Raw genomic sequence first — 115,343 nt, forward strand, 5'->3', positions numbered from 1 at the left:
TAGATTATAATCGCGTTGGGTACGCTTGTTTACCGTAATAATTGGATGTTTCATAAATAAGTCGATTTTGTGTCAACTTATTTCAGGACGGGACAATGGCATAAAAAAAGCCCCTTAAAAAGGCTTATATCAATAGAGATTATTTCTAATTATAGGCGTGTGCAACGGTTACCGGTGTTGGCATTAGTTTTTTGCAAATTCAATTAACTGTTTTAAATTTCCTTTATCAGCTTCTCTTAAAGCTGTTATATATTGATTTCTTGTTTCGTTAGCTTTAACCATATTTGATTGATGCCAAGAAAATATTTCATTTCCAAATATTGATTCCATAATTATATCAGCCATCATCCTTGAGTGTCTTCCATTTCCATTTGGAAAGCAATGAATGGATACTATGCGATGTTTAAATCTTATAGCTATTTCTTCAGGTGGAAAAGTGTTGTTATCTATCCAATATTTAGTATGGTCTAATAAATTTTTTAATTCAATTCTAATTTGTGTCCACGGAATTCCAATGTTCTTTTCAGTCTTTCTAAATTCTCCTGCCCATTTCCATACATCACCATACAGTTTTTTGTGTAAGTCTTTCACAAATTTTTCAGTTAAAATTTTTTCAAGTTTGAATTTTGAATGAATAGTCCATTCAACTGCTTTTTCAATGTTCAATTGCTCAAATTCATCTAGTTCTCCTTGAGTAGTGATAGACCTTATTTTAAGACCTTCCTTTTCTTCTTCGTCTAAAGGTGTTTGTCCATCTTTATAATCGAATTCTAATCCCATAATGATTTTTTCATCTCTCGTTTTATTTCGCTAGCAAGCTCTTTTATGGTTTTGGCTATTTTTTCATCTCCAATTCCTTGGTCCTCTAATTTCATATTTTGGTTAGTTCTTAAAACTATTTTCCGGGCTAGCTTTTCTGCTTTTATTTGAATTAAATCGTTTATTGTCCCATTTAGTGGGACCAGTGCATATACTAATTTCAAGTCAATTGCATTGGCTACATCTTTTAAAGAATTAAGCGTTATCGTACCATTAGCTTCACTGTTCTCTATTCTTTTTACTCCTTGTCTTGTAATATTTAATTTGGCACCAAGTTGTGCCATAGTCATATTAAGTGACGTCCGAATTGTATTTATCCATCCACGTTCTGGGACCAGGACCTTTCTAGTTTTAGAGAATGGTTGAAGTTTTTGGTCCAATTGCTCAATTAAAAGTTTTTGCTTATTTCTCATTTTTGTAACTCTTTAAGTTTACAAAATTATATAATTGTAAACATATGAATTTACAAATATATAAAAAAGTAACCTTATGGGTTTACAAGAAACAAAAAAAGTAAACATTTAAGTTTACTTTTAGTTATTCTGTTAAATTAATGCCAACGTCTCTGTATATGAAACGTAGCGTATAAAAAGACGCTATCATTTCGGATTATACATGAGCCGAATTTTTAAATTTTTCTTTTTATCTTAATTTTCTCAAAAAGCCAAATTTAAAAATTTGGCGGTCTTCGCAAATACACACAAACCTCTCGGAAAGCCTATAATAGCTATTTTTTATATACGGTGTGTGTGCCCAGTATGGGCATCTTTACCTTATAGCAATATAAGGATTTATCTAGAGGGTGTAAGTCCCTTATGCGCTAGGGTAACGTCTGGAAGCATTAGTAAGTCGCAAGGGTGGTAACCGCGAGGTTACATCTGAAGAAAGCGAGACTACAAAACTCGGTACCGACGAACAGGAACCGTATACTGGACTTACCATATTTAACTGGTCATAAAAGCCAAGAGTGTATACGTTATCAGTTGTAAAATGAACGATTGCTTACCTGATAAGCACTTTTATGGCGCACAGAAAATTTAGGTTCAGATTTTAACTTGGCATAATAATTTTAACTATTTCTTGCAACATCGTTTCGTTTATTTCGTTTATTTTCGTGTAAAACCTTAATAACTGAAATTGAAATGCAACAATATAAGAACATAAAAAGACCCTCAAAGGAAGAGCAACTTACAGCTATGGAATCTTATAATGCTCTAGCTGCTACTTTGGAAGAACTTACAAACAAAAATCCTGAAATTGAGATTGAGGAAACTTCAGAAAAGATAAAGATTCCATTAAAAGCACTAAAATTATTAGCTAAAATATTAAAAGCTACTAGTGAAGGAAAGCCTATTTCTCTCGTTCCAATGGCTACAGAAATGACCACACAATCAGCTGCTGAATTTTTAGGATGTTCAAGACCTCATCTTGTCAAATTGCTAGAGGATGGTAAAATTCCTTTTGTTAAGGTTGGAAAGCATAGAAGGGTTAAGTTTGAAGATGTAGTTAATTATAAGAATGAGATGAAAGCCCATCAAGAGAAGATTTTGATGGATATTATGAATTCGGATGAAGAACTAGGCTTGTATGATTCATAGTGTCCGATTTATAGCTATCCTAGACACAAACATTATTTATCCGATTGAAATTCGGGATGTGTTATTTTGGTTTGCACATTATGAATTGTTTACACCAAAATGGAGTAATCATATTTTTGATGAGTGGGAAAGTGTAATGAAGAGAAAAGGTGTTAGCGAAGAAATAGCAAAAAAGAGAGCTAATATGGCTAATTTAGCATTTCCTGATGCATTTGTTTCGAATTATGAACCACTAATTGAAACTTTAACTTTACCAGATTTAAAGGACAGGCATGTTATGGCTGCTGCTATAAAAACAAATGCTAATGTAATAGTAACCAATAATCTAAAAGATTTTCCCGAAAAGTATTTAGGAACTTTTGGTTTGTCCGTAAAATCAGCAGATGATTTTATTACCGATATAATCGATTTAAATCATGAGAAGGCTGTTGAGGCGTTCCGTAAATTAGTTTTGAATAGAAGAAATCCTGATTTGGATGAGTTCGAGGTCTTAGATATTTTAAGAAAAAATGGTCTTAAGGATTCCGCTGATTATTTACACTCTTTGATTTGAGAAATGTTCGTTAAGAGACATAGCTGTGAACAGTACGGGAGCAAACTACCATTTGCTTTCCGCCACGCACATAGCGAAATCTTTTTGTTTTGATTTATTTTTTCCTGTCCAGGGCATAATCCAAAAGATTTCGCGGACTTTATAAAAATACGCAAACCATTCGTTTATGCCTGAAGCCCGTATTGTTTATAGGTTTTGTTAGTAAATGTTTTTCCGCTACTCAATTGCATAAACTTCTAGAAACATATGATTTATTTCCATTCGAATTAATGTAATAACAGCCTCCTCTGGGTCCCCTGTAATAGCTTTTAGAACTTCTATACCTTTTTGTTTTATACTTGGTGCTACTGGATTTTGTACTCTTTAGAGAAGAACTGTAAGAGATAGATTTACTTTTGAGTCCGCTAGTAAGTTTTCTTTCCGTCTCTTTGGATTTGGTAAACTCTGAAGTTGTGCTACTTCTTTTAATCCAAATTTCACTCATATATCCGCAAAGTGAGCCTTGACAAACTTCAAAATAACCTTCTTTATAGTCTAGAATTATTACTTCTTTATCTTCTTTGAAAATTGTAATAATGTCGGCAAATACACTCGAATCCTTTTTTAATTTAGCTCCTTTCCTAGCGATTGCTGTAAGTGAAGAATCTTTTATTTTGTCCATAAATTTCTTAGACTTTAGCTGGGCTATTTTTAAGTCTATTCCATTTATAGAATCGGTCAATTTTTGAACTTCTAGCTCAAATTTCTTTTTTTGATTTTCTAACTCAACTATTTTCCCATCTGTTTGCGAATAACTACATAATGTAATTAGAAAAGTTAAATAGGTTAAGAAGTGTTTCATTTAAATATTTGCTAACGTTTTAGTATAAGAAACGTAGGGCAATAAATAAGCACTATCGTTTCGATTTATTACTTAGCTAAATATAAATATTTTGCTTTTATATTTTCTTCTATAAATGTCAAATTTTATATTTAGCGGACTTTATTATTATGCACAGAACTTTCGGTTTAGCACAAACGCCCTATGTTTTTTATACAGTGTTGTAGCCAGTTTTATTTTAAATATTCAAAAACATCTACCATGTTATATTTTGGACTTCTACGCATAAAGTCTCTAAAAAAAGCAATATGACTTGAACCCATAAGTATAAATACTCTATCATTTTGTGTTAATGAAATTTTATTTAAATTCGAATACATTCTAAGGTTTCTTTGATAATACTTTGCAGCGACGTCAGCACCTTCAAATTTGTTTTTAGTTGAGATATGAGTCATTATATCAGCGTTGTATGCTATTAAATAATCTAAATATTCAGGCTTATTTTCCATTTTCAACTTTTCCAGAGTATTTCCATTTTCATATTTAGTTTCTGAAATAGGTCCATAATAATCCATAAAATCTAAATAAATTTTTTCATTTTTGCTCTTAGCCAATGAATCAATTAAACGATAATTATACCCCATTTTATGGTCTATTCCATATATTCTATTAACATTACTAATTCGACCAAGTTCGTATCCAAGTAATTCACCTTCAGAGGGGTTTTTAAATTCCATTTTAGGATTATTTTTATACTCCTTGTATTCTTTTTGTAATTTTTCGTTATATTCAGGTGAACTCTCAAGTATTATTACTGTTGGTTTAAAAGCAGACAATAGTTTTGCTATAGAATGAATTTCCTTTTTGTTTTTTAAGTTTCTCTCATCGTATTCTACTGAATTGGCATCATTTGTAAATCCCATATGAAACGTCGCCATATTTAATACTTTAATCTTATTCTCGTCAATACTTTGTGTTTCAACTTGACCAATACCTTCTTTAATTTTTTCGTTGTTACTGCACGAGAATAAGATTGTTACAAGTAGAATAGTTAATACATTTTTCATTTATAGTAGAATTTTGTTGTTTAATTAAGACAATCTTATTTTGAAATTGTTACAGTTAGTTATTTTATTAATTGGACGAGAGGTTTGTCAAATTGGCTACAACAATTGTATATGTGCACCATTACACCTATTCCGAAATAATCAGAAATATGTGTAATGTTTTTTCCATGCACACTAATATACCATTAAAGAATAAACCTACCATTATTAGCTCATATTCCATTACGGGAAACCATAATCACAAAAAATGTTTTCGTCTAAGTAAGAAAGGACTAAAATTCACCGAACAACCAGTCTGTTTTTTACAGGTTAAATGTGCTATATATTCGTAAAAACATAGACAGTAATCGCAATCGCAATTGTATTGGAAAAATTAATTTTAAAAAGCGTAATGAATTATTTGGTAACGTAGACCCAGTTCATTGGACTGAGTAAGATACATACGATCGGACTCGCACAGGCGAACAAGGATATGCACCTGTCCGCGATCGCCTATAATCTCAAAAAGCCCCTTAAAGAGGCTTATATTAATAGTGATTATTTCTACATATAGGCTTGTACTACGGTTACCGGTGTTGGCAAAAGTTATTTTTTCAATTATATTTTTAATATCCGTTCTATGTATTTGGTATCTATATTGTTATTTGTTTTAGGTAAATGGTTAGGCTAATTAAATTATAAAACTTTAGAGTTCAACACTAATTTAACTCCCACAATTAACAATAATACTGCGAATGCTTTTTTCAATGTTATTGCAGGTAATTTATGAGCTATTTTAGCTCCAATACGTGCGGTGAAAAAGCTAGCTAAACTTACACAAATAAATGCATAAAGATGTACAAAGCCTAATACACCATTTGGTAATGTTTCTTTTATATTGGGATCAAGAAATTGTCCAAAGATTAGAAATCCTATAGCACCGGCACTAGCAATAGGTAAACCGCAGGCAGCTGATGTACCCACAGCATTCTGGATTTTTAAACCATAATTACTTAACAACGGAACGGTTAACGTACCTCCGCCAATACCAAAAATTGCAGAAATAATTCCTATAAAGCCACCTAAGATAGTTTGTCCTGTAGGTGGTGGTAGTTTGCTAAAATCGTTTTCTTCGAAAGATTGATTTTTCATAAATAACATTTTTAATCCTACTAAAAAGGCACCTACACCAATTATTGCCTGAAGAGAATTACCATGAATAAATGATGCTATACCTGCACCAATTAACGAACCAAGTACCAATCCTGGCGCCATACGTTTCCAAACACTCCAATTTACTGCACCACGACTATCGTGCGCTCTAAGTGAACTAATGGATGTAATAATAATAGTTGCTAAGGATGTACCAATTCCAATATGTGTAAGTGCCGCTTCAGGTATACCCTGTGCTTTAAAAATGTAAATTAATGCTGGTACAATTATCATACCTCCACCAATACCAAATAGACCTGCAAGTATGCCTGCAAAGGCACCGGCAATTAGGTAATAAAAAATAAATATGTCCACGTTTTTTGTTTATAGGTCTTTGTTTGACAGAACGAAAAGAGTAAACGAAGTATCAAAAAAGAGGGGGTTAATTAATATTTAACGGCAAGTTCTTTACGTATAATTTCTGCACCTGCGCTTAAAGCACTTAACTTATCTCTTGCTACATTTCTAGATAGCGGAGCCATACCACAGTTTGTGCTAGGATATAGGTTTTCAATAGCTACAAACTTAAGTGCTTTTTGTAAAGTAGCAGCTACTTCTTCAGGTGTTTCAATGGTATTTGTTGCCACATCAATGGCACCGACCATTACTTTTTTACCACGAATGAGTTCCATTAAATCAAATGGCACACGTGAATTATGACATTCTAATGATACAATATCAATATTGGATTTTTGAATTTTCGGAAAAATTTCTTCGTATTGACGCCATTCTGAACCCAATGTTTTTTTCCAATCATTATTAGCTTTTATTCCATAACCATAACAAATATGTATCGCAGTTTCGCAATTTAAACCTTCAATGGCTCTTTCCATTGTTGCCATGCCCCAATCGTTTACATCCTCAAAGAATACATTAAAGGCTGGTTCATCAAACTGAATAATATCTACTCCGGCATCTTGTAGTGCTCTAGCTTCTTCATTAAGTACTTTAGCAAATTCCCACGCCAATTTTTCTCGGCTTTTATAATGGTTGTCATATAAGGTATCTACCATAGTCATTGGTCCAGGTAAAGCCCATTTAATAGTTTTGTCAGTCTGTTTACGTAAAAATTTAGCATCATCAACAAATACTGATTTTTTACGCGTAATTTCATCAACCACAACAGGAACACTCGCATCATAACGGTCACGAATTTTTACCGTCTTACGATTTTTAAAATCCACACCACTTAAATGTTCTATAAAAGTGGTTACAAAATGCTGTCGTGTTTGCTCGCCATCACTAATGATATCAACCCCTGCTAATTGTTGTTCTTGTAAAGAAATAAGTAAAGCATCTTGTTTTCCTTCAAGCAACCGTTCTCCTTCTAATTTCCAAGGTGACCATAGTTTTTCGGGTGGGGCAAGCCAATCAGGTTTGGGTAAACTTCCAACAGTTGAAGTTGGTAATAAAGTTTTCATATTAAAATTTGTTGAATTAATTAAATTGAGAAATTAGCAGACCATTGTTGGAGGATGTTTTTGTAAGGTTTTATGAATTTTTCCTCAGCAAATTTACCTTGTTCAACTCCTAACTTAGTACGCTCTTCTCTGTCGTATATGATTTTTGTTAAAGAATGATCTTGATTTTTTAAACTAGCATTATAACACAATCCTGCAACAGAATTAGCATTGTAAATTTCAGGTCTATAAATTTTTTGAAACGTTTCCATGGTACTAATAGTACTAATTAATTCAAGGTTTGTGTAATCAGCTAGTAAATCACCTACAAAATAAAAAGCTAAAGGAGCAACGCTATTAGGTGGTATAAAATAACGAACCTTTAAACCCATTTTACCGAAGTAATCTTCCGTCAAAGAAGATTTGTTAGTGTGATATTCATAACCTAATATAGGGTGATGATTTTCTGAACGATGATATGTTTTATTGCTGGATACACTCAAACATATTACAGGTGGTTTAGCAAAGTTTTTTTTATAAGTTTCTGAATTCACAAAACACTTAAATATATTTCCGTGTAATTCACCAAAAGCATCAGGAATACTGTAATTGTCTCTATCTTTATTATGTTCTGAAAGTAAAACACTGAAATCATAATCGCGTATATAAGAAGAAAAGTTATTACCAGCAATACCTTCAATGCGTTTACTTGTATTATGATCAATAATATATGTTTTTAAAATTTCAATTGAAGGGAATGTTGTGCCACTGCCATCAATATCTATAGCAACAGAAACGATCTCTAGTTCAAGGGAATATCTGTTATTATTAGGATTATCCCATTTTGCCAAGCTATTAAAACGATTATTAATCATTTTAATAGTGTGCCGTAAGTTTTCTTGACGGTTTGTTCCCCTTGCTAAATTTGCAAAGTTGGTTGTTGTTCGTGAACTATTAGACGGGATATAATTTTCATTGAAAAGATTTAGCTTTAGTGTAAATGCAAAATTATTAATAATTGCATCCTGAGAGGTTTTACTATTTTTCTTCTCGTTTATTTCTGAGTCTTTTAATATTGTTGCTTTCATTTGAGGACCTTAATTGGTTGTTTTGTCTGTCAAAATTGGCAATAAAAGATGATATAATTATAGGAATCAATAAAGTAAGATAAAATATCTTAATTATGTATTTCATAAGATAAAATATCTTTTTTCTTGGTGATTTACTTCGCGAAAAGAAAATTTATCTATGCCTGATTTAGATGAAATTGATTTGAAGTTATTAAAGTTGCTTCAACAAAATGGGAAATTGACTACAAAAGAGACTGCAAAACAGGTCAATCTATCACCAACATTCCTTGGTCTTCTAATTTTATATTTTGGTTAGTTCTTAAAATTATTTTTCGTGTCAATTTTTCTGCTTTTATTTCAATTAAATCGTTTGTCGTCCCATTTAGTGGAGCCAGTGCATATACTAATTTTAAGTCAACTGCACTGGCTACATCTTTTTACTCCTTGTCTTGTTATATTTAATTTTGCACCAAGTTGTGCCAATGTCATACTTAGTGATGTAGGAATTGTATCCATCCACGCTCTGGGACCAAGATCTTTCGGATTTCAGAGAATGGTCGAAGTTTTTGGTCCAATTGCTCAATTAAAAGTTTTTGTTTATTTCTCATTTTTGTAAATCTTTGAGTTTACAAATATCCTGAAGAGTTTGAATAGAAATGTTTAATCAGAAAACAGCTTCATGATTCTTAACTAATTGTCCACTTTTTAGTGGTAAGTCTAGAAGTGGTTGGGAGGTCTGATAAGAAATTTTGTTCGGTAAAATGTAAATCGATCCATCAATATGAAAACATCTAAAAACAAGATTTTTTATCTAAGAGTAGGCAATCAATTGAAAAGAATAGAAGGCTTTTATAGCAGTTTAATACATCTGGTTTTACTATCATTAGAAGTACGGTTCTCTTGAACGACAGATTTAACCCTTAATATTTTACGGATTATAGGAAGACCAGGAAAGGAGCCCTTTATTTATTTTGTTATGATTTTGGGTTCTTGGCCATGTAGAGAAAAGTAGTGCAGAAATATTTAATTAAACAATGGCAAGATTATATGAACGACTAATAGATGGGATAATGATAATGTACAAAAAAAGGGATGACCGTTGGGTTATCCCTTTTCTAATATCTTATTTTAAGTGGTTTTAAGCTCTTGAGGTCAGTGATTTAAAAAATACAAACCCAAAGCCTAGGAACAACATGAAGTGAAACGGAAACAGTCCGAAATCATTTAGGGGTATTGCGCTGTACATACCAAACATGAAATAGAGCATAAGGGCAAATTCCAATATCATGTTAGGTGATAATTTTTTGGCCAGGTATTTATTACCTTTCCAGCTTTGCTTTATGGTGCTGATATTAAATTTAGGTGTACGCACAAACTCGCTTCGTTTGCCCATATGCCCTTCTAGTACAGCAATGGTATTATGTAACGAAAAGCCTAGTGCTACAGAGAAAAAGGTAAAAAATATGCGTATGTAATCTACAAAATTGTTAAAGCCGCTGCCTTGTATGCTCTTATAGGTAAACCAATAGCAAACGAATAGGATAATGGTACTAACGGTAAACAAGCTCAATAGCGAGAATACCCAGTCTAAATGAGCATACATGTTTTTAATATATAATGATGGTATGCTTAATAAGGCAACTAAGAATACACATAGAAACATAGAGCTGTTCAGTAAATGCATTACCCCATGGAACTTGGTTTTAAAAGGTATGTTCTTTGCGCTTATTACGCTCCAAACTGTTTTTCTAAAGTTTTCTGCGCCACCTTTGTTCCAACGAAATTGTTGTGATCGTGCGGCACTGATTACCACAGGTAGTTCAGCGGGCGTTTCTACATTCTCCAGGTATTTGAATTTCCAGTTTTTTAACTGTGCTCTGTAGCTAAGATCAAGGTCTTCTGTCAACGTATCGCCTTCCCAGTTACCGGCATCAATAATACATTCTTTACGCCAAATACCTGCGGTACCGTTAAAGTTAATAAAGTGCCCTTTGCTATTGCGTCCAACTTGCTCTAATGTAAAATGCGCATCAAGGGCAAAGGCCTGTATTTTCGTTAGGGTAGAATAGTCACGGTTCAAATGGCCCCAACGGGTTTGTACCACGCCTATTTCTGCATCTTTAAAGTAGATAACGGTTTTCTTCAACCAATCTGACGCCGGTAAAAAATCAGCATCGAAAATGGCTATGAATTCACCTTTAGCAATTTCAAGCCCTTCTTTTAAGGCACCGGCTTTAAAGCCAGAGCGATCTGTTCTTGTAATATGTTGTATGTCTAAACCGGTTTCCCTTAATTTTGCAACACTGGCAGCCGTAGAAATTACGGTATCATCTGTAGAGTCATCTAAAACCTGAATCTCCAATTTGCTTTTGGGGTATTCTATTTTTGCAATGTTCTCTAATAAGCGATCCATTACATATTCCTCGTTATATACAGGAAGTTGAATGGTCACGAACGGAATCTCCTTTGGGTCTAACAAGTTAAATTTTGGAGCTGTTTCGTTCTGTCTTTTTTGTGATAAGTAGTTGATCAACAGATTTAGCTGCGCCAAGCTATAAAAGAAAATCAATAGTAATGATATACTATAAATAATGATAATAAAATAAGCTAAAGCTAGTGCCATATTATTTAATACTGTATTTGAAGATCCACCCCAAAATTTTTATGCCTGCAAATATACTACCTTTTACGGTTCCTGATACTTTTGAGACACCAATTCTTCGTTTGTAACGCACTGGTACTTCGGTATATGTCATCTTTTTTTTAAGAATTTTTAATTGCATTTCAACCGTCCATCCATAAGTTTTATCTTCCATGTTCAATTCTTTGAGCTTTTCGTATTTAATTGCCCTAAAAGGACCTAAATCCGTAAATTTTGCGCCAAAAAACAATTGCATTAAAAAAGTCGCCAACCAGTTGCCAAAAACCTGTTGCGGGGTCATTGAACCCTCCTCTCGCAAGCCCTTTGTTCTGGCACCAACTACAAAATCAATGTTATCTTTTAAAATAGGGGCAACCACTTTGTCCAGTTCTTCTGGATAATCAGAATAGTCACCGTCAATAAATACGATAATGTTGGGTTGTTTCGCTGACAATGCTATATAATCTAACCCTTTAAGACAGGCATAGCCATATCCTTTCCTGGTCTCTGTAAGTACGGTTGCACCTGCGGCTTCGGCATTTTTTGCAGTATCATCTGTAGAATTGTTGTTTACAACAATTACCTCAGATATTGTCCTTGGTAGCCCTTTAATGACTAGGGCAATGGAATCTGCTTCGTTAAAAGCTGGTATTATTACTTTAATATCTGTCATTATTTTAAGTCTGATAAACTATTTTCATTGGTAAACGCTCTAAAAGATGTCCATTCTTTAATCTTTTCACCTCTGCTGTATTTCTCTGCAGCGATCAATTTAGTATCCTTGTATTTTAAACAATAACCATTTTTAATGCCCTTGTCTAATTGGCATTTATGGTTTACGCGTCCTTTTTTATCATAGAAGAGCCACCAACCAATTTCTTTATTGTCAACAAATTTTCCTTCTTTGATTCTAATACGATCTTCATTGAAAAAGAACCAATATTTCTCTTTTTTGCCATAGCTGTAAAAACCTTGTTCAGATTTGTGACCGTTTGGATGATAAAATGTCCAATAATCTGTTCTAGTGTTAAAGCGGATCCAGCCTTCACTTTCTAATGTGCCATCATCATAATAGGTGCGTTCGTACCGTCTATCTTCAGGATTTATAAAAGCCAATAATCCTAAACAAATAAGGAGGGAATAAAAGGGTTTTAAGAGCTTCATTTTAAGTGCTGTAGGGTTAACGTTTAGGTCATTTCTATATCAAGGACCACAGAATTGTTTAGTGTTTTTCCTTTTTTTTGTACTTTCCGGTTCTTTGCTAAATTAGGTTGCCTATCATTGTTATACGAATTTTTGTATCTACGGATTTTTTATTTTTTTTATCTTCTTCGATTCAAAACCATTTTTTATGTTAATGGGGAAACAAACCTAACAAGACCAATTGGCTTTCTGAATACCGTAGCAGCTTGCACTTATGTATCATTATTTTTTGCTGACCAGTGGGTAATTAGACTGCCCTAAAACGATGCCGATATGATTATTTATAATTTGCTTCCAAAAAAAATTAGATGCCATTGAATACATTTTAAGACGTCTTTTTTTATATGATCTTGGTCAGTAAGGTTATATGTTTCTTTATCCATAATATAGTTGTTCATATCAAGTATTTTCTGTTGCTTGAGTTTTTCAGGGTAGAGAAAGTGCCGAGCTGCTTTTGCTTTTGAAAATGTATTAATATTAAGTTTTTGTTTTTATAATGTTGAAGGCTGCTTAATTGGGGTGAGTTAGGGGAGAACAGACAGTTTTTGTATAGCGCAAAATATTTTTTTGTAGAAATATGGATGATAAAATCAGGAATATTAAAGCTTTTATGAAGTAAAACCTTGGTATCTTCATCATCTTTAGTGATAGCAAGATTTGCCCAACTAGCGTTTTCTTTTTCATAAGCAACGTCTACATGGCTAAGCACTGTTTGTATTAGAACTAAAAGAAATAGTAGATGAAATAAGAAAAGAAATCGGTTCATAATATAGCTATTACTGAAATTAGGGTAAAAAGTTCACGAAAGATTTTTGAAAACCGGTCTTTCATGAACTTTTCCTTTTATAAAATAGAAGTGAACAAAAGTAATACCGTCACGTTACTATAATACGTAGTGTTATTTTAGGACTAAGTTCTATTTATTATTCACTAGATCCATTAAATCAACATCGTTACCTAACAAAACATCTTTAGAGTTGATCCGTCCTTCTTCTGGTCCGTTTTCTAATTTTAACACTCCTCTTGGGCAAACCGCAGAACAAATACCACAACCTACACAACTAGAACGTACAATGTTTTCTCCTTTTTGAGCATATGCACGTACATCTATACCCATTTCACAGTAGGTAGAACAGTTACCACATGATATGCACTGACCACCGTTGGTAGTAATTCTAAATTTAGAGAACAAGCGTTGTTGAAAACCTAATACGGCTGCCATTGGGCACCCAAATCTACACCATACGCGGTTTCCAAATATAGGATAGAATCCTGTACCTATAACTCCAGAGAAAATACTACCTATTAAAAAACTGTAAGTAGTTCGTAGTGTTTCTGCTTTGAATATGAATATATTTCCAGAGCCACTGAAAAAGTGCATTCCTAATAATACGGCGATGATAGTAAAATACCCAATAGCACCATATTTAGCATCTTTTGCCAGTTCTTCTCTTTTATAGATCATAACCCAGGCAAATACCGCCGTTAAAATCACTGCTACTCCAGAAATGAACATTGTTTTTGTAAGCCAATATTTACTAGTATCATTACCTAGGTATGAATAAATAACGGCCGTTGTCATCAAGGTAACGAATACAACTACGCTATGTACCACCCAGCGTTCAACTTTCCATGCAAATTTAGATTTATCGCTCAGTTGGCGAAAAGAGTCACCTGCAGTTTCGGCCAGGCCACCACAACCACAAACCCAAGAGCAATACCAGCGTTTACCGTATTTGTACGTTAAAAACGGAGAGATGACAAAGATAGATATGATACCAAAAAATAACATGGTCATACCTACACTGCCAGAATCTATAAAGCCATTGATACGGTAGCGCTCAAAGTTATAATAGTTTAAAGGCCACATATTTTTAAGATCGTAATATGGTAAATCGCCATTTAATCTTGCCATAATTTCTGGTATGAAAAAAGCAAATGCAGTCTGAAAGAACATTACACTTACGGTTCTCAATTGTTCATATTTATTGTGGCGGTATTTCCAAATAAATTTTGCGCCAAAGGCCAAAATGGCAACAGTGTACAACGTACCATATACAAACCACTGGCTGGCAGGGTTGCCACTTAACCCTTTGCTCAACGGGTCAAATAAGGCGATCAAGCCTTTATTTTCGCCACCTTTTACCAAACCTAAGTACTCCGGATAAAAGTAGAGTACAATGTAAAAACCGGTTAAGGCAATACCTGATATCCAAGCAAGCACACCGCGACTAGAAATAGATTTAAACCAAACGCCGTCATTTTTTATACCTTTTTGTTTGTGTGCATATGCTGCTTGTGAAAACCAAATGATCCCCACAAAAATGGCAACAATAGATATTGTTAACCAAAGTGCGGTGTTACCAAGGTTTAAATTAAATAATTGTAAAATGAGAATGCCCAGACCGATCATTCCTGTTACTACCGCCAATTTTTGGCCTGTGTTCAATGCTTTAGGCGGCTCTCCCGCAAGTGACATACTTCTGTCAAAATTACCCATAGTAGGTGTTGTTTATATTGTTATATAGTTAGGCGATACTGAAAATACGTTTCCAGCTTTTTTTCTTCGGACTGATGTTCTTGTTGAAATCAGCATTGTATTTAGCTACAATTTCATCTTCATAGAGCTTGTAAAACTCTGGGTCGAAATTAGCATCTTTTAAATACGTCATTATATGATCAATATCTTTGTTCTCTGCTAGCCATTGGTCAAAAATCTCATGCCTCATACGAATACCAAAAGTATTTATTCCCAAAAATTGATGACTATCTTTGTTGAAAGCAACGGTTATACATATTTTTTCGGTGGCATGGCGCCAATGAAAATGGTGTTCATTATCTTTTTTGATTCGTTCGCTAAAAACCCATCCGTAGGTTTGGTATTCTATATCTAAAAACTTTGCAGAGTTGAACCAGTGCCCTGGGTTGTATTCTCTTGGTGTACCGCAAATTGTTTGGGCAAGAGTTTCGCCCATCATTCTACCCGTATACCAAACGGCCTCAATAGGTCTTCTACTACCAATTCCTGTATGTTGCTCTGCGCAGTCGCCAATAGCGAATATGTCTTTTATGTTGGTCTCTAAAAAACGATTGACCTTAACACCTCTGCCTAGTTCAATGCCGGCATCTTTAAGGAAATCTATATTTGGGGCAACCCCGGCAGTTAAGCCAACCACATTACATTCAATGGTTTCGCCTTTATCTGTAACTACCGCTTTTGCACGTCCATTTTCATCAGAAATTATTTTCTCTAGATTGGTGTCTAGTTGTAAATCAATATGATGCTCTTTAATATGCTCGTTGATCATGGCAGATTCCCCAGAGGGTAAGACGCCGTTCCAAAAACTCTTTTCACGGACTAAGAATGTAACGGGTATTTCGCGAGAGCGCAACATTTCTGCCATCTCAATACCAATGAGTCCGCCACCTACAATAACCGCACGGTTACATACCTTGTTATTAGGAGCGTTTTTCTCAAGCAGCTCAAGGTCTTGTTTTGAATATAAGCCTTGTACTCCTTTTAGATCTTGACCGGGCCAACCAAACTTATTGGGCTTAGAACCTGTTGCAATAACTAATTTATCATAAGAGATAGAAGAGCCATCTTTTAAGGATAGCTTTTTGATATCTGTTTCTACTTTTTCTACAAACCCGTTTACAAGTTCAATTCTGTTTTTCTTCCAGAACCAATTTTCGTAAGGTTGTGTGTGCTCAAATTTCATGTGGCCCATGTACACATACATTAATGCTGTACGGGAGAAGAAATAGTCACTTTCTGCAGAAATAATAGTGATTTTTTTGTCTGATAGCTTACGTATATGCCTAGCCAAAGTGACTCCTGAAATACCATTGCCAATTATTACAATTTGCTCCATAAAATGATTTTGTTGATGGTTGTGTCGGTATTAAAGGTAAGAACTTAACAGATTACTTTTTATTTAGAAAGATTATAAACTTGTTACAGCTCTGTGATACTTTTAAACTTAGTTTGCGTTTTAACTTGTTTCGAACAGATGTATAAGAGTCAGATTATCAATGAGTAATTGTGTTGTAAGTTTAAAAAAAGTAAAAGTTTTATTTTTTTAGTTTGTATGGTTTTGATAAAACGACCGACCTAAACAATCTAAAAAGCGACCTTAAATTAAAATGATCATGAAATATAAAATTATACAGACTTTGTTTTTAATACTGTTGGTTACCAACTTAACGGCCCAAGATGTGACTGCATTATTTAGTAAGAGCGATAGCTTTTTTAAGGAGAACGTGGTCAATGGTAAGGTAAAGTATGCGGCCATAAAAAGTAACCCCCAAGCATTGAGAGAAATATTGGCATCTGCAAAGGATATGTCAGTTTCTATATCTGATGCGGCTACCTATCAAGCGTTTTGGATCAATGCTTATAATCTTTTGGTAATAGATAATATTGTCAAGAACTATCCGCTGAAATCACCTTTAGATGTTGCTGGTTTTTTTGATAAAACAAAACATGAAATTGGCGGTAAGTCAATTACCTTAAACGGAATAGAGAATAATTTGTTAAGAGCGAAATTCCCTAAAGAGGCAAGGTTTCATTTTGTTTTGGTATGTGCAGGTTTAGGGTGTCCTCCTATAATAAACACTGCTTACAGCCCTAAAACATTAGAAAAACAGTTACAAGAACAGACCGTTTTGGCATTGAACAATCCTAATTTTATAAAAGTAAGTAAGAATAAAGTTCAGATTTCACAATTGTTTGAATGGTACAGAGGAGACTTTGAGCAAAAAGGAAATACGGTAGATTTTATCAATACCTATAGAAAAGAACAATTACCAGAAAAAGCAAAGGTTTCTTACTACCCTTATGACTGGTCCTTAAACGAAACTAAGTAATCAACTAAAAATTTTAAAAAACTAAAAATGAGTATTTTAACTAGAAATGTATTTCTTGCAGTAGTATTTTGTGCCTTTTTTAAAGGGTATAGCCAAGATAGTACGCAGCAGAAAAGTAATATACAACAGTACACACCGTCAAAATTGGTGGGTAAAGGGCAGTATGATGTAAAGTGGTTCAATAATTTATATACAGAAACCAAGAGTACCTTTGCATCGGGTAAGCAACCAAGACAAACATTTTTCACCTCTACATTAGAAGGCTATACCGGTGTAGGAACGAACAAAAGATGGAATGTAGGTGCTATTCTTGAGTTCAGGTCTAACGTAACCGGTGATAGAAGTGCCTTGGATGTGTTTAAGTTTGATGGGGAGAACAACACTGCCAGATCTGGACTCACATCAATTGCGCCATCGGTGAAGTTTGTACCTATAGCATCGGTTAGTAATTTTTCTATTCAAAGTTCATTCTTTATTCCACTAGTAGATAATGAAACGGAAAATGGAGTCTTTTTAGATCAGAAAGGATACATTTGGCAGAATAGATTTTTTTATGACTATACCTTTCCGGGAGATAAGTGGCAACTTTTTAGCGAAATAAACTCAGAGCTAAGTTTTGGGGATAAAGAAGATAGTTTTGCTAATAACAGTTTAAATCTGAGTCCGGGTTTATTTCTAAGCTATTTTCCATCTAGTAAATTTACCATATTGGCATTGGCACAACATTCTCAGCGTTTAGATTTGGGCAATGATTTTACACAAGATTTTACAGCTTTAGGTGGTGGGGCAAAATATCAACTAACAAGTGCTCTAAACTTAGAAATACTCTATACCAATTTTGTTCGTGGCAATAATACAGGGCTAGGACAAACTTTTAATTTAGGATTAAGGGGCATATTTTAAAAATAGTTTGAGTGTTCTTAAAAGAGCCTTTTGTTGTCAAAAACAAATAGGCTCTTTTTTTTACTTTATAGACATGCTTTTAAAGATAATTGATTACGCCTATTATTTGTTCTATATTGAAAATCTATAAATGGAATTGGTGTAAACCATGTGATGAATATTGGCAAGAAATGAAAATAAAAATACCTCTTTTTCTGTTCTTAATGTTTGTTGGCTCTTTCATGAGGGGGCAAGAGGCAACAGTGACAGAGTTACAGTTTTCAGGTACAAGGCGTATTAAAGAGTCGTTCCTTAGAAATCTGGTAGATATAGAAAAAGGGATGGTCATAGATTCTGTATTGATGAATAGAGACATGCTTCGTTTAAAGCGATTGCCTTCTATATCTCATGCTTACTATAAGGTTAATGTCTTGACAAATAAAACCTGTAAGGTTTACTATGTTATTGAAGAAAATTTTACCTTAATTCCGTTTGCAAATCTTTTTAGTTCCTCAAATGATGATTTTGCTTTTAGAGTGGGGTTGCAAGAGTTTAATTCTTTTGGTCGCAATATTACTTTAGGAGCCTTTTATCAATTTGATAATTATAGCTCGTTTGGGGTAAGTGTTAGGGCGCCGTATTTATTTTCCAATAAGCTGGGTCTTGCTATAAACTACAATGATTTTACCACATTGGAACCCGTTTTTTTTCAAGATGATACGGCAGATTATAAGTATAGCAACACCGGGTTTGAACTCTTAGGGTTGTATGAACTTAATTTTAAGAATAGAATAGAACTGGGTTTTAGTTTTTTTACGGAAGATTATGACTATGTTGAAGGCGCTACCAGCTCAGGTGTACCGTTAAATTTAAATGTAGATAAACATTTGTTCAAATTTATTTACGATTATAACGGTCTAGACTATTTCTATCATTATCTAGAGGGCTTTAGAAGTCAATTGAATTTGCAGTATGTAGGTAGTACCAATACTAATTTACCTGAGTTTTTAATTGGATTTAATGATTTTACCTATTATGAAAGAGTAGGAGATCGAGGTAATTGGGCAAATAGGTTGCGTATAGGTGTGGCAAGTAATGTTGATAGTCCGTTTGCACCTTTCACCGTAGATAATAACTTGAATATTAGGGGGGTTGGTAATACAATTGATAGAGGTACGGGTATGGTAGTCTTGAATACCGAATATAGGCAGACATTGATCGATAAGAACAAATTTGTGTTACAGGGAAATTTTTTTATTGATGGCGGTACATGGCGTAACCCCGCTGGCGGATTTGATGATTTGCTAAAGAGCGAGAACTTAAGAATTTATCCGGGTGTTGGACTTCGATTTATGCACAAGCGTATTTTTAATGCTATTTTTAGAATAGACTATGGCTACGGAATTACAAAAGATGGAGACAACGGAGTGGTCTTTGGTATTGGTCAATATTTTTAGCGACCTTTGTAGTTAAATAAGGGGGAGTGAGTGCATTATGGCATAGCCCTCTGTGTTTTATCATTATATGAAATACGACATTTTTACCATTGTATTTTTTTTGTTGTTGAGTGTTTTTGGTTTTTCCCAAGATTCGCTTAGGACGGTATTGGCAGAACCTGGAGACGGAATTTTATCGCTTTTACGAAAACAAGGTATAGACCCATACGAAGTGTTCGATGAGTTTGTTTCTTTAAATCATCATGATCTAAGAGATAGCGTTCATTTAATTGCAGGTAGAGCTTACGTAATGCCACATATGAAAGTAGATACCGTTGCAATAGTAGATTCTTTACAAATTCAAGCGAAAGAGGTAAAGGAAATAGAACGTGAATCTTATGCTATTTTCGGTGAAAAATATAAAACCGTTATTGCAAAAAGCGAACGTTTAAAAGGGACTGTTTATTACTTGGTTAGCGGTCATGGAGGTCCTGATCCAGGTGCTATGGGTATGTATGCAGGCAAGGCGATCGCAGAAGATGAATATGCATATGATATCACATTGCGCTTAGCTAAAGAATTAATGGCGCATGGAGCTAAAGTGTACATCATTATACAAGATGAAAATGACGGTATACGAGATGAGCGTGTTTTGGAAATTGATAGAGACGAAGTAGCCTACCCAGATAAGAAAATTCCTTTAAATCAGTTGGCCAGATTAAAACAACGTGTGGCAATTATAAATGACCTGTATAAAGACAATAAGGGCAAATACCAGCGGTTAATAGTAACACATGTAGACAGTAGAAGTGAAAATCAGAATATAGATGTTTTCTTTTACCACCATAAGCATAGTAAAAACGGGGAAAGATTAGCTGAAAGTATTCATAAAACCTTTGGTGCCAAATATAAAAAGTACCAGCCTAACAGAACGTATTCAGGAACCTTTGAAGATCGTACATCACTTTATTTGGTAAAGAAGACGCACCCTGCAATGGCCTATATTGAAATTGGGAATATTAGAAACAAAAAGGATCAGGTTAGAATTGTAGATCCGGATAATCGTCAGGCACTTGCCAAATGGATCAGTGAAGGCGTATTATTGGATTATGAAGAAGAATAGGGGTTATATAGCAATATATTTTAAATAGTATTGATGCAGGTCTCTTGGTTTTGCACCAAGGTAGTATTTTAAATGAATCATACCAAAATGATATTGTAATCTTACCGTACCTCGTTCTTCATAACGCCTAGCGGAAGTGGTAACCGCTGAAGAGATAATTTTAAAGGGTTTTTTCTTATACACTCGTTGAATAAATTCGTTGTCTTCATAAATAACATAGTTTTCATTGAAGCCATTGAGTTGTTGAAAGAAGGTGGGGGTAATAAATAACGACTGGTCTCCGCCACGACATACTTGATGGTTGATACGGGTACACCAAGAGAAAAATTTTAAGAAAGGACTTTTGCTGTTAAAACGCATTTGAAAACATCCTACCTCAAATCCTTTATGAATTTCATTTAAAATAGACCGGTCAAAGTTTTTTGGAGGTAAGGAGTCTACATGTAAAAAATAGAGAATATCACCGGTGGCTTTTGCTGCCCCAAGATTCATTTGTGTGGCGCGCCCCTTGTTACCATAAATTACTGTTGCCCCGTATTTTTGGGCATTGGTTATGGTAAGGTCGGTACTGCCACCATCAACCACAAGTATTTCCTTGATGTTTTTGCTGTCAGAATTGTTAGAAATAGTAGCAAGTATATTTTTAATATACTTTTCTTCATTCAATACGGGTATGATTATACTTATGGTTGACAGTTGAGTACTCATAAAACATTATTGGCGTTCTAATGGTAGCCAAATACTAGAAATCCTTACAATTGCTTGATCAATTCTTGAAATAGCTTTACCATTTTTGGTTCTGTTTTTTCGGCAATAGAAATAATTTCACTGATGTTTACAGGCTTTAAATTGTCTGGGTCGCATTCGTCTGTTAAAACGGATACCGCAACAATGGGTAGTGATAGATGATTGGCAACGATAACTTCGGGTACGGTACTCATGCCAACAGCATCGGCGCCTATTATTTTAATCATTCTGTATTCTGCCCTGGTTTCTAGTTGAGGACCTACAACAGAAGCATACACGCCGCTCTTTAATGATATATTAAGGTCTTTGGCGATGGTGGTTAGCTTGTTTCGCATATCTAAATCATAAGGTTCAGACATATCTGCAAACCGTTCTCCAAATTCGCTAACCCCTTTAAATGCCAGTGGGGAGCCACCTTGAAGGTTAATGTGATCCTCGATCAACATCATATCACCTTTTTTAAAGTCAAGGTTTACGGCGCCGGCTGCGTTAGATATGAAAAGTTTTGAAATACCCAACATGTGCATTACACGAATAGGGTAGGTAATATCTAAAAAGTCATAACCTTCATACAGGTGAAAACGACCTTGCATTACTACTACTTTTTTTCCAGAAATAGTTCCGTAAACCAATTTACCTGTATGGAATTCCACGGTAGCCAAAGGAAAAAAAGGAATGTGGTTGTAGTGTGCTTCAATTGGGTCTTCTACACTATCTACCAATTTTCCTAGTCCTGTTCCTAATACAATACCAATCTCTGGTTGGTCAAAACCTTTGTTTTTAAGGTATGCTACAGATTCTAAAAGTTCATCTTTCATCATAAGTTCATATGTTTTAAAAAAGGTTTAAAGGCGTTATTGTCCTTTATATCCTCGTAATAATCTATATCGTTTTTTGTTTCTAAAAGGGCGGTACTTTTATTTTTAAGGTCAGCTAAAGTGTCTTTTAGAACGGTTTCAGTACCCCAAGTTTTATTTTTAAACAGCGCTGGTGTAAATTTCTTCATGCCCAACAAATAATACCCGCCATCTTCAGCTGGCCCTACTACAAAATCGGTTTTTTCCAAAGCTTTAAAAGCATTTTCTAAATCTTCTTGAGATAGGTCTAGCATATCACTGCCAATTATAATAATTTTTTGGAAACCATTTTGAAAACCACCTTGAAAAGCATTTGCCATACGAATGCCTAAGTTGTCACCAATTTGAACTTTTTTATCAAATTTCTGATTGTCCCAAATATCGTTTTCCCAAATTTCTTCAGAATAATACACCTGTTTTTCTGCGTATAAGTTCTTGGTGATGGATACGGTGTGGTCTAATAAGAACTTATATATATTAAATGCCGCTTGATCGCCAACGGTTGCGGCCAAACGTCTTTTGCCTTTGCCCAATTCTGGGTTTCTAGTAAAAATAAGCAAAAGATTATTTGAGTTTGCGAGGGTGAAATCTATACTCTTTTCGTCTTTTTCGGTCTTATTGTTCTGTAATATTCCCAATGTATTTTTTTTAAATTTCCAAACTCCTTCTTAGTATACCTTAATTCCTTCATGTAAAAGTTTGCCCCAATGCTTGCTAAAGGCATGGACACTATCAGTGGCCATTTCTTTGTCGTTAAAAACGGTGCCTCCTTTATTTTTCCAGTCGAAAATACCCCCATATAAATTGAGAATAGAGGTATAACCTAATTCACTTAATTTCTCGCCTATATCTTCAGAGCGCACACCAATGGAGCAGTACACGATTATGGGTTGCGTTTTATCTGTAATAGTGTCAAGTACTAATTGTTTATCAAAATCTTTATAACCTACCCAAATGGCATTTTCTAAATGACTGACTTTAAATTCTTCTTTTTCCCTTGTATCCAAAAACGTAATAGAATCGGTTACTGGTATATTGTCAAAATACACATAAGGTATGGTTCCCTTGTTCCAAGATTTTAATGCCTTTGAAATTTTGTTTTGGCTTATGCTTTTTTGTGAAAAAGAAAGGAAGGTAAACGCACAGAGAAATAACTTATAATTTAGTATTTTCATTATAACAAAGGTACTATAAATACAATTTAGTAAGTGCCGGTATAAAAGTGAATTTATGGTTAAAACTTTGCAAAATAAAGGCTTAGGGGTATTTATTTTAATGTATGTTCTATTTAATTTTAGTTGTAAACAGGATGTTAAGCAAGAAGTTGTTAAGGAAAATGAGGAGCCTACAGGGTATTTTATAGAACCCTATAGGGCTCAGTATCATTTTTCTCCAGAGGAAAACTGGATGAACGATCCTAACGGATTAGTATACAAGGATAGTCTGTATCATTTGTTCTATCAATACTATCCAGATAGTACTGTTTGGGGACCTATGCATTGGGGTCATGCGGTAAGTGAAGATATGATGAAGTGGAAGCATAAACCAGTGGCACTTTCCCCTGATAAAAATGGATATGTATTCTCTGGTAGTGTGGTGGTAGATCATAAGAATACAGCAGGTTTTGGCACCACTGATAACCCTGCAATGGTGGCTGTATTTACCTATCATAACATGATAAGGGAAAACGCAGGTACCAATGATTATGAAACCCAAGGTATTGCCTATAGTCTGGATAATGGAGATAGCTGGACGAAGTATGAAGGAAATCCGGTTGTTAAAAACCCGGGAAGTAAAGATTTTAGAGACCCTAAAGTGTTTTGGAATAAAATAACTGAAAGCTGGACCATGTTATTGGTAGCAGGAGACCATGTGCAAATCTGGAATTCCCTTAATTTAAAAGAGTGGGAAAAGGGTAGTGAGTTTGGTAAAAATCAAGGAGCGCATGGCGGTATTTGGGAATGTCCAGATATGTTTCCTATGAAAATAGAGGGAACAGATGAGGTGAAATGGGTACTGCTGGTAAGTGTAAGCCCTGGCGCACCAAACGGTGGTAGCGGTACACAGTATTTTATAGGTGATTTTGACGGTATTACTTTTACAACTGATCAGGTAGAGCATAAATGGGTAGATTTAGGAAGAGATAATTATGCTGGTGTAACATATAATGATGCTCCAAATGATGAACGCGTATTTATGGGTTGGATGAGTAATTGGGAATATGCGCAAGATACCCCTACGGAAGCATGGCGTGGAACCATGACGGTGCCAAGAAAATTGACTTTGCGTAAAGTAGGTAATGAGGTGGCATTGTTCAATTACCCCATCAGGAATTTTGAAAAGCAGGTGGCCTTGGCGTACCCAGAAAGTATCATAGAGATTCTGCCCACACGTAAAAGAATTCTTCCGCTTAAATATGGAAACCAAAGTAAAATTCAATTTACATTATCTGTTCCAAATACTCAGATGTATTTTAGAAATAAGAACGGAGATAGTTTAAGTGTGGCTATTGAAAGGGATAAAAAACGGGTGATTTTTGATAGAAGAAAATCTGGTAAGGTAGATTTTAATGAAAATTTTTCGCCCGGTATTCAGCAAATGAAAATACCAAATATACCAGAAGGTCCAATAGAAGTAGTTATGTTGTTGGATCACTCATCTCTAGAGCTTTTTATAAATGGCGGTCAGTATGTAATGACGAACCAGATTTTTCCTAGTGAATTTTTCAGGGCTTTGACCATTGTAAACAATTCTAAAGAGAAATTGAAAATAGAAGATTTTACAGAGCATAAGGTAGAGCGTGTTTGGGACTAACTTTTTATGATAGTGGTTTCTTGGGTTAGGATTTTATATGTTTTACTTCTACTCATTATGGGCAATTTTTATGTGATAAGGCAATTATCGGTTGGTGTCTCTATGTTGTGATTGTGTTAATGAACTTTTTTGTAGATGTAAAGACGAAAAACATGTCTATTTTTTATAGGTTTTAAACTGGGTTGTATGTTTTTCGTACTTGGAAAGAAAGGTGTTAAAACAAAAAAATCCTTACGTTAAGTAAGGATTTATTGTGGTGCCTCCAGGAATCGAACCAGGGACACATGGATTTTCAGTCCATTGCTCTACCAACTGAGCTAAGGCACCATGCTTGCTGTAAGCGGGTGCAAATATAATTTCATTTTTGGGATTTACAAACTAAATCGTGAAAAAAGAAAAATGTTTTTTTAATTTTTAATCTTTGTAACATGAACTTAGTAATTGATGCAGGTAATACAAGCGTTAAGTTGGCAATCTTTAAAAAGACAGAAATAATTCATTTAGAGACTGTTGTTGTAGACTTATTCGTTGAGGGGGTGAAAAAAATATTCAAAGAATTTCCTAAAATAGAATTTTCAATTGTTTCTAGTGTTGGGTCACTTTCTAAAGAACAAATGAAGGTGGTGGCCGTTTTTTGTGATCTACATGAGCTTTCTAATAGGTCAAAAGTGCCATTTAAGAATTCATATGCCTCACCTCAAACCTTAGGTGTAGATCGTTTGGCATTGGCAACAGCGGCATATTATTTTAATCCGCATCATAATAATTTAGTGATAGACGCTGGTACATGTGTTACTTATGACATGCTAAATGATTTTGACGAGTATTTGGGTGGTGCTATTTCTCCAGGCATACAAATGCGTTATAATGCTTTGCATCATCAGACCGCTAACCTGCCTTTGCTCGATAAAAAAGAACTTTTAGACTACATAGGTAATACTACGGAAAATTGTATTCATAGTGGAGTAATTAACGGAATTGCCCTTGAAATAGACGGTGTGGTTGATCTTTATAAGGCAAGATTTAAAAATTTAACAGTTATTTTAACCGGTGGAGACACACTATTTTTGTCTAAACGATTAAAAAATACCATATTTGCGGATTCCAAATTTCTCCTGAAAGGGCTTAATTATTTGCTGGAATACAACAAGCACTAAATGATCAGAAAAATTGTAATTGCAATTGTATACATGACCACCGTGGGTATGTATGCACAAGATGGTACCGTTTCTCCCTATTCTTTCTTCGGAATTGGAGACTTAAAAAACGAAAGCACGGTAGAGAATCAGATGATGGGTGGTATTGGCGTCTATGCCGATAGTATTCATATCAACCTAAAAAACCCTGCTGCTTATGGTAAACTTGGTTTGGAAGTGATGGATAGGGAAGGTCTTGTGTCCTATACTGCCGGTGTTTCCAATAAACAGTTTACGCTTAAGAGTTTTACTGAAGAACAACAAAGTTCTGTTACCAGTTTAGATTATTTGGCGCTAGGTTTTAGTGTTGGTAAAGGATTAGGGATGGGATTTGGTATAAAGCCATATTCTTCGGTCGGTTATAATTTAGTTGAAAATAGAACAAATTCTAGTGGGGCAGATCTGATCAATGTGTATAATGGAGAAGGTGGCTTAACTCGTGTTTTTTATTCTATAGGATATGAGTTGGTAAAGGACTTAAGTGTTGGGGCTACCGTAAATTTCAATTTTGGTACTTTAGATAGTGAGCGATTGCAACAGGTAGAAAATATTCAATTCGGTACTTTTGATAGAAGAAGTTCAAGAATAAACGGATTTGATTTTAACTATGCCTTGAACTATACCCCAATTATTAAAGGTAGGCAACGATTGCATTCTTCTATAAGAGTAAATACTCAAGGTAACTTAGTTTCTAGGAACAATAGGCAAATAGGTTCTTTTTCTGTAGCTAATGGAGGTACAATTGAAGAGGTTGAAGTGGATTTGGCAGCTCGTAATTTAAGTAATACTGAATTAAAGATACCCACAACTACAACTTTAGGCTTGGGTTATGGGGAAGATTATAAATGGTTTGTAGGTGCTGAATATAGTTTTCAAAAAATGAGTTCGTTTGAAAATTCTTTTTTAGGAGCAGATAGTATAATGTACGAAGATGCAAGTTCAGTTGCTTTAGGGGCTTTTATTACACCTGATTATGATTCGTTTTCAAGTTATTTAAAGCGGGTTACATACCGCGCAGGTTTGCGTTTAGATAAAACCGGTATGTTGGTGAACGATGTTGATATAAATAACTTTGGCATAACTTTTGGGTTAGGCTTACCGCTGGGGCGAAGTTTCTCGAATCTTAACTTAGGTTTTGAATTTGGTAAAAGAGGAACTACCAGGGCTAATTTAATCGAAGAGAGCTATTTTAAATTTAATGTAGGTCTTTCGTTAAATGATCGCTGGTTCCAGAAAAGAAAGATCAATTAATAAAAATTTAGTACATTAACCATTTAAAAAAAAGAAAACATGAAATCGAAACTTTACTTCACGGCAATAATGTTCTTAGGAATGATATGGGTGAGCAATGCACAGGCACAGAATCCTGAATGTATGACAAACTTGTCGATATTTTCTGAGCATGCAAAAGTTAAAAATTATGATGCTGCTTATGAGCCATGGAAAATGGTCTATGAGGCTTGTCCTCAGTTAAATAATGCTATCTATGTATATGGTGAACGTATACTTAAAGATAAGATGAAAAAAGCTACAGGCGCCGACAAGGAAAAATTTGCTACTGATCTTATGGGGCTTTATGATAATAAGTTAAAGCATTTTGCATCTAAGACTAGTCAAGGTGAAACCGATGTTGACAAAGCTATGGTGATGTACGATAATAAAATGGCAGATGATGCTAAGATGTACGGTATGTTGAGTGAGGCTTTCATAAATGATCAGGAGAACTTTACTAACCCTAAAGCATTGTATATCTATTTCTCAAGTTTGGTTGATGAGCACAAAGCAGGTAGAAAAGATTTGCAAGAAGTTTTTAATGTGTACGATGCTGTTACGGAAAAGATAGAGTCTGAAAATGAAAAGCTTACAGGTAAAATTTCTAAATTATTACCTAAAGAAGAAGCCGGTACTTTAACCTCAAAGGAGAAGTCACGTTTAAGAGTATATAATTCTTATTCTGAAAATTACGGTAAAATTGCGGGTAGTATAGATTCTAAATTAGGTCCTTTGGCAGATTGTAGTAATCTTATCCCTTTATATGAAAAGAGTTTTGAAGAGAAAAAAGGTGATATTGTTTGGGTGAAAAGAGCGGTAGGTCTTATGTTCAACAAAGAATGTACAGATGATCCAATGTTCCAAAAATTATTTGAAGCGCAATTATCTCTTGATCCATCTGCAGATGCTTATGTATACGGTGGTACGTTGAAAATGAAGAATGGAGATACTAAAGGTGCTCTTGCAGATTTTGACAAAGCATTGTCTTTAGAGACCGATAATGATAAAAAATCTAAGATTGCCTATAAAGTTGCTGTAATTAATAAGAGAAAAGGTAGCAAGTCTACAGCTCGTAGCTATGCTCAGAAAGCAATTGATGCAAACCCATCTAACGGACGTGCATATTTATTGATCGCAAACTTATATGCTACAAGTGCAAATAGTTGTGGTACTTCTGCTTTTGAAAAAAGAGCCATCTATTGGAAAGCTGCGGATATGGCAAGGAAAGCTGGTAGAGTGGATCCGTCATTAGGTCGTTCTTCTAGTCAGGCTGCAAACAGTTATAGTGCAAAAGCACCTTCAAAAGAAATGATCTTTAGTTCAGGTATGGCCGGTAAGACCATTACGTTCAACTGTTGGGTTGGTGGTAGCGTGAAAGTACCTTCTTTATAGATAAAAATGAGACAGATTAAAAAACTTAAAGGCATTGCCGTGGTATGTACCATGGCAATGCTTTTTTTATCTTGTCTAGATGAATATAAGAGAGTTGGGGAAGAAGCTCCCATACAAGTTTACCCTAGAAGTGTAGCTGATAATTTTGTGGCTACTTACACGGAGTCTCCAGAAAAATTAGGGTCAGAAGATGAAGGTTCTTCAAAAGTGCTGGCAGTACTCTCTGGTCCTGTTAGAAATGATTTTGAGCAATTGTCCTTTCCGTACCAAACCTTCCCGGAAGGCCTGCTGGTAGAGATTTTTAATGAAAAAAATGAGAAAACAACTATAGAAGCAGACTACGGAGTGTTGTATTCTAAGACTTCTATTGTAGATTTACGTGGAAATGTACTTATAAAAAGTGATGATGGTAAGAAATTAGCAACGTCTCAATTGTATTATGATCGTGGTAACGAATGGGCATTTACACAGGAGAAATTCACATTTACCAATCCAGATGATGGTACGGTGATGGATGGTGAAGGAATGGATATTCAAAAAGACCTTAAGTTTTTAAATGCACATAAAACCTATGGTCTTATGTTGATAAAAGAAAATAAAGAACAAGAGAATGATTAATATTTTAAGATATACAGAATACCTATATATTATAGTGGCCGGATTTTCAATTTTCAGGATTTTTACGGATTGGAATACGGATAGAAGCATGGCTTATTTTTTCATTTTTTTTGCAATAGTTTCTATTGGGATGTTCTTGTTTAGAAGAAATTACAGGAAAAAATTTGAACAACGTAAACGGGAAAATCAAAACAAATAGTGGGTACGGCCGGTATTATCATTATACTTTCCTTGTTTTTTTCAGCATTTTTCTCAGGAATGGAAATTGCCTTTATTTCTGCGAATAAGATCCATATTGAAATAGAGAAAAAACAAGAAGGTTTTTTGGCTTCGATATTGACAAGGTTGACCAAAAAACCATCTAAGTTTATTGCAACCATGCTTATTGGTAACAATATAGCTCTAGTTATCTATGGTTTTTTTATGGGCGATGTGCTTATGAATTGGTTTGTAGGTGTAGTGCCCCAAAACGCCTTTTTGGCCTTATTTATTACAGATTTTAGTCTGTTGACGCAGACGTTGATTTCTACCTTTATTATTTTAATAACAGCGGAATTTTTACCGAAGGTGCTTTTTCAGATTTATGCGAATAACCTATTGAAGTTATTGGCTATTCCTGCATTGTTGTTTTACATTTTATTTTCATTGATATCAGACTTCATTATTTGGATTTCCGATTTTATCCTAAAACATGTATTTGCTACCTCTGGTGATGAAGTTCAACTGGCATTCAGTAAAATGGAATTGGGAGATTATATTACTGAGCAGATGGAAACTGTAATGGAAGAAGATGAGGTAGATGCCGAGATACAGATATTTCAGAACGCATTAGAATTCGCAGCTGTAAAAGCACGTGAGGTTATGGTTCCTAGAACTGAGATAGTTGCTGTAGAAATGCATGAGACGCCCAAGAATTTGGCAAAATTATTTACAGAAACCGGTTATTCCAAAATATTGATATTTAATGATACAGTAGATAATGTTATAGGTTACGTTCATTCTTATGAGCTTTTCAAAAAACCAAAAACAATAAAAAGTATTCTACTTCCTGTAGAGTTTGTGCCAGAGACAATGTTAATACAGGATATATTAAATGTTTTAATTAAAAAACGTAAGAGTATAGCTGTAGTGCTAGATGAATATGGCGGTACATCTGGTATTGTAACTGTTGAAGATATTGTAGAAGAGTTGTTCGGCGAGATAGAAGATGAGCATGATACAACAGACTTAAGGGAAGAAGTAGTGGACGAACGCAACTTTCTGTTCTCGGCAAGGCTAGAAGTTGATGGTATCAATGAAAACTATAAGTTAAATCTACCGGTATCAGATGAATATGAGACCTTAGGGGGGCTTCTGGTGCATACATTAGGAGAAATCCCTGAAAAGGAAGTAGAGCTCACCATAGCGTCTTATAGGTTTACCGTACTGGAAGTTTCCAATACCAAAATAGATTTGATTTCTATTGAAGTTTTGGAAGATGAATAACAGTGCATCAATCAATAAATTAGGAGTCTTTTTAGTTTTTATTATTTCAATTAAAAATGGTAGTTTTGCCTCCCAATAACCACAAACGATTATTTTAAACGTTAATAAGAATGGCAGTATTAGAAAATATTAGGAAACGTACAACAGTGTTGATCTTGATTATAGGTTTGGCACTTTTTGCATTTGTTATTTCTGGGGTTTTTACCAGTAGTAATTTTGGAGGAGAAAAAGTTGGCTCATCAGTAGCTGAGATTAATGGAGAAGATATTTCTATTGATGAATTCAGACAAGAAGTTGAAGTAGCTTCTAACAGAGTTGGTCCAACGGCATCTTCAATGCAAGTGGTAAACCAGGTTTGGGAGAACAAAGTAAGAAAGACCATCTTAGGGGAGCAGTTTGAAGATTTAGGTATTGGTATAGAGCAAGATCAGATTGTAGATTTTCTTAGGACTACCGGTTATGCACAGAATCCTCAGTTTCAAGATCAAAATGGTCAGTTTGATGCCAACATGTTTAAGCAAACAGTTGCAGATTGGAAAGTGAACAACCCTGCACAGTATGAAGCTTGGTTGCAAACAGAAGATGAAATCATTCAATTGGCAAAGGAGCAAACTTACTTCAATCTGGTAAGAGCTGGTGTTGGTGCTACCTTGAAAGAAGGTGAGCTAGATTATAAATTGGCTAACGAAAAAATGGATATTAAGTATGTAAGAGTACCTTACGCTGCTATTCCGGACAGTACTATTAATGTTACCAAAAGTGAGATTGCTGATTATGTTAGCAAGCACAAAGAGGAATACAAACAAGATCCTGCAAGAGATTTGCAGTATGTGTATTTTCAGGAGAAACCGTCTGATGCTGATCAAGCGGCCATTAAAGAAGAAATTACCAAGCTTTTAGATGATACTGTTGAGTACAATGCTCAAACAGATCGTAATGACACCATTAAAGGTTTTAGAAATACTACAGACGTTACCGCATTTTTAGATAGATATTCTGATACTAAATTCGATACCATTTACAAAGCGAAGAAAAATTTACCTTCTAGCGTTGCAGATACGTTAATGAATTTAAACGTTGGTCAAATCTACGGTCCTTACAAAGATGGGGATACATATAAGATTTCTAAAATGATTGCTAGAAAGCCAAATGGTTCTGTAAAAGCTAGTCATATTTTATTGGCTTACACAGGGGCAACTAGGGCTAATCCTGCAGTTACAAGAACAAAAGAGGAGGCAGAAACTAAGGCTAAAGAATTATTAAGAGAAGCTAAGAAGTCTGGAGTAGTATTTGCAGAATTGGCAAGAGATAACTCAGATGGTCCTTCTGCGCCTAATGGTGGAGATTTAGGGTATTTCCAAAGAGGGGTTATGGTACCTAAATTCAATGACTTTGCATTTAATAATAAAGAAGGGGCAATTGGCTTGGTAGAGACAGATTTCGGTTTTCACGTTATTAGAATTGATGATAAGGAAGATGTTGTTCAAGTAGCAACTGTGGTTAGAGAAATAGTGGCATCAGAAGAAACAATTAATACATTGTATACAAGTGCTACGAAATTTGAAATGGAAACTATAGACGATGAAAGTACATTTTCAACTTTGGCTAAGAAAGATGAATACGTAGTAAGACCTGTAAATAAAATTAAGGTTTTAGATGAAAACTTACCTGGTTTAAGCAATCAAAGAAATATCGTTCAGTGGGCGTTTAATGAAGACACTGAGGTTGGTGATGTAAAAAGGTTCAATATTAACAATGGTTATGCGGTTGTTCAATTGACCGGTAGTTATGCTGAAGGTGTAATGAGTGTTGAAGATGCTTCTGTACTTGTTTTACCTATTATTAGAAAAGAGCGTAAGGCAGCACAAATAATTGCAGCAAACCAGAATAAGGATATGGGTGCAATAGCAGCAGATAACGGTGTAAGCATTTCTAATGCTTCAGCACTAACCGTGAAATCTCCAACAATTCCTGGAGCAGGCAGTGAGCCTGTAGTAGTAGGTACTGCTTATGGCATGGCTACTGGAGCAACTTCAGGGTTAATTCAAGGAAACACTGGTGTTTTCAAAATAGAAATCATAAAGAAAACCGAAGCTCCTAAATTGGATAACTATAGTGTATATGCCAATGCTTTAAAAACAGGAGCAGCTAGTCGTGTAAACACTGCGGTATACAACGCGTTGAAAGAAGGTTCTGAAATTGAAGATAAAAGAGCTACATTTTACTAGTAGTAGCTTTAAAATCAATATAAAAAAAGAGCATCTATTTTGGATGCTCTTTTTTTATAAGATCATTTTTGAAAAGGGGAGTATGGTTTTGTAACCTTTATTCTTGAAGTATACTGTGTCTTCTTCTTTTCCTGTAGCAAGAACAAAGTCTCCGCCCCAAGCTCCTAAACTTTTAATAGTTCTTGGGTAGTCAGGGAATAGTGTTTTTTTAATGGTAGAAATTTGAAGTGTTTCTGATAAAATAGCCTCGTGTTCGTTCAATAAACCTTCAAACTCAGTTACGCCAATACACTTTTTAATATTTTCTGTTATTGCGTCAATCTTGGTTATAAGTGCTTTTTTATTGAAATCTAAACTTCTGTAGCTGTTAATGGCATCTCTGCTGTTCTTTTTCTGGTTTAGATAAACAAAGAATAATTCGTCTTTAAAAGACGGATTAAAATGAACTTCGTCAACTATAGGTTTAAAGTCATTTCTTTGATAGGTAATAGGAGTGTTGTGTGTAGCGCATGCAATATCATATCCGCTACCGCCAAAGGTAGTTTCTAATAATTGATACGGATTTACGCCTGCCCATATTGCTATATTGGCAATTAAGGTAGAAGAAGTGCCCAGTCCCCAATTCAAAGGGAAAGTAACTTTGGTCTCAATAATACTGTTTTCTATAATCTTGGTTAAGAATTCTGGGTTCAGCTTTTTAGCTTCGGTCAATATCTGCTTTAATCGATCAGAGGTAGCTTCGTCTGTGGTGGTAATGGTGTTAAAATCGACCTTAGAAAATTCGGCATAAAACCACGTATCGTCATTTTCGTCAACGCCAAACCAATGTATGGTCCCTGTGTTCTTATTTCTAAGTTTTAATGACTGTCCAAATTTTGTGGGTAAAGCTAATCCTTTTGCACCGTCAAGAATAGCATATTCCCCGGTGAGCAATAATTTTCCGTTACTATAAAATTCCTTGGTCATAATGTAAAACTTACTTTCTAATGCTACTTAATTGAATTTCTACACCGTGGTGGGTAACCGGGTTAGTTTTAAAATATTCTGTTAAAGTGGCTTTTTCATTTTCGTTGGCACCAAGTTGGTTTAAGATATTCAGAAGGTGCATTTTCATATGTCCTTTTTGAATTCCTGTAGTAACCAAAGAACTTACCGCGGCAAAATTTTGAGCAAGTCCGGCAACCGCAACTATTTGCATCAGTTCTTGTGCAGATGGTCGCTGTAGCATTTCTAAATTCAACTTCACAAGCGGGTGTAGGTTTGTGAGTCCGCCAACCGTACCTAGTGCCAATGGTAGCTCTATCCAGAATTTAAAAATTCCGTTTTCAATTTGGGCATGGGTAAGACTGCTATATCGTCCATTTCTACACGCATACGCATGTACACCAGCTTCTACCGCTCTAAAGTCGTTTCCCGTAGCCAATACTACCGCATCAATACCGTTCATGATTCCTTTGTTGTGGGTAACCGCACGGTAAGGCTCTATTTGGGCAATTTTAATTGCCTGGATTATCTTTTCAGCAGTTTGCTGCGGAGTTAATTCTGCTGAGAGCTTTAAATCTTCTACCGGGCAGCTAACTTCTGCACGAACAGTACAGTTGGGAACGTAATTAGAAAGTATGCTCATTACTATTTCTACATCTTTTTCTTGTCTAGAAAAAGCATCGTACCTGGTAGCCTCTTTTTTTAACGTTGTGGCAAATTGCTCCAAACAACTGTTAATGAAATTGGCGCCCATGGCATCTTTGGTTTCAAAAGTAGCGTGTAGTTGAAAATAATTGGCTAGTTCATCAGTTTTATTTTTTAAGACAATATCGGTGATACCGCCTCCTCTTTTTTCCATGCTTTTGGTTAAAGAAGCGCTTTCTGCTAGTAATACAGGTTTTAAGTACGTAAAAAAGGATTCTAGCTTTTTAGCATCTCCTTTAAAAATGAAATGTACCTGACCTACTTTTTCAGTACCTAGTATTTTAGCTTTGAATCCACCTCTTTTTAACCAGAATTTAGCGGCTTTGCTTGCTGCGGCAATTACGGAACTTTCTTCTATGGCCATAGGTATGGCGTATAGCGTTTCATTAATTAAAAAGTTAGGGGCAATGCCTTGGGGTACGTAAAGGTTGGTAATGGTATTCTCTATAAACTCATCATGCAATTGCTGAACACTGTCGTTTTGGTTCCAATACGTTTGCAGAATTTTCTTTGATTGCGCTGCGTTTTGCGTAAAATTTGCGGTAACCCAGTCTATTTTTTCTTCTTTCGTAAGCTTGGAAAAACCACTTATTGGTTTGGTCATTTAGGTATAACTTTCTACTAATATTCTATGTTTTGAACACGTGCAGGTCTTTAAATATACTGCACGTTGTTGCGGTAGTAAAGATACGCATATTGGCAAGATTCTTTTTTATAAGAACAAAGCGTTAAAACGCTTTCTTTTTTTACTGTAAAGCGTGTTTTTTTGAGTAAATAGTGGTAAACTTGAAAGATTTAACAAAATTCACTTATTTATGCGAAAAACACACTTGTTTACATTGATATTATTTTTGTTCAGTGTATTGACTTGGGCACAGGAAAAACAAATACAAGTTTCAGATATTTATCAAGGAACTTTTAGAACTGAAGGGATGGACGCCCTTAGGTCCCTGAAGAACGGTACCCAATATACAGTTCTTACTACTAATAGAGTTAGCCAAATTACCACGGTTGACACCTACGATTACAAAACATTAGAGAAAGTAGGTACTGTGGTTTCGTCTGCAGATTTAGCAGATATTTCCTCTTTCTCATCCTATGAATTTAGTTCAGATGAAAAAAAGATCTTACTTTCAACTGAAATCGAACCCATATTCAGACGCTCAAAACTAGGTATTTATTATGTGTACGATATAGCCTCTAAAAATGTGGTTCAAGTAAGTGCAGATAAAATTCAAGAACCGTTATTGTCGCCAGATGGGAGCAAAGTTGCTTATGTAAAAAACAACAATATTTATATTTTCAATAGTGTTTCCGGAGAAACCAAACAAGTTACTGAAGACGGCGTAAAGAATGCGATTATCAATGGGGTAACTGATTGGGTGTATGAAGAGGAATTTGCATTTGTTCGTGCTTTTGAGTGGAATGCAGATGGTTCTAAAATAGCTTTTTTACGTTTTGATGAAACAAACGTACCTGAGTTTTCTATGGATGTTTATGGTAGTGGATTATACCAACAGCCCCACGTATTTAAATATCCAAAAGCAGGTGAGAACAATTCTATAGTTACGCTGCATGTTTTAGATGTTGCCAGTGGTAAAATTACTGCTGTTAACACAAATAATGCCTACTATATTCCACGTATTAAATGGATGCACCATAAAGATATGTTGAGTGTTCAAACCTTAAATAGGCACCAAAATCATTTGACCATGTATGCGGTAAACGCCAAGCAAGGTGATGTAACTATATTATTAGAGGAGAAAGATGATGCCTATGTGGACATTACCGATAACCTTACTTTTTTGGAAGACGATAGTTTTATCTGGACAAGTGAAAAAGACGGGTATAACCATATCTATTTATATGCAGAAGATGGTAGCTTAATGAACCAAATTACAAAAGGTGATTGGGAAGTGACTAAATACTATGGTTATGATCAGAGCCGAGATAAAATATATTACCAATCTACAGAAAACGGTTCCATTAATCGCGGTGTGTATAATATTAGTAGTAGTGGTGGTCACAAGAAAGCATTAGCCGTTTCTGAGGGAACGAATAATGCTAAATTTAGTACAGATTTCACCTATTTCATTAATACGTTTTCAAATGCGCAAACGCCCCCGGTATATACTTTGCATAAAGCAATTAATGGGAAGAAAGTAAAAGATATTAAGGACAACAAACAGCTTTTAGAAAGATTGAAAAGTTTTGCCGTAAGTCCTAAAGAATTCTCTACAATAGCTATAAATGGTAATGATCTTAATATGTATATGATCAAGCCAAAAGATTTTGATCCATCAAAGAAATATCCATTGTTTATGTATCAGTACAGTGGTCCTGGGTCTCAAAATGTAAGTAATAGTTGGATGGGTGCTAATGACTACTGGCATCAAGGTTTAGTGGCAGAAGGCTATATTGTTGTTTGTGTAGATGGTCGTGGAACCGGATTTAAAGGAAGAGATTTTAAGAAAGTTACTCAGAAAGAACTGGGTAAGTATGAGGTAGAGGACCAAATAGCTGCAGCCAAAAAATTAAGTGAATTACCATATATAGATGCCGACAGAACCGGCATTTGGGGTTGGAGCTATGGTGGCTTTATGTCTACCAATTGTATTCTAAAAGGGAACGATACTTTTGAAATGGCCATTGCGGTTGCTCCGGTAACATCATGGGCTTTTTATGATACGATCTATACGGAACGTTACATGCAAACGCCACAAGAAAACCCAAGTGGCTATGATGACAACTCGCCATTCAATTATCCGCAGTTGCTAGAAGGTGATTATTTATTGATACATGGTACGGGAGATGATAACGTGCATGTGCAAAATTCAATGCGTATGATCGAAGCATTAATACAGGCAAATAAGCAATTTGATTGGGGAATCTATCCAGATAAAAATCATGGAATTTATGGTGGAAATACAAGAATTCACCTCTTCAATAAGATGACCAATTTCATAAAAGAAAAACTTTAAACTTACTAACGACTCAAAATATTTAAATTAATTATATGGAAAATACGATTAAGCCAATCGAAGAACCACAGTTATTCGGGCACCCAAAGGGTTTGTTTTATTTATTCTTTGCTGAATTGTGGGAACGATTTAGTTTCTACGGCATGCGTGCACTGCTAACACTTTACATGGTAAATGTCGTGTTTGAGGCACTAGCTACTAGAGATTTTGCTGCGGCAGCGGTATATGCTTCATATGGTTCATTGGTTTATGCGTCTACAGTTATTGGAGGTCGTATATCAGATAAGATATTGGGTATGCGTAAATCTATTTTTTTGGGTGGTATATTAATGGCTTTTGGTCATTTTGTATTAGCCGTAGAAAATAATTATGCTTTCTTTATAGCGTTAGCTTTAATTGTGGTTGGAAACGGTTTTTTTAAGCCAAATATTTCAACCTTCGTAGGGTCGCTTTATAAAGAAGGCGATATTCGTAAAGATTCGGGTTTTGTCATCTTTTACATGGGTATTAATATTGGAGGGTTTATTGCGCCATTACTTTGTGGATGGTTAGGTAAAACCTACGGATGGCATTACGGTTTTGGTCTTGCAGGTATTGGTATGTTACTAGGTTTGATCGCTTTTTGGAGTGGTATAAGTAAGAATGTATTTGGAGATAAAGGATTGCCACCGACCGATACTATTTTAGATAAGCCAATATTAGGAGTAAAGCAGGGTTTAATGATTCCAATTTTAGCGGTATTATCAGTACCGGTAATTGCCTATTTACTTTCTGCTTACAAATCTTTAGGGGAAAAAGGAAGTTTTTTAGAAGGCAATAATATTGTGAATATTATCTTCTATTTAATTGCAATAGCAATTGGTGTATTTCTTTTGAAAATATTGATCAATGCTACTTCAGATGAACGTAAAAAATTGATAGTAGCTATTTTATTTACATTTTTTATCACAATTTTCTGGGGTTTTCATGAGCTTTCCGGGAGTATTATAACCTTGTTTGCGGCACGTAATGTTAACTTAACATTTATAGATGCATCACAGACAAATGCATTAAATTCAATGTATATAATTATACTCTCAATTCCAATATCAATGTTGTTCACCTATTTAAAGAAGAAAAATCTAGATCCTAGAACACCTTATAAGTTTGGTTTAGGTTTGGCATTTGCAGGTATAAGTTTTTTAATACTTTCAATGAGCAGCGGTAATGCTGATGCCAACGGCATGGTACCATTTTCGTATTTGTTGATTATGTACTTTTTAATATCGGTAGGTGAGTTGTTCATGTCTCCGGTAGGCTTGTCCAAAATCACCGATTTGTCACCTAAACGTATTGTTGCCTTTATGATGGGAATATGGTTTTTAGCTTCGGCGTTCGCTTTTCAAATAGTAGGTTTTATTGGTAAGCAGTTGGCCATAGAAAGTACAGATAAGAATGTTGGAGGTCTAGAGACCTTAGGGGTTTATACAGATGGGTTTGGTCTTGTTGCTAAATATGCTCTGGGTGCAGCGCTTATTGTACTTATTGCCTCGCCGCTAATTAAAAAGATGATGGGCAAAGTACATTAATTATATATTTCTAAAATTTAACTTGTAGTAGTATCACCTACAGTGTTTTTTACTTCAGATAATAAGCTCCCTTTTCACCTGTGTAGTGAAAAGGGATTTTATTTTTTAGGCAAGTGGTTTTCCAGCGGTCAATGTAACTTTTATAGTTGCTTCCGTCTGCTATAATCTTATGGGGCCGTATACTATCTATTAATCTGTCTAGATTAATTTTTGGTGATTGTGTTAATAATACGTTGTTTGCTGTTGACTTCGGATATATTCCTGAGCTATCAATAATTAAAAGCTTCTTTTCTTGGAACCAATAGCTGTTTTTTAAAGAATCATACTGAACGGAAGCTATACGTTGAGCAGTTTTGTAATCAGAAATTAGATAGTTAGGAATGTCTTTGGAATTTGTTAGGATGGACAATTTTTGCCCGTTTTTATTAAAAATAAAACTCTGTTTAGTTTGGTGTAGCACTAAAGCTTCTGATGTATTATTGGCTTGCAACTCTTCATAAACAGTGTACCCCTGAAAACAAAGAATGCTACTTAACAGAAATATGATTCTTTTAAAGCTAAACTTAGCGTATAGTTCAACCCCCATAACAAGAACAATATAGGCGAGCAACAATTGCATTGAATCAAAGGAAATGCTACTAAAAATAAAATTTTCTTGTTGAGCAACCCAAGCAATAAGGCTGTTCATTAGTCCAATAATGTTATTATATAACCAGGCTATTTGAGAGGGTAACCAGTTGAATAGAGATAGTAAAATGACCAAAATGCCCATGCCTAGGATAATACCCAAAGCGGGTACAATGACTAAGTTAGAGATAAAGAAAAGTCCTGGGAATTGGTGGAAATAGAATAAACTAATTGGTAGAACGCCTAATTGTGCGGCGATACTAACACAAAGCAATTGCCAAAAATAACGTGCCACTTTATGCTTAGGAAACCATAGGTCTCTAAGTATTGGAAATATCCAAAGTATGGCAAAAACTGCCGCATAGCTCATTTGAAACCCGACTTGAAATAACAAATTAGGATTTATGAATAACAGGATGAATAGCATAGAAAGCGCTAGAATATTGAATGAATTGTGAGGTCTGTTTAAATATAGGGCATAAGCTACGAAAGTAAACATGGTTGTTGCGCGAATGATACTGGCAGACAATCCTGCAATGAAGGCAAAAATCCATAAAAAGAGAACGGATAGCATAAGGATAATAGTTCTGCCATTTGGAGTATTATTCAGCGGACGCAATAAAAACTGTATGATTATTAGTAGAATTCCAATATGCAGACCTGATACTGCTAGAATATGTACGGCACCTGCTTTTTGGTAATCAGTATAGGTTTCTTTAGAAATATATGAGCGCTCGCCCAATAATAAAGCCTGTATAACACCCAACTCATCAGCTCCAAAATTCTCTTGCCTTAGTTTTGAAATTATATGGTTTCGAGTTTTAGAAGCAAGACCTCTTAATGTGGTATTTGAATTTTTAGTTTTTATAAGTTGCTTACCAGTAATTTTCATTTGGTGATATACCCCCAGATTTTTCAAATACTTCTTGTAATTAAATTGATTTGGATTTAAAGGTGTATTAATGGGGAGAACCTGCGAAAAGGTTACAATTTCATCATCAATTTCTAATCTTAAATGCGATGAATCTTTGGGTATAGTAAGAAGAATAGTGCCACTGACAAGCTCATTGCCTATGTTTTTTACAGAGGCAATAAACCGGGTCGAAAACTGATTAGGTTTTAATACCTCTTTAATTTTTAATGTCCACTTTTCGTTATGTGGGGTAGTAAAGTTGCTGTAGTGGTTACTAGAATTAATGGGCTGTGCAGCAGTGTAGCAATAATTACCTAATGATATAAATGTCAGCGCGGCAATACAGCCAAACAAAACCGATTTTGTATTCTTTTCAAATAAAAAAATTGCAGCAAGTAGTAGAAAAAGAGATACGGTGGATAGTAATAGATATTGCGGATCGATTTGAAAAAAATAGCCTATTAAGATTCCAAGGATGAGTAAAAGCGTTAATCTGATAGGAATAAACGCTAAGAGCTTCATGTTATAGTATTCTTGTGGCCTTTACAAATGCTTGATTCCAAAACCCGTCTTTTAAAGATGATACGGTTACCCCACGAGATGTTGATGCGTGTATAAAAGTAATTTCGTCGTTATCAGTACCTACCACCATACCAACATGATTAATGCGTTTAGAGCCCCTAGTTGTTTTAAAAAACAGTAAATCTCCTTTTTCTACATTTTTTACCGTGACACGATGTCCTTCTTCTGCCATATGAATAGAGGTTCTAGGTAGTTGTACATCATGTTCGCCAAAAGAAATATATAGTAGGCCGGAGCAATCCATTCCTTTTTTTGTAGTACCTCCAAACTTATAGCGTGTACCAGAAAAAGAGAGCGCGGTATTAATGATTTCGTCTGCCTTTGAATGGTTTTTATAAGTAGTTGCCCTTCGTTCTTCTATTTTTGCCGGGGTGATAACACTGCCTGTTCTAGCCTTATTTGCAGCAGCCACAGATATTTTACGCTCTTTATCAGAAGAGCTGGTCTTTTTAGCTCCGCAACTGGCTAAAAAGCAAACAATAAGAAGACTTGTTAGTATGCGCATAAAATAGGGTGTATTCTTTGGTACGTGTAACTCCAAAATTATAGAATTATTTTTTAAAATTAATAAGACTAAGAGATTTTGGCATTTTTAATGATTAATGAAGCGGCAGCGGCACTAGCACCAGATCCGCCCAGCTTTTGAATGAGCTCATCATAAGAAGCCAATTGTTTTGTTCTGGCTTCACCATCTAAAATCAAGCTTAATTCCTTCTTTAGGTTCTGTTTGGTAAAATCATCTTGTATCAATTCTTTTACAACTTCCTTTTGCATGATCAAGTTGACCAAAGAGATATATTTTAAGGTGATGATACGTTTGGCAATTTGGTAAGAAATCCAGTTAGCTTTGTAACATACTACTTGTGGTACTTTAAATAATGCAGTTTCTAAGGTAGCAGTGCCACTGGTAACTAAGGCGGCAGTGGATAAAGAAAGTAAGTCGTATGTTTTATTTTGAATGAACTTTACATTCGCATCGGTAAGAAAATCAGCGTAAAAATCGGTATCTAAACTAGGTGCGCCTGCAATTACAAATTCATACTCGGTAAAGTCATTTGTTAAAGATAGCATAAGCGACAACATTTTCTGAACCTCTTGTTTTCTACTACCGGGCAATAATGCTATAATGGGTTTTGTAGGAGCAATGCCGTGATTGGATCTAAAGTTGCTTTCATTTAATTCTGGTCTATTTGCAATGGCGTCAAGCAGAGGATGCCCTACAAAGTTGACAGGGTAATGATGTTTCTTTTCGTAAAATTCTTTTTCAAAAGGCAGTATCACATACATATGGTCAACTGTCGCCTTTATCTTTTTGATCCTACCTTCCCTAGATGCCCATATTTGAGGAGAGATATAATAGTTGGTTAGTAAGTTGTTTTCTTTGGCCCACTTTGCAATTCGTAAATTAAAGCCTGAATAATCAATAAAAATAATGGCATCTGGCTTAAATGCGGCAATATCTTGTTTACAGAATTTAATATTTTTAAAAATGGCATTTAGGTTTAGAACTACTTCTATGAATCCCATAAATGCTAAAGCTTTATAATGCTTGACCAAAGTTCCGCCGGCTTGCTGCATTAAATCACCGCCCCAACATCTAATATCGGCATGCGTATCTTGTATTTTCAGCGCTTTAATTAGATTAGAACCATGAAGATCTCCAGAAGCTTCACCTGCTATAATATAGTACTTCATATTAAAAAACTTTGTAGTAAAGAATCAAGAATGCGGTTAAGATGGTAGCTATTAAAACCCCTTTAGCTCTATGGTCTCTTTTAATTTTTAGGAAACCGAAAAAGGCCACTAGGTTAAGTATAGCGCCTAATGCCAAAAGACTGCCAACATGTTCTTGTCTAACAGCGGCTTCGTACGTTTCAATAATGCTTAAATCTGAGAAAATAAGAATGTATAGAAGGGTGCCTAGAACATTTGCAATAATGCCTACTATAAAACCTATTAGAACTTCTTTTTTGGTATTCATCTAAAATAGTTGAGCGATATTATTTAAGTTATGCTAAAAATCCCAGGTATTTAATTCTTGAATTACGTGGTGGGCAGTTAAATCGAATTGCGTAGGAACAACAGAAATATATCCGTTGGCTAATGCCCATTCGTCAGTATCCTCACCTTTATCCAATAATTCAAACTCACCGGTGAGCCAGTAATAGTCTTTACCCATGGGGTTGGTGCGTTTATCAAATTTTTCTTTCCAATTTGCTTTTGCCTGTCTGCAAATTTTAATGCCCCTTAGCTCTTCTTTTGTAAGCTTAGGTATATTGACGTTTAACACGGTGCCTTTTGGTATACCGTTCTCTAAAGCTTCAGAGACAATAGTATGGATAAAACCTTGAGCTTGAGAGAAATCAGCGTTCCAACTGTAGTCACATAAAGAAAAACCAATGGCAGGAATTCCTTCTATGCCGGCTTCAACAGCAGCACTCATGGTGCCTGAGTAAATTACGTTGATAGATGAATTAGAGCCGTGGTTAATACCGCTAACGCAGATATCAGGTTTTTTAGGTAGTATTTCTTGCAGTGCTAATTTTACACAATCTGCCGGTGTACCGCTACAACTATATTCGTCAATGGCATCTTGGTCAAGATCAATTTTCATTTTTTTGGAGAAAAGGGCCGTATCTAAGGTAATAGCGTGCCCCATGCCAGATTGAGGACTATCTGGTGCTACCACAACCACATCTCCTATTTTTTTCATAATAGAGATAAGCATGCGTAAACCAGGTGCGGTAATTCCGTCATCATTTGTTACTAAAATCAATGGTTTTTCCATAGCATATACTTTCTGTAGTAAAAATACGTTTTTAAATATGATAAGCCTGAAAAGCCGTTTAACAAAAAATTAATTCTAAGCAGATTTAAATGGCATGGTTTTTTCTTTACCTTAGAGGTTTAAGTAGCATTTAATGCCGCTTATAACCCTCAAATTATGAGATATTGAAAAGGAAAGTAAAAGATAATTTTATGAAAAGAAATTTAGCCTATGTACTATTGCTGATGCTTGCAGCTGTTGCATCATGTAGTTTTACCAATAAGACTTTTGAAAATGACGATAAGGATAAGTTGTTGTTAGATCTTATTACTTATGTATTAGAAAAAGGTCATTATGAGCCAAAAGAACTTAATGATGATTTCTCCGTTCAGGTTTTTGAAGATTTTATTGATGTAATTGATCCAACAAAAAGATATTTTATAGCCTCAGATATTGCAGAGTTTGAAAAGTACAAATATCAAATTGACGATGAACTTAAAAATACTGATATCACTTTTTTTAATGTGGTATACGATAGATTGATGCAACGCATGGCAGATGCTAAGGGTATTTACAAAGAAGTTCTTGAGAAACCATTTAATTATTCTGAGAATGAAAGCATCAGTATTAAATATGATGAGGAACCATTTGCAGCAAATAGGGAAGAATTAAAAGAACGTTGGAGAAAGCAGTTAAAATATGCAACCTTAGGTACTTATGATTCTAAAATTTCTCATATGGAACAGGAGGTTGTTTCAGCTAAGAAGCATGAAAACGGAGAAACGGTGACAGGATTGAGTAATGTGGAACTAAACGATGATCATGACCACTCTGCCCATACTCCAAAAGAGGCGGAACTTGAATCTAGGGAATCAACTGAAAAAACATTAGACGAGTTCTTTGATTTTGTGGAAGGTTTGGAAAGGAAAGATTGGTTTGTTCAGTATATCAACACTATTGTAGATGAATTTGATCCACATACGTTTTATTTTGCTCCAGAAGAAAAAGAAAAGTTTGATACCAGCATGTCTGGTAAATTCGAAGGTATTGGAGCAAGACTTCAGAAAAAATCTGAGGGCGCAAAAATTGTAGAGATTATTTCTGGTGGTCCGGTATGGAGAGATCAGCGATTAGAAGTTGGTGATGAAATTATCAAAGTAGGTCAGAATGGAGAAGAGCCCATCAATATTGTAGGTATGCGTTTAGATGATGCCATTAAATTGATTAAAGGTGCTCAAGGTACTATTGTAGATTTGACCGTTAGAAAAGTAGATGGTTCTTTAGATGTCGTTTCTTTAACAAGAGATGTTGTAGAGTTAGAAGAGTCTTACGCAAAATCTGCTAATATAATTAAAGGTCAAGAGAAATTCGGAATAATCAACCTACCAAAATTCTATGTTGATTTCAACGATTACAGCGAAAGAAATGCGGCTACAGATGTAGCTAAAGAAGTAGAGCGCTTAAAAGAAGAGGGCATGGAAGGTCTCATCCTTGATTTACGTGATAATGGTGGAGGATCTTTAAAAACGGTGGTTGAAATGGCAGGTTTGTTTATTAAAGCTGGCCCGATCGTTCAAGTTCAATCTAAGGATAAAGGTAAAGATATTTATGACGATAAAGATGAAAGAATTCAATGGGATGGTCCATTGGTAATTCTGGTAAACGAATTATCTGCTTCTGCATCTGAGATATTAGCGGCTGCTATGCAAGATTATAAAAGAGCTATTGTAATAGGAAGCAAGCAGACCTTTGGAAAGGGAACAGTACAAAACGTTATTCCGTTGAATAATATGTTGCGCAGTAATGAACACGGAGATTTAGGTGCAATTAAAATTACGACTCAGAAGTTCTATAGAATAAATGGTGGATCTACACAATTAGAAGGGGTTAAGAGTGATATTGTTGTGCCGGACAGATATAGCTATATTGATTTAGGGGAAAGAGATCAGTCTAACCCTTTAGGATGGGATAAAATCACTCCTGCAGATTACAAGCCTTGGGATGGTTATATTAATTATGAAAAGACCATTGCCCATAGTGAAAAGAGGATGGCAGCTAATCAACAAATAAAATTAATTGAGGAGAATGCAAAATGGTTAAAGGCTGAGCAAGATGAAACGGAGATTTCTTTAAATTTTAATACTTATAAGGAAGAAAAGAATAAGGATAAAGAGCAGTCCAATTATTTTAAAACCTTAACTGATTATGATTCTAAGCTTACATTTAAGTCTTTAGGATATGAGGAGCAATTGTTTGCCAAGGATTCTGTATTGCGCGAAAAGCGTAACAGATGGCATAAAAACTTAGCTAAAGATGTTTATGTAGAAGAGGCGGTAAACGTTTTAGAAGATTTAAAAATGACCAACATTAAACAAGGTAAATTGGCTAGTGTAAAAAATTAAACAGTTTCTTAAAAAAATAGAAGCTGCTACATAGTTCATGTAGCGGCTTTTTTTTATATTACAAGAATTTTATATTCACTCGGTTTGCGAACATTATTAGTTTACCGTCACCTATTTTTTTATTCGATAATCTAGGTATAAATATTCCAAGGCTTGCTTCAAAATTTAAATAAAATACTCAATTCAATGTCTTGTAGTCTTGCTTATGGATTAGTTACTTATCTAAAAGCTTATCTGTATGTAGCTTTCTAAGTCTTGCCAACTTAGGGTTGATTACAGCCTGGCAATACCCTTGTTCAGAATTGTTCTTATAATAATCTTGATGATACTCTTCTGCATCGTAGAAAATGCCTAAAGGACTTAATTCAGTGACAATAGGCTCTTCATATACTACTTGCATTTCATGTAATACTACTTTTGCTTTTTTCTCTTGTTCATTATTATGAAAATAAATGACAGAACGATATTGAGTACCGGCATCGGCACCTTGCCTGTTTAAGGAGGTAGGGTCGTGTGTTGTCATAAAAATAATTAAAATATCGTCATACGAAACTATAGCAGGATCAAAAGTAATCTGAACTACTTCTGCATGTCCTGTTAGTCCAGAACAAATTTCTCTGTAGGTAGGTCTACCCGGTGCTTTACCACCAGTATATCCAGAAACTACTTTTTGTATACCTCTTACCTCTTGAAATACCGCTTCGGTACACCAAAAGCAGCCACCACCAACCGTGGCGACTTCTAAATTGTTATTAGTCATGAGATTCCTCCTTTTCTAACTGCATAGATTCAGAATTAATACAGTATCGTAATCCGCTAGGTTCTGGGCCATCTGGGAAAATATGGCCCAAGTGAGCATCACAAGTATTACACAGTACTTCTACACGTATCATCCCAAAAGAAGAATCCTTATGATATTTTATAGCATTTTTCTTAATAGGTTGCGTAAAGCTTGGCCAGCCGGTACCAGATTCGAATTTTATAGTAGAATCGAACAAAGGCGTACCGCAACAAATACATTCATATTTGCCGGCATCGTGAGCAGTACATAACGCACCGGAATGCGGAGCTTCAGTACCTTTTTTTCGAGTAACTCTAAACTGTTCAGGGGTCAAAACCTCTTTCCATTCTTGTTCTGTTTTTTCAACTCTTTTGTCAGGTTCAGGGTTGCCATTTACTGAAAAATGAATTACATCCTTCCAAGTTAACATCATAATTTTCCTTTCGTTTAGACTTTGTTTACTAGGTTTCTTGGTCGGTAATTTACCTAATATCTTACAAAATTAGGTAATTTTGAGGTATGGCATACCCCAAAAATAGTAGAACGGTTTATAGTATTTTAATGCTGGTTTGTATCATTGGTTTTTGGTTGTTCGAAAACTTTTATACGCCCGCTACATATTCTAATAGTAAAGAAGATATTACGGCCAATAATTTTCCTATTGAGCTGTTGCCGATGTCTACAACCGGCGAAATTGTAAAGCATGAGCATTTTACGTTATCATACAATGAACCTTATGAACAGGCAGAATGGGTGGCATACACGTTGCGTAAAAGTCATTTGACCTATGATGATAGGAAACGTCCATATTTTATAGAAGATCCATTTGTTTCTTCTAAATCTGCAGATTGGCGAAATTATAAAGGGTCGGGTTATGACCGCGGGCATTTAGTACCTGCTGGTGATCGTAGATTTTCTTTGCAAGCATATAACGAAACGTTTTATACTAGTAATATAAGTCCGCAAGACAGAGAATTCAATGCAGGTATTTGGAATGACCTAGAGCAGCAAACAAGACGCTGGGCAAAACAGTATGGAACATTATATGTATTTACAGGCGGAGTCTTAGAAAACGGATTAGAAGAGATAGGACAAGAAGATGTAGATGTGCCAGATGTATTCTATAAGATTATTGTCCGTAAAAAGGGAGAGAAGATATATGCGTTGTCATTTCTAATACCGAACAAGCCTCAAGTTACCTCTTTAAGGAATTTTGTGGTGTCTGTAGATGATATAGAAAAAGAAACGGGAATAGACTTTTTTGTGGAACTACCGGAAAAGCAGCAAAATGCTTTCGAAGGTAGCAAAAATACAACCGTATGGAAGTTTTAGAAACTCTCTTTTAACCTGTTCGTATCCAGCCTTAAGAAAATAAAGAGTAGAATAGTAAAGAATAGAAGCCCCGATCCACCATAGCTAAAAAAGGGCAAGGGAATACCAATAGTAGGTAGAATGCCTATAACCATGCCTATGTTGATAAAATAATGGATGAGTAGGATTGAAATGACCCCGTAGCCATACATTCTAGCAAAGGCATTTTTCTGTCTTTCAGCTAAAGAAATTAGTCTAAGAAATAGGACGGTAAAGAGAATAATTACGGTTGCTGTGCCTAAAAATCCCCATTCTTCACCTACAGTACTAAAAATATAATCGGTATCTTGTTCAGGTACAAAATCTCCTTTTGTTCGTGTTCCTTCCAGAAAACCTTTTCCGAAGAATCCGCCAGATTCAATTGCTTTTTCAGATTGATAGGTATTGTATCCTATAGATCTTCTGATCTGCTCTAATTTTTTTGGGTCTTTTTCTAATCGTAGCCACAAGCTAAAGCGATCTCTGTGGCGTTGTTCAAAGACATTATTGAAAACGAAATTTACAGAAAGAGAGAAAAGAATGATGGCTACACTAATTAAGCTTAGTGGTATCACCGGAATTTTTAATGATTTGCGTTTTAGAGTATATAGCAGTATAATCATTAAAACTAAACCAATTATAAGCCAAACGGTACCAAACATTAGGGTAGTGACAAATACGAGGATCAAACTCAGTATAATAACCAAATAATATAGCGGTAGACCTTCTCTGAAAATGACAAAGATCATGGCAAAGAAAACTAGCGCACTGCCGGGGTCTGGTTGCGGTATAATTAAAATTGCTGGCACCAGTATAATTAAAAGCGCAAAGAATTGATCTTTTCTACGTTTAATGTCCGTTTGTATATCGCTGAGGTATTTAGCAAGAGCAAGCGCGGTTGCCACTTTTGCTAGTTCAGAAGGCTGTAAGTTGAAAAAGCCAAGATCATACCAAGATGTTGCCCCGGCAATTGTTTTTCCAAAAACAAATAACCCCAGTAATGAGACCATGGATAGTAAGTAAAAAAGACTCGAAAAGCGTTCATAAAAATTAACCTCTAGGGCAAGAATGATTACTATGGAAACTAAACTTACTCCAATAAAAAACAATTGCTTGCCATAACGTGTGCCAATATCAAAGATTGAACTTTGTTCGTCGATGAATGTACTAGAGTATATATTGATCCAGCCAATAAGTACAAGTGCTAAATAGATGAGTACACTTAGCCAATCAATTCTTTTTAAGATACTTCTACCAGACACGTTCGTTAATTTTAAACTTTTCCCCGCTGTGTGGTTTTGCGTATTCTGCTTCTAATGTTCTTTCAAGTATTCTCTTTTCTAGATCGGTTCTGGTAATTTCTCCTTTTAAATATTTTTCAAGCATAAGTGAAGCAATATGCCCTGCATATCTAGAGCCATAATATCCGTTTTCAATGTATACGGCCATAGCAATTTTAGGATTATTTACAGGAGCAAAGGCAACAAAAACCGAGTGGTCTGTAAGTTGTGTTCGTACTCCGTTAATTTTAGTAAAATTTTCAACTGTACCTGTTTTGCCTGCAACTTCAATACCCGGTATTTGAAGCCTTCTTGCAGTACCTTTGGTGTATACCTCTGCCATACCTTTAACTATGGGCTCAAAATGTTTAGGATCTATAGTTGTATGTTTGGCTTCTGTAAATTTAGGTGCTGTAATAGCTTTGCCTTCAATCTTTTTAAGGATATGTGGGGTGAAATAATATCCTTTATTGGCAATTGCCGCGGTCATATTTGCCAATTGAATGGGGGTTGTCAATATTTCACCTTGCCCTATGGAATTAGAAATGATATAGGATGAGCTCCATCTGTTATCACCGTACCATTTGTCATAGTATTCTTTACTAGGTATACGTCCTTTTTGACCAAAGGGCAGATCATACCCAAGATAGTCGCCTAGGCCAAAGCTGCGTAAATGTTTTTCCCATACATCCATGCCTTCGTCCGTAGTTTCAAATTTTTCAAATATTTTTTTAAAGGCACCTGCGAAAAAGGCATTGCAGGAAAGGTAGATTCCGGTATGAACGTCACGCAATCCGCCCCCACAATGGCAGCCTTTTTTCTTTCGTCCTACATAGAAACCGTTATAGCACTGAATTTTTGTGGTTTCATCAATAACACCTTCTTGCAGGGCAACTAGGGCATTAAGGGCTTTAAAAGGTGATCCAGGAGGCTGCTGGGCATGAATAGAGCGATCCCAAGTTGGGTTCGCTATTGTATCATTATAGAGTTTCGTATAATTTTTAGAACGCTCTCTTCCTACAAGCAACGAAGGGTCATAGGTAGGTCCAGATATCATGGAAAGAATTTCGCCGGTGGCAGGTTCAATGGCTACAATCCCGCCTCTTTTACCATTCATCAACAATTCACCGTATTCTTGTAAGGTCTTGTCAATAGTAATGCTTATTTGTTTTCCTTGTTCTGGTAGGGTATCTATAGTTCCATTCTTATATGGGCCTATGTCTCTATTAAACCTATCTTTCTGTATATATTGAACGCCTTTTCGGCCTCTTAATAGGTCTTCATAGTAGCGCTCTACACCGGTTCTACCTTTTAGTTCTCCTTGTACATAATATTTATTGACCGCTAAATCACTTTCATTTACTTCACTAATGTAACCCAAAACATTTGCTGCACTTGAAGTGTCATAATAACGCAATGATCTTTTTTGAATATAGAAGCCCTTGTACTTACGCATCTTCTCTTGTAGCATTGCGTAATCCTGCTTTGAAAGTTGGGGTACCAAAACAGAAGGTAACCGTGGGGAATATACCCTAGCCTTTCTTAATTTTTCAATAAATTTTACCTTGTCAATTCCGAGCAGCCCGCAAAATTCCAAGGTATCTAAAGGTTGAACTTCTCGTGGAATAACCATGACATCGTATGCAGGATCATTACCTACTAAAAGTTGACCGTTACGATCGTAGATGTAACCTCGTTCTGGGTAATCGTATATTGCTTTTATCGCCGGGTCTTCTAAAACTTGCTCTGCAGAAAAGCTGAAAATTTGCAAATAGGATAGCCTTCCCAAAAAGGTAATTGCGATGACAACTATGATTAAAGATAAAAGAATTTTTCTCATTCTTTTTTACTGCTGAATAATGTAATGAACAACATTCCTAAGATTAATGTAGAAATACTTACAATTACTGTTTTTTGTAAAATTAACAAGCTATTCGAAAAACTAAAAATTTCTAATGTAAAGTATACCAAGTGATGTATTATAATCAATAACGCTAAAAAGGTAAATTGTTGTGCCTTGGTACTGTTGTTTAACTTAAAACTTTGAAATTCATAATTTACACCAAAGACAAAACGCATAATAGTTGGTCTTAGATAAGCTATGGTCACAGTGGCTGCAGCGTTAATGGCAAGTGTGTCAGAAAAAATGTCTACGCATAGGCCTAAGAAAAAGCATAATAGTAAAAAGGAGGTTCTATTTTGTTTGATCGGATACCAATACAAAAATAGAATATATATTAGCGGATTGATATAGCCGAAGAAATTTAGTTTATTGAATACTAAAACCTGAAGGAGTACCAATAAAATAAATCGGAGCAAAATTAAAAATGACGTACTGTTAATCATTGGCTTCTGTTTCTGCTTCTAATTCTAAAATTTCTTTACGATTTAGGTTTCTAATGATATAAATATTATCAATATTGGTCATATCATTAAACAGTTCTACATCTATAAAATAGAAACTTTTTGAATTGTCCAAATCAAATCGCTTAATTGTTCCAATTGGGATGTTTTCAGGGAATATGCTGCTCATGGCTCCCGTAACAATGGTGTCGCCAATTGTAAGAGGTACCAATCTTGGAATATCAATTAATTGAACAACATTATAATCTCTAGTATTTTCCCAAACTAAAGAGCCAAAATGATTAGAGTTCTTGATTTTTGCGTTAATGTTAGATTTGTCACTTAAAATACTTTGTACCGTAGAAAAGTTATCTGATGTGTTTTCTACGATACCAAGTATTCCTTTATCGGTAATAACGCCCATATCTTGAAAGATACTATCATTTTCGCCTTTATTGATAGTGATGTAGTTACGCTGATCGGCATAGCTGTTATTGATTACGCGACCTCTGGTAACTTCATATTTTACAGAAGTTGAATCTATGAGAGCAGGTGAAAGCACAACATTGTTAAATAGCTTGCTTCTAAGTCTTTTATTTTCCTCAACAAGTTTGTTGTTCTCTTCTCTTAATTCAAAATATGAAGTAATATTGTCTGAAAATGTATAGAGGCTTCCGGTTATGTAGTTGGAAGAATTTAAAAATTTAGATTGATGGTACGAGTGCGATTGAAATGTAAAAATGCAAGAAATCAATAAAAGAAAAAGGTAAAGTAAGAATATTTTATACCTGATTAAAAAATTTATAATCTGTTGCATTCACCCCTATATTTTTACTCGATAATAACATGTTGACCAAGGTAGCCCTAACGTAGGTTACTTTGATAATTTTCTTAAAAATATATCGATTATCATTAACAAATGCTTCTCGATTTTTCTTTTATATATTTACTAATAATTAAGGGGTTGTTTATAAATAACCCCTTACTTAATTAATATACTCTTGTAGCGTTCTAAATTCTTTAGCGCAATACCTGTGCCACGTACTACGGCACGTAATGGATCTTCGGCAATGTAAACGGGCAGGTCGGTTTTTTGAGACAACCTTCTATCTAATCCACGTAACATAGAGCCACCGCCTGCAAGGTAGATACCTGTGTTATAAATATCTGCAGCTAATTCTGGTGGTGTTTGGGATAAGGTTTCCATAACCGCATCTTCAACACGCAGAATAGACTTGTCTAAAGCCTTCGCTATTTCTCTATAAGATATTTGAACTTGTTTAGGTTTACCTGTTAGCAAATCACGTCCTTGTACAGATTTTTCATCTGGAGGAGACTGTAAATCTTCTGTAGCAGAACCTATTTCAATTTTAATGGCCTCAGCAGTACTTTCACCAACATATAAATTATGTTGTGTACGCATGTAATAAATGATGTCATTCGTAAATACATCACCTGCAATTTTCACTGATTTATCACAAACGATACCACCTAAAGCAATAACGGCAATTTCAGTAGTACCACCACCTATATCTACGATCATGTTCCCTTTTGGCTGCATAATATCTAAACCGATACCTATGGCAGCAGCCATAGGTTCGTGAATAAGATATACTTCTTTACCGTTTACACGCTCAGCAGATTCTTTTACCGCGCGCATTTCAACTTCTGTAATACCAGATGGTATGCAGATAACCAACCGCAATGCAGGAGGAAACCATTTTTTCTTTAATGCAGGAATATTTTTGATAAACATCATCAGCATCTTTTCAGATGCATCAAAATCAGCAATTACACCATCTTTTAACGGTCTAATTGTTTTTATGTTCTCATGGGTTTTACCTTGCATCATGTTGGCTTCTTTACCAACTGCAATGATTTTTCCGCTAATTCTATCTCTGGCAACGATGGATGGGCTATCGACAACTACCTTATCGTTATGGATAATAAGGGTGTTCGCTGTACCTAAATCTATAGCTATTTCCTCGGTCAAGAAATCAAAAAATCCCATATGTGATGTTTAAATTTTAGATAAAAGGGTGTGTTTCATCGTCAAAAGTAATGAAATTAATGCTTGAAATGACGTGTGCCTGTCATCACCATTGAAATTTTATGTTCATTGCAATAATCTACACTTAATTGATCTTTGATCGACCCTCCTGGTTGTATTACACTTGTAATACCTGCTTTGTCCGCAATCTCAACACAGTCGGGGAACGGGAAGAAAGCATCACTTGCCATAACTGCACCTTTAAGATCAAAGTTAAAGGATTGTGCTTTGTGTATTGCTTGGTTTAAAGCATCAACTCTACTCGTTTGTCCTGTACCACTTGCGCAAAGTTGTTTGTTTTTTGCAAGAACAATGGTGTTGGACTTTGTATGCTTACAAAGTTTAGAAGCAAAAATTAAATCTTCTAATTCTTGATCGGTAGGGTTGGTATCGGTCGCGTTGGTAAGATCTGCAATCGTATCAGTTTTATGGTCCTTTTCTTGAAGAAGCATACCATTTAAGCAAGTTCTTACTTGCATTTCTGGCATGTCCACTTCATTCTGTATAAGGATAATTCTGTTTTTCTTACCTTTTAACACCTCAAGAGCTTCGCTGTCATAACTAGGAGCTATAACCACCTCACAGAATAATTTGTGAATTTCTTCTGCGGTAGCCTTATCAATTTCTTTGTTGCTAATAAGAACTCCGCCAAAGGCAGAAACGGGATCACCCGCTAAAGCGTCTACATAAGCTTGGTGTAAGGTGTCTCTTTGTGCTAATCCACATGCGTTGTTATGCTTTAAAATAGCAAAAGTGGGAGCGTCATTTTTAAATTCTAACATCAAATTAACGGCAGCATCAACATCTAATAAGTTGTTGTATGATAATTCTTTGCCATGTAATTTAGAGAACATAGCATCAAAATCACCAAAAAAGAATCCTTTTTGGTGTGGGTTCTCACCGTAACGTAAAACCTTGCCGTTAGTTTCGCTAACTTTTAAAGCAGCTAAATCATGGTTTTTGTTGAAGTAGTTGAATATAGCAGTATCATAATGAGAAGAAACATTGAAAGATTTTGCGGCAAAACGTTTTCTGTCCTCTAGGCTAATGTTTCCGTTGTCTGCGGATATAACTTCAAGAAAATCTGCATAATCTTCCATAGAAGAAACACAAGTAACATCCTTAAAATTTTTGGCTGCGGCACGGATAAGGGAAATGCCACCTATGTCTATTTTTTCAATAATATCTTGTTCAGAAGCGCCACTGGCAACCGTTTTTTCGAACGGATATAAATCAACAATAACAATATCTATCTGTGGAATTTCAAACTCGGCTAATTGGGCAACATCACTTGCATTGTCCTGTCTGTTTAAAATACCGCCAAACACTTTTGGGTGTAAGGTTTTTACTCTTCCTCCTAAAATTGAAGGATAGCTGGTTACGTCTTCTACGGGAACAACGTCGATTCCTAAATCAGTGATGAATTTTTCGGTTCCTCCGGTGGAGTAAATAGTAATTCCTAATTCTTGAAACTTTCTTACTATTGGCTCTAATCCGTCTTTATGAAAAACTGAAATTAGGGCTGAAGACGCTTTTTTTGCACTGCTCATTGTATGATGCTTAAATGTTTTTAATAAGCAAGCAAAAGTAATTTTTTTGCCGTTATAAAATGAGCTAGTTTATCAACAAAAAGCCTAAAGTTTTAAAGAATTTTGGCTACTTCAAAATTTACGAATTCTAAAAAGGTCTCATCGGCCTTCGTAAAAGGGTCGGGAGTATTGGAATCAATGTCTATTTGACCAATGTTTTCGCCATTGACGAATAGCGGAACTACAATCTCCGCTTTAACGGTAATACTACATGCTATATAATTGTCTTGTGCCTGAACATCTGGTACAACAAAGTTTTCATTACTCTCTGCTACTTGACCACATATGCCTTTTCCAAAGGGGATTATTGTGTGGTCTGTTGGTGCGCCGGCATAAGTGCCTAATTTAAGTTCTCGCTTGTCGCCATTCTTGAAATAAAACCCTACCCAATCATAATGCGGTACTTCAGTTTTCAAAAGATTGCAGATGTCCTGCATTTTTGTATCAGGAGTTTTGTTGGAGTCTATTATTGAGCTTATTTGAGGTCGTAACGCTGTGAACATAATTTTTTTTGTAAAAATAAGTATTGTTCATGTGGAGTGGTGTTATCGTAGTGATAAAAAAATCTATTTCTATTATGTGATCATAAATTTATTGATGACTTGATGCTTTTAGCTAAAAAAATCATAGGATTGTACAAGGTATCTGTTTTTGGTTGGAGGTGTTGGCTTGAAAGTGGTTTTGAAGTCAAAATTTCGTTAAAGATTTAGGGTATTGAACTTACCTGTTCAATATTTTGTAATTTTGCAATGTGAAACAATTGATGCATAAAATATTTTCTGTTCTCATGGCAATGCTATTGTTGCTGTCTACAATTTCTTGGACGGTAGAAAAGCATTTGTGTATGGGGCGTGTAATAGATGTAGCCTTGTTTGATCACGCAGAAGATTGTGGAATGATGACCGGTCTATCTTCATGGCAAGATACACCATCGGTAAATAGTGTTTGTTGTAATGATGAGGCTTTTACCATGCAAGGTCAAGATGATTTGACTCACAATCTCTCTAAATTAGATTTTTCACAACAAATACTCTTGGTTTCTTTTGCAAGCACTTACTTAGGCTTGTTTGAAAATTCCGTTGAAAAAAATACTCTTTTTAATTCATATCCACCTCCTGTTTTGGAAGAGGATTTGAATATTCTACACCAGGTCTTCTTAATTTGATTCTAACACTGTTTTTCGGCGTTGGTTCGTAATTGCAGTTAAATCAAATATTACTTTTATTAATTGTCTTTTTCTTTTATCGTGTTGCTTAGCAAATTTGCTTTTGTAATGTTCGTAGCTGGTTAGGGGTTTATTAAAAAAAAGTAGATGCAGTTTAAAATAACTGTTATAAATTATAATCTCATAATGAAACATACATATACTATAAGTGGTATGACCTGCAATGGCTGTAGGGCTCATGTAGAACATACCTTTTCTAATTTTAAAGGAATATCAAATGCTACGGTAAGTTTAGAAAATGCAGAAGCAGTTTTGGAGATGGAGACAGAAGTGCCATTGAAGAAATTACAGGCAGCAATGAAAGCAGAAGGCGGTCCTTATTCCATTCATGAATTAGGTACTGCTATTGATGAGGTAGCTGAACCTAAAAAAGTTGAAGATGGTAATGGTGTATTTTATTGCCCAATGCATTGTTAAGGCGATAAAACCTATGCGACCCCTGGGGATTGCCCTGTTTGTGGTATGGATTTGGTTGAAGAAGCAAGTGTTTTGCATACGAATGTTCAGCAATATACCTGCCCAATGCATTCAGATGTTTTGAAAGATGAGCCAGGTGATTGCCCTGTTTGTGGTATGGATTTAGTCCCTAAACAAGCAGATGTTTCAGCTGAGGAAAAGAGCTATAAAAAACTAATTAACAAGTTTAAAATAGCCGTTGGCTTTACATTTCCCATCTTTCTTATTGCAATGTCAGAGATGATACCTGGCAATCCATTGTATGAATTGTTAAGTTTAAAATATTGGAATTGGGTGCAATTTGCGCTATCTATTCCTGTGGTGTTTTATGCAACATGGATGTTCTTTGAACGTGCCTATCGTTCTATAAAAACATGGAATTTAAACATGTTTACCTTAATTGGTATTGGTGCTGGGGTAGCTTGGTTGTTTAGCTTGTTTGCAATTCTTGTTCCAGATTTTTTTCCGGTACAATTTAAAACAGAACAAGGTACGGTGCATGTTTATTTTGAAGCTGCAACGGTTATTTTAACCTTAGTGCTGTTTGGGCAATTGCTTGAAGCACGGGCGCATAGTAGAACAAACTCTGCAGTAAAAGAGCTTTTGAAACTAGCACCTAATAAGGCGATAAGAGTTATCAATGGGGTAGATGAAACCATTAGTATCGATAAAATTTCTAAGGGAGATTTACTGCGTGTAAAACCTGGAGATAGTATACCCGTTGATGGTGTTATACAAGAGGGGGAAAGCACTGTTGATGAATCTATGATTACGGGCGAGCCGGTTCCTGTGCAAAAAGAAATTGGTGATGCTGTAAGTTCAGGGACTATTAATGGGAAACGTTCCTTTGTAATGATTGCAGAAAAAGTGGGTGCGGAAACCTTGTTGTCGCAGATTATAGATATGGTGAACAAGGCTAGTCGTAGTCAGGCGCCTATTCAAAAATTAGCAGATAAGATTTCAAGTTACTTTGTGCCTGCTGTGGTTTTTATCTCTGTAACAACCTTTATTCTTTGGGTCATTTTTGGGCCAGAACCAGCTTATGTGTATGCTTTGGTAAATGCTATCGCGGTGTTGATTATTGCTTGTCCGTGTGCTTTGGGTTTGGCTACGCCAATGTCCGTAATGGTGGGTGTTGGTAAAGGAGCGCAATCCGGAGTATTGATAAAGAATGCCGAAGCCTTAGAGCGAATGGATAAAATTGATGTATTGGTTATAGATAAAACAGGAACCATTACAGAGGGCAAGCCGTCTGTTGAAAAAGTAGGTAGTATAGGTAATGTTGATAAAGATATGGTGTTGCAATATATTGTTTCTTTGAATCAGCATAGTGAACACCCTTTGGCAGACGCAGCTCTGAGCTATGGTAAACTAAAAAATGTATCCATTTTAAAGGTAGATGATTTCAGTTCTGTAACCGGTATGGGGGTCTCTGGGAGAATTAATGGAGAACCTGTTTATTTAGGCAATGATAAAATGATGTCAGAAGCTAAGGTGGTTGTTCCGGAAAATTTATTGGTAGTCGTTTCAGCGCATCAAAAGCAGGGTAAGACAGTCTCTTATTTAGCTGTTGGAGGAAAAGCGGTGGGCTTTGTAGCTATTGGTGATAAAATTAAAGAAACCAGTAAAAAGGCTATAAAGGAACTTCAGGATTCTGGTGTCTCTGTTATCATGTTAACAGGTGATAATCACGATACGGCAAAAGCAGTAGCTGAACAATTGAACTTAGTAGATTTTAAAGCAGAAATGTTACCACAAGATAAACTTGCCGAGGTAGAGCGTTTGCAAGCAGAAGGAAAAAAAGTGGCAGTTGCCGGTGACGGTATAAATGACGCGCCTGCATTGGCAAAAAGTGATGTGGGTATTGCTATGGGTACCGGTACTGCCGTGGCTATAGAGAGTGCTGCCATTACGTTGGTAAAAGGTGATTTACACGGCATTGTAAAAGCACATAACCTAAGCAAGGCGGTTATGAAAAATATCAAGCAGAATTTATTTTTTGCATTGATTTATAATACCGTAGGTATACCGGTAGCTGCGGGATTGTTATATCCGTTTTTTGGGTTATTGCTTTCCCCTATGATTGCCGCTTTGGCAATGAGTTTTAGTTCTGTTTCCGTAATTGCTAACGCATTACGATTACGAACAGTAAAAATTGATGAATAAAACTAAATATAAAAATAAATGAATAAATATATAATAGTTGCGCTAATGACATTAATGTCTGGGCTAGCATCTTCTCAAGAAAATGTAGAGGGGGTTATTTTAGATTCTGATGGCGCAAATGCTTTAAGTCTATCTGGCGCAAACGTCTACTGGCAAGATTCTCAAACGGGTGTAGTGACAGACTTTGACGGTAAATTTTCAATTCCGTATACAAAGGAATTTAATAGGTTAATAATCAGTTATGTAGGTTTTGAGTCAGATACATTAACGATAAACGAGCCAAAAACTATAAGAATAAGCTTAAAACCGTCTAACGAATTAGATGAAGTAGTGGTACAACAAGAACGAGATGCCATTCAGAAAACTTATTTTAGTCCACAGAATGTCATTACGGTAAATAGTGCAGAGTTGTTGAAGGCGGCCTGTTGTAATTTGGCAGAGAGCTTTGAAACCAATCCATCAATTGATGTGAATTTATCAGATGGATTAACGGGTACCAAGCAAATTCAAATGTTAGGGTTGACTAGTCCGTATTTAATGATTACGCAAGAGAATATTCCTATGGTGCGTGGTGCATCACAGGCGTACGGGTTAACGTTTACTCCGGGAACATGGATAGAAAGTATTCAAATAACCAAAGGAGCGGGTAGTGTGGTCAACGGATACGAAAGTATATCAGGGCAAATAAATACAGAGTTGGTAAAACCATTAACTGATAGGGCCGTTTTCGTGAATGGTTATGCCAACCAGAATGGGCGCTATGAGTTGAATACGCATTTCAATAGAAAGCTGACAGATAAGTTGAGTACAGGTTTGTATATACATGGAAATAAGCGGACACAGAAAGAAGATGATAATGAGGACGGATTTTTGGATGCGCCCTTGGGAGAACAAATAAACGTGATGAACCGTTGGCAATATCAAGATGCAGAAAAAGGGTTTGTCAGCTTTTTCAATGTTCGTTTTTTAAATGATGAAAAACAGGTAGGACAAGTAGTATTTAATCCTGATACGGATAGGGTAGATGGTGGTAATGGTTTATTGAGTGGAGACGAAGTTTGGGGTAGTGAGATTAATACACGCAGGTTTGATACTTCATTGAAACTAGGGTATGTTTTTCCTGAGCTTCCGTTTCAAAGTATTGGGTTTCAGACATCCTATAGTTTTCATAAGCAAGATTCCTATTTTGGATTGAGGTCTTATGACATCAACCACGAAAGTATCTATAGTAATTTGTTGTTCAATTCTATCATTGGCGATACTAGGAATAAGTTTAAGACAGGTATTACTTTTGCTTATGATGGCTATGATGAAATGGTAACGGCTACAGATTATTCAAGAGAAGATACCTCTGTTGGTGCTTTTTTTGAGTATAGTTATGAGAATTTGGAGAAAGTGAGTCTTACCGCAGGTTTGCGTGTAGATAATCATAATAGGTTGGGAACTTTTGTAACCCCTAGATTTCATATAAGATATACACCTTGGGAAAAAGGAAGTTTAAGAGGTTCTTTTGGCAGGGGAAAAAGAGCTGCCAATATTTTTGCGGAGAATCAGCAATTATTTGCATCGGGTAGAACTATTGATATTGAAGATAATGGTGGTAGTATATATGGCTTGGAGCCAGAGGATGCATGGAATTATGGGGTTAGTTTTTTGCAAGGGTTTAATTTTTTAAACAAGAAAGGAGATATTTCGTTAGATTATTATATTACGGACTTTAAAAATCAAATTGTAGTAGATTGGGAGAATCCACAAGAGGTTTCGTTCTATAATTTAGATGGAGATAGTAGTGCCAAGAGTTTTCAGGTAGAGGTGAATTATGAGCTTTTGACGAGATTGAATCTAAGGACATCATATAAGTTTTATGATGTATCCACAGATTATAAAAGTGGCAATTTGCAGAAGCCCCTTCTGGCTCAAGATAGATTTTTTGCTAACTTAGGTTATGAAACCAAAGCTAAGGAAAGCGGCGCAAAATGGAAGTTTGATTATACCTTACATACCTTAGGGGAAATGAGGTTGCCAGATACCAGTTTAAATGAACCGGCCTATCAATTAGGGGAATATTCATCACCTTATAGTTTAATGAATGCTCAGATCACCAAAGTTTTTTCAGACAAATTTGAAATCTATATGGGCGGAGAGAATTTATCCAATGAACAGCAGAATAATCCGGTTTTAGGAGCTAACGATCCTTTTGGTCCCAATTTTGATACAACTATTGTGTACGCACCAATTATGGGAAGAATGTTCTATGGTGGCTTTAGATTTAAAATTTAAAACTTAACAATTAATATATTAACTATGAAAACAACGATTTTATCAATAGCAATGATGCTAATTGCGGTAGTGAGCTATGCGCAAGAAAAGAATAAGAAAATGACTTTTGATGTCAATGGTAAGTGTGCCATGTGCAAAGAGCGTATTGAAGAAGCGGCTTTGAATGTAAAAGGGGTAAAATATGCAAATTGGAGTATTCCAACGCATCAGTTAGATATTATTATGGACGAGCGTAAAACTGATGCCATGAAGATTAAAACAGCTATTGTAGCTGTAGGTCATGATACAAAAGAATTGAAGGCGACGGAAGAAGCTTATGATAGTGTACATCCTTGCTGTAAATATAGAGAGGATAATTCTGATGATGGTAAGCATCATGAAAATAAGTAATTAAAGGTAGATTTTGTCAGGTATAGGTTGCTGTTGAAAATGGTATAAAAAGTTTTGTTAATCTTTTGCCAACACAATTATCACGGATCAATATCTGAAATACATTAGCTGTAGATTTATCTTAAATTCTACAACAATGGCACAAGCAAAATCAGCAGGGAAACCAGCTGCAAAACCTTCTCCTGCAAAAGCTGGAAAAAAGGCTGCTCCAAAAGCTGCTCCTAAAAAGAAATAGTCAGGTTACCGCCTTTAGAAGGCTATACCGTTTGGACGATAAAACCACCTTCTGTAAATTAAGAAGGTGGTTTTTTTGTTGGTATGATGGCATAAAAAAAACGCTCTTGAGATATCAAGAGCGTTTTAATTAATATAAACTGAGTAAACAAGCTACTGCTTGCTTGTCGATGCTGTAGATCTACATCATGCCTGGCATTCCGCCACCGCCACCCATAGGAGGCATTGCCGGAGCATCTTCTTTAATGTCTGTTAAAGCACATTCAGTAGTTAAGATCATACCAGAAACAGAAGCTGCATTTTCTAATGCTACTCTAGTTACTTTCTTAGGATCGATAATACCCGCTTTCATCATTTCAACATACTGTTCAGATTTAGCATCGTAACCATAGTCACCTTTACCTTCCAGTATTTTAGCGATAACAACAGAACCTTCACCACCAGCGTTAGAAACGATAGTTCTTAAAGGAGCTTCAATGGCACGGGCAACAATTTGTAAACCTGTAGCTTCATCTTCGTTTTCTGTAGAAACTTTAGAAAGAACAGATTTAGCTCTTACCAATGCAACACCACCACCAGCAACAATACCTTCTTCAACAGCAGCTCTTGTAGCGTGTAATGCATCATCAACTCTATCTTTCTTCTCTTTCATTTCAACTTCAGAAGCTGCACCTACATAAAGTACTGCAACACCACCGGCTAATTTAGCTAAACGCTCCTGAAGTTTTTCTTTATCGTAGTCAGAGGTAGTAGTCTCAATTTGAGATTTGATCTGGTTAACTCTTGTTTTAATATCTTTTGCAACACCACCACCATTAACGATAGTTGTATTGTCTTTGTCAATTTGAACTTTCTCACAAGTACCTAACATGTCTAAAGTGGTGTTATCTAAAGAGAAACCTCTTTCTTCAGAAATAACAGTACCACCAGTTAAGATTGCGATATCTTCTAACATTGCTTTTCTACGGTCACCAAAACCTGGTGCCTTAACTGCGGCAATCTTTAAAGAACCTCTTAATTTGTTTACTACTAATGTAGCCAATGCTTCACCATCAACATCTTCAGCAATAATCAATAAAGGCTTACCTGATTGTGCAACTGGCTCTAATACAGGAAGAAGATCTTTCATTGAAGAGATTTTCTTGTCGAACAATAAAATGTACGGACTCTCTAATTCAGAAACCATCTTTTCAGAATCGGTAACGAAATATGGAGAAAGATAACCTCTGTCAAACTGCATACCTTCAACAACATCAACGTATGTATCTGTACCTTTAGCTTCTTCAACAGTAATAACACCTTCTTTACCAACTTTACCGAAAGCCTGTGCGATCAAATCACCAATAGTTTCGTCGTTGTTAGCAGAGATAGAGGCAACTTGCTTTATTTTTTCGGAAGAATCACCAACTTTTTTAGCTTGTTCAGCCAAATCTGCAACGATAGCTTCAACAGCTTTGTCGATACCTCTTTTAAGATCCATTGGGTTAGCACCTGCAGCAACGTTCTTTAAGCCTTCTTTTACGATAGCTTGTGCAAGAACGGTAGCCGTAGTAGTACCGTCTCCTGCAAGGTCGTTGGTTTTAGAAGCAACTTCTTTAACCATTTGCGCACCCATATTTTCTAATGGGTTCTCTAATTCAATTTCTTTTGCTACGGTAACACCATCTTTAGTTACTTGTGGAGCGCCGAATGATTTACTGATAATAACATTTCTACCTTTAGGGCCTAATGTTACTTTTACAGCGTTAGCCAATGCATCAACACCTCTTTTAAGGCCGTCTCTTGCATCAATATCAAACTTAATATCTTTTGCCATTTTAATTGTTGTTTAAATTTTTAACCTATAGAATATCTCGTTAGGTCAATAAAATTATTAATTATTTTTTCTGTGAAAATTTAAGGGCTTTGGCTGAAGTGCCGTTAGCCAAAAGCTATCTTAGATAATAGCAAGAATATCACTTTCTCTCATCATCAAATAATCTGTACCTTCTAATTTCAATTCAGTACCAGCATACTTTCCGTAAAGAACGGTATCACCAACTTTAACGGTAACACTGTCATCTTTTGTTCCAGGACCTACTGCAACAACTTTACCTTTTTGAGGTTTTTCCTTTGCAGTATCAGGAATGTATAGTCCAGATGCAGTTTTAGTTTCAGCTGCCATTGGCTCGATAAGAACTCGGTCTGCCAATGGTTTGATATTAACTTTAGCCATAATTATTAATTTTTAATTTGATTTTTAGTTTCGTTGAAATGTAAAGGCAGAAATTATGCCATTGCCTATTTCCTGACAAATTGTAAACAAAAAATGCCAGCTTGTCATAAGCTGGCATTTTAAATATAATGTAGTAGTATTTTTATAAACTATCAGACGGTGTAGCCTTGTTAGTTACAGGTGGTGTTACTGTTTCTGGCAGTGCTTCCGGCACTACAGTTTCAATATCGTCACCTTGCAATAATTTAGAATCAGCATCGCCAAAGTTACCTTTTAGGGCAACGTTAGAAGCTAGGATTAAAACTATTAACAAACCTGCTAGAGTCCATGTACTTTTATCTAAAAAGTCACCTGTTTTTTTAACTCCACCAACTACTTGGTTACCTCCTCCGCCAAAAGAAGAAGAAAGTCCGCCACCTTTTGGATTTTGTACCATGATCACCAATACTAACAATAAGCAAACAACAATGATAAGTATTAGGAAAATTGAAAATGTACTCATTTTAAATTATTTATTATCTTTTCGTAATTTTTCTACCGCCTTAATTCGGTCTGCAAAGAAACTACTTTTTTCTGGATATTTCAAACTTAAAATTTTGTAAGCCTGAATTGCATTTTTATACTTTTTTTGTTCAAGATAAACCCTAGCTAATGTCTCTGTCATAAGTTCGTTATGATCAATCCTTGAAGACTTGGAAATATCTATCACCGCACTCTGTTCTGTTGGTACTATTTTAGGGTTAGAAGCTATAAACTTATCTATACGGTCGTATTTCTTTTTAATTGCTTCGCTTTTTACCTTAGGCTTTTTGCTAGGTCTTGGGATGATTTTTTGTTCCTGTATCTCTTGAGCGGCTTTTTCAGTGCTACGCTCTTTTGCTTCCGTTTGTTGTTCCGTAATTTCGTCTTCGTTGTTACCGGTAATTAGCGCATCGGACTTTTCTAATGGGTTTTTTGAAGCTAGGCTCAACCATTCAGAAAAAGAATATTTTTCTTTGGCATTGAAAGTTAGGGGTTTGCCAATATCTAGAGCTTCTTCCTCTTCGGTATTGGAAGGTTTTTTAGATTGAAATAATTTGGGGTCTAGAATTTGGTCGGCATCGTTCTTGTCTTGTGGTAATGGTTTATCAACTGAGGGGGGTATTAAAGAAGGCGTAGTGGCCGCGGTAATAGTATCTGATGTATCAATTTCCGTGATCTCAATTTCATTCGTTTTTACTGCTGTATTAGAATCATCTAACGTACTTGTTTTTTCTGTAGGGACAGGATGATCTTCTTTTTCTATAGTTTCAATTTGATTTACAGAAGGTGTTTCTTCAGCCTCCTCAATAATTTCAATCGCATTACTTTCGTCTATTTTGGCAATTTTACTTTTTGATACATCATACTGTAAGAAATCTTTAGATGTAATAAATTCGAAAAGTACATCTCTGTCTGTAGTGTAGGCAGCTGTTACTTTTAGCGCTTTATTGTATTTATAACTATTTAAATTTTTTAATCCCTTTAAGTGAAGTGCCCGTGCAGCTTGAAAATAAGGATACTCGTCAATAATGTCCTCTAGGTGTTTTGTGTGTATAGGTTCTACCACTTTGGTAGGATGTTCTAGAAAATATGTAAAGTCCTTAACGTTCATGTAGTTTACCAATCTGCCAATGAGGCGTTGAAGATATCTTGCGTTAATCTTTCAAAAATAATTTCGTGTGCTTCACTCTTAATGCTTGCTAATTGTGTGTCTGCAGGGTAATCATAAAAGAATGAAAAGCTTTGGTCAAAAGCGGCGTCTTCTTTCAATTGATTGTAGAAACGCACCTTAACCCGTACAGAAAGCCTGTTTTGTGCTGCTGTTTGTGCGGCCGTAGCAGACATAGGGGAAATTTTGTATTCGGTTATTTCACCTTCGTATAGCAAGTCTGGGTTGCCAGATGAGATAAGGTCTAAGCTGGTCTGATTTAGAATTCTGTCCTGTAGTGCTAAGGTGAAATCTCTATCTACCCCAGGTTCAAAAGTAGAACCCGGACTTTGGGTTGCATAGTTTTGAAAATAATTTACTTTAAAGGTTTTTGCCTCACCTACATTACCACCGGTAAAATTGTATACCCCGCAGCTTAATAGTAAGATAACAGGAAGTATGTATAGTATAGATTTTATAAGGTATTTCATTGAATTGGGATTCATGTTAGATTAAAGATCGTACTGTTTTATTTTGCGGTAAAGGGTTCGTTCAGAAATACCTAGTTCTGTTGCAGCAGCTTTTCTTTTTCCGCGGTTACGTTCTAAAGATTTTTTGATCAATTCTACTTCCTTCTCCTGTAAAGATAGGGTTTCTTCTTCTTGAATTTCTTCGGCAAAATGATATTTGTCCTCATAAGAATCTTGTATAATGGACGTATCTTCTTGTTTAGGTTCAGGTAGGTGTAAGAGGTTTATAGAAGAATCTTCTTGCGTATCGTGTTCTATATCGGCATCTTCTTCGTCATCATTGCCGTAAATTTTACGGATCAGGTTTTCATTGTCTTTTTGAACCTTTTCAGAATCATTATTTTTTAATAGCTCCATCGTCAACTTTTTTAGGTCGTTGAGGTCGCCTTTCATATCAAATAATACTTTGTACAGTATTTCTCTTTCGTTACTGAAATCACTTTCAGATTTTGAATTAGAGACAACCGCCGGTAAATTGCTTGTAGTGTTGTTTGGCAGGTAGCCATGTAAGGTTGCAGCTGTAATGCCTCTGTTCTCTTCAAGTACCGAAACTTGTTCTGCGATATTTCTTAGTTGGCGAATATTACCAGGCCACCTATACTTTATCAATAACGACACGGCATTGTCATCTAGTCTTATGGTCGGCATCTTGTATTTCTGACTAAAATCAGAGGCAAATTTTCTGAACAATAGATGAATATCACCTTGGCGTTCACGTAACGGAGGAATATTGATTTCTACCGTGCTTAAACGATAATATAGATCTTCGCGAAATCGCTCTTTCTTAATGGCTTCAAACATATTCACATTGGTAGCCGCAACAATACGTACATCGGTTTTTTGCACTTGAGACGATCCAACTTTTAAAAACTCACCGTTTTCAAGTACGCGTAATAGTCGTACTTGGGTAGTTAGTGGCAGTTCACCAACTTCATCTAAAAATATGGTACCGCCATCGGCAACTTCAAAATAACCACTTCTTGTTTGTGTAGCCCCTGTAAAAGCACCTTTTTCGTGGCCAAAAAGTTCACTGTCAATAGTACCTTCAGGAATTGCGCCACAGTTAACGGCAATATATTTAGCGTGCTTTCTGTGAGAAAGAGAATGAATAATTTTTGGAATAGATTCTTTACCAACACCACTTTCACCAGTAACTAGAACAGAAATGTCAGTTGCGGCAACTTGCATTGCTTTTTCTAGAGCACGATTTAATTTTGGGTCTTGCCCAATAATTTCAAAACGTTGTTTTATACTTTGTATGCTTTCCATATAAAATGGCTACTATAAATTTAGTTATTATCAGAATACCCAACTGCAACACCTTTTAGAGTGGCAGAAGTACAATCATTAATTTGTACGTTTACAAAGTCGCCCACCTTGTAATGCTCTTTTGGAAAAACTACTACGGTACTTTGGCTATTTCTGCCCATCCATTCTCGTTCAGATTTTTTAGAGGTTCCTTCAATTAAAACCTCTTGTGTTTTACCAACATGTTTTTCGGTTCTAAATTGACAGTGGCTTCTTTGTAAAGCTATAATTTCAGAAAGGCGTCTCTTTTTTGTTGCCTCTGGTACATCATCTTCCATTTTTCTGCCGGCCATGGTACCGGGTCTTTCAGAATACGCATACATATAGCCAAAATCATATTTTACATGTTCCAAGGCTTTTAATGTAGCTGTATGGTCTTCTTCTGTTTCTGTAGGGAAACCTGTTATGATATCTTGGGAAATAGAGCAGTCAGGTAAAATTTTTCTAATTTCATCTGTTAGTTCAAAATACTCTTCTATAGTGTGTAGACGATTCATTTCCTTTAAAATGCGATTACTGCCACTTTGTACAGGTAAGTGAATATGATTGCAAATATTTTTGTGTTTGGCCATTGTTCTGATCACGTCCAAGGTCATGTCTTGCGGATTGGATGTTGAAAACCGAATGCGCATTTTAGGGTTTGCCAAAGCTACCATTTCCAATAGTTTAGAAAAGTTAGTGGCGGTCGCTTTTTGCATATCGGTTGCATTCACGAAATTTTTCTTTAGTCCGCCGCCATACCATAGGTAACTGTCAACATTCTGTCCAAGAAGTGTAATTTCTTTGAACCCTTTTGATGAAAGCTCGCTGATTTCTGCTAAAATAGATTGTGGGTCTCTACTACGTTCGCGACCTCTTGTAAAAGGTACTACGCAAAAAGTACACATATTATCGCAACCTCTGGTAATAGATACAAAAGCTGTTACTCCGTTGGTATTTAATCTTACAGGAGCAATATCACCATAGGTTTCATCTTTAGAAAGAATTACATTAACGGCATCTCTACCAGAATCAACTTCTTTAATTAAGTTAGGTAAATCTTTATAAGCGTCTGGTCCTACAACCATATCTACAATTTTTTCCTCGTCTAAAAGCTTGTCTTTTAGGCGTTCTGCCATGCAGCCTAGAACTCCTACTTTTAAATGTGGTCTAGATTTTTTAACCTTATTATATTCGGTCAATCTTTTGCGTATAGTCTGTTCGGCTTTATCTCGAATAGAACAGGTGTTTACAAGTACTAAATCGGCATCTTCTAACGTTTGGGTGGTGTTAAAACCTTCGGTCGCTAAGATAGATGCAACAATTTCACTGTCGGCAAAGTTCATGGCGCATCCGTAACTCTCTATAAAAAGGTTGCGTTTGTTCATTTCTTTTCCTTCAACTATCAAAGTTGTGCCCTGTACATTTTCGTCTATGGTTTTCTCCATTTTTGTAATACGTTGCAATAAAATATTTTGGACGGCAAAGATACTATTATAATCAAAAATATGACAATATGACATGAATATTTAGGGATTGTTTAGGCTTTACACATGAAAATTATTTAGTTTTATCACCAATTATAACCACTAATACATATGAATTTAGAAAACTTAACACAATACATTAAAACGAAACCAGATTTAGAGTTTGGTACCATATTCAGTAGGTCTATTGAGCTGTTTAAAAAAGTATGGTTGCAAGGCTTTCTTGTTTTGCTGTTGACGTTCGTTGTAATCCTTCCATTTTATTTGGTGCTGTATATTCCTATGATCGCCATGGGCATTACTGATCCAGAAGCACTTAGACATAATGAGTTACCGCCAATGGTGGCTATTGCAATGGCAATTCTTATGCCGGTATTTATGGTAGGGGTGACGACATTTGCTTTAGCGTTGAACGCGGCATTTTTAAAAATATGTAAAGAAAAAGATTTAGAGGAAGAAACTAATGATGATTACTTCTATTACTTTAAAGAGGGACGTTTAGGTAAAGTCTTTATTCTTGCTTTATACGTTTTAGGGCTGTCTATTGCCGGAGCACTTGCGTGTGGTGTGGGTTTGTTCTACGTAATGGTTCCTATGTCACTAATACCAGCTTTTTTGGCATTTTCAAATGACTTATCTCCGCTAGAAATGGTAAAGGCGAGTTTTACTTTAGGAAATAAGAACTGGTTGGTCATATTTGGTTTGGTACTAGTATCGGCATTTGTGGCGCAACTGGGCTTCATTTTGTGTTGTGTAGGAGTGTTATTTACTGCAATGTTAGGGAAGGTGCCTGTGTATTATATGTATAAAGATGGGGTGGGATTTAATAAGGTAGCGTAAATTTTAACTTGTTGATAACGCAACTATTAGGTGATTATTCATCTAATGGTTACAACCAGTTAAATTATAGACCATGAAGAATATAGTATTTGTTTTTTGCGCCATAGCCTTGTCGGCATTTGTATCCTGTGATGATGACGGTCCTTATGAAAATTACCAAGTGGCAAGACCCATTCTACAAGATGCAATTTCATTTAAAGCAGAAGCCGTTTCTGTATCAGAGCCGGTTCCAGTGGTGTCATCGGGTAAAATATATGCGTATGGTAATTATATTTTTATCAATGATGTAAATAAGGGTTTTCATGTGATAGACAATCAGAATCCTTCATCGCCAAAAAGTATTGCTTTTATTACGTTAGAAGGGAATAATGATATTTCTATAAAAGACGATAAAATCTATGCGGATAGTTATGGTGATTTGGTCATTTTTGACATATCGGACATTAATAATATTACAATAATTGCCCGTATAGTAAATGCTATTTATAATAATGGCATTTGGGCTGCGGATGCGGAATATCCACAAGCAGATTTTTATGAGTATGGAGCTATTGATTATGATAGGGATATTATAATTGGCTGGGAGGTCGTGACTGAAAGAAGGTCGGTAGAGGAGTATGAGTCTAGGTATAACTGTAATGATTGTGTGGTAGATTCTCTTGAAAGTTTCAATGAGAGTCCGCAGCCAAGCACTGGGCAGGGCGGTTCATTGGCACGTTTTAAAATAATTGGTGATTATCTGTACGTTGTGGATTATAGTGATATAAATATTTTTGATATTACAGATGTGGATGATGTAAAAGTTTTAGATGATGTCCAGGTGGCTTGGGATATTGAGACCATTTATAGTCAGGGAAACATATTATTTATAGGTGGTTCTCAGGGGATGTATATTTATGGAATAGAGAATCCTGAAAAACCAGCATTTATCTCGGAATTTAGGCACGGTACCGCTTGCGACCCGGTCGTAGTTGATGGTAATTATGCTTATGTAACTTTAAAAGGAGGTAATTTTTGCGGTAATGCAGAAAGCGGTCTTTATGTAGTTGATATAACTGATCTCAAAAAGCCTGAATTAAAAGTGATTTATCCGATGGATGGTCCAAACGGACTAGGTATTAAAGAGAATACACTTTTTGTGTGCGACGGAGATTCTGGTCTTAAGGTGTATGATAAAACAAATGCGCCCAATATAACTTTGATTAATGTTTTTGAAGATATTGTAGCTTATGATGTAATACCGTTGCAATCATCGTTATTGATGATCGGTGACAGAACACTGTTTCAATATGAATACGTAGATAATGATATTAGGTTGTTAAGCACTTTTCAATTATAGCAGTTTTGTAGGATTAAAAAAAGGGGAGCTAGTTTAGTTTTCCTTTTTTTTTTTGTTTCAGCCTCTAATTAGTTTGTGCCTTGCGGTATAGCAGTGAGTATAGTCCATATTTTTATGATTTTAGAGACTAAACTCTAATGAAATATGGGAAAAAATAATTTCCTGAAATTCTAAAGTTTATTTTTTAGTATACATTTGTAGGTATAAACAAGGTTGATGGCGAAAAATTTAGTAATTGTTGAGTCTCCTGCAAAAGCGAAAACTATAGAGAAGTTTTTGGGAAAGGATTATAAGGTAGAATCGAGCTTTGGTCACATTGCGGATTTACCTTCAAAGGAGTTGGGAGTAGATGTTGAAGGCGATTTTACACCTAAATATATAGTAGATAAAGACAAGCAAGCTTTAGTTAAAAAGCTTAAGAGTCTGGCTAATAAAGCAGAAACTATATGGTTAGCAAGTGATGAGGATCGAGAGGGAGAGGCTATTTCTTGGCACCTGGCAGAAGAGCTAGGTTTAGACAAGAAGAAGACAAAACGTATTGTTTTCAACTCGGTTACAAAAGCAGCTATTCAAAAAGCAATTGAGAACCCACGGGAAATCAATTTCAATCTTGTAAATGCACAACAGGCTAGGCGGGTATTAGACCGTTTGGTAGGGTACCAGTTATCTCCGGTACTTTGGAAAAAAATTAAACCGGGTCTTTCTGCCGGTCGTGTTCAGTCTGTAGCCGTTAGGTTAATCGTTGAACGAGAAAGAGATATTGAAGGATTTGAACCGCAAGCATCATTTAAGATTGCAGCAGAGTTTCAAACCGAAGCAGGTAGTGTTTTCTCTGCTAAGTTGAACAAAACCTTTGCAACGGAAGAAGAAGCAAAGGTATTTTTAGAGAAAAATATAGCTGCTGATTTTTCAGTAAGTAAGTTAGATAAAAAGCCGGCAAAGAAATCGCCATCTGCCCCATTTACAACTTCTACATTACAACAAGAGGCATCAAGAAAATTATATTTTTCTGTAGGTAGGACCATGCAGGTGGCCCAACGTTTGTATGAAGCAGGTTTAATAACCTATATGAGAACAGATAGTGTTAACCTTTCTAATGAAGCGTTGGCATCGGCTAAAGAGGCAATTCTTAAAAATTACGGTGAAGAATATAGTGAAACCAGAAATTTTACAAAAAAATCTAAAGGAGCTCAAGAAGCGCATGAGGCTATTAGACCTACGGATATGGGTAATCAGTCGCCCTCGTTAGAGCGTGATCAATCCAAGTTGTATGACCTAATATGGAAGCGTACGGTTGCATCTCAAATGAGCGATGCCAAATTGGAGCGCACCAACGTAAAGATTAAGGCAGATAAGCATTCAGAAGAGTTTACGGCAAACGGTGAGGTTATAAAGTTTGACGGTTTCCTAAAAGTGTACATGGAAGGTGTAGATGAAGAAGATGTTGCCGAAGAACAAGAAGGTATGTTGCCTGCAATGAAAGAAGGTGAGCGTTTGTTGAATAATTTTATTTCAGCAACAGAACGTTTTACAAGGGCACCGTACAGATTTACCGAAGCATCTTTGGTAAAGAAGTTAGAAGAGTTAGGTATTGGTAGACCATCTACTTATGCACCAACAATTTCTACGATTCTTAATAGAGGATATGTAGAGAAAGGTACTGTAGAGGGCACAGAACGTAAATATCAACAATTGATATTGGCATCAGATAAAATAGAAGAAAAGAATCTTACGGAAAATGTTGGTTCGGATAAAGGTAAGATGGTACCAACGGATATTGGTATGATCGTGACCGATTTCTTAGTGAGCAACTTTGCCAATATATTAGATTATAACTTTACCGCACAGGTAGAGGAGGACTTTGATGAGATCGCTTCCGGTGATGAGGACTGGAAGAAAATGATGAAGGATTTTTATAAGGATTTTCATCCTAATGTATTGGATGTTGAGGAAAATGCAGACCGTGCCAGTGGGGAGAGAATTTTAGGAAAAGATCCAAAAAGCGGAAAACAAGTATCGGTACGGCTAGGTAGATTTGGACCTATGGTACAAATAGGTACTGTAGATGATGAAGAGAAACCAACATTTGCAAGTTTGTTGCCAGAACACTCATTGAATACCATTACTTATGAAGAGGCTATGGATCTTTTTAAGCTTCCAAGAAAATTAGGGGTTTATGAAGGTGAAGAAGTATTGGCCAATGTAGGTAGATTTGGACCATATGTAAAATTTGGAGAAAAATTCATTTCTATGGATAAGGGGGAAAGTGCCTTTGAGATAGAGATGGAAAGAGCTATAGAGCTTATTGTGGCAAAGCAAAAGGCAGACGCGCCAATTGCTATGTATGAAGAAAAGGAAGTTACTAAAGGTGTTGGTAGGTTTGGTCCATTTATAAAATGGAACGGTATGTTTATTAACGTGAACAAAAAGTATGATTTTGATAATTTGTCAAATGATGATTTAGTAGAGCTTATCGAGGTCAAAAAGCAAAAAGAAATAGATAAGGTCGTTCAGAACTGGGAAGAAGAAGGCATTCGTATAGAGAAGGCAAGATGGGGTCGCCATAATGTAATAAAAGGTAAGATAAAGGTAGAATTGGCAAAGACTGTTGATGTTACTGAAATGTCTTTAGAAGAAGCCCAGAAGTTGATCGAGAAGAAAACCCCAAAGAAAAAAACACCAAAGAAAAAGGCAAAAGCTAAGCCTAAGTCAAAAAAGTAATATAATTTTAGGTTTTAAGACCAGTATAGTATTTTATGATTTCTAAACAACTTCAATAAATGGCCTTTGATTTTTTAGTTCCTGTGTCGGACAAAGTTTTAGCCCATAATGAGTTACTACCTAGCCAAGCTATTGGTAAAAATACCTATATCCATACTGAAAAGGATGGCTTGCCTGTATTGGCAAATGCTACGGTAGCTATTTTAGGAGTTAGGGAGTCAAGAAATGCTTATGAAAAGAAGAATGAAAAGCTAGATGTTTCTGCTATACGATTACAATTTTATAAGCTTCTAATAGGAAACTGGAATACTACCATAGTAGATTTAGGTGATATAGAAGAAGGAGCTACTGTTAATGACACTTATTTTGTTGTCAAAGAGGTGGTTGCCGGCTTGTTAGAGGAAGATATTATACCGATTATACTTGGTGCAACCCAAGATATAACCTACCCTGCATACAGAGCCTTTGACGGTATTAGGGATATGATTAATTTGGTAGCAATAGATAGCAGGTTTGATTTTGGAATAGAAGATGAGCTCATTTCTTCGCACTCTTATATGAGTAAGATTATAACCGATAAGCCAAATAATCTGTTTAATTTTTCAAATATTGGCTATCAGAGTTATTTTAATGCCCAGGAAGAAATTGATTTAATGGAGCGTTTATTTTTCGATGCCTACAGACTTGGAGAGGTAGCGAACGATATTACTTTGGCAGAACCTGTGCTTAGAAATGCACATATGGTAAGTTTAGACTTAAGATCTGTTAAGGCAAGTGAAATTTCTTTGTCAGCAAATTTTTCCCCTAATGGGTTTAATGGAAGAGAAATTTGTGCAATCTCTAGATATGCTGGAATTAGTGATAAGGTGTCTGTATTCGGTTTGTATGAAATGGAGAATACCGTACAGTCGCAGCAGCTGATAGCGCAGATAATATGGTACTTCATAGAAGGTATCAATTTTAGGATCAAGGAATCTCCATATATTAAGACCAATGATTTTGTTAAGTATAATGTACCTAGCGAAGATGAAGAATTGGTATTCTACAAAAGTTTATTAACAGAAAGATGGTGGACAGAAGTCCCATCTATTTTTACTTCACATAATAAAGCCCATACACCTGCGTTATTACCTTGCACCGAGAAGGATTATGTAGACGCATGTAATCAGCAGATTCCAGAAAGGTGGTTTAAGGCTTACAAAAAAGGCTTTAATTAACAAAATTTATTTTAAAGCATAATAAGACTTTAGTACAATATTTTATATAAAACCTAGTTTTAGTTGATAGAATAAATTATTGTATTCTGAGTTTAACCATAATCGAAATTTAACCTAAAGTATGAAGAAGCTATTGTTATCCTCTATAGCGTTTGTTTTTTTACTCACAAGTTGTGGGTCTAAACAGAAAGGTGAGCTAACTGGAGTCCAGGGAAAAAAAATGGTATCCGGAAAAACCATATGGAATGGAACTTATCCCAAGGGGTTCTTTCATAATGGGTAAGAGTGAAGAAGACCAAGGAAAATTATTGAATGCACCTACCAAGACAGTTACGGTACGTTCTTTTTACATGGATGATACTGAAATCACAAATAGTGAGTATCGTCAGTTTGTAGAATGGGTAAAGGATTCTATTGTTAGAACCAAATTGGCCATTTTAGCTGATGAGTTAGGTATTGGCCCAGAAGAAGGCGGTATTGGTGACTATGCATTTAAAGACGCAGATACTACCAGAGCATCTATATATGATAAATATATGTTGGATAATTACTCAGGTATGGGCGAAACAGGATACGAAGGTAGGGCTTTAAGCAAAGATGAAGACCTAGTTTGGAATACATCTGACTACCCAGATGAGTATTATACCGAAATTATGGATTCTATCTATTTGTCTGAAGAAGAGTCATATAACGGTCAACGTACTATAGATGTAAAAAAATTAAAGTATAAGTACAGTTGGATGGATATTGAAGCTGCGGCAAGAGCTTCTGTAAAAGGGAATACAAGCCGTAAAGATTTTATCCGAACAGAAGAAGTAGAAATTTATCCAGATACCACCGTTTGGATAAGAGATTTCTCATATTCTTATAATGAACCAATGCACAATGACTATTTCTGGCATGATGCCTATAGTGAGTATCCTGTAGTGGGTATTAGCTGGCAACAAGCTAAAGCATTCTGTAACTGGAGAACTAAATTCAAGAATGACGATAATAAAAGTCGTGGAAGACAATTTGTAAACCAATTTAGGCTTCCAACAGAAGCAGAATGGGAATATGCAGCAAGAGGAGGTATTGAAGGGGGTACATATCCTTGGGGTGGTCCTTATGTTATAAGTGATACGGGTTGCTTTATGGCAAACTTTAAACCACAGCGTGGAGATTATGCTGCAGATGCTGCTTTGTATACAGTAGAAGCTAAGTCTTACGAGCCTAACGATTTTAACATGTATAACATGGCAGGTAATGTGTCTGAATGGACAAACTCAAGTTATGATCCTAGTGCTTATGATTACGTATCAACAATGAACCCGAACGGGGGCGATCAGTCTAATACTAGAAAAGTGATTAGAGGAGGTTCTTGGAAAGATGTTGCTTATTTCTTGCAGGTAAGCACCAGGGATTACGAATATGCAGATTCTGCTCGTAGTTACATAGGTTTCAGGACAGTACAGGATTATATGGGAGAGGAAGACTCCACACAATAAAAAATAATTATAACAGTTTTATAATAAATTCAAATTCAATTTTTAACCAAATCTTTTTTTTATTAAACCTTAAATTTATTTAACATGGCACAGTCAAAATCCACAAAAAAATTATTTAACATGGCCTACGGGCTAGGAGCATCAGTTGTAATTATTGGTGCATTATTCAAAATTCTTCACTGGGAGTTAGGACCATTAAACGGTGGTATTCTTTTAGCTATAGGTCTTATAACAGAAGCATTAATTTTTGCGATCAGTGCATTTGAACCAGTAGATGACGATTTAGATTGGGCATTGGTTTACCCAGAGTTAGCTGGCGGTGAAGGTAAAGCACCTAAGAAAGCACAAGAGGCAACTGATATGAAAGAAGCAGAAGCATCTTTATCTAAGAAATTAGATGATTTGTTAAAAGAAGCAGGTGTAGATGCAAATCTTATGGAGAGCTTAGGGTCTAGCATTAAGAATTTTGAAGGTGCTGCCAAGGGTATTGCTCCAACGGTAGATGCAATGGAATCTACTAAGAAATATTCTAGTGAAATGGTTCAGGCTGCCGCACAGATGGAGTCTTTGAACAGTCTTTACAAAGTACAATTAGAAAGTGCTAGCAAACAAGCTTCAGTGAATGAAGAAGTTGTTCAGAACGCAAGTGCACTTAAAGATCAAATGGCATCTTTGTCTACTAACCTTTCTTCATTGAATGGTGTATATGGTGGTATGTTATCTGCAATGAGTAAAAACTAATTTGGATTTTTACCAACCCGATTCAATTATTAATAAAAATCTAAATTAAAATCCATGGCAGGAGGAAAACAATCACCACGTCAGAAGATGGTCAACTTAATGTATTTGATTTTCATCGCAATGCTGGCATTAAACATGAGTAAAGAAGTATTGGCCGCATTCGGTATTATGAATGAAAAGCTAGAGACTTCTAACGCAATGACCACCGCAAGTAACGAAGCGTTCTTAGGTAGTCTGGAAACTAAAGCATCAGAAGATGCGGCTAAGTATGAAAAGCTGTATAAAAATGCTCAACAGATTAAAGCAATGTCTCAAGAGTACTATGATTACTTAGAGTCGCTTAAAAATGGGATGACCGAAGGTCTTGAAAATCCTAAGGATTATGCAAGAATGGATATGTCAGATTATTTGGATCAAAAATTCTTTCAAGGAGACAACCTTTCAGAAGGTGGAAAAGAATTTATGAAAAGAATTAATGAATACCGCGAAAAAGTTGCCGCAATTGTACCTGCATCTTTGAAAAGTTCTGTTATCGATCGTTTTAAGACAGGAAACGCTGAGGGTAAAGTTCAGGCAAAAGACGGTATGCAAGATTGGATCAACTATCACTATGAAGGGTATCCTTTAGTTGCTTCATTAGCTAAATTAACTGCGCTACAGGCAGATGTAAAAGTTACAGAAGAAGCAGCTTTGAAATCAATGTTGGAAGGCGAGTTAACCAACCAAGTATCTTTAAAGAATTTTGCAACATCCCTTTCTGCTACTAAATCTGCCTATTATGCAGGTGAGAAGTATGATGGTAAGATAATTATTAGCAAAACTGATAATTCTTCTACTCCGGTTAGAGCTGAATTAACTTTAGACGGAAGAAAATTATCTGAAGGTTCTGATTATAAATTAGAAGCTGGTGGTGTTAAAATGTTGATTGGTTCTGGTTCTGCCGGTGATCATGAAGTAAAAGGAACTATTTACTTTAAGCAAGATGGTGAAGAAATTCCTGTAGAAGTAAATAATTCATTTGCAACGATTTCTAAGCCTAATGCAGCTTTGATCGCAGCAGATAAAATGAATGTTGTGTATAGAGGTGTTGCTAACCCAATGTCTATCTCTATACCCGGTATACCAAACAATAAGGTAAGAGCATCTGCTCCTGGGCTTAAGTCTGTAAGCGGAAGTAAATATGTTATGACCCCAGGTACTGGTAGAAATGTAACTATTACAGCTTCAGGAACTTTGCCTGATGGTCAGTCGGTATCTTCTAAATCTGAATTCAGAATTAAAGATATTCCAAGACCGGAAGGTAGTGTAAGTAAGCAAACGGGTAGTCTTAAACTTCCAAAAAGGAATGTTGAGATCGCTACGATCGGTGCGGGCTTAGAAGACTTTGATTTTGATTTGAACCTAGCAGTAAGCGGTTTTAAATTTAAAGTGCCAGGTCAGCCTACTGTTTCTGTAAGAGGAAATAAAATGAATGCTAAGGCAAAACAAGCTTTAGGTCGTGCTAAAAGAGGAGATATTGTTCAAATATTTGATATCGAAGCTTATATCACAAACAATAAAACGTACAAGTTGAAGAAAGTATCTCCAGTAGTTGTGGAGATTACAAACTAAATAAATGGAATGATACCGGGTAGGCCTTATGGTCTTGCCCGGTTAATTTTAAAGTGAAGCAAACATGAATTGGAAAAATGTTTTAGTAATGGGAGCGGTAACGATGTTGCCTTTATCAATGATGGCCCAAGCAAACGTATTGAATGCAAAGAAACCAGATGAGGTTGGTGTTCGTACAGAAGCTCAGAAGGCTGTAGATAATGACGCTCCGTTAGAATATGGTTATGTAGATGATAGGGATATCCTTTGGTCTAAGACTTTATGGGAAACCATAGATTTAGATGAGAGAGTCAATTTCCCATTATATTATCCTACAGATACTATGGATATTGGGCCTGATAGAAGGTCATTATACCACGTTCTAATCAAAAATTTAAAGAGTGGAAAATTAGAAACTTATACAGACTCTTATTTTACACAAAAAAGATCTTTTGGCGATTTAAAAGATGCTTTACAAATGGTAGATACTCTTGATTATGGCTATGAGCAAATGAATGCGGGAGAAACTGTTTCAGAAGAATATATAACCCGTAGAACTATTTCTGCAGCTGATATAGAAGAATATCATATTAAAGGTATATGGTATTTTGACAAAAGACAGGGAGAGCTGAAATACCGTCTTTTGGGTATTGCTCCAGTAGCACCAGACGTAAATTTCATGGACGATGAAAATCCAGATATGGTGGAGCTTTTTTGGGTATGGTATCCAGATGCTCGTGAAATGTTACATGAAGCAAAATTATTTAATTCACAGAACTCAGCACAGCCAATTTCATTTGATATGTTATTGAATGCACGTAGGTTTAATGCCGTTATCTATAAAGAAGATAATATTCAAGGTGATAGAAATATTGACGATTATATTTCAGATAACGCTTTGTTTCAGTTGTTGGAGGCAAAAAGAATTAAAGAAACCATTAGAGATAAAGAGCAAGACATGTGGGCTTATTAAGCTTACTGAAAATCCAATTCATATAAAAAAGGACCTGATCATTTGATCAGGTCTTTTTGTTTTTTATCATGATTTGTGCAATTGTCATTACATTTGCACCATGGTAGATTACATAGTAATAGGTCTAGGTTTGGCGGGTACAACATTTTGTGAAAACTTGCGTAAAAACAAGAAATCCTTTGTCGTTTTTAATGATCGATCGCAAACCTCGTCACGTGTGGCGGGCGGACTGTATAACCCTGTTATTTTAAAACGATTTACCCTTTCTTGGAGGGCAGATGAGCAATTACCGGTGGCTATTGAATTTTACGCACAGTTAGAACAGTTTTTAAATGTGAAGTTTGATGAAAAGCTAAATGTTCTACGAAAATTTGCATCTATTGAAGAACAAAACCTGTGGTTTGAGGCTGCGGATAAAGATAAGCTTAAGCCATTTCTAGATACTAAATTGGTGAGTAATGAAAATTCAAGGCTTAAAGTACCGTTTCAGTTTGGTAAGGTTTTGGGAACAGGTAAATTAAACACCAAGTTACTTTTCAATAGTTATGCAAAGTGGCTAGAGCAAGAATGTATTTTGTATACGGACACATTTGATTATAGTCAGCTTCAAGTGGGGCAAGATCATGTTAGCTATAAAGATATCAAAGCTAAGAATGTGGTGTTTACAGAAGGTTATGGTATGGTGCATAATCCTTATTTTAATTATTTACCATTGCAGGGCTCAAAAGGGGAGTATATTGTAATTAAAGCAAGAGCATTGAATGAGGCTTATATTATCAAATCATCTATATTCTTAATTCCCTTAGGAGATGATATGTACAAAGTAGGGGCTACATATCATAGAAATAATAAAGACAATTTAACTACTGAAGAAGCTAAAAATGAGCTCGTAAGTAAACTAGATACTCTTTTAGATTGTTCATATGAGGTAGTTGGTCATGAGGCAGGTATGCGTCCTACGGTAAAAGACAGAAGACCATTAGTAGGTCAACATCCAACGTATAATAACTTATGGGTGCTGAACGGTTTTGGTTCTCATGGTATAACTATTGCACCATGGGCAGCAAGATCATTATATGACCATATTGAATTTAATACGCCTTTATTAGAAGAAATTGATATAACGCGTTTTAATTAGATTTAGTTTTTTTAAGGTTTGCTTTGGCATCGTAACTAACAAACATATTAATCCATATATTACGTGATAACCTCATAATGACTGGCATAAAAACAATTAGTGTTACAATAATGGCAATAAAAGTTTCTATTAGGTCGGCACCTAGAAAAAGATTGGCTATAACAAATGCGGCTACGGCAAAAGCAATTCCTACTCCGTAACTCACATACATGGCACCATAAAAGAAAGATGGTTCTATTTTATATTTTAGATCGCAGTGACTGCATCTTTCATGCATTTTAAAGATTTCGCCCATATGGTATGGGTTTTTGTCCAAATACATACTTTCTTGGTGACATCTAGGACAACTTCCTGTTAAAATACTGTAGAGTTTGTTTCCTTTTTTTAACATTTGCAAAACTTTATACTAAGGTACGATTTTAAGACAATTTTCATGTTAGAAATCTACTATAACAAAGATAAAATTAGCTTAGGAATTATAAAGTTCTAAACTAGATTTTTAAGTAATCATAAGAAGAAATAGAATTTATGTTAAACGTTCACAACCTATCGGTCTCTTTTGGAGGGGAATACTTATTTGAAGAAATATCATTTCGTTTAAATGGAGGAAATAGAGCAGGGCTAGTAGGTAAAAACGGTGCTGGAAAATCAACTTTGTTGAAATTGCTTAACAAGGATATGGCCTTGGATACTGGTGTTATTGCTATAGAAAAAGATATTAAAATTGGTTTTCTTAGACAAGATATTGATTTTGTAGAGGGGCGCTCAGTTTTAGAAGAAGCATATCAGGCATTTGAAGAAATTAAGTCTTTAGAGCTTAAATTAGATGAAATCAACCATCAATTGGCAGAGCGTACAGATTATGAATCAGATTCATATAGTCAGCTGATTGTGGATTTAAGTGATATTACCCATCATTATGAAATACTGGGAGGATATAACTATCAGGGCGAAACAGAAAAAATTCTTCAAGGCTTAGGTTTTAGAAGAGAAGATTTTGATAAAAAGACCGAAACTTTTTCAGGAGGGTGGCGTATGCGTATAGAGTTGGCAAAATTATTATTGCAAACGAATGATGTATTATTGCTAGATGAGCCTACCAACCACTTAGATATTGAATCTATTATCTGGTTTGAACAGTTTTTGAACAATTATACCGGCGCCGTGGTCATTGTTTCTCACGATAAAATGTTCTTGGACAATGTTACTAATAGAACTATTGAAATTTCATTGGGGCGTATATATGATTATAACAAGCCTTATTCTGAATACTTAGTATTAAGAAATGAGATAAAACAACAGCAGGTAAATGCACAAAAGAACCAAGAAAAGGAAATTCAACAGGCAGAACGTTTAATTGAAAAATTTAGAGCAAAATCAACCAAAGCTTCCATGGCGCAATCTTTAATCAAGAAGTTAGATAAGATTGAGCGTATAGAGGTAGACGAAGATGACAATAGTGTAATGAGCCTTCGTTTTCCGGTTTCTGTTACGCCAGGTAAGGTGGTTGTAGAAATTGAAGGATTATCCAAAGCATATGGTAATAATTTGGTTTTAAATGATATTAACCTGCTTATAGAAAGAGATAGTAAAACCGCATTTGTAGGTCAAAATGGGCAGGGTAAATCTACTTTGGCGAAGATTATTGTTGGCGAACTTAAGCATGAAGGACATTTAAAACTGGGGCATAATGTGCAAATAGGGTATTTTGCTCAAAATCAGGCAGAGTATTTAGATGGGAACAAAACTATATTAGATACCATGATAGATGCCGCAAATGAGAAGAACCGAAGTAAGGTTAGAGATATTTTAGGTTCATTTTTATTTAGGGGAGATGAAGTGGATAAGTTTGTAAAAGTACTTTCAGGGGGTGAGCGTAACCGTTTAGCTTTGGCGAAAATGTTACTTCAGCCATTTAACGTACTAGTAATGGATGAGCCTACCAACCACTTGGATATTAAGTCTAAGAACGTTCTAAAACAAGCATGCTTAAACTTTGAAGGTACCTTAATATTGGTTTCTCATGATAGGGATTTTTTACAGGGTCTAACTAATAAAGTGTATGAATTCAAGGATCAAAAGATAAGAGAGTATTTAGGGGATGTAGATTTCTACTTGGAGCAGCGTAAAGTAGAGAATTTTAGGGCTATAGAGAAGAAACAGGCTGTAGTTAGCGAAAAGATAAAGCCAAAAGCTTCAAACTCTTTTCAGGATCAGAAAAAACTAAAGAGTTTAAAAAATCAATTAAGTTCAGTAGAAAGTAAAGTAAGTAGTCTGGAAAAAGAAATTAAAGATATAGATCATAATCTTACAGTAGATTATGACGCTACCATTGCAAAGGATAATTTTTTCGAAGGCTATCAAGCCAAAAAGAAGAAGCTGGAAACATTAATGCAGAACTGGGAGACGCTAACCTTAGCTATTGAGGAATTAGGGTAGCCTGACATAGGATTTTGATAGTTTTACAACATTTTTAGGCTATTTCACAACAAATAGGGGTAGGTCAACGATAAAATTAGATTTTTTAGCGTTATTAGTTCAAATTTGTAGGATAATTCCTAAATAAGTGAATTTATCAATCCATAGTCATATGAAAAAACTATACTATATAAGCTTTTGTTTTTTGTTTCTGACAACAGTTAGTTTTGCAGAAGTATCTAAAAAAGAGAGGAAAGCGCTAATTGATCTGTATGAATCTACGAACGGCAATCACTGGGTCAAGAAATGGGATTTAAAAACTCCGGTTTCTCAATGGCAAGGTATTACTGTTGAAAACGATAAGGTAGTAGAGGTTAATTTATTCCATAATAATTTAATGGGATCAATTCCTTCGCAAATAGGAGATTTACAAAATCTTAGAGTCTTGAACCTAGCTTTTAATTCGTTAACAGGTGAATTGCCTAAAGAAATTGTCCATCTTTCTAATTTAAAAATATTGAAGTTAGAAATGAATAGGCTTAACGGTGAATTGCCGGAAGAAATAGGTAGTTTAATTCATTTACAAGAACTTTCTGCTTTCAATAATTTTTTTACAGGTGAAATTCCTGAGACCGTAGGTAACTTAACAGAGTTAAAGGTATTAAATCTTTCAAGCAATGAATTTCAAGGAGATATACCTAGCTCATTAGGGGCATTATCTCAATTGGAAACTTTAGGCCTTTTTGAAAATAGATTAGAGGGTGCTATACCCAGAGATATGGGTAAGTTGAGCAAATTGAAAGAATTGGTATTGGCAAATAATAGGCTTATAGGTGATATACCCAATGAGTTTGCAGATTTAGCGAGTTTAGAAGTATTTCAAATTCAAAATAACAATTTTAGTTCGTTTAAAGCCTTAGAGTTTTTAGAAACCAAGGAGTATTTGGTTTTTGATTATGACAAAGATGATAGAAAGTTAGAGTTTAAAGATGTCAATTTTAGTAAAACTAGAATGGCAGATACGAAGTTCGAAGATATTGAAGAGTAAGAGTAGTTTACACTTTTAGTTAGTTTGGTGAAAAAAGAGATGTTGAACAACATCTCTTTTTTTTGTTATAAGTGCAATACTATCAGTGGTATATCATAAAAATAGTTTTTGCACGTTATAATAAAAGTGAATTTTATGCCAGTATTATTTTTAATAAAAAAGAGCATGGTATGGATGCACTAGCCCAAATAAATTAATTTCTTCAGTATGAAATATGTTATTACCTATATCAGTTTAGTTTTTGTTCTGTCCACAAGTTTTATAGTCAGTGCTCAAATATCTTCAAACGAAAAACAATATTTAATAGATTTTAATAAAAGTACCAATGGTGATCATTGGATAAATAAATGGGATTTAACAGCAGACCCATCTACCTGGTATGGTGTAGAGATAAAAGATAATCATGTAACGGCATTAAAATTATATCGCAACAATCTTACGGGGTCCATACCAAATGGAATGTCAGTTTTGTCGCATTTAAAAACATTGAACCTTGCTTTTAATGTATTGGAAGGTAATTTGCCCGAAGATATATTTCTGTTAGACCAGTTGACCATTATGCGTTTAGAGATGAATAAGTTGACAGGTGTTTTACCTCAAGATTGTTCTAAAATGCAGCAATTAGAAGAGTTGTCCATGTTTAATAACTTATTGCAAGGAACTATTCCCAACGGTATTGGAGATATATTAACATTAAAATCATTAAACCTTTCAAGTAATTATTTAGAAGGTAACTTGCCTAAATCTATTGAAAACTTAGATAAGTTAGAAAGGCTTGAGCTTTTTGGTAACAAGCTAGCAGGTGTCATTGAGGTTGATCTAGGGCGTTTGGTAAATTTAAAAGAATTAATTCTTTCATATAATAAGTTTCAAGGAGATTTGCCAAGTGGTATGGCAACTTTAAACAATCTAGAGTTTGTACAGTTGCAGGGTAATGAATTTAGGTCATTAAATGTATTGTTAAGAATGCAGAGTTCAAAACTGGCGGTTTTTGATAGTGATGATGAGTTCTTGAATATGAAGTTTGGTACTACAGAAGCAAGTAGAACACGTATTGTAGATACTAAATTTGAAGACGTAAAAAGAAACTAAACAACAATAAAATACCTAAAAAAGGGAATGCCATAGCATCCCTTTTTTTATTTTGACCAGTCTCATGCAACAGTTTTTTATGATTACTTTAACCATCAAGACGTTTAGTGTCAGAAGTGTTTTTTTGTAGTTTCGCCAATGATAAATTGATTTCCAAAAGTTTGTAGTTAAATTCTAATTAAAATATAGCCGCTGTTTTAACAATATTTTGATGGTTTTGGTAGATAGTTAATACTGATTAGACGTTAGTAATAAATATTTATTTAAGAGATTAAATCTTAAAATGTAGGAGTTCATATTCGGTTTAAATAGTTTGAAGGCTATTGCACTACTGAAATTAATGGAATTCTTTTAATTCATATACACCTAAAGGATTTGAAATATTTTTGATCCAGTGTTTTTGAAATACGCTTATAAATTTATTAAAATGCGAAAAATTATTTTTACCGTACTAGGTATTTTGCTAATAGTAGTATCCTTTTTTTTAGCGGGATATATTATTGAAAGTAAGAAAACATTTAAACCAAAATCAGAGAAAGTAGTCAAAACAGTTTTTACTGAGGTAGTAAAAAATGGTACTGTACCCATTATAGTTTCTGCAAACGGTAATTTAATTGCTAAACAGCGTGTTGAATTATATGCTGAGGTTCAAGGGGTATTCAAAAAAGGAAGTAAATTGTTTAAAGAAGGTCAGGCTTTTCGTCAAGGAGAGACTATCATCAATATTGATGCAAATGAGTATGCTGCAAGTGTACAGTCTGCAAAAAGTAACCTTTTTAATCAATTAACGGCAGTAATGCCCGATTTACGTTTAGACTACCCAGATATCTATTCTAAGTGGCAAGATTACCTTTCTAATTTTGATATGTCTAAAAGTACTCCGGCACTGCCAAAAATGGCTACCGAGAAAGAAAAGTTCTTTATATCTGGTAGAGGAATTTTAACGAGCTATTATAATGTTAAGAATTTAGAGCAAAGATTAGCAAAATATCGTATCACCGCTCCGTTTTCAGGTATTCTGACAGAGACATTGGTTACTGAAGGGACTTTGGTTAGGTCTGGTCAGAAGTTAGGTGAATTCATCAATACGGAAGTATATGAATTAGAAGTGGCAATTAGCAAACAATATACGGACCTATTGAAAGTGGGCGAGTCTGTAGAACTGACAAATTTAGATGATAATAGTACCTATAAAGGTAAGGTAACAAGAATTAACGGTAGTATAGATCAGTTAACACAAACGGTTAATGCCTATATAGAAGTTGATGATAAGAATCTAAGAGAAGGCATGTATCTAGAGGCAGATTTAGATGCTAAAAAAGAAGAAAATGCTATAGAGGTAGATAGAGGCTTGCTATTGCAGGGCAACCAGATTTTTATAGTTAGAGACTCGGTTCTTGATAAGATAGATGTAGCTCCCGTTTATTTTTCGGATAAGCGTGTTGTATTGAAGAATGTGCCGGATGGCGTTACTATAGTCTCAAAACCTATTAGTGGAGCCTTTACGGGTATGGCTGTAAAAATATATTCTGAACAACCAGAAAACAAGAAGGAATAATGCGTAAGCTGATAGAATATTTTATTAGGTATCATGTTGCCGTTAACGTAGTTGTAATTTCGTTTGCCTTATTTGGCATCGTTGGTGCAAAAGCATTGAAATCATCTTTTTTTCCTCTAACGGATTCTAAGAATATAGCTATTACCATTACCTATCCGGGCGCATCGCCACAAGAGGTAGAAGAGGGTATCGTTTTAAAGATCGAGGACAACTTAAAAGGTCTTGAAGGTGTTGATCGTGTAACCTCTACTTCTAGGGAGAATAGTGGTACCATTAATGTAGAGATTGAAAAGGGCGAGAATATAGATTTCATGCTTTTAGAAGTAAAGAATGCGGTAGATAGAGTTCCTACGTTTCCTACAGGTATGGAGCCATTGATAGTGTCCATTCTAGAAACTGTTCGTCAAACCATATCATTTGCTATTAGTGGTGAAGACATCCCATTGGCAACTTTAAAAAGTGTAGGTAGGGATATTGAAAATGATTTAAGGGCAATGAAAGGAATTTCTCAAATAGAAATTTCCGGGTTCCCAGATGAAGAAATTGAAATTGCCGTTAATGAAAATGATCTTTTAGCATATGGTTTATCTTTTTCAGAAGTAGCTAATTCGGTATCAAACGCCAATATTTTAGTAACGGGCGGTAATATTAAAACAGATGCGGAAGAGTATTTAATACGTGCCAATAACCGATCGTACTACGGCAGTGAATTGGGTAATCTTGTGGTACGAGCAGATCAATCAGGGAATGTCATACGGTTAAAGGATGTGGCGATTGTTAAAGATCGTTTTTCAGAAACACCAAATGCAACGTATTTTAATGGTAACTTATCAGTAAGTACTACAATTACCAGTACCAATAATGAAGATTTAATTGCGGCTGCAGATCAAGTAAACGAATATGTATTAGAGTTCAATGAAAAGTATAATAACATTACATTAGACGTTGTTTCTGATCAGTCTACCACACTTAATCAAAGAACACAGTTATTAACGGAGAATGCCATAATGGGTATGGTATTGGTCCTCATATTTTTGTCACTCTTTTTGAATACAAGATTGGCGTTCTGGGTAGCTTTTGGTCTGCCAGTTGCCTTCTTGGGTATGTTTGTGTTTGCAGGTTTCTTTGATGTGACCATTAATGTACTCTCCTTATTCGGGATGATTATCGTTATTGGTATTCTGGTAGATGACGGTATTGTAATTGCCGAGAATATATATCAACATTATGAAAAAGGGAAATCTCCTGTTCAGGCTGCGGTAGATGGCACAATGGAAGTATTGCCTCCAATTATTTCGGCAATTATTACAACTATTTTAGCCTTTTCCATATTCTTGTTCTTGGATAGTAGAATTGGTGAATTTTTCGGCGAAGTATCGGTAATAGTAATCCTGACCTTAGTAGTGTCGTTAGTAGAAGCATTGGTAATTTTACCAGCTCACTTGGCACATTCAAAAGCACTACAGCCAATAGATACCAAACCAAAGAGTGGGTTTGCAAATGCTTTTGCCAAATTAAGGGTCATCAATGAATTTGGTGATAAACTTATGGTTTGGATGCGTGATAACCTCTATACACCAGTACTACGTTTCTCAATGAACCATAAAATATTCATGTTTGCTGTATTTGCATCGGCATTTATATTAACATTAGGGTCTGTTGGTGGCGGTATCATTAGAACGGCATTTTTTCCTAGAATTGCCAGTGATAGGGTAGGTATAGAGTTAGAGATGCCAAACGGGACCAATGAAAAAATCACAGATTCAATTATCTCATTAATAGAAGAGAAAGCCTTAATTGTCAATAAAGAATTGACAGAGGAGTTTATGGAGGGGTCAGATAAGGATGTATTTAAGAATGTGATCAGAAGATTAGGGCCGGGCTCATCATCAGCTGTATTAACGATCAACCTGTTACCTGGAGAAGAAAGACCAGATGAGATTTCTGCGGATATGGTCACTAGTAGGTTAGAAGAATTGGTAGGTCCGGTTGTGGGTGTAGAAAGTTTAATTTATGGTTCTGGGGGCAACTTTGGCGGTTCTCCGGTTTCGGTATCACTACTTGGTAATAATATTGAACAGCTAAAAGCGGCTAAGGTAGAGTTAAAGAGCATTTTGACCAAGAACTCTAGGTTGAAGGATATTGCGGATAATGACCCGGCAGGTATTAAAGAAATTAGATTAACCTTAAAAGAGAATGCCTACTTATTAGGCTTAGATCTTCAAGCCTTAATGACCCAGGTTCGTGCAGGTTTCTTTGGGGTACAGGCGCAACGTTTTCAGCGTTCTCAAGATGAGATTCGGGTTTGGGTGCGTTATGACAGGGAGGAGCGTTCGTCGATCTCTAATTTAGACGATATGCGAATTGTAACACCGTCTGGTGATCGAGTTCCGTTAAGTGAAATTGCAGATTATACTATTGAACGTGGAGATGTTGCTATTAACCGTTTAGAAGGTAGAAGGGAAATTCAGGTATCTGCCGATATGAAAGATGTAAAGGATAGTCCAACGGAAATAATGACAGAAATCCAGAATGTACATATGCCAGAGATACAATCCAAATATCCAACGGTAAGCGCATCCTATGAAGGTCAGAATAGGGAATTGGATAAGTTAACGGGCTCATTGAAGTTGGTAGGTTTCACGGTGCTATTGCTCATTTATATCACCATCGCATTTACATTTAGAAGCTTCAGTCAGCCATTAATGCTATTGTTATTAGTGCCATTTAGCTTCACGGCAGTTGCTTGGGGCCACTGGATCCATGATTTTCCGATCAATGTACTATCCATATTAGGTATCATTGCTTTAATAGGTATTATGGTGAATGATGGTCTTGTGCTCATTGGTAAGTTCAATTCAAATTTACGGGAAGGTATGACCTTTGATAATGCCATTTTTGAAGCAGGAAAGTCAAGGTTCAGAGCAATTTTCTTAACATCGATAACCACTATAGCAGGTTTGGCGCCTTTAATGTTAGAGACCAGTAGACAGGCACAATTCTTAAAACCAATGGCTATTTCTATTGCCTATGGTATTGGTATTGCTACGGTACTTACCTTATTGATGTTGCCATTGTTCTTATCCTTCAGTAACAACTTAAAATCTCAGAATTTATCATTGGCATCTGGTCATAAGATTACAAAAGAAGAGGTAGAAAGAGCTATAAAGGAAAGAAAAGAGGCTCATCATTTAGAAGGTCATTCGCAAAAAAGCATTGAAGGTGGCTCACATCCACATAAGAATATAGATAAGTTATAATGAGTAAAGTAAGATTCATCATATTATTGGTATTGCTACCGGTTCATGCAGTTTTAGCGCAAGAGAGAACACTCTCTAAAGAAGAAGCTGTGGTTAAGGCTTTGGAGAACAATTTTGGAATAGAGATAGCTAAAGGTCAAGTTGCTATTGCAGAAAATAATGCAAGCGTTCTAAACTCAGGGTATTTACCAACGTTAACAGGTACTGCAAATGCCACATATAACAATAACGATACAACTACGGAATTTCCCGGTCAATTTAATGATGACGGTAGTGAAAGGGGCAATATTTCTATTGATGGCGCAGAAAGCCAAAGGTACAGTACGGCATTAAACCTAAATTATACCTTGTTTGACGGTTTGGGGAGGTTCTATAATTATAAAAGATTAAAAGAACAGTATCAATTAAGTACGTTGCAAGCCCGCGAGACTATAGAAAATACCATGATCCAAATGTTCACGGTATATTTTGAAATAGCTAGATTAACGGAAAATAAAAATGTGCAAAAGCAAGCCTTGGAAATTTCTAGGGATAGAATAACCAGATCGGAGTATTCCTTTGAATACGGACAAAATACAAAATTGGATATTTTGAACGCTCAGGTAGATATGACCAATGATAGCATCAATTTATTGAATACAGAGCAGCAATTGGCAAATGCAAAGCGCGATTTAAATGTGGTGCTAAATCAAGATTTAAATTCGCAATATGCGGTAGATACAACAGTGGTATTTATTCCTAAATTTCAAATAGAGGAATTTATGGAAAAGGCTATTGCCAATAACGTAGCGGTTTTACAGACCAAAACTAATTTAACTATCAATGCATATGATATTAAGGTAAGCAAATCTGGTTATCTGCCAACCATAGGCCTAACGGGTTCTTACGGATGGAACAGAAACCAAAATGCACCATCGGCTTTTTTGACAGGAGCTGTTTTTCCTGGCACCAATTCTAATGTAGGTAACTACTCGTTGGGTGCTAGTCTTACTTGGAACCTCTTTGATGGTGGTAGCACTACGGTAAGTGTTAAGAATGCGAAGATTACATATGCTAATCAAGAATTGTTGCGCAAGCAGGTAGAACTAGAAGTTAGTAGAGACATGCAGAATGCGATGGCATTGTATGAGAACCTTTTAAAAATATATCAAATTCAAGAACAGAATGTATTTACCAACCAGAACAATTTTGAGCGTTCTAAAGAGCAGTTTCAACTGGGTAGTATAACATCGATCGAGTTTAGACAGGCACAGATTAATTTATTGAATGCACAGACCAATAAGAATTTGGCTAAGTACGATGCAAAATTGGCAGAGCTTCAATTACTACAACTTACAGGTCAATTATTAAATATAGAATTGTAAGAAGTAGGTTAAAAGTTTTTAATCTCGATGATCGAGTAAATTAATTAAGGAAAAATGTATAGCAATAGAACAAATGGCGAGCTTATAGAGATTCTGGACCAACATGCATTGCTCACTTTTGAGGCACAGTTAAGTTTGCTAGATGAGCTAAAGCAACGTGCCGTTGTAGTTGATTTAAGTGGTTTAGAAGCTACAATTGCCAATAAGCGTGCTGAAATCAACAATCTAGAATATTTAAGGGATTTTGGGTTTCAGGCAAATAAATCAGCAGACGGGTTGGTGGTAACCAGAACACAAAAGGCACTATTAACAGATGTGTTGGCTTTAATTGTAGGTCTCTTGGTATTCATGTTAGGTATTTATGGCTGTATAAACTTAGTATATACTTTTATAAACGGTGATGAGCTAGATGTATTTACGTTGGCATATAAGTTTGCCATGGCTGCTTTGATTTTTATAGGTATTAGCTTTTTCAGCGGCTTGCAACGTTTGTTTGATTTCTACGGATTTGAATTGCGTAAACTCAACGGGTCGGTAACTTTAAAAAAACGTTTTGATGTAAAGTTAGAGGAGGTCAAAGTAAACCCAGCGGACATTCATTTAGATACGGATCAAGACATACTTTCTTTAAAATTGGGTCATGATACTATTTTCACTGCCAATGGCGGTAATTTAATACAGTCCTTAACTTTAAAGGAATTAGCCAACGAATTAAAAGCATAACCAGTTACCATGTTCGAGCATTATTTTCAATGTCCGTATTGCTGGGAAGAAGTATCTATGCTTCTGGATCCTTCCGTTTCACAACAGACCTATGTAGAAGATTGCGAAGTGTGCTGTAACCCAATTGAGGTGACGCCGCAGTTTCAAGAGAATGAACTCACCGGTTTTAATGTTCAGAATATAGAGCAGTAGCTATTCGGGTATGGCGATCTTGCCACCAAAGGTATCATCCTTATCCACAGATTTAGGATTGCCATAAACGGTAATGGCTCCGCCGGCCTTCACTTTGGCAATAACAGCTTCACTGGCATAGACCTCGGCACTACCACCAGAAAGAACAATAACGGTGCTATTCTTTGTCTTTAGACCTTTGTTCAGAAGTTTGCCACCGGTATTGATCATCACTTCTTGGTTGCTACTAGTACCCGATAATTTAATTTCACTACCACTAGTACTTTTTGCGGATACATTATTGTAGGCAATGTTTAAGGTGATGGTACTGGCATCTTGCGCCTCTATTGCCAAATCAGTACCAATGACTAATCCTGTAGAAATAATTCTAGAGTTTTTGTTCGCATCTATAACTGTTAGAGCTTCGGTATAATAAAGTTTAAGATTTAAAATGGAACTTAAAACAGATTCTCCTGAGCACATTTTTAAGCGCAAACGACCGTCATTTTCGGTGATACTTAAATCCTTTTTATTCTCATCGGCAATTTCAATTTTATTTTCTTCCCCTTTTACAAGGGTAACGCTAATTCTATCGTACACTCTAAGCTCTGTGTATTTCGCTATAGGTATAGTTGCGTAGTTTTGGGCAACAGCGGTCAACGTAGAACATAAGATAAACGAAAGGAGTAAAAATGATTTCATGTAGTATTGGCTATTTGGTAGTACAAAGTTAAGGTACAAATGACTGTCTACCACAAAAGGGCAGAAGTGGATTTTACTTGTGATATTATTTTTGATTTTTAAAACTAATAGGTTCAAGCAAAACACATGGGCTGTTCAATTGTTTTTAAAAGGAGCCTAGCAGGCTTTCAGAAATGTAAGGAGAACAGGTTTAGTATATGCTTCCATACAAACTCCTTTTTAAAAGTTAAATAAGGTCTTAAACAGACATAGGTTTTGCAGTTTTGTTATCTTAAACAAGCATTTTGCACATTGTTTTATTTATGAAGAAGAAACATCTTTTAGTAGCCATTTTTGTTATTGTCGGTATAGTGGGTTTTGCTGGTGTACAATACTTTCCCACGGCAGAAAGTGTGGTTATACCTGAAACTATAGATTCAGTTGCTTCACGTAGAGATCTTCGCAGAAGTTTTTTCGATAAACGAGAGGTATTAGTGGTCTATGGCGCTAAAGATTCAGTATTACTACATCAATATAAAAATATGCTTGAGGAGCTTTCTAAGCTAAAAACTACCCGTTCATGGCGTAATGTTAAAGTAAGCCATGTAAATGTAAATGAGGTCACTAAAGAAGTGCTTAAGAGTTCAATCATATTTTTGGTAGGTGCTGTAGATGAGCATCCGTTGATTAAAAAATATTTGGGTGATACTCCTTTTCAGGTATCGTACTCGGAAATTAAGATAGGATCCAAAAAAGTACCTAATAACAGTTCGGTATTGGGGGTGAGTTTTTATCCGAGTCCTAAAAACCCAAAAATTCCTTTTAGCTTTTTGACAGGTACCAATGCCCAAGAAGTATTTTCATTATTTGAAGAAAAAGTAAGGGAAAACGGACTGGCATTCTACCGACAGAGTTTGGAGTATGAAGTATATGAGAATAAAGAGCGGTTGGTTATGGGCAATTTTAATGCTAATTGGGGAATTGAAGCTTCCACTTTTTTCAATTTTGCTACAGGTACCAGAGTATTGTTAAATACCAATGAATTTAAATTCAAAGACCACCAAAAAGCCATTCAAGAAACAGATATTCCAAATCTAGAAGCGGCGGTTAAGGCATCAAAAACGAAGATTATTAATTTTGTAGGTAGCAATAACGTCCCCAAAATCACGTATAATTTTTATACCGGTACTGAAGAAAAGGGCTTAATGACAGGTAATACCGATCATTCTACTTTTGATACGGTTACAAATTCTGTTCACACCATAGTCAATAAAATTTATGCCAATAATAATATAGGTAGGGATAACGCTTTGTTACTACACCACCTAGTTGGTGAGAGCAATAAAAATAGCATCACATTAGGGCTGCCCATTTATTTTACGGAAACCTGGCAAATGAAGGGGTATAAATATTGGGCTGCAAGATTGGTAGAATCTGAGAATACGTTTACGGTGTCAGAGTTATTGAATAATTCTTTTTTAGAGATGGAATCTTCACTGATCAGGGATTGTATGGCAGGTGCGTTCACGGATTTTTTGATGACAACTTGGGGGAAAGATGCATACTTAAAGCGTTATAATACGGTATCATTAACCCAAGGAGAAGAAAAAACGCTAGAAATAAAGTGGCAGAAGTATTTAGCGGAATTACCAAAAGCACATCCGAAGAAAAAAACGGAAAAGAAAAAGTTACCCTATTTAAAAGGCTTCAATTTTGCACATGAAGGCTACGGTATTTACAATGGCTATGGTTCTAAAAAGGCAACAGAATCTTTATTGAAACAAAAGAATATGGGCAGTAATGCTATGGCAATTGTGCCGTATACGGGCATTAACGAAATCAACACACCTACACCCTTGCACTTTAGTAATAATGCTGGTAGTGAGAATGATGATGCCGTGGTGCATGCGGTTTCTATGGCAAGTGATATAGGTATGTATACATTGCTAAAACCCCAAATTTATGTGGGGGGTAGCTGGCCGGGCGGTATAAATATGCCTACAGACGCCCAATGGAATAAGTTTCATGATTATTACTACAGGTGGATCCGCCACTATGCATTCTTAGCAGAAATTTATGAGATAGATGCCTTATGTCTTGGGGTAGAGTTTACCAAAGCCACATTATCACAGCCCGATGCTTGGCGAGCTATGATCAAAAAAACACGTGCACTGTATTCTGGACAACTGACCTATGCCGCCAATTGGGGAGCAGAATTTGAGAAAATAGAATTTTGGGACGATTTAGATTTTATAGGGTTGAACTCCTATTATCCGTTGAGTAAAAAAGATGAGCCTACCAATGAAGAATTAAGCCTTCGGTTCAATACGGTAAAAACGAAAATTAAAAAGGTATATGATAAATTTAAAAAGCCTATCGTATTTACAGAAATAGGCTTTAGAAGTGTAGACACTCCATGGAAGAATCCGCATGCAGAGGCAGATGAGACTATTAATGAAGAAGCACAACGCAGGTCTTACGAGATTATTTTTAAAGGAATACAGGATGAGCCGTGGTGCCAAGGTATACTTTGGTGGAAATTTCCTAGCTATATAGAATACCGTGGCGAGCATAACAATGCCTTTACGCCCAACAATAAATTAGCAGAAGAAACAGTGCGTAATTGGTTTGCCAAATAGGTAGGCGTTCATCTGCTATGCACTGAACGTAATGCGGTCCGTAAGGTAAAAGCATTTGACTTTACCTGATAACCAAGATTTAAATGCTCCTAAGCTTGCCTCAATATTATGTGTCTGTATTACGGAATAGTACTTATTTCGTTCAGCCTCCATTGTCCGTCCTTGATTTTTATAAATGAGAAGTTATGCTGACCACCTTCAAAGAATGCGGTAGGTAATGTAGTAGTGACCAGAATATGGGCGTATGTTTTGCCTTCTGTTACTTCTCTGACAATAATCGTTTCATTTTCTTGAAGGATGTTTATGAATTGGGGATTAAATAGAATGTCATAGTCATTGGCTATAAAACTGTCAATGGGTATATAGATGAGGTTATCATAAATTTTATTATAATAAAGGGCGTCATTTTCTCGTAATAAGCTCATTTTTTTCATCTCGGATGGTGTATTCTCCAAACAATCATAACAACGTATTGTCTCACCGGATGCTTTTTTAAAGGCCACTTTATCATTTATCTCTAAATCTCTTAGAAATTGAGACCACATTTTCGACACTTCATTATTGGGCAGTTGCTTTTCTTGTTTGCATGAAAAAGAAGTAATAGTGAGTAGAATAACAAATACGTTGAGCGTCAATTTCATAAAGTACTCTTTTTTATTTTTTGCTAAAACTTGTAATAAATTGCCTAAAAATGCAACTTGTAGATGAATTTGACCATCATTTTACTTCAAAATAGGCAAAAGCGCCAAAACACCTGAAAACATACAAAATGAAATTCTTAAAATACTTTTTATTGATTATTGGAATATTAGGTTTAGTGGCAATACTATTAAATGGCCTTTATTTTAAAGATGCCTCTAGTAGTAATTTGGGTAGCTTTATTGGCTATATATAGCCCTTCAGATTCAAAAAAATGATAACCTGGCTATGTTCAAAAACGAAAACCCTTTAACGTAATGCGCCAATGCAACACGAAAGAAGCTCAGTGATATTAAGAACAAAACAAGAACCAGCAAAGCGCATAAAGCAAGCGAAGAGCGTATATCGCGGAGCGAAAATCCACTAATTCACTAGCAAACTAGTTCACTAACCACTAACTACTAATTCACTAACTAACCATCTAATCATCAATCTCCGCATCTGGTAACTCCAAAATTGTTGATGTCGATAACGAGTTTCCGGCGATTCCTTTTATGGAACCAAAGAGCACGTTTATATTTTCTTGAACACCCCAAATTTGCTTCTCCCTAACCGCAAAATTCTTATAGGCCGCTTTCTTTTCATAGTTCAGTTGTTTGATCATAGCATCATAGTTTTCAATAATTCTATTAATATTCTGTACAAACTCGTTACTGGTCAGGTAAGAATAGAGGAGCTCCATTTTATCGCCCTTATTTTCATCAGACGATTTAATGGATTGAGTTTTTAACAGTAGTTCACGCAATACTAGAGACACACTTTTCACCTCATTAAATCCGCAGATCCACACGCCGTTTTTCTCTCCAAAGCGTTCCATATCTGGTGGAAAAGTTTCCGTTACGATTACCGCAATATCAGCTTTGCAATTGATCTGGTCCTGTTTTAGTTTATTGATCCAATCGTTAGAAAAGTTTTTGGTACGCTTACTCTCATAAACGATAGAGCCACAAGTCTGTTGAAGCGAGTTGATTACGGTCTGTATACAATCTGCACCACGAATACCTTTGCCTACTTCATCAATAGTATCAAAGGGGTAGGTGTTTCGTAACAATTCTTCAAGAGCCAGTTCCTGAATTTCACCCTGCATTTGCATAGAACCTTGCTCGGCTTTACGCTTCATTTCATCAATAAGTTTTCTTTGGTCGTCAAGTTGCTTTTGGTATTCCTTTTCTTTTAAGGCCATAGCCTCGCGTTCTTTAGCTTTGGCTTTTTCCTCAATAATGGTTTGTTTCTCTAGCAGCTCTTTCTGAACGTTCATTTTAAGGTCCTCTGCCTTTTCTTTTAGTTCATTTTCACGTTTCAGTAAATCGATCTCGTGAGAACGCAAGGCCCTGTTCTCCTCTTTCTTTTTTTCGTTTTCCTGTTGCAGGGCACGAAGCTGTTGCTCAAAAGATTCGTTCGTCTGCTTTTGTATTTTTTCGGATTCTTTGGCAAGACGTTGTGCTAGCTTCTCTTTAAAAAGCTCGTTCTCTTTTTCTTTCTTCTTTTCGAATTCTTCAACTTCCGCTTCAAGTTTTCTACGTTCCTTATTAAATATTTCTGCCTGCTCAGCAACCTTACGTTCATACTCCGCTTTAAAATGTGCCTGCATTTTACCGGAAAGTGCCTCTTCAACATCAAACTCATGAGCACAATTGGGGCATTTAATCTTATCTACCATTTTCAAAAATCATTTGTAACTATAAAAATACAGAACCCAAATTAGGCATACAATCTTTAAGCGATAATCGCAATGTAAAAATGCGCTACTATTTCTGTGAACTGACAATTGTCATAGATTAAAAAGCGGTTAGAATTTATTTTTACATCAAATTAAATGACCAACTTATGACGCTATTAAATCTTCCTTTAGTAAACTGGGGACACGGTGTAATTTTAATCTCCATTTTTGGGGTGGTTTGTCTTGGGCTAGTACTTGTAGTATATAGCTTAATGAAAAACGACAAGAAGAAGCAAGAGTAGTATTTTTAGGCTACTTATTGATACAGTACATACCGTGGTGGCGTAAGTCCGTTAAGCCGCATAGCAACTAACATTTGCCCTCTATGGTGTGTAATGTGGTCTGCTAAAAGCATGCTTATTTGCCGTTTAGATCGCTCCAGACCAAAATAATCTAAATGGTCATCTAGTTTGTTGGCATCAAATTCCTGTAATAGTTTAATAGCTTCACTAAATGTTTGATCAATACGTACCATCATTTCATCCTTTGTTTTGTTGGCAGGTTTAAAAATGGTATCCGTTTGGTACACGCGAGCCTCACGACCACCTAAAAGCGATTGACTATGCCAATCTAGCGCAAAACCAATATGCATTAAATTTTCGGAGAAACTTAAAGATTCTGGGGTGACTTTATAATCATATTTTTCTTCTGGCATCATGTCAGCGACCAATAATAAGTATTTCCGGGAGTTCTCTAAACGCTCCACGAAATCTGATAAGAATTTGTTTTCTTGAGCTCGTAACTGGGAAGAGGTTAATAGAGACAAGGTGATGATAATGATATTTTTCATGTTGATTGATGATTTAATGAATACTACTAATTTACTCTATTTGTTGCACTGAACAGCCATTTTTGCGCTCTTCTTGGGATACTATCCAAGCATTGATTACTTTTTGGTCTAAGTCATTTTTTTCATTTGGCACTACTAGGTCTATAGTTGCAATACATTCTTTAACAATGGTATACGTTTCATGTTCCAATAAATAACCGTTTACATACACCGGGTTGTTCTCTTCCAAATTAAAAAAAGCATTGAGATCAGCTTGTGTTTTAGAAGGTATCTTCTTTCTTAGTTGTGCAAACAAAATACCATTTGCCGTTAGGTTATAAAAATCATGAGACGCTCTTATAGGTTTATCCTTTATCACTGCTATTTCTTCAATATCTTCCTTTGAAGTGAAAACATTTATATTGACGATAATATTCGGATCAACCAAAAATATTGGGCAATGGATCTGTGTTGCTTGCGGAAGGTTATTGATTCTGTTTTGGGCTTAGGCGATAAAGGAAATTAAGAAGAAAAGGATTATGGTGAGTGGCGGTTTCATGGTAGATGTAACGGTTTGAATGAAAATTGTAAGTGATTAAAATACAATTACCGTCCGTTCTAGCTCTTAGCCAAATTTATAATTTTAGTATAGCCTTTTTATTTGATCGTCAAAGTGTAAATGTATTGGACTTTGTAATATGTACGATATTAGGGTTTCATACTTATCCTTTATTATTTTTATACCTTATTATGGTGCGTATTTTATTCATCATATCGGAAAGTTTTCTCTCCTTAATTCACTTTTTTCTTGTTCGTTAAAGTTCTTTCTAATCATTTCTATTCTTGTCTGGTTTTCCTTTTTCTGTCGTATCCAATGGTATAAATTTCCAATTATAGATTCAGGCAAAAACCAAAGACCTTCAGGGTTAAGAGTTTTGTTGTAACGAAAGGATTTCCACTCATCTGTTCTGTCTTTTTGTCGGGTTCTAATTCTACCCAAGGGACGTTCTTCATCAAAAGCCAAGTACCAAGCATCAACAATGTCTTGTTGGATTTCGTCAGGTAGTTCTTCAATCCTATCTCTTAATGCACTATTAAATCTGTTTTGGAAATTGGCTTTGTTAGGGTTTTCTCTTTCTAAAATATCGTTAATAAATCTTGTTGCAGTATCTATTGGAGTTCTGCTTTTTGAAGATAAGTCTAGAATTTCATTTATCCTCTTCATTATGTCTAATTTCTTTCCTGATTTATTGGCTTTTTTGACTCCTTGTATCCAAGTTCCTAGACGAATACCTTTATATTCATAACGTTGACTTAATCCTATATTTTCTCCTTCATCAACTGCTTCTTGTAACAACTTTAACTTAGTGTCATTTTTCCATTCTTGCCATAATTTATGTGCATCACCAAAATAAAATTGCTCCTTTTTTAGAAAGTTTTCGTGGTCAATTGGAAGTATTTTGTTCTTGTAATATAATTTTTGTTTTAAGTACCAATTATAAAGTGAAGGATTCTTATAATCTCTTGGTACTGTTACGCTATATTTTTCTCCCTTATCACGATTTTCTGCTTTAAATTCTTTAAATAACTCAAAGAAATCAAGCCAAGAGTTTAAGTAATCTTGAGTTATCGCTGGGATATAATTCGAATCATAATTGTTTGAAAAAGGTTTTGATTCAATTTTACCAAAAGAACCTTTATCAAATTTTAGTTTCTTTCTTTTAGCAAAAGTTTCTTTATTCGACTTTACAAATTCAAACTCAGCATTTGTTTTCGATTCAGGCCATATAAACCCTGATTCTTCCAAGTCTTTTAAAACTTTTTGTGTAAGTTTTAGTACGTTCTTATCTGTACCATTCAGAATAGGCTCGAAATATTCTTTAAATTGTCTAATTAACTTTTTACCTTGCTGATTAGTCTTTGAGAATTCAAAAAATGTAGACGCTTCTATATTGTCAAATAGACCAAAACTTGTTAAGTTTGAAGAACCTGTAATAAATCGATAATTATGTTTTCCTTGAAAAAAATAGATTTTGGGATGAAACATTATTTGGTCTTCTGTACAGAAAATCCAAGTTTCAATATTGTTATCGATTAAAAACTGAAGAGCTTCTCTAGAAGTCCCTTTTGGTACAATCCCAAGATAGAACTTTAAAGACTTAAACTTCTTTGAAGCTTCAAGCAGTTCTTTCTTAATTCGGTTAATCCCTGACATTTTTGTAAATGCAGAGAATCCAACAAAAGATGAGTAATCATCATTTTTAAAGGAATCAATCATAAAGTGTCCAACCGTATTGGTATGGTCTTTATGAAGTCCGTGACCTAAAAATTCTACTCTCATTTCTTTTTTTTATATGTACTACAACGTATCAGTAAGTTTACAAATACACATATTCATGAATATTTAGGTAATGTGTAATGGTTTCGTCTAAATTGCTGGGGTAGTGCACTTTACATGACACTGCAATATAAAGAAGTTACGGTATGTTTTATTACGGGTTTCCGTAAAACGGTCAGAAAAATTGAAAGTGATTAACTGCGCTGATTATGAGAAGATTATAATTGAGAGTAGAGCGTCTAAGAATCCAACCCTTTGGTCCCCTCACAAGAGGGGAGGTTTTGGTTTTTGTTTGCAATTTTTTTGGGTTGAGAGATTTGTTTCTTTAAAAGTTACTTCGTCTATTTTACCTTAAATGTTTATTCAAAGTCAGAAACTGTTCCCCTCTTGGGAGGGGCTGGGCGGGTGTTTTAGGTTAGTGCGCTGTTTTAGCAAATTAATTTCTCATTTCGGTTACTAACTGTTTTGTAGCATTTTTTATAAAAATTTCTAATTCATTTCTTTCTACTCCTTCGTAACCTTTTTTATCATCATTTGCTTTCTTCTCCCTCTCTCTTCGTAGTTCGCTCATAGATTTAGAAATTACACACCCGTTTGTGCATGGAGTGTAATTAAATTTATAAACGCCGGCGAATTCATTTGAATTTATCACAACTACTTTGAATTCAACCGATGCCCCATATTTTTGGTAAGAGTGTGACAATTCAATTCTTTCTCGATTTTTTTGGTCATAATATTTATTAGTTTCATACATGACTTGAGGATTTAATTTAGTTAATTCAATAATTAAGTCAGTATCAGATTTTTCTTTAAGTTGTTTATAATCAATATTATTTTCATCATTTTCTATAATCTGATTAAATAGTTGTCTGTCTCTAACTATAAATCCACTTGATAAAAGTTGATTTTCGATTGCATTAAAAAGATAATCATTATTGTCTTCTTCTGTAACGTTCATTGAAGATTCATTAACTCTTAAAACAACTTTTGGGTTTTTGTTTTCATTTAAAAAATGTTTCAATGATTCTGTTCGTATGATATCGTCGTCTTTTTGAGAGAACTTAAGTGTCTTAGTCACTGCGCAGTTTGTAAGGAGCAAACAGGAAAGAGCTAATAAATAATAGTGATTTTTCATTTTAATTTCTGTTTTAATAGTTTCAATAATATTTATGGATATAAGCACCGAAATAGATTTCAGTGTTATTTAGACATTTTGAAAAAACTCAGTAAAAGGAGTTAATCTCTTTTGTACCCGCAAAATAAAGACCTTCAATTTGCATTTTCTTACGGGTTTCCGTAAAACGGTCAGAAAAATATTTAGGTTGCCTGCTATGGGGCGTGGAGGTTTATAATTGAGAATAGAGCATCTAAGAACCCACCCCTTTGATCCCTTCACAAGAGGGGATGTTTTCGTTTATGATTGTGGGTTTTTTGCTTGCTTGGGAGTTTCGTTTCAACAACAGCTATTTGGTATGTTTTATCTAATTAATATCATACAGGTCAGAATCTGTTCCCCTGCCTAGAGTAGAGGTTTTCGTTTATGATTGAGGATTTTTTGCTTGCTTGGGAATTTGGTTTTTATAGGAGTTACTTCTTCTTTATCTAAAAAGCTTATTTCAAGTCAGAATCTGTTCCCCTCTCGGGAGGGGCTAGGGGTGGGTTCTTTATTCTATAATTTCATAGTCAATACTAAGTTTTCTAAAAGCTCTTAAAGCTGAACCGGAGTTTTTATCGCCGATTTCAATATCTACCGCATCACCTTCTAACAATATATCTGTAAGTTCACTGGCGAGCGAATCACTAATGTTCAATGAAATCTCGGAAATACATTGCGCTATCGCTCTTTTGTCCGGTTTTGCTGCATCACATGATAATAAGTTTAATTTCATAGTTATAATTTATACATGCAAGATACCAGTGTTGGGAGAGGTAATGCGTATTGGTATGTAATTATTCAATTTTGGTCATCTATTGTTCCCTTTTTTTTTTTGGGAGGGCATCGGGCTAGGTCATTTGTGAGTTGGAATAATGTATGCATAATCGTGTTTTAGAACTTGGTGAGGGCTACTTTGTTTTTAAACCCTGAACACCTACGAACCCATCCCTTTGGTCCTCTCCCTAGAGGAGAGGCTTTCGTTTCTGATGTGAGTTTTTTAGCGAGTAAAGATTTTGGTTTATAAAAATGTTACATCGTCTATATTACCTTAAATGTTTAATCAAAATCAGTATCTGTTCCCCTCTGAGGATAGGCTAGGGGTGGATTCTTGTTCTAATTTCTCAATTAATTGTTTTAACTCATTAATAACTAACGGCAAGTTATTTTTTACATCAGTATCTAAAAACCTTACAGCAGTTATACCAAATGATTCAAGACGAGTTTGTCTTCGTTTGTCTTTTTCTGGATGCCCTGGCTTAAAATGAATACTGCCGTCTACCTCGATTGCTAGCTGAAGGTCTTTGCAATAAAAGTCAACAATATACTGGTCAATAGGTATTTGTCTACTAAACCTCTGACCCAAGTTTCTACCTTTAATTTCTCGCCATAGGGCAATTTCACCAAAGGTCATGTTGTTTCGTAATTCCTTAGCATACACAACTAAATAAGGATGGTATGGTATAATCTTTCTCATCTTTGACACTAACTCGTTATTCCTTATTTAAATAGATAGTTATGGGTTTTGTGTAATTATTACTTGAATTTTATTTTTCATTCTTATAAATAATTCCGTTTTTCATAACAAACTTCACATTCTCTAAAGTAGAAATATCATCAATAGGGTTTGCATCTACTGCAATAATATCTGCCAGTAAACCTTCTTTAATTTCGCCACGATCAGTAAGTCCTAGCATTTCTGCACTATTTGTGGTGGCGGTTTTAATTGCTTCTTTAGCGCTCATGCCGCATTCCATCAATGCTGTGAATTCAATGGCATTTTTACCGTGAGGTATAATAGGAGTGTCCGTACCAAAAGCAATTTTGACATCTGCTTTTATAGTTTTTATAAGGTTTTGTTTGGCAATAGGCATTACATAGTTTGCTTTGCCTGCCATTACGGGATCCATTTTATCTATCATAGGTTCTATGATAGTAGCTAGACCTCTTGTTGGAACTAAATACACACCTTTTTCTTTCATTAGTTGAATGCCTTCATCATCTATAATTGATCCGTGTTCAATAGAATAGACACCAGCTCTTATTGCTTCTTTAATACCCTAGGTACCATGTGCGTGGGCAGCTACTTTAATATGATGTCTAGAGGCTTCATCTACAATGGTTTTCATTTCTTCGTTGCTTAGCTGTTGAGCTCCGATGGCATCTTCCATAGAAAGAACACCTGCAGTAGCATGCATTTTAATAAATTTCGCACCATGTTTGATTTGATATCTTACAGCCTCAATAGCATCATATTTTCCATTGATGATTCCGTCGTTAGGTCCGACAGTTACTAATCCTTCAGCTAAACCCAAAGAAATATCACCGTGTCCGCCATTTATAGAAATCATATGACCCGATGGAATAATTCTAGGTGCAGCAATCATCCCTTTGTCTGAAGCTTCGGAAACCGCAACATCGATAAGTTCTGGAGTAATATGTAATTGCCCTATACTTCTTATTGTAGTGAAACCTGCCATTAGTGTTTTTTCGGCATTGACCACAGCCCTAACAGTTCCTTGACTAGCACTTTCTTTATAGACATAATCCCAACTACCTTTAAAATCGCCATCTAAATGCACGTGCATATCCATAAGCCCCGGTAATAGTATCTTGCCCGTTAGATCCACTGTTTGAATACCTTTAGGTAGGACCTTCGGATTAATGGATTTTATAACTCCATTTTCAGTATGAATATAAGCAGGAGAGATTATTTTACCTGTTCTAACATCTAAATACGAATCTGCTTTGATCACTATAGATTGGGCATGAATAGAAATTATAGAAGTGAACAATAGTACTAGTAATAAGAGGTTTTTCATTTGATATATTTGATTTTGATGGTCTTTGTTTGAGCTGGATCATTTTATATGAAAGTAGTGAAAATTAGTTGTTTACGTTGCTTTTTTTATTGAATAAGTATGTGAATATTATCGCAGCACCCACTCCCTTTGTTGCACTCTCTTGAGGGGCTAGGCTTGGGTTGGTTGTTGGTTCCAAAGATTATCAAAAACAAAAAAAACCGCTTTAAAGAAATGTCTTTAAAGCGGTTTTAATATCAATTGATGTTTATCTATTTATACAAAGAGCAAAATAATGGTTAGCACAATACCACCTAACGAGAAATACAGTCCTTTTTTAAACACGGTAGTTTTTGGCATAAACCTCCAAAAAAATGAGACTACGAAGAATAATAGTGATAGTCCGAAAAATATGTTTAGAAAATACACGGGACTATTGGTGGTTACCTTGTGTAGGTGTTCCATTTTATCTAAAATAAAAGGAAGCTCCATCTTTTTTGTAGTAGCTTTACCGGTTGCAGTATGGTACTCACCTTGTTTAAGTAAATAACATCATCTTCTATTTTCTCGGGTTTTACGCCTCCTTTAATTCTTAATGCCCTACTAAGTTCACCAGCTTCTAAATTTGGCTTTAACTGTTGTTCTATGATTTTTTCGCTTTTTAGAAAACCTGTATTTCTATAGATCATTATAATTCGGCAAATGGAATACATTGCCATTATACCAGCTTAAAAGAAGCCTAGATAAGGGTGAATAATTCTCATGCGTAAACTTGTGGTCATTCGCATTCTATATTTTTTAATCGTTGGTGTTCTATGTGCAGAACAGCCATCTATTTTTAGAAAGGACTGGGACAGCTTTTGTGATAAAAGGTTTAATGGAAAGTACCTAAAAAAGAAAACCCCAAAGAGAAAAATCTCTTTGGGGCTGTCTCCGTTGGTTGGTTGTTGTATTTATTTAAAACCTATTTCTTTTAGCCCATCATGACTAATTTTAATAGCATCTAACGGTTTTAATCCGTCAAAAGTCCTATCCTGTTCAACCATGTAGTATTTCATACCTGATAGCGCTTTGTTAGCCAATATATTTTTAAATCCAATAGACCCTTTGCCAACAGGGGCAAATCTACCTTGCTCATCCATATCCTTAACATGCCATATTTTAAAACGACCTGGGTATTTGTTGAAATAGGCAATAGGGTTGGCACCAGCTTTAGTCACCCAGAATAGATCCATTTGAAAATTCAAGTATTTAGGGTCTACGTTTTCTAATAAATAGTCTATTGGAACAATACCTTCCGCGTTTTTCTTGAATTCAAAATCATGATTGTGGTACAATAATTTTAATCCTGCCTTATTAGCTTTCTCACCTAATGTGGTTAAGATTTTCGCGAATTCTTCTAGGGTACCGGTCATTCCCATTGTTCTGTCTTTTTGGTTATAAGAGAACATGCCCATTGGAGGAATAGGAACTACAAAGTATTTAAAGCCAGCGGCTTTGGCATCGGTCATCATTTTGTCTGCATTGTCTAAAGTTACAGCGCTTTGGTGGGTACTAATGGGTTTTAATTTAAGGGACTTCAATAGATCCTTGAAATCTGCCGGAGTCATACCATAATATTTACCGTCTTTATAACCTGCCGCTTCTATATTTCTGTAGCCTGCTTCTGAAACCGCTTTTAAAGTTGCTTTGGCATCTGTGCCCATATCGTCTCTAACGGTGTAAAGGGCTAAGCCGCCAAGTTTTTTTTGAGCGTAAGTGGTGACCGTACCGAACATAAAAGCTGCGAGAACGATACATTTTAAAAAATTATTACCTGTGGAATTTTTCATTATTGTTATGTTAATTGAGTGTGTTCGTTTTATTGTTTAAAACTGTAGAGATAGGGAGCTTTGTGCGCCTTACCTTCAAACAGTTTTTCATGACGCTCCAGAATATCTAAGGATAACATTTTACGTTGAAAACTGGTACGCCTTAATGTTTGGTCTAAAATAGCTTCAAAAACTTGTTGTAACTGCTTCATTGTAAATTTTTGGGGAAGGAGATTCATACCGATCAATTTTTCACTAATGTTATTGCGAAGTACCTCTAATGCTTTTTCTACAATTTCGTTATGATCCATCATTAATTGAGGGACATTGTCAATGTCATACCATCCAATACTATCTGAAAATTGATCAGGTTTTGGTGTTACATCCTCATAATTAATGAGCGCATAGTGACCAACTGTTAAAAAGCGTTCCATCATCCATTGATTCTGCTCCGTATTATTATTACTTTCTTTAAGAATACGCTCAGTTGCCAAGGGATCTGTTCTGTTAGGCTCACCAAAGACTTGAAATTGATCTAAATAAACATCGGTTAATCCTGTACGCTCTTTAACTCCTTGATTAACAGCGTCTTTTAGGCTTTGGTTTTTTTTGATATATCCTCCAGGGAGAGCGAACAAACCGGTGTTCTGATATTCTAGAATAAGTATTTTAAGAGTTTTGCCATTAAAACCAAAAATGACGCAATCATAAGAAAGGTTTGGGATTAAATTCATATTTTCCGAGCCTTTCATTGTAAAATTGATAATTTTCTCATCTATTTATCAAATAAAGCACAAAATTCAATGCAAGCAAAGAATTATTAATATAAAATGAGAACGTAAATAAAAAGTGTTGCTATTGTAAAAATTAATCTACAAAGGCAACACTTTAAAATATGGAGTGAACTTCAATATTAAAGCTCTGAAATATAAATATTTAAGGGTTTATTGGTCATGTTTAAAATACCAAACATTCATACTTTCCATAACATCTCTCACCAAACAATTGTTAATTAATGTACCTGCTAAAAGAAAACCATGTTTACTGAAGGTAATATTAAGTCCGTATGAAGTTGACCTCACCATTGAGTAAATGGTTTTACACCCTAGCTTATCCATATTGTTTTTAATGTCCTGTACTAAGAAATAAGAAAGATTTTGCCCCCTATAATCTGGGTGTGTCACAAAATCAACAATCTCAACGTTAGATTCACGCGCATTTACGGCAAGAATTGCCGATACCAATAATTCCTCATTTTTAAAAAGACCGTAAAATTGATGGTTTAAATCTTTCAGCTTAGAAAAATACGCTGCATTTTTAATTTGATGCGGGTGGTATTTAAACGCCTTCTTGTGCAAATCTTCAAGAGTATGGAAATCTGAAGTAGGAAGCTCTTTGATTTCCAGATTCTCAGGCATTTGAAAATAAGAATCTGTGGTAGATTTATTGGCAGCTTCGGCTATGGTCTTAACCGTTTCAATGGTCTTTAAACTTTTTACATCATTTGCATGACGCTCTTCATTGGTGTATTCTGCAAGAAAAAAACCATCAATAACGCCATTGTAAAGTCCTGGGATTTTAGCCTCTACCGTAAATCCTTTTGATTTTAAAATGTCTACATCTTTTTCAGAAGCTTTGCCCAGAATTTTTTCATAACGCTTTTTTAAGGCAAGGTCTTTCATTTTTAGAAGCAGATTATCTAAATCAACATTTTCAGCTTCAGAAAAATAGATGCGTTTATGCATACTGCCATGATAGACAAGTGCACCGTCTATGTTTTCAATTGTTTCGAACATAAATTTCGATTTTCTAATGGGGAAGTCGGTTAGTTAATCACGAATTTGACCATCCCCAAATACATAATATTTATTGGTAACCAATTGTTTTAAGCCCAACGGACCGCGGTGGTGTAATTTATCTGTGCTAATAGCTAACTCTGCACCTACACCCATTTGTCCGCCATCGGTAAAACGCGTTGACGCATTTTGGTAAACGGCGGCACAGTCTACCTCTTCCATGAACTGCATGGCGGTATCTTTATTCGATGTCATAATGGTAGCGGAATGTCCCCCGGAATTATCGTTTATTTTTTCAACAGCTTCATCTAAGGAATCAACAGCGCCCAGGCAGCATTTCATGGCTAGAAATTCTTCTTTCCAAATGGCATCATCTTTAATTTGTGGTGCATCTGTAAGAATTGAATTAACATCTGCATCCACTAAAGTTTCTACCCCTTTGGCGTTTAAAAGTTGATAAATATCTGTCAATTTCTGTTCGTAATTTTCAATATTGGCATTGATCAATATTTTATCCAAGGCATTACAAGCCGATATTTTTTCGGTTTTGGCATTCATGATGACTTTCACACTTTTTTCCCAATCTGCTTCTTTGTCTACGAACAAAAAGTTGTTACCTCTACCACTAACAAGCACTGCACATTTGGCGTGTTCCTTTACAAAACTGATTAATCTTTCACCACCTCTTGGTACAATAAGGTCAAGTTTTTCTGTAGGATTTCTTAAAAATTCTTGGGTTTCTTCCCTGTTCATGGTCAATTGCTGAATGAACTTTTTTGAAAGTCCATTTTCTTCAAGGGCCCTATGCCAAAGATCTACAAGAATTGTGTTGCTATGCAAAGCTTCTTTACCACCTTTTAAAAGAATCTTATTATTGGCTTTAAAAGCTAGTACCGCAGCCTCTATAGTTACGTCTGGCCGAGATTCATAAATAATCATGATGGTGCCAAAGGGTGCGGTTTTATTGGAAATATCCAAACCGTTTTCTAAAATCTTGGTTGAAATAGTTTTACCTACAGGATCATCTTGAGACATCACTTCCTTTATAGAACCGATCATGCCATCAATTTTGCTATTGGTAACGATAAGTCTATCGTACATGGCTTGATCTTCTTTTTTAAAAAGATCTAGATCTTTTTTATTTGCTTTGAGAATGCTACTTCGGTTGTGATCCAAAAGTTGCATCATACTATTCAATACCTTGTTCTTTATTTCTGTTGAAATTAACTTCATTATGCTTCTGCTTTTTCTTCTAGGGTCACTTTAGTACCCACATTTTTTCCTTCTATGATATCAATTATGGTACGGTCTTTTTTGCCATTGGCAATGTACGTTGGTATATTTTTCGCTGCAGCTTGTTGGGCATAGTCTAATTTAGACCCCATACCACCACGACCCTCGCCAGCTTTTTTATTGCTATCCTGAATAAATTTATCTAAATTTTCTTCAGGGTTTACATGTGCTATAAGATCACTGCTTTCTGCATTGGGGTGCCCGGTATATAGTCCGTCAATATCCGTTAGAATAATCAACTTATCCGCATCAATAAGCTGGGCAATTAGACTGGCAAGCTCATCATTATCTGAGAACATGCTCATAGTGACCGATACGGCATCATCTTCATTTGCAATAGGTATTACGCCTTCAGACAATAAACCTTCTACACAATTGATCATGTTCTCTCTGTGTACACCAGGAGTAAAATCTCTTTTTGTGGGCAATACCTGTGCGCATTTCATACCATAATCATGAAAAATATTATAGTATAAACGCATCATACGAGGTTGCCCAATGGCAGAATAAACCTGTCTGCGCTGGGTGTCGTTTTCAATACTAGATGCACCCAGCACTTCACGCCCCGCAATTACGGAACCTGAAGAAACAAGTACGGTCAAAATATCCTGTTCATATAATTCTGCAATCTGTTGTACCAAATTTCGTAACACCGGTCTCACAATACGATTGTCCTTGTTGGTCATTACGTTGGTGCCTACCTTTATTACAATTTTCTGTTTATACATGTACTTTTTCTTTTCCAAGTTCAACTGCACGTTCAAATGCTGCGAATGCTGCTTCCTTGATTAACTCTCCAACATTGTTGTTTTCCATAGAATCTAGTGCTGCACGTGTAGTACCGCCTTTACTGGCTACTTTGTCCATCCAAGAATTTGGGGAAAGTTCGTTTTGATTAAAAAGTTCAATAGCTCCCGTGAACGTTTGTGCTACCAATACCTTGGAAACTTTTGGGGTGAATCCCATTTTTAAGGCGGCCTCCATCATACTCTGCATAAAGTAGAATACATAAGCTGGTCCGCTACCAGAAATACCTGTAGAGGCATCAATAAAATTTTCGTCACTGACCAGTACGGATTTCCCGGTAGTATCCAATAAACTTTCTATGGTCAATAGTTCAATCCTGGTCACGTCTTCAGAGGCAACAAAAGAAGTAAGTCCTTTACCTATTTGAGCGGGTAAGTTGGGCATGGCGCGCACAATTTTTGTGAGCCCCGTTAAATTTTTGATGGTTTCCATAGTAACCCCTGCCATTATGGAAATAAGGATTTGTCCAGGTTTTACAAGTGAATTTAATTTTAAAAATACACTCTCTGCATGATATGGTTTTACGGCTATAAAGATGATATCTGCCTCAGGGGCACATTTTTGTAAATCATCAAAAGCATCAAATTGTGGATTCTCCCGTAACTCTTCCAGTTTTTCTTCAGAAGTGTCGAGCACCATAATATTTCTTTTCTTAAGTAATTTTGATTTGGACATGCCTTCTGCATACGTTAGGCCCATGTTCCCAGCCCCTATTACTAATATTTTCATGAATTCAGTTTAAATTATTGGATATTATATGTTTGATTATGTGATTAAATAAATAGCATTTTCTCAATAGCATTATTTTTACGCCTATGGTAAATTTGTCTGTAGGTGTGTATGGTTTTTATAGGAATACCCATAAAATATTTGGTAATGGAGGTCACCTTTGCTTTTTTGAGTGCGGTTTGGGTTCTATATAATTCTTTAATATTGCTTTCTCTTTTGATGTAAATAAATTTCATGTAATACTATTTCAAAAAGTAACATAACATAAGTACAGGCAACTCCAAATTAGAGTTGTTAAGCTTGTGTTATACTATTTTAAATGATGTTAATAATTAGTTATGTGGATAATGTTCGGTGTTGTAGAATTAAGGGATTATAGGTAGGCGCGTAGCATTTCGGTATTGGAAGTTCGGCGTAAAGATTTTAGGCCTTTGTCCTTAATTTGGCGCACACGTTCTCTGGTAACATCAAACACTTCACCTATTTCAACCAAGCTCATGGCAGGCTGGTTGCCTAGACCAAAGAATAGGCGTAAAACATCGCCCTGTCTTTTTGGGATTTTTCTCAAAAGTTGGTTGATATCGGTTTCTAAAGATTCTGCCATAACATCTTTATCAGGGCTATTTGGTGTTGTAGATTCTAATACGTTATGCAATGATGAAGATTCACCTTCTTTAAAAGGGGCGTCTAAAGAAATAGACTTGCCAGGGTTTTGCATAGAGTTTTTTACTTTTGAAACGCTAATTTCTAATTCTTTGGCAATCTCTGAAGCACTAGGAGGTCTTTCTTTGGCTTGCTCCAAGGTGGAATATACTTGATAGATTTTGGTGCTAACGGCAATTTTATTTTGGGGCAGGCGAATCATCCTCGATTTGTTGGATAACGCTTGCAATATGGATTGACGAATCCACCAAACAGCATAAGAAATGAACTTAAAACCCCTGGTTTCGTCAAAACGTTGTGCTGCTTTAACCAAGCCTAAGTTACCTTCGTTGATTAAATCTGTTAGACGTAGACCTCTGTTTTGATATTGCTTTGCAGCAGAAACCACGAACCTTAAATTGGCACTGACCAATTTATCTAGGGCCTTTTGATCACCTTCACGAATCTTTCGTGCCAATTCTACCTCCTCATCTGCAGTAATTAAATCTATTTTACTGATTTCTTGGAAATATTTTTCTAATGACTTGGCATCTCTGTTCGTAATTTGTTTAGTGATCTTTAATTGTCGCATAGAATACTTTAAGGTTAAACTATAACATAGTATAATTTTGTTAAAATGCAAGAAAATGGCGAATTTTATGATAAAATTGACTAATTTAAATGGTTTTTGCTCGATTTTGAACAGAAAGGAGTGGTTTTTGAAAAAAAGATAGATTTGGTAGTTTGGTTTGAAATAAGCTAGAATTATTTTTTATTCATTTGAAGTGGATACTAAAACCGCAATTCAATTTTATTGAGTTAAAAATTTCTTCTCCAAATTGTTTAATTTGTAAAAACAACATTAATTATGCAATTCAGGGGTAAGTAATAGGTTGGATTTTTTGGAGATCCGTATATCCCATTTTTTTAATTCTAAGTTTAGACATTTCAATTTTACATTTTTATGAATAAAGAATTTCATTTTCTTGATGATGGCGGTGAAATGGGCAGGTTAATGCGAGAAAAAGATTGGTCGCTTACACCGTTAGGTACACCAGATGGGTGGCCGCAGAGTTTGCGAACTACATTGAATATAATGTTGAATTCACCTTTTCCTATGTTTTTGTTCTGGGGAGATACTTTAAAAAGTTTTTATAACGATGCCTACAGACCAATTTTAGGTGTAGATGGAAAACACCCTAAGATATTAGGTTTAAACGGGGCGGAAGCCTGGGAGGAAATTTGGGGTGAAATATACCCCATGCTCAAAATAGTTCAAGTAAAAGGAGAGTCTATTTGGAGAGAAAATCTGATGATTCCTATTCATAGGAACGGTAGATTAGAAGATGTCTATTGGACATTTAGTTACAGTCCTGTTAAAAATGAAGTAGGTGAAGTTTCAGGTGTACTGGTAATTGTTACAGAAACGACAGAAGCCGTATTGGCAGAAAGACGATTAAAGGAAAGTGAAAGACGATTTCGAGAGTTGGCAGATTTATCTCCTGTATGGATATGGATTACCGATAAAGAAGTAAACGTAAAATATGCTAATAGGGCGCTGTTAGATTATATAGACGTAAAGCTAGAAGAATTTACAGGTCAGATTTGGTTAAATTTAGTACATCCAGATGATATTGACTTGG

The 115,343-nt window shown here is 35.5% G+C and carries 97 protein-coding genes, 1 tRNA gene and 4 pseudogenes (1 of these 102 running past the window's edge); 43 read left to right on the forward strand and 59 right to left on the reverse strand.

The genetic code is table 11. The annotated features are described in order from the left end of the window. Positions 1-183: 183 nt before the first annotated feature. Together BW936_RS12160 and BW936_RS12165 are read right to left on the reverse strand one after the other, a co-directional pair. The gene (locus BW936_RS12160; protein WP_076548686.1) at positions 184-780 is read right to left on the reverse strand and encodes a mobile mystery protein B; all 597 of its coding nucleotides are present in this window, start codon (positions 778-780) and stop codon (positions 184-186) included. Next, positions 771-1,232 (reverse strand): mobile mystery protein A, encoded by a 462-nt coding sequence (locus BW936_RS12165; protein ID WP_076548687.1) that lies wholly within the window; start codon positions 1,230-1,232, stop codon positions 771-773. The genes BW936_RS12160 and BW936_RS12165 overlap by 10 nt, the downstream gene beginning before the upstream one ends. Positions 1,233-1,961: 729 nt before the next feature. Between BW936_RS12165 and BW936_RS12170 the strand changes: the two genes are divergently transcribed. Beyond that, entirely contained in the window at positions 1,962-2,417 is a 456-nt protein-coding gene (locus BW936_RS12170; protein ID WP_076548688.1) for a helix-turn-helix domain-containing protein, read from the forward strand. Then, positions 2,407-2,970 carry a PIN domain-containing protein gene (locus BW936_RS12175; protein ID WP_076548689.1) on the forward strand — a complete coding sequence of 188 codons (564 nt, stop codon included), beginning with the start codon at positions 2,407-2,409 and terminating at the stop codon, positions 2,968-2,970. The genes BW936_RS12170 and BW936_RS12175 overlap by 11 nt, the downstream gene beginning before the upstream one ends. A gap of 220 nt (positions 2,971-3,190) precedes the next feature. On the opposite strand, the gene BW936_RS12180 is transcribed toward BW936_RS12175, so the two are convergent. Together BW936_RS12180 and BW936_RS12185 are read right to left on the reverse strand one after the other, a co-directional pair. Next, positions 3,191-3,811: a hypothetical protein gene (locus BW936_RS12180; RefSeq protein WP_076548690.1), complete on the reverse strand. Its 621-nt coding sequence runs from the start codon at positions 3,809-3,811 to the stop codon at positions 3,191-3,193. A gap of 212 nt (positions 3,812-4,023) precedes the next feature. Beyond that, on the reverse strand, positions 4,024-4,857 hold the full coding sequence (locus BW936_RS12185; RefSeq protein ID WP_076548691.1) for a DUF5694 domain-containing protein: 834 nt from the start codon (positions 4,855-4,857) through the stop codon (positions 4,024-4,026). Between the two features lie 412 nt (positions 4,858-5,269). Here BW936_RS12185 and BW936_RS20230 point away from each other — a divergent pair. Next, positions 5,270-5,374 (forward strand): annotated as a pseudogene (locus BW936_RS20230) (transposase); the annotation flags it as partial. A gap of 158 nt (positions 5,375-5,532) precedes the next feature. Here the strand turns inward: BW936_RS20230 and BW936_RS12190 are convergent. From BW936_RS12190 to BW936_RS12200, 3 genes are all read right to left on the reverse strand, one after another. Then, positions 5,533-6,363, reverse strand: coding sequence for a sulfite exporter TauE/SafE family protein (locus BW936_RS12190; RefSeq protein ID WP_076548692.1), 831 nt, complete (start codon positions 6,361-6,363; stop codon positions 5,533-5,535). 71 nt (positions 6,364-6,434) lie between these two features. Continuing rightward, the gene (locus BW936_RS12195) at positions 6,435-7,469 is read right to left on the reverse strand and encodes a methionine synthase (protein ID WP_076548693.1); all 1,035 of its coding nucleotides are present in this window, start codon (positions 7,467-7,469) and stop codon (positions 6,435-6,437) included. A 20-nt stretch (positions 7,470-7,489) separates the two neighbouring features. Beyond that, positions 7,490-8,536 (reverse strand): DUF1852 domain-containing protein, encoded by a 1,047-nt coding sequence (locus BW936_RS12200; protein ID WP_084182067.1) that lies wholly within the window; start codon positions 8,534-8,536, stop codon positions 7,490-7,492. Between the two features lie 160 nt (positions 8,537-8,696). On the opposite strand from BW936_RS12200, the gene BW936_RS12205 reads away from it, so the two are divergent. After that, positions 8,697-8,834: an AsnC family transcriptional regulator gene (locus BW936_RS12205; RefSeq protein ID WP_394333588.1), complete on the forward strand. Its 138-nt coding sequence runs from the start codon at positions 8,697-8,699 to the stop codon at positions 8,832-8,834. Between the two features lie 822 nt (positions 8,835-9,656). On the opposite strand, the gene BW936_RS12215 is transcribed toward BW936_RS12205, so the two are convergent. From BW936_RS12215 to BW936_RS12240, 5 genes are all read right to left on the reverse strand, one after another. Then, complete coding sequence (locus tag BW936_RS12215) at positions 9,657-11,141, reverse strand: cellulose synthase family protein (RefSeq protein WP_076548694.1); 1,485 nt, start codon at positions 11,139-11,141, stop codon at positions 9,657-9,659. A gap of 1 nt (position 11,142) precedes the next feature. Beyond that, positions 11,143-11,832 (reverse strand): glycosyltransferase family 2 protein, encoded by a 690-nt coding sequence (locus tag BW936_RS12220; RefSeq protein WP_076548695.1) that lies wholly within the window; start codon positions 11,830-11,832, stop codon positions 11,143-11,145. Beyond that, positions 11,832-12,323, reverse strand: a complete 492-nt coding sequence (locus BW936_RS12225; RefSeq protein WP_076548696.1) for a toxin-antitoxin system YwqK family antitoxin — start codon at positions 12,321-12,323, stop codon at positions 11,832-11,834. The genes BW936_RS12220 and BW936_RS12225 overlap by 1 nt, the downstream gene beginning before the upstream one ends. 955 nt (positions 12,324-13,278) lie before the next feature. After that, positions 13,279-14,862 carry a 4Fe-4S binding protein gene (locus tag BW936_RS12235; RefSeq protein WP_076548698.1) on the reverse strand — a complete coding sequence of 528 codons (1,584 nt, stop codon included), beginning with the start codon at positions 14,860-14,862 and terminating at the stop codon, positions 13,279-13,281. Positions 14,863-14,890: 28 nt separating this feature from the next. Further along, positions 14,891-16,237, reverse strand: a complete 1,347-nt coding sequence (locus tag BW936_RS12240; protein WP_076548699.1) for an NAD(P)/FAD-dependent oxidoreductase — start codon at positions 16,235-16,237, stop codon at positions 14,891-14,893. A gap of 277 nt (positions 16,238-16,514) precedes the next feature. On the opposite strand from BW936_RS12240, the gene BW936_RS12245 reads away from it, so the two are divergent. The 4 genes from BW936_RS12245 to BW936_RS12260 all read left to right on the forward strand — a co-directional run bounded on the left by BW936_RS12245 (position 16,515) and on the right by BW936_RS12260 (position 20,672). Further along, positions 16,515-17,231 (forward strand): DUF547 domain-containing protein, encoded by a 717-nt coding sequence (locus BW936_RS12245; protein ID WP_076548700.1) that lies wholly within the window; start codon positions 16,515-16,517, stop codon positions 17,229-17,231. Positions 17,232-17,258: 27 nt separating this feature from the next. After that, positions 17,259-18,134, forward strand: coding sequence for a hypothetical protein (locus tag BW936_RS12250; RefSeq protein WP_076548701.1), 876 nt, complete (start codon positions 17,259-17,261; stop codon positions 18,132-18,134). 170 nt (positions 18,135-18,304) lie between these two features. Next, on the forward strand, positions 18,305-19,570 hold the full coding sequence (locus tag BW936_RS12255; RefSeq protein ID WP_076548899.1) for a POTRA domain-containing protein: 1,266 nt from the start codon (positions 18,305-18,307) through the stop codon (positions 19,568-19,570). A 67-nt stretch (positions 19,571-19,637) separates the two neighbouring features. Continuing rightward, a complete protein-coding gene (locus BW936_RS12260) occupies positions 19,638-20,672 on the forward strand; it encodes an N-acetylmuramoyl-L-alanine amidase family protein (protein ID WP_076548702.1) in 1,035 nt (344 codons plus the stop codon). Between the two features lie 3 nt (positions 20,673-20,675). On the opposite strand, the gene BW936_RS12265 is transcribed toward BW936_RS12260, so the two are convergent. Genes BW936_RS12265 through BW936_RS12280 form a run of 4 tightly spaced genes read right to left on the reverse strand, consistent with a single transcriptional unit; the run spans position 20,676 to position 23,451 of the window. Then, positions 20,676-21,380, reverse strand: coding sequence for a TIGR04283 family arsenosugar biosynthesis glycosyltransferase (locus tag BW936_RS12265; protein ID WP_076548703.1), 705 nt, complete (start codon positions 21,378-21,380; stop codon positions 20,676-20,678). A 44-nt stretch (positions 21,381-21,424) separates the two neighbouring features. After that, complete coding sequence (locus tag BW936_RS12270; protein WP_076548704.1) at positions 21,425-22,240, reverse strand: purine-nucleoside phosphorylase; 816 nt, start codon at positions 22,238-22,240, stop codon at positions 21,425-21,427. Continuing rightward, positions 22,237-22,914, reverse strand: a complete 678-nt coding sequence (locus BW936_RS12275) for a TIGR04282 family arsenosugar biosynthesis glycosyltransferase (RefSeq protein ID WP_084182068.1) — start codon at positions 22,912-22,914, stop codon at positions 22,237-22,239. Before BW936_RS12275 ends, BW936_RS12270 begins: the two co-directional genes overlap by 4 nt. A 30-nt stretch (positions 22,915-22,944) precedes the next feature. Further along, complete coding sequence (locus BW936_RS12280; protein WP_076548705.1) at positions 22,945-23,451, reverse strand: rhodanese-like domain-containing protein; 507 nt, start codon at positions 23,449-23,451, stop codon at positions 22,945-22,947. 55 nt (positions 23,452-23,506) lie between these two features. Between BW936_RS12280 and BW936_RS12285 the strand changes: the two genes are divergently transcribed. Continuing rightward, the gene (locus BW936_RS12285) at positions 23,507-25,090 is read left to right on the forward strand and encodes a glycoside hydrolase family 32 protein (protein ID WP_084182069.1); all 1,584 of its coding nucleotides are present in this window, start codon (positions 23,507-23,509) and stop codon (positions 25,088-25,090) included. Between the two features lie 254 nt (positions 25,091-25,344). Here the strand turns inward: BW936_RS12285 and BW936_RS12290 are convergent. After that, a tRNA-Phe gene (locus BW936_RS12290) sits at positions 25,345-25,417 on the reverse strand. Between the two features lie 101 nt (positions 25,418-25,518). Between BW936_RS12290 and BW936_RS12295 the strand changes: the two genes are divergently transcribed. From BW936_RS12295 to BW936_RS12325, 6 genes are all read left to right on the forward strand, one after another. Further along, complete coding sequence (locus tag BW936_RS12295) at positions 25,519-26,247, forward strand: type III pantothenate kinase (protein WP_076548706.1); 729 nt, start codon at positions 25,519-25,521, stop codon at positions 26,245-26,247. Beyond that, positions 26,248-27,537 (forward strand): BamG family beta-barrel-assembly machinery protein, encoded by a 1,290-nt coding sequence (locus tag BW936_RS12300; RefSeq protein ID WP_076548707.1) that lies wholly within the window; start codon positions 26,248-26,250, stop codon positions 27,535-27,537. 39 nt (positions 27,538-27,576) lie between these two features. Beyond that, positions 27,577-28,950 carry a tetratricopeptide repeat protein gene (locus BW936_RS12305; protein ID WP_076548708.1) on the forward strand — a complete coding sequence of 458 codons (1,374 nt, stop codon included), beginning with the start codon at positions 27,577-27,579 and terminating at the stop codon, positions 28,948-28,950. A 6-nt stretch (positions 28,951-28,956) separates the two neighbouring features. Further along, positions 28,957-29,568, forward strand: coding sequence for an LPS export ABC transporter periplasmic protein LptC (lptC, locus tag BW936_RS12310; RefSeq protein ID WP_076548709.1), 612 nt, complete (start codon positions 28,957-28,959; stop codon positions 29,566-29,568). 198 nt (positions 29,569-29,766) lie between these two features. Further along, a complete protein-coding gene (locus tag BW936_RS12320; RefSeq protein ID WP_076548711.1) occupies positions 29,767-31,053 on the forward strand; it encodes a hemolysin family protein in 1,287 nt (428 codons plus the stop codon). A gap of 110 nt (positions 31,054-31,163) precedes the next feature. Continuing rightward, the gene (locus BW936_RS12325) at positions 31,164-33,281 is read left to right on the forward strand and encodes a peptidylprolyl isomerase (RefSeq protein ID WP_076548712.1); all 2,118 of its coding nucleotides are present in this window, start codon (positions 31,164-31,166) and stop codon (positions 33,279-33,281) included. 54 nt (positions 33,282-33,335) lie between these two features. On the opposite strand, the gene BW936_RS12330 is transcribed toward BW936_RS12325, so the two are convergent. Both BW936_RS12330 and BW936_RS12335 read right to left on the reverse strand, forming a co-directional pair. Further along, positions 33,336-34,247, reverse strand: coding sequence for a GYDIA family GHMP kinase (locus BW936_RS12330; protein WP_076548713.1), 912 nt, complete (start codon positions 34,245-34,247; stop codon positions 33,336-33,338). A 10-nt stretch (positions 34,248-34,257) separates the two neighbouring features. Then, positions 34,258-35,574 carry a hydroxymethylglutaryl-CoA reductase, degradative gene (locus BW936_RS12335; protein WP_076548714.1) on the reverse strand — a complete coding sequence of 439 codons (1,317 nt, stop codon included), beginning with the start codon at positions 35,572-35,574 and terminating at the stop codon, positions 34,258-34,260. 211 nt (positions 35,575-35,785) lie between these two features. On the opposite strand from BW936_RS12335, the gene BW936_RS12340 reads away from it, so the two are divergent. Beyond that, the gene (locus BW936_RS12340; protein ID WP_076548715.1) at positions 35,786-37,951 is read left to right on the forward strand and encodes a S9 family peptidase; all 2,166 of its coding nucleotides are present in this window, start codon (positions 35,786-35,788) and stop codon (positions 37,949-37,951) included. Between the two features lie 35 nt (positions 37,952-37,986). Continuing rightward, positions 37,987-39,519 (forward strand): peptide MFS transporter, encoded by a 1,533-nt coding sequence (locus tag BW936_RS12345; RefSeq protein WP_076548716.1) that lies wholly within the window; start codon positions 37,987-37,989, stop codon positions 39,517-39,519. A gap of 49 nt (positions 39,520-39,568) precedes the next feature. Here the strand turns inward: BW936_RS12345 and BW936_RS12350 are convergent, their stop codons facing one another. The 5 genes from BW936_RS12350 to surE all read right to left on the reverse strand — a co-directional run bounded on the left by BW936_RS12350 (position 39,569) and on the right by surE (position 44,429). Next, positions 39,569-41,581, reverse strand: a complete 2,013-nt coding sequence (locus BW936_RS12350) for a ComEC/Rec2 family competence protein (protein WP_076548717.1) — start codon at positions 41,579-41,581, stop codon at positions 39,569-39,571. Between the two features lies 1 nt (position 41,582). Next, the gene (locus tag BW936_RS12355; RefSeq protein ID WP_076548718.1) at positions 41,583-42,146 is read right to left on the reverse strand and encodes a C40 family peptidase; all 564 of its coding nucleotides are present in this window, start codon (positions 42,144-42,146) and stop codon (positions 41,583-41,585) included. Between the two features lie 68 nt (positions 42,147-42,214). Further along, positions 42,215-43,336, reverse strand: coding sequence for a lipid-A-disaccharide synthase (lpxB, locus tag BW936_RS12360; protein WP_076548719.1), 1,122 nt, complete (start codon positions 43,334-43,336; stop codon positions 42,215-42,217). 1 nt (position 43,337) lies between these two features. Next, positions 43,338-43,622 (reverse strand): hypothetical protein, encoded by a 285-nt coding sequence (locus tag BW936_RS12365; protein ID WP_076548720.1) that lies wholly within the window; start codon positions 43,620-43,622, stop codon positions 43,338-43,340. A gap of 33 nt (positions 43,623-43,655) precedes the next feature. Beyond that, positions 43,656-44,429 carry a 5'/3'-nucleotidase SurE gene (surE, locus tag BW936_RS12370; protein ID WP_076548721.1) on the reverse strand — a complete coding sequence of 258 codons (774 nt, stop codon included), beginning with the start codon at positions 44,427-44,429 and terminating at the stop codon, positions 43,656-43,658. A gap of 191 nt (positions 44,430-44,620) precedes the next feature. Between surE and BW936_RS12375 the strand changes: the two genes are divergently transcribed. Continuing rightward, a complete protein-coding gene (locus BW936_RS12375) occupies positions 44,621-46,810 on the forward strand; it encodes a carboxy terminal-processing peptidase (RefSeq protein ID WP_076548902.1) in 2,190 nt (729 codons plus the stop codon). 214 nt (positions 46,811-47,024) lie between these two features. Here BW936_RS12375 and msrA read toward each other — a convergent pair whose 3' ends face one another. Next, complete coding sequence (gene msrA / locus BW936_RS12380) at positions 47,025-47,570, reverse strand: peptide-methionine (S)-S-oxide reductase MsrA (RefSeq protein ID WP_076548722.1); 546 nt, start codon at positions 47,568-47,570, stop codon at positions 47,025-47,027. Further along, on the reverse strand, positions 47,563-48,021 hold the full coding sequence (msrB, locus tag BW936_RS12385; RefSeq protein ID WP_076548723.1) for a peptide-methionine (R)-S-oxide reductase MsrB: 459 nt from the start codon (positions 48,019-48,021) through the stop codon (positions 47,563-47,565). The genes msrA and msrB overlap by 8 nt, the downstream gene beginning before the upstream one ends. 89 nt (positions 48,022-48,110) lie before the next feature. On the opposite strand from msrB, the gene BW936_RS12390 reads away from it, so the two are divergent. After that, positions 48,111-48,923, forward strand: a complete 813-nt coding sequence (locus BW936_RS12390; RefSeq protein WP_076548724.1) for a DNA/RNA non-specific endonuclease — start codon at positions 48,111-48,113, stop codon at positions 48,921-48,923. Here BW936_RS12390 and rodA read toward each other — a convergent pair. From rodA to BW936_RS12425, 6 genes are all read right to left on the reverse strand, one after another. Continuing rightward, positions 48,920-50,203: a rod shape-determining protein RodA gene (rodA, locus tag BW936_RS12395; RefSeq protein ID WP_076548725.1), complete on the reverse strand. Its 1,284-nt coding sequence runs from the start codon at positions 50,201-50,203 to the stop codon at positions 48,920-48,922. The genes BW936_RS12390 and rodA overlap by 4 nt on opposite strands. Beyond that, the gene (gene mrdA / locus BW936_RS12400) at positions 50,193-52,061 is read right to left on the reverse strand and encodes a penicillin-binding protein 2 (RefSeq protein WP_076548726.1); all 1,869 of its coding nucleotides are present in this window, start codon (positions 52,059-52,061) and stop codon (positions 50,193-50,195) included. Before mrdA ends, rodA begins: the two co-directional genes overlap by 11 nt. A gap of 498 nt (positions 52,062-52,559) precedes the next feature. Continuing rightward, positions 52,560-53,381, reverse strand: coding sequence for a rod shape-determining protein MreC (gene mreC, locus BW936_RS12410; RefSeq protein ID WP_076548728.1), 822 nt, complete (start codon positions 53,379-53,381; stop codon positions 52,560-52,562). 165 nt (positions 53,382-53,546) lie between these two features. Beyond that, a complete protein-coding gene (locus tag BW936_RS12415; RefSeq protein WP_027066022.1) occupies positions 53,547-54,575 on the reverse strand; it encodes a rod shape-determining protein in 1,029 nt (342 codons plus the stop codon). Between the two features lie 56 nt (positions 54,576-54,631). Continuing rightward, the gene (purH, locus tag BW936_RS12420) at positions 54,632-56,164 is read right to left on the reverse strand and encodes a bifunctional phosphoribosylaminoimidazolecarboxamide formyltransferase/IMP cyclohydrolase (RefSeq protein WP_076548729.1); all 1,533 of its coding nucleotides are present in this window, start codon (positions 56,162-56,164) and stop codon (positions 54,632-54,634) included. A gap of 92 nt (positions 56,165-56,256) precedes the next feature. Beyond that, a complete protein-coding gene (locus tag BW936_RS12425) occupies positions 56,257-56,706 on the reverse strand; it encodes a GAF domain-containing protein (RefSeq protein WP_076548730.1) in 450 nt (149 codons plus the stop codon). Positions 56,707-56,966: 260 nt separating this feature from the next. Here BW936_RS12425 and BW936_RS12430 point away from each other — a divergent pair, with 260 nt between their 5' ends. The 4 genes and pseudogenes from BW936_RS12430 (at position 56,967) to BW936_RS12450 (ending at position 62,720) form a co-directional block, all read left to right on the forward strand. Beyond that, positions 56,967-57,368 (forward strand): HYC_CC_PP family protein, encoded by a 402-nt coding sequence (locus BW936_RS12430; protein ID WP_244156222.1) that lies wholly within the window; start codon positions 56,967-56,969, stop codon positions 57,366-57,368. A gap of 186 nt (positions 57,369-57,554) precedes the next feature. Next, positions 57,555-60,050, forward strand: a pseudogene (locus BW936_RS12440) (heavy metal translocating P-type ATPase). Positions 60,051-60,068: 18 nt separating this feature from the next. Next, the gene (locus tag BW936_RS12445) at positions 60,069-62,330 is read left to right on the forward strand and encodes a TonB-dependent receptor (RefSeq protein ID WP_076548732.1); all 2,262 of its coding nucleotides are present in this window, start codon (positions 60,069-60,071) and stop codon (positions 62,328-62,330) included. A gap of 24 nt (positions 62,331-62,354) precedes the next feature. Then, complete coding sequence (locus tag BW936_RS12450) at positions 62,355-62,720, forward strand: heavy-metal-associated domain-containing protein (RefSeq protein ID WP_076548733.1); 366 nt, start codon at positions 62,355-62,357, stop codon at positions 62,718-62,720. Positions 62,721-63,135: 415 nt separating this feature from the next. On the opposite strand, the gene groL is transcribed toward BW936_RS12450, so the two are convergent. From groL to miaB, 7 genes are all read right to left on the reverse strand, one after another. Further along, complete coding sequence (groL, locus tag BW936_RS12455; RefSeq protein WP_076548734.1) at positions 63,136-64,770, reverse strand: chaperonin GroEL; 1,635 nt, start codon at positions 64,768-64,770, stop codon at positions 63,136-63,138. A gap of 120 nt (positions 64,771-64,890) precedes the next feature. Beyond that, on the reverse strand, positions 64,891-65,169 hold the full coding sequence (locus BW936_RS12460) for a co-chaperone GroES (RefSeq protein ID WP_036156781.1): 279 nt from the start codon (positions 65,167-65,169) through the stop codon (positions 64,891-64,893). Between the two features lie 142 nt (positions 65,170-65,311). Further along, positions 65,312-65,671, reverse strand: a complete 360-nt coding sequence (gene secG / locus BW936_RS12465) for a preprotein translocase subunit SecG (protein ID WP_076548735.1) — start codon at positions 65,669-65,671, stop codon at positions 65,312-65,314. A gap of 6 nt (positions 65,672-65,677) precedes the next feature. Continuing rightward, the gene (locus BW936_RS12470; protein ID WP_076548736.1) at positions 65,678-66,802 is read right to left on the reverse strand and encodes a hypothetical protein; all 1,125 of its coding nucleotides are present in this window, start codon (positions 66,800-66,802) and stop codon (positions 65,678-65,680) included. Between the two features lie 5 nt (positions 66,803-66,807). Beyond that, positions 66,808-67,329, reverse strand: coding sequence for an LptE family protein (locus BW936_RS12475; RefSeq protein ID WP_076548904.1), 522 nt, complete (start codon positions 67,327-67,329; stop codon positions 66,808-66,810). A gap of 21 nt (positions 67,330-67,350) precedes the next feature. Then, the gene (locus BW936_RS12480; protein ID WP_076548737.1) at positions 67,351-68,637 is read right to left on the reverse strand and encodes a sigma-54 interaction domain-containing protein; all 1,287 of its coding nucleotides are present in this window, start codon (positions 68,635-68,637) and stop codon (positions 67,351-67,353) included. 20 nt (positions 68,638-68,657) lie between these two features. After that, on the reverse strand, positions 68,658-70,103 hold the full coding sequence (miaB, locus tag BW936_RS12485) for a tRNA (N6-isopentenyl adenosine(37)-C2)-methylthiotransferase MiaB (protein WP_076548738.1): 1,446 nt from the start codon (positions 70,101-70,103) through the stop codon (positions 68,658-68,660). 150 nt (positions 70,104-70,253) lie between these two features. Here miaB and BW936_RS12490 point away from each other — a divergent pair, with 150 nt between their 5' ends. The 9 genes and pseudogenes from BW936_RS12490 to BW936_RS12530 all read left to right on the forward strand — a co-directional run bounded on the left by BW936_RS12490 (position 70,254) and on the right by BW936_RS12530 (position 82,188). Continuing rightward, positions 70,254-70,982, forward strand: a complete 729-nt coding sequence (locus tag BW936_RS12490) for a hypothetical protein (RefSeq protein ID WP_076548739.1) — start codon at positions 70,254-70,256, stop codon at positions 70,980-70,982. Between the two features lie 73 nt (positions 70,983-71,055). Then, positions 71,056-72,321 (forward strand): LVIVD repeat-containing protein, encoded by a 1,266-nt coding sequence (locus BW936_RS12495; RefSeq protein WP_076548740.1) that lies wholly within the window; start codon positions 71,056-71,058, stop codon positions 72,319-72,321. A gap of 216 nt (positions 72,322-72,537) precedes the next feature. Beyond that, complete coding sequence (gene topA / locus BW936_RS12500) at positions 72,538-75,042, forward strand: type I DNA topoisomerase (protein WP_076548741.1); 2,505 nt, start codon at positions 72,538-72,540, stop codon at positions 75,040-75,042. A gap of 59 nt (positions 75,043-75,101) precedes the next feature. Then, a complete protein-coding gene (locus BW936_RS12505) occupies positions 75,102-76,259 on the forward strand; it encodes a formimidoylglutamase (RefSeq protein ID WP_076548742.1) in 1,158 nt (385 codons plus the stop codon). A 121-nt stretch (positions 76,260-76,380) separates the two neighbouring features. Beyond that, positions 76,381-77,746, forward strand: a pseudogene (gene porK, locus BW936_RS12510) (type IX secretion system lipoprotein PorK/GldK). An 84-nt stretch (positions 77,747-77,830) separates the two neighbouring features. Next, positions 77,831-78,487 (forward strand): type IX secretion system motor protein PorL/GldL, encoded by a 657-nt coding sequence (gene porL / locus BW936_RS12515; RefSeq protein ID WP_076548743.1) that lies wholly within the window; start codon positions 77,831-77,833, stop codon positions 78,485-78,487. A 54-nt stretch (positions 78,488-78,541) separates the two neighbouring features. Further along, positions 78,542-80,098: a type IX secretion system motor protein PorM/GldM gene (gene porM, locus BW936_RS12520; RefSeq protein WP_076548744.1), complete on the forward strand. Its 1,557-nt coding sequence runs from the start codon at positions 78,542-78,544 to the stop codon at positions 80,096-80,098. 64 nt (positions 80,099-80,162) lie between these two features. Then, positions 80,163-81,050, forward strand: a complete 888-nt coding sequence (gene porN, locus BW936_RS12525) for a type IX secretion system ring subunit PorN/GldN (RefSeq protein ID WP_076548745.1) — start codon at positions 80,163-80,165, stop codon at positions 81,048-81,050. A 100-nt stretch (positions 81,051-81,150) separates the two neighbouring features. Beyond that, a complete protein-coding gene (locus BW936_RS12530; RefSeq protein WP_076548746.1) occupies positions 81,151-82,188 on the forward strand; it encodes an NAD(P)/FAD-dependent oxidoreductase in 1,038 nt (345 codons plus the stop codon). On the opposite strand, the gene BW936_RS12535 is transcribed toward BW936_RS12530, so the two are convergent. After that, positions 82,181-82,579 (reverse strand): DUF983 domain-containing protein, encoded by a 399-nt coding sequence (locus BW936_RS12535; RefSeq protein ID WP_076548747.1) that lies wholly within the window; start codon positions 82,577-82,579, stop codon positions 82,181-82,183. The two genes, BW936_RS12530 and BW936_RS12535, sit on opposite strands and share 8 nt — an antisense overlap. Positions 82,580-82,716: 137 nt before the next feature. Between BW936_RS12535 and BW936_RS12540 the strand changes: the two genes are divergently transcribed. From BW936_RS12540 to BW936_RS12575, 8 genes are all read left to right on the forward strand, one after another. Next, the gene (locus BW936_RS12540; RefSeq protein WP_076548748.1) at positions 82,717-84,627 is read left to right on the forward strand and encodes an ABC-F family ATP-binding cassette domain-containing protein; all 1,911 of its coding nucleotides are present in this window, start codon (positions 82,717-82,719) and stop codon (positions 84,625-84,627) included. A gap of 184 nt (positions 84,628-84,811) precedes the next feature. Then, positions 84,812-85,654: a leucine-rich repeat domain-containing protein gene (locus tag BW936_RS12545; protein WP_244156223.1), complete on the forward strand. Its 843-nt coding sequence runs from the start codon at positions 84,812-84,814 to the stop codon at positions 85,652-85,654. A gap of 207 nt (positions 85,655-85,861) precedes the next feature. After that, positions 85,862-86,746, forward strand: a complete 885-nt coding sequence (locus tag BW936_RS12550) for a leucine-rich repeat domain-containing protein (RefSeq protein WP_076548750.1) — start codon at positions 85,862-85,864, stop codon at positions 86,744-86,746. A gap of 427 nt (positions 86,747-87,173) precedes the next feature. Next, positions 87,174-88,304, forward strand: a complete 1,131-nt coding sequence (locus BW936_RS12555) for an efflux RND transporter periplasmic adaptor subunit (RefSeq protein ID WP_076548751.1) — start codon at positions 87,174-87,176, stop codon at positions 88,302-88,304. Beyond that, entirely contained in the window at positions 88,304-91,564 is a 3,261-nt protein-coding gene (locus BW936_RS12560; RefSeq protein WP_076548752.1) for an efflux RND transporter permease subunit, read from the forward strand. The genes BW936_RS12555 and BW936_RS12560 overlap by 1 nt, the downstream gene beginning before the upstream one ends. After that, positions 91,564-92,928, forward strand: coding sequence for a TolC family protein (locus BW936_RS12565; protein WP_076548753.1), 1,365 nt, complete (start codon positions 91,564-91,566; stop codon positions 92,926-92,928). The genes BW936_RS12560 and BW936_RS12565 overlap by 1 nt, the downstream gene beginning before the upstream one ends. A gap of 54 nt (positions 92,929-92,982) precedes the next feature. Next, a complete protein-coding gene (locus BW936_RS12570) occupies positions 92,983-93,651 on the forward strand; it encodes a hypothetical protein (RefSeq protein WP_076548754.1) in 669 nt (222 codons plus the stop codon). 9 nt (positions 93,652-93,660) lie between these two features. After that, the gene (locus BW936_RS12575) at positions 93,661-93,843 is read left to right on the forward strand and encodes a CPXCG motif-containing cysteine-rich protein (RefSeq protein WP_076548755.1); all 183 of its coding nucleotides are present in this window, start codon (positions 93,661-93,663) and stop codon (positions 93,841-93,843) included. On the opposite strand, the gene BW936_RS12580 is transcribed toward BW936_RS12575, so the two are convergent. Continuing rightward, positions 93,844-94,524, reverse strand: a complete 681-nt coding sequence (locus BW936_RS12580) for a head GIN domain-containing protein (RefSeq protein WP_076548756.1) — start codon at positions 94,522-94,524, stop codon at positions 93,844-93,846. Between the two features lie 302 nt (positions 94,525-94,826). Here BW936_RS12580 and BW936_RS12585 point away from each other — a divergent pair, with 302 nt between their 5' ends. Then, positions 94,827-97,142: a glycoside hydrolase family 113 gene (locus tag BW936_RS12585; RefSeq protein WP_076548757.1), complete on the forward strand. Its 2,316-nt coding sequence runs from the start codon at positions 94,827-94,829 to the stop codon at positions 97,140-97,142. 119 nt (positions 97,143-97,261) lie between these two features. Here BW936_RS12585 and BW936_RS12590 read toward each other — a convergent pair whose 3' ends face one another. Together BW936_RS12590 and BW936_RS12595 are read right to left on the reverse strand one after the other, a co-directional pair. Continuing rightward, the gene (locus BW936_RS12590) at positions 97,262-97,783 is read right to left on the reverse strand and encodes a hypothetical protein (RefSeq protein WP_076548758.1); all 522 of its coding nucleotides are present in this window, start codon (positions 97,781-97,783) and stop codon (positions 97,262-97,264) included. Positions 97,784-98,262: 479 nt separating this feature from the next. Beyond that, a complete protein-coding gene (locus BW936_RS12595) occupies positions 98,263-99,501 on the reverse strand; it encodes a DUF2130 domain-containing protein (protein WP_076548759.1) in 1,239 nt (412 codons plus the stop codon). A gap of 167 nt (positions 99,502-99,668) precedes the next feature. On the opposite strand from BW936_RS12595, the gene BW936_RS20060 reads away from it, so the two are divergent. Continuing rightward, positions 99,669-99,803: a hypothetical protein gene (locus tag BW936_RS20060; RefSeq protein ID WP_262494002.1), complete on the forward strand. Its 135-nt coding sequence runs from the start codon at positions 99,669-99,671 to the stop codon at positions 99,801-99,803. Positions 99,804-99,817: 14 nt separating this feature from the next. Here BW936_RS20060 and BW936_RS12600 read toward each other — a convergent pair whose 3' ends face one another. The 16 genes and pseudogenes from BW936_RS12600 to BW936_RS12675 form a co-directional block, all read right to left on the reverse strand. Next, the gene (locus tag BW936_RS12600; protein ID WP_076548760.1) at positions 99,818-100,351 is read right to left on the reverse strand and encodes a DinB family protein; all 534 of its coding nucleotides are present in this window, start codon (positions 100,349-100,351) and stop codon (positions 99,818-99,820) included. A gap of 31 nt (positions 100,352-100,382) precedes the next feature. After that, a complete protein-coding gene (locus tag BW936_RS12605) occupies positions 100,383-100,778 on the reverse strand; it encodes a hypothetical protein (RefSeq protein WP_076548761.1) in 396 nt (131 codons plus the stop codon). Between the two features lie 321 nt (positions 100,779-101,099). Continuing rightward, entirely contained in the window at positions 101,100-102,671 is a 1,572-nt protein-coding gene (locus BW936_RS12610; RefSeq protein WP_076548762.1) for a phospholipase D-like domain-containing protein, read from the reverse strand. A gap of 433 nt (positions 102,672-103,104) precedes the next feature. Continuing rightward, entirely contained in the window at positions 103,105-103,803 is a 699-nt protein-coding gene (locus BW936_RS12615) for a hypothetical protein (RefSeq protein ID WP_143744144.1), read from the reverse strand. A 529-nt stretch (positions 103,804-104,332) separates the two neighbouring features. Continuing rightward, positions 104,333-104,557, reverse strand: a complete 225-nt coding sequence (locus tag BW936_RS12620) for a hypothetical protein (protein WP_076548764.1) — start codon at positions 104,555-104,557, stop codon at positions 104,333-104,335. Positions 104,558-104,890: 333 nt separating this feature from the next. Further along, positions 104,891-105,298, reverse strand: a complete 408-nt coding sequence (locus BW936_RS12625; protein ID WP_076548765.1) for an endonuclease domain-containing protein — start codon at positions 105,296-105,298, stop codon at positions 104,891-104,893. 70 nt (positions 105,299-105,368) lie between these two features. Then, positions 105,369-106,643: pseudogene (locus BW936_RS19945) on the reverse strand (amidohydrolase family protein). Between the two features lie 449 nt (positions 106,644-107,092). After that, the gene (locus BW936_RS19950) at positions 107,093-107,341 is read right to left on the reverse strand and encodes a hypothetical protein (protein WP_244156224.1); all 249 of its coding nucleotides are present in this window, start codon (positions 107,339-107,341) and stop codon (positions 107,093-107,095) included. Positions 107,342-107,575: 234 nt separating this feature from the next. Continuing rightward, positions 107,576-108,400, reverse strand: a complete 825-nt coding sequence (locus BW936_RS12640) for a sugar phosphate isomerase/epimerase family protein (protein ID WP_244156229.1) — start codon at positions 108,398-108,400, stop codon at positions 107,576-107,578. 83 nt (positions 108,401-108,483) lie between these two features. After that, positions 108,484-109,185 carry an NUDIX hydrolase gene (locus BW936_RS12645; protein ID WP_076548767.1) on the reverse strand — a complete coding sequence of 234 codons (702 nt, stop codon included), beginning with the start codon at positions 109,183-109,185 and terminating at the stop codon, positions 108,484-108,486. 192 nt (positions 109,186-109,377) lie between these two features. Beyond that, the gene (locus BW936_RS12650; protein WP_076548768.1) at positions 109,378-110,229 is read right to left on the reverse strand and encodes a GNAT family N-acetyltransferase; all 852 of its coding nucleotides are present in this window, start codon (positions 110,227-110,229) and stop codon (positions 109,378-109,380) included. Between the two features lie 33 nt (positions 110,230-110,262). Further along, positions 110,263-111,462 carry a glutamate-5-semialdehyde dehydrogenase gene (locus tag BW936_RS12655; protein ID WP_076548769.1) on the reverse strand — a complete coding sequence of 400 codons (1,200 nt, stop codon included), beginning with the start codon at positions 111,460-111,462 and terminating at the stop codon, positions 110,263-110,265. Beyond that, the gene (gene proB, locus BW936_RS12660) at positions 111,462-112,250 is read right to left on the reverse strand and encodes a glutamate 5-kinase (RefSeq protein WP_076548770.1); all 789 of its coding nucleotides are present in this window, start codon (positions 112,248-112,250) and stop codon (positions 111,462-111,464) included. Before proB ends, BW936_RS12655 begins: the two co-directional genes overlap by 1 nt. Continuing rightward, complete coding sequence (proC, locus tag BW936_RS12665; protein WP_076548771.1) at positions 112,243-113,058, reverse strand: pyrroline-5-carboxylate reductase; 816 nt, start codon at positions 113,056-113,058, stop codon at positions 112,243-112,245. Before proC ends, proB begins: the two co-directional genes overlap by 8 nt. 44 nt (positions 113,059-113,102) lie before the next feature. After that, positions 113,103-113,294 (reverse strand): hypothetical protein, encoded by a 192-nt coding sequence (locus tag BW936_RS12670; protein WP_076548772.1) that lies wholly within the window; start codon positions 113,292-113,294, stop codon positions 113,103-113,105. Positions 113,295-113,431: 137 nt separating this feature from the next. Beyond that, positions 113,432-114,292, reverse strand: a complete 861-nt coding sequence (locus BW936_RS12675; protein WP_076548773.1) for a sigma-70 family RNA polymerase sigma factor — start codon at positions 114,290-114,292, stop codon at positions 113,432-113,434. A gap of 372 nt (positions 114,293-114,664) precedes the next feature. On the opposite strand from BW936_RS12675, the gene BW936_RS12680 reads away from it, so the two are divergent. Beyond that, positions 114,665-115,343: the 5' end (the start) of a sensor histidine kinase gene (locus tag BW936_RS12680; RefSeq protein WP_076548774.1), read on the forward strand. It continues 971 nt past the right edge of the window; the window shows 679 of its 1,650 coding nt (coding positions 1-679); its start codon is at positions 114,665-114,667; its stop codon lies off the right edge, out of view.

The organism is Maribacter ulvicola (assembly GCF_900155985.1).
Lineage (GTDB): Bacteria > Bacteroidota > Bacteroidia > Flavobacteriales > Flavobacteriaceae > Maribacter > Maribacter ulvicola.

Excerpts from the sequence above, each read along its gene's own strand:
- BW936_RS12160 (WP_076548686.1), bottom strand. The coding sequence starts at position 780 with ATGGGATTAGAATTCGATTATAAAGATGGACAAACACCTTTAGACGAA.
- BW936_RS12165 (WP_076548687.1), bottom strand. The coding sequence starts at position 1,232 with ATGAGAAATAAGCAAAAACTTTTAATTGAGCAATTGGACCAAAAACTT.
- BW936_RS12170 (WP_076548688.1), top strand. The coding sequence starts at position 1,962 with ATGCAACAATATAAGAACATAAAAAGACCCTCAAAGGAAGAGCAACTT.
- BW936_RS12175 (WP_076548689.1), top strand. The coding sequence starts at position 2,407 with ATGATTCATAGTGTCCGATTTATAGCTATCCTAGACACAAACATTATT.
- BW936_RS12180 (WP_076548690.1), bottom strand. The coding sequence starts at position 3,811 with ATGAAACACTTCTTAACCTATTTAACTTTTCTAATTACATTATGTAGT.
- BW936_RS12185 (WP_076548691.1), bottom strand. The coding sequence starts at position 4,857 with ATGAAAAATGTATTAACTATTCTACTTGTAACAATCTTATTCTCGTGC.
- BW936_RS12195 (WP_076548693.1), bottom strand. The coding sequence starts at position 7,469 with ATGAAAACTTTATTACCAACTTCAACTGTTGGAAGTTTACCCAAACCT.
- BW936_RS12200 (WP_084182067.1), bottom strand. The coding sequence starts at position 8,536 with ATGAAAGCAACAATATTAAAAGACTCAGAAATAAACGAGAAGAAAAAT.
- BW936_RS12205 (WP_394333588.1), top strand. The coding sequence starts at position 8,697 with ATGCCTGATTTAGATGAAATTGATTTGAAGTTATTAAAGTTGCTTCAA.
- BW936_RS12215 (WP_076548694.1), bottom strand. The coding sequence starts at position 11,141 with ATGGCACTAGCTTTAGCTTATTTTATTATCATTATTTATAGTATATCA.
- BW936_RS12220 (WP_076548695.1), bottom strand. The coding sequence starts at position 11,832 with ATGACAGATATTAAAGTAATAATACCAGCTTTTAACGAAGCAGATTCC.
- BW936_RS12225 (WP_076548696.1), bottom strand. The coding sequence starts at position 12,323 with ATGAAGCTCTTAAAACCCTTTTATTCCCTCCTTATTTGTTTAGGATTA.
- BW936_RS12235 (WP_076548698.1), bottom strand. The coding sequence starts at position 14,862 with ATGGGTAATTTTGACAGAAGTATGTCACTTGCGGGAGAGCCGCCTAAA.
- BW936_RS12240 (WP_076548699.1), bottom strand. The coding sequence starts at position 16,237 with ATGGAGCAAATTGTAATAATTGGCAATGGTATTTCAGGAGTCACTTTG.
- BW936_RS12245 (WP_076548700.1), top strand. The coding sequence starts at position 16,515 with ATGAAATATAAAATTATACAGACTTTGTTTTTAATACTGTTGGTTACC.
- BW936_RS12250 (WP_076548701.1), top strand. The coding sequence starts at position 17,259 with ATGAGTATTTTAACTAGAAATGTATTTCTTGCAGTAGTATTTTGTGCC.
- BW936_RS12255 (WP_076548899.1), top strand. The coding sequence starts at position 18,305 with ATGAAAATAAAAATACCTCTTTTTCTGTTCTTAATGTTTGTTGGCTCT.
- BW936_RS12260 (WP_076548702.1), top strand. The coding sequence starts at position 19,638 with ATGAAATACGACATTTTTACCATTGTATTTTTTTTGTTGTTGAGTGTT.
- BW936_RS12265 (WP_076548703.1), bottom strand. The coding sequence starts at position 21,380 with ATGAGTACTCAACTGTCAACCATAAGTATAATCATACCCGTATTGAAT.
- BW936_RS12270 (WP_076548704.1), bottom strand. The coding sequence starts at position 22,240 with ATGATGAAAGATGAACTTTTAGAATCTGTAGCATACCTTAAAAACAAA.
- BW936_RS12280 (WP_076548705.1), bottom strand. The coding sequence starts at position 23,451 with ATGAAAATACTAAATTATAAGTTATTTCTCTGTGCGTTTACCTTCCTT.
- BW936_RS12285 (WP_084182069.1), top strand. The coding sequence starts at position 23,507 with ATGGTTAAAACTTTGCAAAATAAAGGCTTAGGGGTATTTATTTTAATG.
- BW936_RS12295 (WP_076548706.1), top strand. The coding sequence starts at position 25,519 with ATGAACTTAGTAATTGATGCAGGTAATACAAGCGTTAAGTTGGCAATC.
- BW936_RS12300 (WP_076548707.1), top strand. The coding sequence starts at position 26,248 with ATGATCAGAAAAATTGTAATTGCAATTGTATACATGACCACCGTGGGT.
- BW936_RS12305 (WP_076548708.1), top strand. The coding sequence starts at position 27,577 with ATGAAATCGAAACTTTACTTCACGGCAATAATGTTCTTAGGAATGATA.
- lptC (WP_076548709.1), top strand. The coding sequence starts at position 28,957 with ATGAGACAGATTAAAAAACTTAAAGGCATTGCCGTGGTATGTACCATG.
- BW936_RS12325 (WP_076548712.1), top strand. The coding sequence starts at position 31,164 with ATGGCAGTATTAGAAAATATTAGGAAACGTACAACAGTGTTGATCTTG.
- BW936_RS12330 (WP_076548713.1), bottom strand. The coding sequence starts at position 34,247 with ATGACCAAGGAATTTTATAGTAACGGAAAATTATTGCTCACCGGGGAA.
- BW936_RS12335 (WP_076548714.1), bottom strand. The coding sequence starts at position 35,574 with ATGACCAAACCAATAAGTGGTTTTTCCAAGCTTACGAAAGAAGAAAAA.
- BW936_RS12340 (WP_076548715.1), top strand. The coding sequence starts at position 35,786 with ATGCGAAAAACACACTTGTTTACATTGATATTATTTTTGTTCAGTGTA.
- BW936_RS12345 (WP_076548716.1), top strand. The coding sequence starts at position 37,987 with ATGGAAAATACGATTAAGCCAATCGAAGAACCACAGTTATTCGGGCAC.
- BW936_RS12350 (WP_076548717.1), bottom strand. The coding sequence starts at position 41,581 with ATGAAGCTCTTAGCGTTTATTCCTATCAGATTAACGCTTTTACTCATC.
- BW936_RS12355 (WP_076548718.1), bottom strand. The coding sequence starts at position 42,146 with ATGCGCATACTAACAAGTCTTCTTATTGTTTGCTTTTTAGCCAGTTGC.
- lpxB (WP_076548719.1), bottom strand. The coding sequence starts at position 43,336 with ATGAAGTACTATATTATAGCAGGTGAAGCTTCTGGAGATCTTCATGGT.
- BW936_RS12365 (WP_076548720.1), bottom strand. The coding sequence starts at position 43,622 with ATGAATACCAAAAAAGAAGTTCTAATAGGTTTTATAGTAGGCATTATT.
- surE (WP_076548721.1), bottom strand. The coding sequence starts at position 44,429 with ATGGAAAAACCATTGATTTTAGTAACAAATGATGACGGAATTACCGCA.
- BW936_RS12375 (WP_076548902.1), top strand. The coding sequence starts at position 44,621 with ATGAAAAGAAATTTAGCCTATGTACTATTGCTGATGCTTGCAGCTGTT.
- msrA (WP_076548722.1), bottom strand. The coding sequence starts at position 47,570 with ATGACTAATAACAATTTAGAAGTCGCCACGGTTGGTGGTGGCTGCTTT.
- msrB (WP_076548723.1), bottom strand. The coding sequence starts at position 48,021 with ATGTTAACTTGGAAGGATGTAATTCATTTTTCAGTAAATGGCAACCCT.
- BW936_RS12390 (WP_076548724.1), top strand. The coding sequence starts at position 48,111 with ATGGCATACCCCAAAAATAGTAGAACGGTTTATAGTATTTTAATGCTG.
- mrdA (WP_076548726.1), bottom strand. The coding sequence starts at position 52,061 with ATGAGAAAAATTCTTTTATCTTTAATCATAGTTGTCATCGCAATTACC.
- mreC (WP_076548728.1), bottom strand. The coding sequence starts at position 53,381 with ATGCAACAGATTATAAATTTTTTAATCAGGTATAAAATATTCTTACTT.
- BW936_RS12415 (WP_027066022.1), bottom strand. The coding sequence starts at position 54,575 with ATGGGATTTTTTGATTTCTTGACCGAGGAAATAGCTATAGATTTAGGT.
- purH (WP_076548729.1), bottom strand. The coding sequence starts at position 56,164 with ATGAGCAGTGCAAAAAAAGCGTCTTCAGCCCTAATTTCAGTTTTTCAT.
- BW936_RS12425 (WP_076548730.1), bottom strand. The coding sequence starts at position 56,706 with ATGTTCACAGCGTTACGACCTCAAATAAGCTCAATAATAGACTCCAAC.
- BW936_RS12430 (WP_244156222.1), top strand. The coding sequence starts at position 56,967 with ATGCATAAAATATTTTCTGTTCTCATGGCAATGCTATTGTTGCTGTCT.
- BW936_RS12445 (WP_076548732.1), top strand. The coding sequence starts at position 60,069 with ATGAATAAATATATAATAGTTGCGCTAATGACATTAATGTCTGGGCTA.
- BW936_RS12450 (WP_076548733.1), top strand. The coding sequence starts at position 62,355 with ATGAAAACAACGATTTTATCAATAGCAATGATGCTAATTGCGGTAGTG.
- groL (WP_076548734.1), bottom strand. The coding sequence starts at position 64,770 with ATGGCAAAAGATATTAAGTTTGATATTGATGCAAGAGACGGCCTTAAA.
- BW936_RS12460 (WP_036156781.1), bottom strand. The coding sequence starts at position 65,169 with ATGGCTAAAGTTAATATCAAACCATTGGCAGACCGAGTTCTTATCGAG.
- secG (WP_076548735.1), bottom strand. The coding sequence starts at position 65,671 with ATGAGTACATTTTCAATTTTCCTAATACTTATCATTGTTGTTTGCTTA.
- BW936_RS12470 (WP_076548736.1), bottom strand. The coding sequence starts at position 66,802 with ATGAACGTTAAGGACTTTACATATTTTCTAGAACATCCTACCAAAGTG.
- BW936_RS12475 (WP_076548904.1), bottom strand. The coding sequence starts at position 67,329 with ATGAAATACCTTATAAAATCTATACTATACATACTTCCTGTTATCTTA.
- BW936_RS12480 (WP_076548737.1), bottom strand. The coding sequence starts at position 68,637 with ATGGAAAGCATACAAAGTATAAAACAACGTTTTGAAATTATTGGGCAA.
- miaB (WP_076548738.1), bottom strand. The coding sequence starts at position 70,103 with ATGGAGAAAACCATAGACGAAAATGTACAGGGCACAACTTTGATAGTT.
- BW936_RS12490 (WP_076548739.1), top strand. The coding sequence starts at position 70,254 with ATGAATTTAGAAAACTTAACACAATACATTAAAACGAAACCAGATTTA.
- BW936_RS12495 (WP_076548740.1), top strand. The coding sequence starts at position 71,056 with ATGAAGAATATAGTATTTGTTTTTTGCGCCATAGCCTTGTCGGCATTT.
- topA (WP_076548741.1), top strand. The coding sequence starts at position 72,538 with ATGGCGAAAAATTTAGTAATTGTTGAGTCTCCTGCAAAAGCGAAAACT.
- BW936_RS12505 (WP_076548742.1), top strand. The coding sequence starts at position 75,102 with ATGGCCTTTGATTTTTTAGTTCCTGTGTCGGACAAAGTTTTAGCCCAT.
- porL (WP_076548743.1), top strand. The coding sequence starts at position 77,831 with ATGGCACAGTCAAAATCCACAAAAAAATTATTTAACATGGCCTACGGG.
- porM (WP_076548744.1), top strand. The coding sequence starts at position 78,542 with ATGGCAGGAGGAAAACAATCACCACGTCAGAAGATGGTCAACTTAATG.
- porN (WP_076548745.1), top strand. The coding sequence starts at position 80,163 with ATGAATTGGAAAAATGTTTTAGTAATGGGAGCGGTAACGATGTTGCCT.
- BW936_RS12530 (WP_076548746.1), top strand. The coding sequence starts at position 81,151 with ATGGTAGATTACATAGTAATAGGTCTAGGTTTGGCGGGTACAACATTT.
- BW936_RS12535 (WP_076548747.1), bottom strand. The coding sequence starts at position 82,579 with ATGTTAAAAAAAGGAAACAAACTCTACAGTATTTTAACAGGAAGTTGT.
- BW936_RS12540 (WP_076548748.1), top strand. The coding sequence starts at position 82,717 with ATGTTAAACGTTCACAACCTATCGGTCTCTTTTGGAGGGGAATACTTA.
- BW936_RS12550 (WP_076548750.1), top strand. The coding sequence starts at position 85,862 with ATGAAATATGTTATTACCTATATCAGTTTAGTTTTTGTTCTGTCCACA.
- BW936_RS12555 (WP_076548751.1), top strand. The coding sequence starts at position 87,174 with ATGCGAAAAATTATTTTTACCGTACTAGGTATTTTGCTAATAGTAGTA.
- BW936_RS12560 (WP_076548752.1), top strand. The coding sequence starts at position 88,304 with ATGCGTAAGCTGATAGAATATTTTATTAGGTATCATGTTGCCGTTAAC.
- BW936_RS12565 (WP_076548753.1), top strand. The coding sequence starts at position 91,564 with ATGAGTAAAGTAAGATTCATCATATTATTGGTATTGCTACCGGTTCAT.
- BW936_RS12570 (WP_076548754.1), top strand. The coding sequence starts at position 92,983 with ATGTATAGCAATAGAACAAATGGCGAGCTTATAGAGATTCTGGACCAA.
- BW936_RS12575 (WP_076548755.1), top strand. The coding sequence starts at position 93,661 with ATGTTCGAGCATTATTTTCAATGTCCGTATTGCTGGGAAGAAGTATCT.
- BW936_RS12580 (WP_076548756.1), bottom strand. The coding sequence starts at position 94,524 with ATGAAATCATTTTTACTCCTTTCGTTTATCTTATGTTCTACGTTGACC.
- BW936_RS12585 (WP_076548757.1), top strand. The coding sequence starts at position 94,827 with ATGAAGAAGAAACATCTTTTAGTAGCCATTTTTGTTATTGTCGGTATA.
- BW936_RS12590 (WP_076548758.1), bottom strand. The coding sequence starts at position 97,783 with ATGAAATTGACGCTCAACGTATTTGTTATTCTACTCACTATTACTTCT.
- BW936_RS12595 (WP_076548759.1), bottom strand. The coding sequence starts at position 99,501 with ATGGTAGATAAGATTAAATGCCCCAATTGTGCTCATGAGTTTGATGTT.
- BW936_RS20060 (WP_262494002.1), top strand. The coding sequence starts at position 99,669 with ATGACGCTATTAAATCTTCCTTTAGTAAACTGGGGACACGGTGTAATT.
- BW936_RS12600 (WP_076548760.1), bottom strand. The coding sequence starts at position 100,351 with ATGAAAAATATCATTATCATCACCTTGTCTCTATTAACCTCTTCCCAG.
- BW936_RS12610 (WP_076548762.1), bottom strand. The coding sequence starts at position 102,671 with ATGAGAGTAGAATTTTTAGGTCACGGACTTCATAAAGACCATACCAAT.
- BW936_RS12615 (WP_143744144.1), bottom strand. The coding sequence starts at position 103,803 with ATGAAAAATCACTATTATTTATTAGCTCTTTCCTGTTTGCTCCTTACA.
- BW936_RS12620 (WP_076548764.1), bottom strand. The coding sequence starts at position 104,557 with ATGAAATTAAACTTATTATCATGTGATGCAGCAAAACCGGACAAAAGA.
- BW936_RS12625 (WP_076548765.1), bottom strand. The coding sequence starts at position 105,298 with ATGAGAAAGATTATACCATACCATCCTTATTTAGTTGTGTATGCTAAG.
- BW936_RS19950 (WP_244156224.1), bottom strand. The coding sequence starts at position 107,341 with ATGGCAATGTATTCCATTTGCCGAATTATAATGATCTATAGAAATACA.
- BW936_RS12640 (WP_244156229.1), bottom strand. The coding sequence starts at position 108,400 with ATGTTCGGTACGGTCACCACTTACGCTCAAAAAAAACTTGGCGGCTTA.
- BW936_RS12645 (WP_076548767.1), bottom strand. The coding sequence starts at position 109,185 with ATGAAAGGCTCGGAAAATATGAATTTAATCCCAAACCTTTCTTATGAT.
- BW936_RS12650 (WP_076548768.1), bottom strand. The coding sequence starts at position 110,229 with ATGTTCGAAACAATTGAAAACATAGACGGTGCACTTGTCTATCATGGC.
- BW936_RS12655 (WP_076548769.1), bottom strand. The coding sequence starts at position 111,462 with ATGAAGTTAATTTCAACAGAAATAAAGAACAAGGTATTGAATAGTATG.
- proB (WP_076548770.1), bottom strand. The coding sequence starts at position 112,250 with ATGTATAAACAGAAAATTGTAATAAAGGTAGGCACCAACGTAATGACC.
- proC (WP_076548771.1), bottom strand. The coding sequence starts at position 113,058 with ATGAAAATATTAGTAATAGGGGCTGGGAACATGGGCCTAACGTATGCA.
- BW936_RS12670 (WP_076548772.1), bottom strand. The coding sequence starts at position 113,294 with ATGAAATTTATTTACATCAAAAGAGAAAGCAATATTAAAGAATTATAT.
- BW936_RS12675 (WP_076548773.1), bottom strand. The coding sequence starts at position 114,292 with ATGCGACAATTAAAGATCACTAAACAAATTACGAACAGAGATGCCAAG.